The following is a 115,343-nucleotide window of genomic DNA, read 5'->3' on the forward strand; positions in this document are numbered from 1 at the left end:
GTTTGGTTCTCGATTTTATCTGCTCTTTTTATGAGGTCATCCACAATTGTCTGGAATCCATGAATTCCATTTAAAGAGTATGCTGTCTCCTGTAACCCTTTCACTAACGTTGCCGGATCATTCAACTTCATAGTTTCTTGAATTGCTTCTTGTTTCTGAATGTCGGTCTTCTGCTTACTTATAGTAGATGGCAATTCATCTCCCCGGACTATTTTATATGAACGGTTCAGATATTGGGTAAACAGGTCACCCTTCTCACCATGTTCTATTAGAGAGGCTGGTTTCATAACGAGAATGCTGTTTAACACCTCATATTCCTGCTCAAGTTCCATATGGAGGACGGTAATGGCTTCTTGGGCATGGTGTACCGTTTCCAGTCTTTCCACCTCGACCTTTAATGCTTTAGTATTCTCCTGCATTTGCTCCTCAAGCTTCTCGAAAAAACCTTCTATAAATCTTTGCACCTGTTTCTGATACTCCAACTTTATGGAATGGGCGAGGTCTTTTGTATAATGGAGAACCGCATTCCCTGTATATCCGGCACCCGGTTTTACATGACTTGATATAAACCCGTCTGAAATAGGGACAGCAATACCTTGGACCTTATCAAAAATGGAGGGTGAATAGAAATTCTGCTCTTTTAAAAAGGAGAAGATATGTTCATGAATAAACTTCTCAATCTGTGTTTTGACACGGTCTCCAAAATCGTCTCGAAAGGCAGCACTTCTTTGTTCTCGTTCTTCCTGTGTTTTTTTGCTAGAAAATAAAAGGCCCACTTTAAATCCTTTTTGCTGAGATTCAAGATACTTCTCTGCTAGTTCCCTTATTTCAAAAGGCGTGATATTGGCATTATCCAATATCCTCTTTGTTTGATCAATAAAGGTCTCTTTTATTTGAGCAGTTTCAGACTCGATGGAAGAAAGTTTTGCTTTAACTTCACTTAAAGTTTTCCCTATATCTTTTGGTAGGTCTTCTGTTGACTGAATGATATGCTCATAACGTTCTATTTCATCTGTCCTTTGGTGTAGCAGCCATTCTTTATGTTCATCCATTACATGATGAAGCGCCTTCTCTATCGTCCTAGGCAGGATATCCAGTTTATCTTGTCTTAGGATGTGAATAGTCTCTTTGACGATATCCAGGTCATTGAGAGGGTGGCTTGTATCTTTCAGGCTCGTAAAATAAATGCTTACCGGTTTAATTCCCCAATCCTCGAAAGACTCCATTATCCTTGTGTTGTAAGTGGAGAACGGGATCTCTTCTTCTCTATGTTTATCAATTTGGTTCACAATTAAATAGATCTTTTTTTCCTTATCTTGAAGTTCTTTAATAAACTTCAAATTGACTTCAGATTGGACGTGGTTATAGTCCATCATATAGAAGATGACGTCCGCTAAATGCAAGGCTGATTCCGTAGAAATGCGGTGAGCATCGTCTGTTGAATCCACGCCGGGAGTGTCAAGAACGACCATGTCTTTGGGAAGCTTCTCAAAAGGAAACTGGTATTCGACCGATTCCACTTGATCGCCGTTTTTGCAGTATGCTTTTACATGCTCAAAAGAAACTGGAGGTAAGATTTCCAATGACTCACCCTCAAAGAAATGAACATGAGCAAGCTCTTCTCCATTTCTGATTTGGACGACATTGGCTGAAGTTGGTATCGGACTCGCCGGCAAAATGGCCTCCTCTAATATTTCATTGATGAAGGATGATTTTCCCGCTGAAAAATGCCCGCAGAATGCTATACTCAATTCTTTTGTGATATTTTTATTTAGTAGTTCGGCAACTTTCCTGGCACTTCTATGGTCACCGTGCTTATGTAATTTTTCTAAAATTAAGTTCAGTTTTGTTTGAAGCAGACTTGTCTGCTGTTCTTGCTGTTGAATTTGCTGCTTTGGTTTGTTTGATCCCATTTCTTCTGTCCCCTTAGTTGTGTGTATCATTTCTCCATGTTCCCACTCTATTTTACTTGATATTGCAGTATTTTCCCACTTTACTTCCCTAATTTATTTATATTTTTGTAACCAGAACATGTGCTTGAATCTTTTTGGGGGTTTAGACATAAAAAAACAGGGACTTCTACGTATTCGATGTAGATATCCCTGTTATGTATTATTTTATCGGTTTAGGTTCACATGTTTGCTGTAAGACTACTTTCATTAAAACGGAATACGCTACAACAGTTGTACCAATTAACAATAGTGTCATGTTGGTATGTCCCCCTCGTTGATAGTGATAATTATTATCATAATCATATCAGCTTATAGCCTAATTGACAATGACTTTCATTCCGATTCTTTCTGAAAAGTTGGAGAAAATCGGTTCTTTTCCTCCATATAAGAGGCATAATTTGTTGTCATATCTGATAGCGCCCTTTCCTCGAGCGGAATTCTTACACTTAACATCCAGGCATTCAACAATGTAAAAACCGTGGCTGTTAAATAGGCATTAAACATTAGCGGTATCAGCATGATTTCAAGCACCACGATCGTATAATTGGGATGACGCAAGAACTTATATGGACCAGATATCACAATTGATGCATCCGGCAAAATCAAAATCTTAGTATTCCAGAATTTACCTAATGACTGGATTGCCCATATACGGAGAGATTGTGTCAAGAGAAACAGAATAAGGATGACCGGCCAAAAGGAACTGAGTGTTCTATCAAAAAACAAGACTTCCAATAAGAAACATATCAAAAAAGCAATATGTAAACTGACCATAAATTTGTAATGTTCCTTCCCGCATTCAACAGCACCTTGCGACATGATCCATTTTTCGTTTCTTTTGGCAATGCCAAGCTCCAGGACTCTTTGAGTAACGATAAATGCAAAAAACAAAGAGAAAACCATTTTTCTTCACTCCCATTCCAATAATAACATTTCAGAGCTGAAACCAGGTCCAAGTGCGGCAGCTATTCCCTTATCACCTTTATCCGGATTCTTTTCCATGATCTCCTTCAGGACATACAGCACCGTAGCTGAAGACATATTCCCGTAATCCTTTAATACCTGAAATGATGTAGCGAGCTTATCCGTTTCCATTCCAAGACACTCTTGGTATGCTTCCAATACTTTTTTCCCACCAGGATGCAGAACGAAATGTTCCAAGTCTTCCAACTGTACATGATGACTTTCTAGAAATCTGCTCACGTTTGGAGCAAGCCAGTTTGTGATGATTCTAGGAATGTCTCTTGAGAATATAACAAATAGCCCCTCATTCTTAACCTCCCATCCCATGACATCTTCCGAATCCTTCATTAAAGTGGATTGGCTACCTAATACTTTTGGATAACTTCTACTATCCTCCAATTGCACGTCATTACCAACCATCAAGACACAGGCGATGCCATCAGCAAATAGTGAGGTGCCTACCAGATTACTTTTCGATCGGTCATGCTTTTGGAATGTAAGACTGCAAAGTTCCACACATAATACGAGAACCTTTGCTTTCGGAAATGCTAGACAATATTCATATGCTCTGGATAGTCCAGCGGCACCACCAGCACATCCGAGTCCCCATATTGGAACTCTTTTGGTATATGGGGAAAAAGGTAGGACATTCATAATCCTCGCCTCAATACTGGGTGTCGACATTCCTGTTGTAGAAATATAGAAAATGGCTTCAATATCTTCATGGGGTATAGGTTGTGAGAGAGTTGCTGAATTATGCAAGCATGCATTTATCGCTTCTGAACCATAAGCCACTGCTTCTTTAATGTAAATATCATTTTTCTCTTCTAATGTATGAGGTTCCCTGAACCATTCAACATCCCTTGCAAAATACCGTTTTTCTATTTGCCCATTTTGAAAAACCGTGAGAAGGCGATTTATATCGTTAAAGGATTCTTCAAATAATTCTTTGGCAAATTCAACAACCGTATCCTGTTGGATTGGATATTTAGGAATGGACGTTCCAACAGACAATATTTTTGGCATAATTCGTGCACCTCATCCGTTTTGGTACTGTTAATTTTTCCATAATTTATATAAATATACAGATGGGTAGGCGATCTATGCGATCAGATCGGAAGTTGAATGTAGAAGAGGAGAGAATAAAAAAAACCTCCCCAATTATCTTGGGAAGGTACATTTCGTTTTAAAGGAGTTATTGTGTTGTGCCCCCTTATTATAACGAAAACAGCTTGTAATAACACTATAAATTATTGGAAATCAACTTTTGTAGAACTTTGCCATCCAAAGCTCATCCACATATTCTCCTTTGATGAAAGCTTGTTCCTTTTGATTTCCTTCTTCATGAAATCCATATTTCTTATATAATTGATAGGCGATTTCGTTCGAAGAAAAGACGGTTAAGGATAGTTTTCTTATATGTTGATCACACCACATATCAGTGTAATCCATTATCTTTTTCCCAATACCAAGCCCTTGTGCTTCCTCAGCAAGCCAGGTACGAAAAAGGCCTGTATGTCGTTTCATTTGAATTTCACCACGAATGATCCGTGCAATCCCAACCACTTTTCCATTACGCTCTACTCCAATATACATATTCTCCTTGGCTTTCATATCACGAATAAACAGCCTTTCTTCCTCAGGGGTACGAGGTACGTCTTTCTGAATGTATTGGCCAGCAGCAATAATACTCTCTACAGCGGTCACTATATCTTCTGCATCCGCTTCTTCCACCGGACGTAAAATTACTGTCGATTCATCCTTAGCTGTAAATTCAAACCGTAAATCTAACATGATGTTCCTCCTATAAACTCTTTAGGTACTACATCCTACTGCATTTATCTTTATTGTTCAACAAAAAACCCTTTATCAACCAAGGAAATTGGTGAAATTTGTTGAAAAATAATCTAGGAAATATGATATGATAAAATCGTACTATCCAAATGAATTCAGGAGGTGCCAAATGTACCTTTCAGAAAGTTCGAGACAAGTATTTATCAGGACTATAGACTCATTTAAATCAGTCATCCCAGTGGATATCAGCTTTGATGAACCAAGCCTTTACACTGAAAAACGGACGAACGTTCCATACGGGGTACTCATCATCTTAACTGGTGACATCCGCGGCCAGCTCATTATACAAGGTGAACGACATGTTTTTCAGCACATTGGAGAAATGATGTTTGGTATGCAATTGGATGGTGATATGCTTCAATCCTTTACAGGAGAACTTGGAAATATGATTGCAGGGACTCTTTCATCCAAAATGGCGGGAAGTGGCATCCATATGGACATCACTCCTCCTGATGTATTGAGTGAGCAGCAAAAAGAGTTCCACCTCATGCACCGACTACATACGCCTATTTATTTAAAAGATACAGTGAAAATGCAAATCATAATGGAGTTGGAAGATGCATCATAACTCCTTAGAACCCTCCATATGGCGGGTTTTTATTTTGGTTACTTTCATTACATTTTAAAAGTATTTCTACAAAATAAAAGGCTCTTTTCTCAAAGATTGTTGCTATTAACTCGTAAAAAGTCGGCAATTGGACTTTTTACTGCTCACTTACTCTGAAAATTCCAAGTAGCTTTATAAATACATCAAGGAAAAGAGCACGATAGTAAGGAAAATAACGGCCTGTGTATTTATACGAAAAAGCAACAAAGTTTGCGAAAACAGCCAAATAAAAAGACCAGAGATTTCTCCCTGGTCCCTTTACCTTCTATCATGTTAATTGATAGATTTTATTATACTTGTCTTCTAGATAATTGATGAGATGGTCTGCGTTCAATTCCTCACCTGTCACATCTTTCAGGATTTCCAGTGGCTTTTTCAACTTACCATACTGATGAACCTTGTCGGTCAACCATTTCTTAACAGGTTCAAGATCTCCATTTGCCAGTAACTCATCATAATTTGGAAGATCCTTCTGCATCGCCTGTTTGAATTGGGCAGCATACATATAGCCAAGTGCATAGGAAGGAAAATACCCAAAGCTACCTCCAGACCAGTGAACATCTTGAAGAACACCTTTCGCATCATTTGGTGGTGTGATGCCAAGATAGCTCTGATATTTCTCATTCCAAGTAGCAGGAAGGTCCTTCACTTCCAATTCATCATTAAATAGTGCTTTTTCCAATTCATAACGAATCATGATATGTAAAGAATAAGTCAATTCATCTGCTTCGATACGAATCAGGGAAGGTTTGGATTCATTTATTGCCAAATAGAATTCTTCTAAGCTGATATCATCAAACTGTCCTCCTGCGAAGCGTTGCAGGCTCTTATAATGACGCTTCCAAAAGTTCTCATGACGCCCTACGAAGTTCTCATAAAATAAGGATTGTGATTCATGCATTCCCATAGATGTACCTGAGCACAAGCCAGTTCCCTGTAAATCCTTTGAGATATTCTGCTCATAAAGGGCATGGCCACACTCGTGTATCGTTCCGAAAACAGCGGTGCGGAAATCTTCTTCGTCATATTTAGTTGTCACTCGGACATCTCCTGGATTCAGGCCTATTGCAAAAGGATGGACTGTTTCGTCCAATCTGCCAGAGTCGAAATCATAAGCTAACTCCTTTAGGATTTCCATGCTGAAGTCCCGCTGTTTAGCTTTTGGGAAATGAACTAAAAGGTCTTTGGCTCTTAGCTGTACGGAAGATTCAGCGATGTTCTGAACAAGGGGAACAATTCGATCTTTCAATTTGGCGAATACCTCATCCAATTTCTCGACTGTAATTCCTGGCTCGTACATTTCTAATAATGTATTATACTTGTTTCCATCATAGCCCCAGTATTCAATAAATCTTTTATTGAAATCCACCAGTTTTTCCAAGTATGGCTCAAGCATGGAGAAATCCGACTTTTCTTTCGCTTCTTCCCACACCGACTCCGCCTTTGTGGAAAGAACCACATATTCCTGGTAATCCTTAGCCGGAATCTTTTTATTTCGGTCATAATTCTTTTTGCTCTCCAAGAGCGAGGCCTTTGTAACATCATCTAATGCCTTAAAATTTTCATCATGTAACAGCTGAGTAAGGTAACTTGCCATCTCTTCCGATGTAGACATTTTGAAGAGTTCTGAGGATAAAATCCCAATGACATCCGATCGACGGTCCACTCCCTTTTTAGGGGCGCCCGTTCTTAAATCCCAGAAAATGAGGGATAGTGCCTCATTATAGCTGTCCATTTTATTAATATGATTTAAGTATTCTTCTCTTACTGTACTGATCTCTACCATATGTATCTCCCCCATTAATCATTAGAACTACTGTTAAGAATACACAATTTTCGCACTAGTTGGCAATAGATTTAGTCTAAACAGATAATAGTCTGCATGTAAAAAAAGCACCGAATCGAACTCCGGTGCTTTTTTATGTTTGAAATACTATATTGTCACTGGGCTGGTTGGAAGTACACCTTCTAGTTTTTCACGAACATCTGCATGTAGCCCTAAAGGAAGATATAAGGTAATCTCCCCCTTATCTTCAGTGGTACGAATGAGTCGGCCCATCCCTTGACGCAGGCGTAGAAGCATGTACGGAACATCCAATTGCATATACGGGTCATCCAACCCTTTCCGTTTAGCAGCAAATACAGGATCATTCGGAGGGAATGGTAATGACCAGATGACAACATTGGATAAGGAAGGACCAGGAATATCTAATCCTTCCCAAAGGTGGTAGGCACACAGTACCGCACTTTCATCATTTTGAAACTCCGAAACCAGTACACTGATTTCTTTTTCCCCTTCATAAAGGAATGGAAAGTCTTTATTGTCCACATTCTCCATTTTGAACCTCAAAAGATCCTGTTTGGAGGAGAATAAGACAAGTGTCCTGCCATCATTTCGCGTTATTGAATCCAGCGTCATGTTGAACTTTACATAAAAATCCTCTTCTACCGTTAAAGAAAGTTTCATATTTTCTTCATAGTCAAATGGTGAATTGATCGAAAATGATAAGTAATCTTCTATTCCTAAAGAATTCGCCAAGTAACCAAAGTTTTCATTATCTGATAAAGTTGCCGATGAGAAGATAAAAGGAATGCGCTTTGAAAAGACATTCTCCTTTAAAACCTCTTCAACCGTTTTTGGCATGACGACCAATGTTAGGTCCTTGTTTGCATGCTCAGCCCATGCGATTACATCTTCTTTCGATAAGAGCAACTTTAATAAGAACTCAATAGAATCCAAGTATTCTTCCACAATGTGAAGCTGGTAATGATCTACAGTATGAAGCTCTCCCTCAAAAACAAGTTGATTGCCTATCTCCTCGATTTTAGAAAGAAGGTCCTTTGCACTTTTAACAAATCGGATATCCATGGTTATATCTTTACGGTCCGAACCCTCAATACTTGTTAGATTATCTTCCAGCATTTCAAAAAATAGATCGTTTGCCTGAAGAGAATCCTCTACTAGTAAGGCGAATTCTTCTCGTAAATCGTTCCCTAATAGGCGGGTAAGAATTTCTTCCACTTGTTGATTTTTGATTTTGTATGTCAGAGCTTTTTGGGCAGCAAACTCCAGTAAGTGTCCTTCGTCAAACACTACACTTGAAGCATCTGGTAAAAGCGGAAGTTGTCCTTCGCGTTTACGCTTTTCATATGTCCACACATGCTCCATGTAAAAGTCATGAGAGCAGATGATAAGATCTGTTGATTTACGGTAATGATCGCGTGAAAGGGTTTGTCCACAACGATGTCTTTTTTCACAGCTGAAACAGTCTTGGAAGCTATCCCAAGCAATCATATCCCATTCTTCATCGTTCAGGTTGGCATAATCTTTTCGATCGCCATAGGCATGGAACGACTGCATGGCCGCAGGTTTATTAACAAATTTAGGAAGTGAGTCATACACTTCATCTATGTTGTCGCTATCATACTTGTCCACTGCAAAATCCAGCTTGTTTAAGCATAAATATTGATCTGGAGACTTGGCAAGACGAACATCCACCGTGATGTCGAGAACCTTGGAAAGCTTTGAAATGTCTCCTTCTTTTTTAACAAGTTGTTCGATCAGTGATTCATCGGCACAAGTTATGATGGCAGGCTTTCCCATATACCTCGCGTAACAGATTGCGTATAAAAGGTACACCATCGTCTTCCCTGTTCCAACACCGGCTTCCGAGAAAATCACTTTCTTCTCTTTAAACGCTCTTTCCAGTTGGAACGCCATAAAAATCTGTTCATCACGCAATTCAAAACCAGCTTCAGGCAGGATGTCGTAAAATACATCCCCAATCCATTCGTTCAGGCGATCAAAAAAAGAATCCCCTTTGTTCATTGTAAATGGCAGACGATTGTTCATTCTATGTACCTCCGAGAAAAGTTTGCATCTAGTCATTATCTAACATTCCAGGTGTGTTTGTCAAGTGGAGAATTAGGAGCAACAAAAAGGGGGGGATTCTCTAACTATGCCTCAAAAGCATTAGTTGATTGATTTAGCTTTATGTAAACTTCTCCATCTGAGTTTTTGCATTACGAGGATCTAAAATAAAATACCTCCAGGAAGGAGGTTTTTTGAGACTTTTGACAAATCCTAATGATCTTTAGATTTGCATTTACTTGTTGATCTTTGATCCAGGCGCTTCTCGCTTTCCTGCGGGCGGTCTGGAAGCCTCCTCGGGCTGCGCCATGGCCACTGATAAACCTAATAACTTATCTTTTTTTATGGTTTCTAGCTGTTGATTGGAGCAATAGGCGAAGACTCCTGCGGGGTCTTCCCTGTTCCTTCCTCCCGTGGAAGTCTGCGAGCCTTCCACTACGATCAACAAGGGAATTGCACATCATGAAACTATATTAACTTTTTCTACAAGCTGAAAAACCTCCAGAAAGGAGGTTTCAGTCTGTTGACAAACTATAGATTAGTTTGGTTATTACCTATAACAGTTGATCTCCGTTACAGGAGCTTCGCTTTCCGCGGGCAGTCCGGAAGCCTCCTCGGGCTACGCCCTGCGGGGTCTTCCATGTCCTTTCCTCCCGCAGGAGTCTACGCTCCTTTCACTGCGATCAACGGGGAAACTATAACTTCAAATGACTTTGTCTACACACTGAAACCTCCAGAAAGGAGGTTTTTTTCACTTAATTCTTTGTGATATGGATTATCTTATCATCAAGCAGAGTGGCGTACAGCATTGCTTTTGTATATTCATCACGTGCAGCATTCATTCGTTCCACACATTCATGATTATCTAGTAGATTTTCACTTGCAAGTCGCTGATAGCTACTTTCCAATGCTTTGGAGATTCTCATAAAATCATTCACATGCAAAGGCATAGAAACCCCTCCAAACAGTATTGATAGAAGTATTCTATGCCCATTTTCTTAAAAATATTCACAAGGGGTGTTTTGGTTATTTATATCATTTGTTTAATTTTCTTTGCTTGATGAACGATCTTTGGAACCCTTTTTGTCACGTTCTTCCTCTTTTTCATATTTAATTTCTTCAAGTGGAAGCTCATCTATTGGCATGACGAGTTGATCACGGTCTTTCTGCTTCTTTTCGTTCTCCTTGAAGGCCTTCTCTTTCTCATTTCTCTCTAGTAATTCTTTATCTTTATTCTGGTCTCTCATCACCATCACTCCTTTTTAGGAGTAATTCCCTGTGCTCGAAAGGGTTAAACGTCCCCTATCCTTTTCTAGGTGGGCGCTTACCCCAGTATTGATAGAAATCGGTTTTGATGAAACCATTGAATAGTTTACGTTTCTTTGTTGCTTTCTTCCCATAGAAGCTTTCAAAGCCTTCATGGGATGTCAACATATAAACAGACCATGTATCCAATTCAGAGAAAGCCTTCCCCATCTCGCGGTACATCTTTTCCACTTCAGGTCGTTCTCCGAGACGTTCGCCGTATGGCGGGTTCCCGATTATGACTCCATATTCTTTTCTGGTAGTAAAATCACTTACTTGCATCTGTTTAAAGTCAATCAGTTCTCCAAGTCCAGCCTCGAATGCATTTTCTTTGGCAATCGTTATCATACGGTGATCGATATCATAGCCGGCAATATCAAGGGGCTGATCATAATTGGCTTTGTCTTCCATTTCTTCACGTGCGGTATTCCATAAATCCTCTCCTACCCAGTGCCAATCTTCAGAAACAAAGTCCCGGTTAAAGCCAGGCGCAATGTTTTGTCCAATTAATGCTGCTTCAATTGGGATAGTACCGGATCCACAAAATGGATCAACAAACGGTTTATCAGGATACCAGTTAGTCAACATGACTAGGGCAGCTGCAAGTGTTTCCTTAAGCGGTGCCTCCCCTTGGTCAGCTCGATAGCCGCGTTTATGCAAGCCAATACCTGAAGCGTCGATGGTAATTTGAGCAACATCTTTCAACAGGGCCACTTCAATTTTATAAACGGCCCCTTTTTCATCCAACCAGGCGGATTGAATATTGTAATGCGCCTTCATTTTTTCCACTACTGCTTTTTTTACGATAGCTTGGCAATCCGGCACACTGAAAAGTTTGGATTTTACCGACTTCCCAATAACCGGGAATTCAGCATCTTCCGGAAGAAAGTCACCCCAAGGCAGAGCCTTTGTCTTCTCAAAAAGCTCCTCAAAAGACGTGGCTCTGAACTCTCCCACCACTACTTTGATGCGGTCTGCTGTACGTAACCAAAGGTTTGCTCGACAGATTGCCATGGCATCCCCCTTGAAGATAACCTTCCCATTATCCACTGTACATTCATAACCTAGATCTCTTACTTCCTTTGCTACAAGGGATTCTAGACCCATTGCTGCGGTTGCGATCAATGTATAGTTCTTCACTAAAGTTTCACCCTAACTGTAATCGATTTCTACTATGTATTTTTTACAACAAGTATCTAAAAATATCCCATCTATCAAATAAAGCTCTCCTGGCAACAGGAGAGCTTATGTTACATAATCATAGTTGGATGCGACATTCAATCAATAGTGATCTGTAAGCCATGTTCTGTTCCTTTGTACTGCAAACGGATCGCTCCTTGTACGCAGGTGGTAACCATCTGTCTACAGAAACTTTAAAGTATCTGTCCCTCTCATCGTTTGGTTCCTTAGAGAAGGTGCCCCTACCATTATTTGGGTTTCTCGCTCGAGGGGTTTACCTCGTTCCACTCTTACAATTTCTTGTAAGACTACGTCACTGTGGCACTTTCAAGGTATTAACACCATATCTTAAAAGACTTAGGTGCTTTCCCTGCCGTTAGCTTCGTCCGAAAACCAAGCTACCCTAGCTTATTTTTTCGCTAGGCACGAACACTACAGGCATCTCAGCCTGTGCGAGCATGGACTTTCCTCTACAGCCGAAACTGTAGCGGTTACCCAATCACTATTGATGTCAGCAAAATATAGTATAGTAAATTTGAGCGATGATTGCAACTGTAAATTACTGTCAGTCGTATAACTTGCTTCCGAATACATGTTTCTCGAGGTTCGAAAGCCTTCTCAGTATGTCAAAGTTGGTAGAACCACTGTTTGTATTTGTCTGCTGTGGCTTTTTCCCTGCTTCTTCAACCTGTCTTTTCAGCCTTGCGTTTTCTTGGACCAATAGGTCATACTCCTGGTAAAACGTTTCGTAATCTTTGATTACCACATCTAAAAACTTATCCACATCCTCAGCTTTATAACCCCTCATACCTGATTTGAACTCTTTTTCCAGGATTTCTTTTGACGTTAACTTAATTTTATCTGATAGCATAAGTTCCTCACCTCAATGCGAGTGCCCAATTTGTCGTGTTTCTCACTAATGGGTCACTTGTCAATTTCTATTTTTATAAGTTCTTCTTATCTCATTACCAATTTTGTGGGTCATTAAACTGTTCTTCTTCAACTACAAGTTGAAGTTCATAGCTGTCAATTATATATAAAGGGTAATCGGATATTTCCGATTTTTTTCGGGCGAGCTCGATGATATATTTAGGACTCCCCGGACCCTCTTCATCATAAACCACTAGTAATCCATCTGACTTATCCACGATGAATTGATTTTTTAATCGTAGCTGTAGAGGGGATTCGTACTTCTTTTTAGTAATGGAATCAATATGATTAGCTTGTGACAAAATAAACTCATAATACTCCCTATTTTGCTCACTCCATTTTTCTTCCTGCTCTAGAAATGGAGTGAAGACAGCCAATTTCAGCTCTGGAAATGTCAGCTGCAGATCATATACCACTTCCGCCGCCCAAAGCTCCACTCCCAACTGTCCGCTGATGACAATCCATTCTAACTCATTGTTCTCTTCTAGTAAAGCTGTTAGCCGTTTCTGTATCGCCTTTTTAATGAAGCCGATGGCTGGATCATCTTTTTTAAATATTTGAAGTTCTTGCGGTTTATACCCAGTAATTACTAATACCTTCATAAGCACCTCTATCTAAAATAATAAATAGAAAGCGAAAAAAGCGCAAGTTTTATACGAATTATGTAAAGGAAAAAAGAACTGACATAAAGCCAGTTCTTTCACCCCATTATTTATTTTAGCAAAGCGAATGGTAAATCCGCTTATCTTCCATAGCCATGAGACTTACATTTACCAGGCATTCCGCCATGTCCCATTCCAGGACCTTGTTGTGCACCCATTACCTGACCAGGCATTCCCATTTGACCATATGCCACATTGGCGTGGGCGCCCATTACTTGACCAGGCATTCCCATTTGGCCATATCCAGGGCCGGTTTGTGCTCCCATCACTTGACCAGGTAGACCACCCATTCCAGGGCCACCAGGGCCACAATTGAAGTGTTGGTGAGACACAGAATCCACCATGGAATCCGTGTGTGGGTAATAGTGTTTGTGTTGGAACTGTTGGTTGTTTACATATGTTGTGTGTGAAGGATGGATGTGAGGAACCTCGGTAGTAGAATAAAGATTCTTTACACAACATTTAGTAGGGTGGACGATTGGTGCCATCATGTTAGGTCTGCAGTTGTACATACTTTCAATCTCCTTTCAATTTGTTTTTCTCTTTACATTAACAAACTATGAAAGAAGGGAGATACATGTACTAATACAAACACCTATTTTCACAAGATATATACATTTTCCTACCATTTTTATAGTAAAATCGTGTAGATATTTTCCTTTAAATTGGAAAGACCAAATAACGTAAGGCCGATAACAACAAAAAACAGACATAAAATAAATCTAGACAACGTGCTCTCTCTCCCATGTATCTAATAGTAGTTTTGTCATTCACAATAGTTAATTTTACATGGTAAAAAGCACGTTGACAATATAAGTTTTACAGAAATTAAGACAAAAAGCGAAAAAAATTTCATTTATTCAACTTTCTTTGCAATCGTTTCATTCTCTTTTCAAAATCTGATATAACGGAAGGAATGTTTTTCGATAAACCTTTATTTCTTTGATTGTAATAATCCAGGGATTTTTCCGTATAAAACAAGGCAAGCGACACGTCTTTTTCTTTATGCTCGAGGATTTTCGCCAATTCTATCCCTGCAACTTCCTTCTCGGGGTTATCTTCATGCTCAAAACATTGGAGGAACAGCATTCTAGCCTCTTGATAATTTCGCTCCTGTTTCTTCAGCATACCCAATTTAAAAGTTGCCTCCCAAGAGGAACCGACAATGTTCTTATATATTGCAGCTGCCGCTTTTTTTTCTCCCAATGCATCATACCAACGTCCTACCTCAAATTCTTCGATTTTATTTCTTTCTTCGTTCCCGACCAAAAGAAGCTTCGACAGGTGTGCATACAAGGTAATGAGGGTGAGCACATCCCATTCATTGTGTTTGAGCACTCCTTTAATCCCCCGCATTTCATGTGTTTTTACATAATCAAAATAGATCATGGGAGCCAAAAAGCCTGGTACGTCATCTTTACGGTGAATGCCAAGGATTTCCTTCTCAACATTTGTAAGCCTAACCGATTCCATTTTATTTTTCCAAAGCCTTCTTGATGCATGCAAAAGATCATAGTGGCCGAAGGAAGGGAGCTTCGGCACATGCTCTCTTACTAGCGTGTGACGCGTCCTCACTTGCGGCCAATCAAATGCCTTCCCATTATAGGTGACCAATGTCGTGTAATCTACTTCTTCCAAAAAGCTATGATAAAGCGCCACTTCGTTACCCGGGCCAGGAAGCAAGTGTTGCCTAACTATTACTTTATCTTCTAGCAACCTGGCATAACCAAGAAGAAAAATGGTGGTTCCCGTTCCACCACTTAACCCTGTAGTTTCCGTATCAAAAAAGAATAGGTCAGAAGCATGATGGCCTTTTGCAGATAATGGATGATCTACGTCAGATGCTTGCCACTCTTTCATTACAGGCAACAGGTCTCCAAGTCTATACTTTCCATGGCGATGGTCCAAATCATATTCCACTTCCCTGATAAGGCAATACTCACCATTGGCATAATACGGCCTAGTACCGAAAGATTCCCACTCTTTCGTATTTGGTATTTCAATCTGGCTGGAAACAGAAGTCTCTTTGAATCGATCCACTTCCTTCTCTGTTGATATGGAAGCATCTGTTTGTAGATGTTTTTTCATCCTTTTGAGTTTGTTCCTCATGCTCATTCTTTTCACCCCACTCTACACAAGTTCTCGAAGAAGTGATAGGGCCAACTGTTTGGAATTTTCGTCAGGATAATCCGCACCTATACATGACGGACATCCAGATCGACATGGACAGCTACCAATCAACTCGCTTGCTCTACTAAGTAGTTCATTTATATGGGAAAATGCCTTTTCGCTAAGTCCTACTCCACCTGGATAACGATCATAGAAATATATTACGGGTTTCTCATCATGAGTGGATTTGACTTGTGGGACTACCTGAACATCCATCGGCTCACACATCAACAACAAAGGCGCCACATGTTTTAAGGCATGTGCGATGCCTAGCAAACTTTTTTCTAAATCATCTCCCTTGAGGCTTTGTGTGATTTCCTCCTCTAAGGTTATCCATGTGGCACTCGTCTGCAATTCTTCTTCAGGCAGGTATATGGGTCCAGACCCTATATTTTCATGTGTTTCAAATTTGATTTTCTTAAATATCGTTGCCATGGCTCTAACAGAAACATCCCCGAAAGATATGGTACCAGCGGAATACTCCATCTGCTTGTCCACTTCCAGAACGTCCAAGGAAACCGCAAGATTCGCATCGGTAAAGTAGTCAACATTGACTTCCCTGACAAACGCCTTCTTTTCTTCCCAATCCAGCTTTTCCACTTGATATTGAACACCTTGATGAAGGTAGATTGCCTCATCATGAAGAAGTGTCATCGAGCTAAAACGGTCCATTTCTCCTATCACCTTATTGGCTGGTTCAGAGGACTGATCGACAATGATGACGTTCTCCTGGGAAGCTGAACGTAAACTGATGTTATGAGCAGGAAATGCGTCATTCATCCAATGCCACTTGCCTCCGTTTTCGTGAAGAACCCTCTCTTCAGTCAAATAATCAAGGATGTCCTCTAACTCCACTCCATCAAAGGTATCCCCTTTTTTAAATGGCAACTCATATGCAGCACACTTAATATGATCAACGAGAATAACAAGGTTATTGGGGTTGATTCTTGCTGATTCTGGATTGCTCTTCAGGAAGAACTCAGGGTGCTGGATGACGTACTGATCAAGTGGATTGGAGCTTGCAACCATTACAATGACTGCTTCCCCCTGTCTTCTTCCAGCACGTCCCGCTTGCTGCCAAGCACTTGCAATCGTACCTGGATAACCAGTCATGATACACACCTGTAACTGTCCTATATCGACCCCGAGTTCAAGTGCATTTGTACTGATGACACCATATATCTCACCATTCCTCAAACCTTTTTCAATTGCCCTTCGCTGAGTGGGCAAATAGCCTCCACGATACCCTTGAATGGATTTTTCCCCAAGCTGATCCTTCACGAGGTCTTTCAGGTATGTTAGTAAGATCTCCACCCTTACCCGGCTCTTTGCAAACACAATGGTCTGTATTTTTTCCTGAAGAAATTCGGAGGCTAGCTTTCTTACTTCCAATGTGGCACTCCTTCTTATATTGAGTGGCTTATTGACAATCGGGGGATTATAAAAAACAATATGCTTCTTGCTTGATGGTGCTCCGTTATTGTTAATTAGTTCAAAGGATTCTCCAGTCAGCTCTTCTGCCAATTCTTTCGGGTTCGCAATTGTGGCAGATGTACAAATGAATGTTGGATTGCTGCCATAAAAGTTGCAGATCCGTTTTAGCCTTCGTATCACATTGGCTACATGGCTGCCAAATACCCCCCTATAAGTATGCAGTTCATCTATCACGATATACTCCAGGTTTTCGAAGAGTGAAACCCATTTTGTGTGATGTGGCAAAATGGCGGAATGTAGCATATCGGGATTTGTGATCACCACATGTCCCGCTTTTCTTACCTTTTGTCTGATAGTCGGTGCGGTGTCTCCATCATAGGTATAGCTGTTGATTGGAACGCCCATCTGCGTAATGATTTCGTTCAATTCACTCTTTTGATCTTGTGCAAGTGCTTTCGTAGGAAATAGATAAAGTGCACGGGCATCATTGTTCTGAACGATTTTTTGAAGAACGGGCAGATTGTAACATAACGTTTTACCGGATGCTGTCGGTGTGACGGCAACAAAATGTCTTTTATATATAGCTGCTTCAAAAGCAGCAGCCTGGTGTGTATATAAAGAGGAAATACCTCTATTGGTTAATGATTGTAATAGCCTTTTGTCTATCTCTTTTGGGAATGGTACGGACTGTGCTTCTTTAGGAGGAACTGTTTCCCAGTGTACAATATTTTTTGCTATCGACTCTTCCCTTTTCATCCAGTCAATAACTTCATAAATCGTTTTTCTCCATTTCATGCGCTCACCTCATTGTCTACTATCTATTTTAGCGAATAAGCGTTCGGTTCGTAAAGTCTAAAAAAGAAAAACCAAGCACTTTTCAGCACTTGGTTTTCCGTTCTGATAATGTATTTACATCTTCTGATTTTGACTGTAGTTGTTGATGACTGCTAAGACTTTGGTGGATTGTGTCATGTCACTCTGACATAAAGGGCATGTAGGGACTTCGCTCTCACTGTTCTTGAAATTATCTCTCATCCAGCCGTTGCAATCCTCTGATTCACAAACCCATACTTTCGTTTCCTCGGTAACGATCTCTTCAACTTCTCTTCTTCCAAAAGCCATAGTACCACTCTCCTATCTGTTGAGGTGGGGCGCAGTTTATCCTCACTAATATACTCTTAGTATTCCAATTTACGAGGAAAAAATAAGAAAAAAATAAAAAAAGCATCCTCGCCATACAATCTCTTCCATTAAATTATAACATATATTCAGTGAAAAAGCATGCTTCATGTCATTTTATTAACGATGCGATTTAACCATTTTATATTCGTTTTTGCGACAATTTGCGGTACATTATTCGATAAAGCATAGATTGTTTCTTCTTCTTTAATAATCTGAAACCCCGCATCAAGGAAAGAAGGAACCTCTTCTTTATTTATACTCGGAACAATTACGATAAAACCGTATCTATCCATCTCATTTTCAAACTTCTGACACAGAAAAACACTCTGCATATGTGAGTCGTGGTCCAATTCGATCCTTTCCATCACAATAAGATTGTCCATCCATTTTTGATAATAAATATTTCCTTGATCAGAGGAGTAGACATAGATTGTTTTATTGTTGAAAAGTGGGTGTGCAATATGATGTTCACCCTCAGAAACCATCTCAAACAAAGAGGAAGATTCCTTCCATCTTTTGAAAAACAAACCAAAATAGATAAGCAGGATTGCCAGCAATACTCCAAAACTTACGTCTTGCCACAATGACTGTGTATCAAGAGAAAAGAGGTCTTGCAATCTCCTTGGTACAATACGTTGTATATAAGAGATCTGGAGAGATCCCACGATAACATAAATCAAGGCAATTGCTAAAAGGATAACACCGTCAATAAGGCCTTTCACAAAAGTATATTGACTGCTTTTTCTGTAAAAAAGCTTTCTTGAAAAATACAATAGTAGCATCGCAACAACGAAAAGAACCGCTTCCCAGAAATGGAATCCTTTCGAAAAGCTTACTAGTATTCCGAAAGCAAGAATGAAAAATGTAAAATAATATGCCCTCTTCACCCTATCTTCAATGGCTCTTGCCAAAACAAGTAAAGTGATACCTATAGTAATAGAAAACTGATGGGAGATTTGCATCATTTCCATGGATAGAAATTCATTCGCAATGGTAATTTTTCGTACGATTGCAGGAATGACCGGAAACAATACTAATAATGCTCCCACAATAAGTACCCATATGGAAAGGATCCGATGGCATAATAACGACCAAGAACGTCTTTCTGGCAACAGCGATTTCCATGCTTTCTCCTTAAACATAAAGTAAAAGAAAAAAACAACACTTATGAGAAAAGGCACTACATAATACACTAAACGATACAGGAGAAGCAGTGCCACCAGTTTTTCTTCATAAACCCCAAAAGAAGCGAATCCCACTAAAACCACAAAATCAAAAGCCCCAACACCACCTGGCACTGTGCTTAATACACCTGCAATGGCTGCCATAAAGAAAAGAGTAAAGGTTATGACTACCGGAACCTCGACATTCAACAGAACGGAAGTCTGCCAGAACACAATCCCTGCAAAAGCCCACTCCAAAATAGAAACGCCTATCAGCATGAACTGTTGCCTTGTTTGCAAGCTTTTCGTTAAATGACTTGCTATGAAAATGAAGAACAAATAACCGCTCATAATGAGGAGAGGCAATTTCAATATCGGATATTCTAAAAGTAGAGCAGGGTATGACCATTCATAAAAGACAATCCACCACGCAAATAAGGATAGACCGCAAAGCATATAAGGCAGGATTATTGTTACACTTTTTAATAGCATAGGGAATTCCCCTGTATATTTGCGATAATACAATGTTCTTAACCCTACCCCCGCAAAACCGCCAAAACCCATAAAATTCGCGAAGGAATTGGAAGAAAAACCGTAAATCACCAGCTTTCTTGAAGGTATTTTCAAATTCAACCCCCTGGAAATGAAAATATCGTAAAAAATCATGGTGGAAACAGCCAACAATCCTAAAATCACTAGCCACGCAAAAGAGAAAAATCCTATATCCCGTATCTTTTCCAATACAAGAACCATATTAATGGATTGAATCTGTTTTTTCCCTTCAATATATAAAACAATCAAGATTGTTAACGGAAAAACAACCTTAAGTACTTTTAAAAAATATGTATTTTTTAATAACTGCATAACAAACTTCCTTTTTTAACTTCTTAATTCCAAAAATATCATAGATTGTACGCGCTTACCATGAAAATTTTGTCGTTTTCTCCATCACTAAAATATGTAACCCATGTAGGCAGGGTTCAATATAGTAATGATAAAGAGCAAGAAAGGAGAAATTCCATGAAAGATGATCAGGATAAGTTTCCACAGAAAAGACATACCCAAAACAACCTTATGACATCCATTGATTCTTTTTTCAGTAGTTCCCCTATAAAAGGGATGTTGCAGCAACTGGATGATTTTTTCGGGAATACCTTTGCGGAAGCTTCACTACCGATTGAAACAAGAGAAACACCTGGAGATTTTATTGTAAGCTGCAAGCTTCCAGGAGTGAAGAAGGAACAGATCAGTATTGAAACCTTTGACAGATATTTAACTATCTCGGTCAAAAATGAAGAACAACTCGAAACAATCGATGACACAACCCGTTATGTAAGCAACAGTTATTCCATGAAACAATCCAAGCGCACCATCCCTGTCCCTGCTTACGTGAAATTGAACGCTCTACAGGCAAACTACCGGGACGGTCTTTTGCAAATCCGCATACCCAAGAAAAACATAAAACAAATCAATATTCAGGATTAGCTATTCCATTTCGGATCCACAAACGAAACAACGCAGGGTAGCTGCGTTGTTTCAGTGTGTAGACAAAGCTTAAAATAATGAAATATTCTAGTTGATCGCAGTGGAAGGAGCGAAGACTCCTGCGAGAGGAAAGGACATGGAAGATCCCGCAGGGCGTAGCCCGAGGAGGCTTCCGGACTGCCCGCGGAAAGCGAAGCTCCTGGAACGAAGATCAACTCTTCCAACAGATAACCTAATTAGTTTATAGTTTGTCAACAGTCTGAAACAACGCAGGATAGCTGCGTTGTTTTTGTATTTTAGTTTTTATGTGACTTAGAACCGTATTTTTCGTTTTCTTCAGGAGTCGAGTCCATCTGAATACTTGCGAGCTCTTTCGCAGTTTCTTGGGTGTGCTGGTTATTAGGGTATTTATTTTTACGTTCTCTGTTATCATTTCTGTTTGTCATGATATTTCCCCCCCTTTCTTACATTTCCTTCTTAGCTTGGATAAAAGCTTTTCATTTTATGATTGGAAATGAATTTCTACCTAATCTCTACATAATTTTCATCTACAGACACAGGATAATTTTTAGGAGGTGTACATGATGAGCAAAGAAACATATAAAAAAGTGTACGCAAGTCCATCAACTTCGCCTTCACTGGTTATTAAGACGAATCTTGATGATAAACAGAAAGATGAAAATCCCTATTACAGTTCTTCCCTTAACCATCAGGAAGAAGAGCAGCTAGACAACTTTTTCTTTGAACAGGAACCTAAAGGTGAATATCATAAATAAACGGCAACTAAAAGGGAGAGTATGCCACTCTCCCTTTTACCATCGGCCGGGAGGAATCGCTTTGGAGATGCGTGTATTACATAAAAGAGATGCAGAGCAATATCAAAAGCTAAGGTTGGAATCATTACAAAAAGAACCAGCTTCTTTTGCTTCAAGCTTCGCGGAAGAAAAATTACATACTTTACAAGAAATAAAAAGAAAGATACCAGAAGATGTTGATTCTTTCATCTATGGCCTTTTTCATCAGTCCGATCTTGTTGGTATGATCGGATTTCAGAGGGCAGACAAACTCAAGTTTAGACATAAAGGCAGCATCTGGGGTGTATATATTTCAAGAGATTATAGGGGTAAAGGATTCAGTAAGCAAATGTTTGAATACACCCTAACACGTGCTAAAAAGATTCCAGGATTGAAACAAATTCAATTAACGCTCGCAGCAAGCAACACATCTGCCAAAAAGTTATATGAAAACTATGGATTTGAAGTATATGGATATGAAAAAGCCGCACTTTATGTGGATGGCTTATACTTAGACGAAGAACATATGGCCGTGCATTTATAAGCAATATAAAAAGATGCCTTTTATTGGCATCTTTTACGTGGGAATCGTAACATCTATGCTTTGAAGGTAGCTGCGAGACCTTTAAACATATTGTTTAATTGATTCACCGTGTTCATCATCTGACCCGCAGTATCCATCATTTTCTTCATATCGACATTTCCGTCCTGGCCTTTGAATTGGTTCATAAAAGAACTCACCTGAGATGCCTGCGGTTTAGCTGATTGTGACTGAGTCGGATATGGATTCATAAAAGGCATACCCATCTGGTTGGGCATTAACCCTCCATTCAAACCTCCACCTTGAGCCATTCCAGGCATATGCATCCCCATAGGGAATCCATTTTGCCCCATTCCACCCATCTGCATGCCTTGCTGATATGCATTCTGACCTCCTACCCCCACTTGCATGTTTGGTGGATATGCATTCAGCCCCATCTGATTCGTTATATTTGTAGGAAACCCTGACGATGGAACATTTCCTCCTGAAAAAGGCATCGTATTCATGAAGTTAGGATTCAACCCCTGATGATTCATCCACCCTCCACCCATAAACTGCTGAGGAAACATCCCTTGCATTCCTCCACCATTTCCGTTAGGCAGAATGTTGTTTAAGAAAGGAAGCTGATTAAATATTGACATGTTGCGGTTATATGATAAATGTCTAGGTCTGCCATACATTCTCCTAAACATTCAAACCCCTCCTCTTTTCTAGCTATACCTAACATATGAATCGGAATCAGGAAAGGTGCCTATTCCCATCACTGAAGGAGTGGAGAAAACGGGTTACAAATAATCTTACCCGGTTCGCAAAATTCGTCTTTTTTTGTCGGAAGTTTCATTTTTTAAAAAACAAGAAAAATTGTCTTTGCATGCTATCATAAGATTAACTTCAAGAGTGGGGGGATTTGCATGGTACTAGAAGAGTTGCGACATAAATTTGTCGCCTGTAAAAACTATGAACCGATCGAACACAACGAGTTAATGGATTTTGCCAGAAAGCTTTATCTTCGCGGAGACCTGACAATAGGTCATTTTCGTAATCTGATCCGTGAATTAGAAGCGAAAGGTGCTGTTCCACCTAATACATTTGAAGATTTTTTAGAACTAACTTAATACTGTGAATATTACTTTGAGACCTTTTAAGGTCTCTTTTTATTTGGCTCTATTCTTAAAGATTGTTGCAATTCACATTCAAAAAGTCGGTAAATTGGACTTTTTGCTTCTTACATACTCTTGAATTTGCAAGTTGTATTCTTAGCGCAACAGGGAAAAGAGCACGACATTAAGAAATATAACGAATGAAGATACGAAAAAACAATAAAGTATACAAAAACAGCCTTTTATTTTCTATCCTATGAGTAATGAGAAATTAATTTGCGTGGAAAGCTAAGTCAAGTAAAGGAGGGAAAAAAATGAGTCGTGGAAAAAGCTTTAATCATAAGAAAAAAGGGCATGAACCAACAATAGGTGCAATGCCTGCCGAGAAGAAGGTCTTCGAAAAGGTAGAATATGCAATTGAGCCTGTCGCAACTGCTGAGGACCGACCAGTAAGCAATAAAGCAGAAAAGGATCGCTCATAAGTAATAAAAAAAGAAGCCTGACCTATTTCTTGGTCAGGCTTCACCATCATTTTATTTTGATAGGGTATCATTCAATACATATCTAATGGATTGTAGCATGCCCTTAAACCGTTTTTCGCGCGTATCAGGATAGAAACACTGTACAGACACCATGTTTATGTTTTCTAAAGTACTGTCTATCTGCTGGGTATGGATGTTCTTCGGCTTTTCTGTCAAAATCCACTCTTTAACCGTTTTTTCCCACTGCTGTACCGTTGCATAAACTTCATCAGCAAAGGGCTTTACCGTAAGAAAAAAATCGGGATCTTCATTCTTTTCTCTAGTTAAATGAAATATTTCTTCCACCCTGTCCAAATAACCCAAAATTTGAGCAGATTGTTTATGAACACTCTTTTGATTGCCAGACATTATACCTTCACCTCTAGCAATACATATTACCATATCTTCTTATACAGAGTAAGCGTTCTGGTTAAAGTTGATTGCTTTTGGGGCCGGCAACTTTGACATACGATGTTCTGCCATCACTTTTTCCACTTCATCCAATGTCACGTGCAGGCGATTAATCTGATGTTTCATTACCTCTTCCATTTCTTCCCGCTCTATTTTAAGTGAACTTGACATCGTCTCTTCCAATACATCCATTTGAAGCATCATTTCATGGAACAAGTCCGTAATCTCACTTCTAGAAACCAATACACTGGACATACGAAATCCCCTCCATACTTTGTTAGTATATAATTTCTCCGTTTCAATCACTCTACCTTCCTGTGTGACAAAACTAGAAGCAATTCGTCAAAGAAAGTGTTTATTTGCAAATCCCCTTCCATTTTTCGCATGAATCCACGCCAAATAGTGAAAAATACTTATGAATGATAATGCAAGGAGGAGTTTTTACCATGTCCAAACAACAGAAAAATCAGCAACAACAACGTAAAAACCAAGTGGAAAGCGCACCTGGGCAAGAAGACAAAAAACTAAAAGGGCCAAACCGCCCTTCGACATGATGTACGAAACATGAAAACAGCTCCTCTAACGGGAGCTGTTCAGTGTGTAGACAAAGCTTAAAATAATGAAATTCTCAGTTGATCGCAGTGGAAGGAGCGAAGACTCCTGCGGGAGGAAAGGACATGGAAGACCCCGCAGGGCGTAGCCCGAGGAGGCTTCCGGACTGCCCGCGGAAAGCGAAGCTCCTGCAACGGAGATCAACTCTTCCAACAGATAACCTAACTAGTTTATAGTTTGTCAACAGTCTAAACAGCTCCTCTAACGGGAGCTGTTTTTTATAGCCAGCTTTTTAATGCAATTAGGCTGTGCATCTGATGTTGTTTATGGATAAACCATTTGGTAATGTCCATTTTTCCGTTTATTACTGGGGATATTGGTTTTCTCCATTTCGAAATATGCTTGGCCTGTCCAAAAACCCAATCATTCTGCGTTTTTACTTTTTCATGTGGGATGACGGGGTATACCCCCCTAAGAAAAGGTGTCTCTCTATAAGAATTACCATGTAAATATTGTTCATAATCATAACGAGATCCGGTATGTTCGGTTTGCAGGGAAAAGTTATAAAAGGAATCTTTGAGTTCATCGAAAAACAACAATGCAGCCAATTTCTTTCCAAGCTCAATTCTATTATCAAGTTTTTGAAAACCATGGACAGAGTAACCATATAACCTGCCCTCAAGTGTCGGAAAGATGACACAACTGAAATGTCCCATGTCCTGGAAAGCATATACACTTGTACCAAATACTTTTCTTTTTATTTTTTTATTTTGTAAAACTGGTTCTTGTATCAAATTTTGTTCATTGATGATCAAGGATGTCATCAATCTTTCCTTATCTCCTTCTTCCCAAAAACATTGCCATTCTGCTTCCATAAAGCAAGATACATTAAATTCTTTCAATAAATGAAAAAACGGTCTGTTATAATGAAGGGATAATTCATATAGTAATAATTGTGGATAAGCATCATTAAAGATTAGCCAATTGGCCATCTCGTACGTAAGAAATATGGGGAAACGTTTTTGCCAGTCCAATGCAAGAGAAAACCATCTTCCTTGAAGATCCGTCATATTCCATCCGGCATTTCGGGATACCATGCTCGCCAAAAAGGCCCATTTGATCTCGGGATTTCTATTAAAATAGGCGGCATATGCTTTAGTACGGGAGATATTATCGAGATTGTATTTTGCTGTATTTTTTTTAATAGTAGTGATAAACTTATTTTCTTGAAAGGAGTGCTTATCCTCCTCCCTTCTTTCATTTATCTGCGAATATAAAGAAACATGCTTCAATGCTATTGACTTCCTTTCATCAACAATAAGTGACAAAGATTACGAAAAGATGACGTTTTTTTCTAATATAAGATTAGTTTTAGTCTAGAGGGGGAAATTTATGAATATCCGATACCCTAACGGTAAGGTTTTTCAGGCTAATAGCAATGTACCTTCTAAAAAAACTGGTCCTACTTTGTATGGCAATCGCGGAATGAGTTTAGAGGATGATCTTCACAATTCCAATTTGTATTATCTTCATCAAGGAATAGCAGTTGTCCATAAAAAACCTACGCCAATTCAAATAGTGGATGTTCATTACCCAAAAAGAAGTGCTGCCGTGATTAAAGAAGCCTATTTCAAACAGGCATCGACTACAGACTTCAATGGGGTATATAAAGGAAGGTATATCGATTTTGAAGCGAAGGAGACAAAGAACAAGACCTCCTTCCCCCTTCAAAACTTTCATGAACATCAAATTCAACATATGCGGCAGGTTGTGAAACAAAATGGAATCTGTTTCGTCATATTAATGTTCAGTATTTTTAATGAAGTGTATCTGCTACCAGCTGAGAAACTATTTCATTATTGGGAAAGGAAAGAATCCGGGGAAAGAAAATCTATTACAAAACTTGAAGTGGAACGTGATGGATACTTGATTCCACAAGGCTACCAGCCTAGAATCGATTACATTAAAATTATTGACATGTATTATTAAAAGCCCTGGAATATCTGTTAGAGTAAAGAAAGGCAGGTCTGAAACATGACTGAAAAGTATCAATCAAGAGAACAAAGAAGAAAAGCAATGGAAGAAGAGAGAAATGCCAAGAACGGAACAAAGAAGAAAGGTTCCAAAAAAGGGCTTTTCAAAAAGATATTTTTATCCGCACTTATTATTGGACTTGTTGGCTTATTAACCGGTATAGGAACATTCGCTTATTATGTGCAAAGTACCCCACCTTTAGATGAAACGTTACTTAAGGTTCCTGTTCCATCAAAAGTTTATGGAATGGATGGGGAGTTAGCGGCAGAGATTGGTGGCCATGAAGCAAGGGAATATGTAGATTCAGATGATATACCAGATCTTGTGAAAGATGCTTTCCTTGCAACAGAGGATGTCCGATTTTATGAGCATAACGGAGTGGACTACCGACGACTCGCGGGGGCTGTATTGGCCAACGTGACAAGAGGATTCGGTTCCGAGGGTGGTAGTACCATCACTCAACAGCTTGTAAAACTATCTTTCCTTTCCACGGATAAAACCCTAAAACGTAAAGCACAGGAATTTTACCTAGCTTATCAATTGGAATCTCGTTTTACTAAAGACGAAATATTAGAGATGTACTTAAACCGTATCTATTTTTCTAACTATGCTTATGGAATTTCCAATGCTGCAAATAATTATTATGGCAAAACTTTGGACGAACTTGAGTTACATGAAGCTGCCATGCTTGCAGGACTTCCTCAGAGTCCAAACAGCTATAACCCTGTAACAAATCCTGAAAATGCCGAAAAGCGACGTAATATCGTCTTAAGCCTGATGGTGAAACATGGCAAGATTACACAGGAAGAAGCCGATGAAGCAAGAGCAACACCTGTTGATGCCACGCTCACCGACGATGTAGAAAAAACGAACTACTCCAACAAATACAACGCTTTTATTGATCGGGTCATTGAAGAGATCTCGGATCAATTAGGCGATGTCGACCCTCAGGCGGATGGATTGGAAATTTATACTACCCTAGATGTAGATGCACAAGAAGAAGTGGAATATATTCTGTCAGATGAAAGTGGTATTCCACACCTAGATAATGAGGACTATCAAGCTGGCATCGCTCTGATAGACACACAAAGCGGTGAGATTCGTGCAATTGGTGGCGGACGCAATCATATGAAGACAGGGACAAACTATGCCACAGACATCAAAGTCCAGCCTGCATCCGCAATCAAGCCGATACTGGATTATGCACCTGCTATCGAATATTTGGATTGGTCCACCTATCATCAGATCAATGATGAACCATACAAGTACTCATCTGGTACCGAGCTGAACAACTGGGACAACAAACATAAAGGCTATCTAAGCATGAGACAGCATTTAGCGGACTCCCGAAATATCCCTGCACTAAAAGCCCTGCAAGAAGTTGGCCTTGACCGCGCTCGTGATTTCGCCGTTAAATTAGGGATCCCCCTAGAGGAAGAAATCAACGAAGCTTATGCGATCGGTGGATTCACAAATGGTGTGTCGCCTCTTCAAATGGCTGGAGCTTACAGCTCATTCGGTAGTGGCGGGGTTTACACGGAACCTTTTGCTGTAACCAAAGTTGTCTTCCAAGACGGTACAAGTGTCAATTTAAATAAAGAATCAGAAGTTGTCATGAAAGACTCTACAGCGTTTATGATTACAGATATGCTGAAAACATCTGTCAGAAGCGGCTTAGCTACCGCTGCAAACGTACCTGGATTAAATATTGCCGGTAAATCAGGTACGACCAACTTTTCAAAGGATACTATCAATGAATTTGGTATTCCAAACGGCGGTGTCCCTAGTACATGGTTTGCAGGTTACACTCCAAGCTATACTGCTGCAGTTTGGACCGGTTTCAGAAGAACAGGCGAAGACAATTATTTGCGCCCTATTGATGGTGTGAATCAAGATCAGTACTTGTCACGGATCATCTTCAAGCAATTGATGGAGAGAATTTCCACTACAAGTGAGGATAAAGCTGACTTCCCTGTTCCTAACAGTGTCGTGCGTGTCCCAATCGAGAAGGGCTCGAATCCCCCATTAAAAGCGAGCGAGTTTACTCCTTCAGATCAGATTACGAACGAATACTTTGTTAAGGGAACAGAACCTACTCAGGTCTCAAAAGAATATGACAAGCTTCCTACCCCTACTGGCTTTACAGCTCAGTATGATGAAGAAGCAAATGTCATCAATCTAAACTGGCAGTATCCAGAAGACCGCATCGAGGGTGTAACCTTCGTCATTAACGTAGCTGTTAATGAAGGCTCCCCTCAACCATTGACGGAAACGAAAGATCTTGGATTAGTTGTAGAATCACCAGACCCTGGGGCAACATTCACATTCGAACTGATTGCCGTACAGGATGAAAACAATGAAAACAGAAGTGACGCAGCTTCTCAAACCATTACCATTCCTGAAGCTGTAGAGGAAGAGGATGAAGATGAAAGCATCATCCCAGAAATTCCAACTCCTCCTGGTGACGGTGAAGAGCCTCCTGGGGATGGCGAAGAGCCTCCTGGTGACGGTGAAGAGCCTCCTGGAGATGGCGAAGGGCCACCCGGCGACGGCGAGGAACCTCCTGGGGATGGCGAAGAACCTCCTGGTGACGGTGAGGAAACAGACGGTACCAATACACAGAGCAACACCAACCGTAATGGACAGGGTCGTGGCAATAATAATGACTCTGACGACAACGACTAATACAAAAGTAAGAGGCTACCAAATACATGGTAGCCTCTCAGTGTGTAGACAAAGCTTAAAATAATGAAATTCTCTAGTTGATCGCAGTGGAAGGAGCGAAGACTCCTGCAGGAGGAAAGGACATGGAAGACCCCGCAGGGCGTAGCCCGAGGAGGCTTCCGGACTGCCCGCGGAAAGCGTAACTCCTGCAACGAAGATCAACTCTTCCAACAGATAACCTAACTAGTTTATAGTTTGTCAACAGTCTGAGAGGCTACCAAATACATGGTAGCCTCTCAGTTTATTTTTGTAACGCTTTGCTTTTATAAAAGAGCTTGGTGCATTCTGTAAAAAGTTGTTGTAATTGAATGTAGGCATGAAACAACTCCGGTTTTTTTATGATAAAGTCAAGCCTCTCCTCTACATTCACTGGCTTCCACTTTAACAACTGAACGTCTCTTTTCCAATCATTTATACTTCTGACAGGCTGTCCATTGATCCAAAACTGCATTTGGAGATACCATGCTATGGCAGGTATCATCTGATTCTTCGCTGCTTTCCGATCCCTTTTTTCATGCAGGCTGTTGAGGATGTTCTCCTTTGCTTTCCAGCTCATTAGGATTAGGGGAATACTATCACTTGTATTCTCCCAAGGTAGACCATGTGGGGCAGCCCCAAGGTAGTAGGCAATATCATATTTAAAAGGGACGTTGATGATAGCCTCCAAATCAAATGGAGTGATAGGGATGGAGTCCTGTTTGGTATAAAAGTAAGGATGGACAAACGCCTCAGGAATCTTCATTAACCCACCTTCTTTTTCATTCTCTTCTTTCCTTCTCTACACATCTCCAGTAATGGACAACTATCACACTGAGGATTTTGGGCTTTACAATGATAACGACCAAAGAAGATAAGGCGGTGATGAGTAGCGGACCATTCTTCCATTGGAATTTTTCTCATCAGTGTTCTTTCCACTTCCAACACACTATCTTTCCATTTGCAGATCCCCAGTCGTTTGCTAACTCTTTCAACATGGGTATCCACTGCGATAGCCGGTACACCGAAGGCTACGGATACCACTACATTAGCCGTTTTTCTTCCTACTCCAGGTAATTTAACGAGTTCATCCCGCTCTCTAGGCACTTCCCCTCCATAGTCTTCAAGTAACATATGACATAGACTGCGAATGTTCTTGGCTTTGTTTCTGAAAAGACCGATGGAACGGATGTCCTGTTGCAACTCTTCCAACGAGACAGCAAGATAGTCCTCAGGTTTTTGATATTTTTCAAACAAGTTTTTTGTCACTTTGTTGACGAGTGCATCTGTACATTGGGCTGAAAGTGCTACAGCAATAACCAGCTCAAATGGATTCTTATGATTTAGTTCACAATGGGCATCTGGAAACATTTCACCCATGACCTCTACTACCTCTTTTATTTGTTTCAGGTTTAACATCTGTAGGTCCTACCTTTCCCTATTGATTGAAAAAGGAACACGCAATTCTTTCATTACGTGTCCCCTGTTGTTAATCAAGCCAGTTATAAAATGGAACCGTGTTGTTGCTCGACTTATTTGGTGGAACAGAAGTAGGCTTGTGCTGAGTCTTACGAAACTTTTTGCCATACTCATTTGCTTGGTTGATTGTTTTTATTCCGTTCTTTTTCCATTCGAATAAAATACGATCAATATAGCGGAAATTCAATTTCCCTGATATTACCGCTTCTCTAAGCGCAGCTTTTATAATAGTTGGATCATGGTGATCTTGGTCCATCCACATATTTAATGATTCACATTCAAAGGGAGACAAAGGTCTTCCAAATTCCTGCTCAAACACCGTATACAAGTTTATTTCATGCTCATGGTACGACTGTTGAGCGGCTTGCTTGTTCTGGTCCATCATAAAGTGAATCATTTTTTCCCAGAGGGGTTGGAGAGAATAGCGTTCGTATTTGATGGAGTATTCATCCATTTCATCACTGATGGATACATACCCTTTTTGGAGTAGATGACGCAGTATTTCCATACACTCAGTAGGGTCTATCGTCATCTTATCTGCGATTTCCATTGGGGTTGGAAAAATTATTCCGCTTTCCACAAAAGAATGTACATGTAGGAGAAGTAAAAATTCTTTTTCATTTAGCCCAAGTTTGACATAATTATTTAATAAATATTTAGGGACGGTAAGGTTCCCTTCTTCCATAAATTCAATAAATTGCTCTTTTTTCATTTGAGACACCTCTCCGATAAGTATAACAAATTTATAGGACATCTTCATAGGGGAATATTTTTCAAAGCGAATTAAAAAAAGCTTTTGGTGGAGGAGGTTAATGATTGGTAAATCAAAACAACCTGGTTAGCTCAAATGTCCGAAGAATTTCTATTCTTGTCCGAAGTTTTCTTGAAGTTGTCCAAAGATTTTGCATTTTTGTCCGAAGTTTTGGAAAACTTGTCCGAACCGAAAAAATCAATGTCCCAAGGCCTAGTAAAAGTTGTCCTAACAGTTCTGCCATTTGTCCAAACCTAAGCTAATTACAGCATTTTTTTGTCCGAAGGAAGAAGAAAAATGTCCGAACAATATTTTCATCATAAAAAACAGGCATTTCCTTATAAAAATTCATTATTTTTACCCAGCGAACACCAAAAACCACCTCAGCAGCTGAGGATACAATTTTGCCACCTCATACAATACCCCAACAACAAAAACAGGCACCCGCAAAAACGGGTGACCCATCATAATCAAAAATAATATTACGGATACAAGCGGTTAAGCAACCTTGGGAATGGAATAGCTTCACGTACATGCTCTGTTCCACTGATCCATGCGACAGTACGTTCCAAGCCAAGTCCGAAGCCTGAGTGAGGCACGGAACCGTATTGACGAAGTTCCAAGTACCATTTATAAGCATCAGATTCTAAGTTGTGCTCTTTTAATCGCTGTTTCAATAGTTCATAATCATGGATACGTTCAGATCCACCGATAATTTCGCCATAGCCTTCTGGTGCAATCAAGTCTGCACACAATACCACGTCATCTCGCTCTGGATGTGGTTGCATGTAGAAAGGTTTAATTCCTACAGGATAGTGCGTGATGAATACAGGCATATCATAGCTCTCTGCAATCGCTGTTTCATGAGGAGCACCAAAATCGTCGCCCCATTTAATATCGTCAAAGCCCTTCTCATTCAAGAATTTAATGGCATCGTCATACGAGATTCTCGGGAATGGAGCTTGGATCTTTTCAAGCTTTGATACATCTCTGTCCAAAACTCCGAGTTCCAATTTGCAGTTCTTTACCACCGACTGAACAATGTATGAGACATATTGTTCCTGTACAACAAGGTTGTCATCGAATTCGTAGAACGCCATTTCCGGTTCGATCATCCAGAATTCGATTAAGTGGCGTCTGGTTTTGGATTTTTCCGCACGGAATGTCGGACCAAAGGAAAATACTTTCCCTAGTGCCATCGCTGCCGCTTCCATGTAAAGTTGTCCACTTTGTGAAAGGTAGGCATCCTCATCAAAGTACTTGGTCGCAAAAAGTTCGGAAGTCCCTTCTGGCGCACTTCCGGTCAGGATTGGCGGATCCACTTTGGAGAATCCATTATCGTTAAAGAATTCGTAAGTTGCACGAATTACTTCATTTCTGATTTTCATGATGGCATGCTGCTTTTTGGAGCGTAACCATAAATGACGGTTATCCATAAGGAATTCTGTACCGTGATTTTTAGGAGTGATAGGATAATCCACCGCTTCATGGATGACTTCCACTCCTGTAACTCCTAATTCGTATCCAAATGGAGACCTTTCATCTTCTCGCACAACACCTGTAACATATACGGATGTTTCTTGAGTAACAGTTTTAGCTGCTTGGAATACAGACTCGTCCACTTCCGCTTTCACAACTACTCCTTGAATGAAGCCTGAACCGTCCCTTAGTTGTAAGAAAGCGATCTTTCCGCTTGATCGTTTGTTGGCAATCCAAGCACCGATGGTTACTTCTTCTCCAACATGTTTATGTACTTCTGCTATCGTTGTTTTCACTTCTTTGTTCCCTCCAACATTGTTCTAGCTAATATATTTACACATTTATGTACATATCCTCTATTATACAAGCCTGTAATATCGTAAGCAAACACTTTCTAAACAGAGAAAGGCTAAGTAATGTTACTTAGCCTTCCGACACCTCTAGAAGATAAGATTTGCAAATAACCGTTAATTTCCGATCCAGGCGCTTCGCTTTACACGGGTGGTCCGAAAGCCTCCTTACTTCGTTGCGGGGCTTCCAGTCCCTTCCTCCCACAGGACAAGGAAGGCTCCGAAAGCGATTCATCGGACGAAGAAAATGCGTTAGCATTTTCGAGGATCTGCGCGCCTTCCACTGCGATCAACTTAAAGGCTTTGTTATGTAGCCTTTACTTTTGCCATGTAGTTTGCGATTCGTTCCACGGCACTTTCGAGTAAGTCGAGGCTTGTGGCATAAGATAGTCGGACATAGTCATCCGCTCCAAAGCCGGAGCCTGGAACAAGCGCCACTTTTTCCTCTTCCAGTAATGCTTTTACAAAGCTGTCGACATCGTCAAAACCTGCCATTTTAGCCGCTTCTATCGCTTTTGGGAAAAGATAGAAGGCTCCTTGAGGCTTAAGGCAATGGAAGCCAGGAATCTGATTCAGCTTATCAAATATGATATTCAGCCGTTCTTCAAATGCTGTTCTCATCACTTCTACATCATCCTGTGGCCCTTGATACGCAGCAATCGTTGCATACTGTGAAATGGAGGTAGGGTTCGATGTGCTGTGGCTTGCCAGGTTCGTCATCGCACTGATAATGGTCTGGTTACCGACTGCATATCCGATTCTCCATCCTGTCATGGAGTGTGATTTGGACACCCCATTGATTATGATTGTTTGATTTTTGAGTTCTGGAGACAGTTGGGCAATGGAGACATGCTTGTTTCCGTCATATAGAAGCTTTTCATAAATCTCATCAGAAACGATCAAGATGTCATGCTCTAGGCATACTTTCCCTAACTCCTCAAGTTCTTCTTTACTGTAAACCATTCCTGTGGGATTGCTTGGGGAGTTCAATATTACCGCTTTTGTCTTGTCCGTGATCGTTGCCTTTAGTTGTTCAGCTGTAATTTTAAATTTATTCTCTTCCTTACCTTCTACATATACAGGGACACCTTCAGCCAATTTCACCTGCTCGGGATAGCTGACCCAATATGGAGTAGGGATGATTACTTCGTCCCCCTCATCAAGGATAACCTGGAACAACGTATAAAGAGCATGTTTAGCACCGATACATACGATTACCTCGGAAGGCTTATAAGTTAGCTCCTGATCACGCTCAAGTTTGCTGATTATTTCCTTTTTCAAAGCCGGTAATCCACCAGAAGGTGTGTATTTTGTAAATCCTTTATCCATCGCTTCTTTGGCGGCTTCCAAAATATGAGCAGGTGTATTAAAGTCCGGCTCCCCTGCACCAAGTCCAATTACATCATGACCTGCATCCTTCAATTCCTTCGCTTTTGCCGTGATTTCCAATGTCGTTGATGGTGTTAGTGTTGATACTCGCTTGGCTAATTTCATCTGTACTTCCTCCCACTACCATTAAAAGATTATTCGTTGAAAGTATTCTCCATTTTCATATTTGATGTAATGAAGATTATATTGATCATTATTATCTTTGAACTTGATTTCCCACAGTGGCGTATTCTTTTCCATTGCCAACATAACGGAAATGATTTCTTTTGGTTCCCTGTCTGTTTGAAGGTAATTGAGCACTTCTTGATGAGGGATGCCGTCCTGCGCCTTCGCTAAATGGACAATTTCATTTTCCTCATTCACCCATGCAACCATCTCTTCCTTTTCCTCATTGGTACCTTGCACGATGATGTAAGAATGAGTTCCATTGTATGTTGTAACTTCTTCCACGGTATTCAGACTTGCTTCCTGCTTTGCAATTTCTGTTGCACGCTCCATCTCCTCCTTAACAGGAGACATAGCTGTTAGGTATATACTAATGACTTGCCACAAAATAATAATGGCAATCATGACAATGCTGAAGATAATCCACTTTTTCATTTCATCACTTCTTTATGTACGATATATTGTAAAAACTGCTTTTTCCTGGTTCTCCTGATCAAGTGCAAGACCAAACATTAGATTTTCTCTTTTTAACGTTCTGTTCAATGTATCCACAATCTTGTACAAATCGGATGAATTCTCCACTGTTACGGTTGATAATATTTCGATTTTGCTTTCCATCCCAAAATCCTCCTGCGTCCAAACAATTTTTGTTACTCATACTCACCCTTAGAGTCGGTTAGAATATAAGTACTGAATCACCTATAGTGTTCAAACACATTATAACAGTTTCTATTCAGTTTAGTACATTGATGTACATGAATGTATAAAATTTTACTCCTATCCCACACCAGCTTGAGTGGTGAATCTTTCTAAAAGGAAGATTCACCCTTTTTTAGGACATGGATCTATATGCATCAAGTGTGATCGTAAACACCTGGTAATCATGATCTTTTGCCTTCACAGAAATATTACCCACCTGCCGCGTCTGATAAATATCCATCCACGTCTCGTGAAGACGCTCCAACACGTCTGTAATACCTTTTTGGTCGTCCTTATAAAATACAATGGCCACTTGTGGGTCACATTCCTCTAGAAAAGCTTCCGTTGTACCAGAAGGGTTTCCAAAGTCCCCCACCTTGAGAATGTTCACCACACTCAAATCTTTCTTTTCCATTAGTTTATTTTCCACTTTTTCCATTGCGCTTGTCATGTAGAGAATATTTGTGCCCTTATATTCCAGCAAGATATCCATGGTAAAATGATCATCTTTATTACCCTTGCTTAATAATTCACAATTTAGACCCTCGAATAGTTGTGTCATATCCCCCTCTGCCCATGTCACATTCTTCATTTGTAATGGAGAATCCATGGAAGCATCGGGTAGCACGATATTGTGAACTTGTACATTTTTCACAACACTTTGAAGATTACCGATATACTCATCTGTTTCACTTGTGACGATAACGGTTTTCAGTTCATCCACACCATATATATCAAGGTAATATAATAGCTCTTCCCCTGCTTCCGGTCCGCCGGTATTTAGGAGGATATTATCTCCTGTACTTGATTGTATCAATGTACTTTCCCCCTGTGACAGGTCAAAAAATGTGAAGGCTATTTCATCTTTGGATAAATTCAAGTTGATCTTTTCCACATCATGTGGAAGTTCGGGCTGAAATATCCCCCAATTGAACAGCAAAATACAAATGGTCATCAAATTCCACATTAAATTCATCCATTCCGCTTCTTAGTTATGTTTATACTGTATTAACCTAACTAAAAAGGAACTAATTAATACTATTCAATATGGAAAAAAAAGAATCTTTTTTAACGATGGCATTCGGAATGGCATCTATAAACGAACTACCGTACCGTTTATCCACCACTCTTCTGTCAAAGATAAATATATCCTTTGAACGCCCTTCTTCTAGAAACACCCCTATCATTTTCTTGAAACTCAAAACGGCCATTGGCAGGGAAACATCTGTAAAGGAATTTCGCCCTTGACCTTCCACATTGGAAATTCTCGCTGCCATCACCGGTTCATCCATCGCTTTAAATGGTAAACGTATTACCACTAATGTGTCTATTTGCTCATCATTCAAGGATACATCTTCTAAAAAGCTGTTAGACACTAAGAGAATGGCTTTTTCAAAATTAGAGGATGCCTTCAGAATCTTCTGTTTGCCACCGGTCATGCTACTTTGACTAACAACCACTGTTTCCTCGGAATTAGGAAGAGACTTGATTTCCTGGTATACGGCTGCTAACATTTCAAGCGAAGAAAATGTGACAAGGATCCTCCCGCCCTTCTCAGCAAGTAACTCTTTTATCTGAATACCCGCCATTTGTACAAACATTTCATTCTTTCCCCTTGTGATGGTAGGCATGTCTGTAGGAATATAAACTCCCGGATACCCAACATCACCATTAGCTTTATAAGTAACTGTTTTAGGATAGAAGTCGGTCAACCCTAGTTCTTCAATCATATAGTCAAAACGGTCATCCACACTCATTGCCTGTGAAATGAATAGGATACTGCTTTTTTTCTGATAGAATTTTTCCGCCAAGCTCTGCGAAATATCGATGGGTTGTTCATAGATGGTGACTGAATTCTTAGCACCTTTTGCAAGAACATCAAACCATGTCAATGCATTGATATTTCTTTCAAATAAGAGCGAATAAAAGGTGTCCCTCATTTTTTTCAAAGGAAGTAGGTCGGACTCTTGATGTGTCCCCACTTCTACCCCACGCTTTTCCAATGAATGAAGTACCTCTGTTAGTTTCATGCTGAGACGCTGTGCGGCTTCCAAGACAGCAAACCAGCCAGGAGAATTCTCTTTCAATAAATCAAATCTATATATGGCTCTTTGCTTCGTTTTCTTTGTCCTTGAAAGACAATAGCTTCTAATCATCCTGAATGCTTCATCGAGCTCTTCTTTTGCTTGCGTTACAATAGGTGTCTCCTTTAGTTTCGTTAATGCAAAGTATATATCAAGATAGCTTATTTGCTTTCCAAGAAACCTGCTGACATTTTGTTGAAAGAAATTAGCATCCTCTACAAGAAAATAATCTAAATGCTTAAAGACATCAGGCTTCCAAATCTCCTTCGCAAGAAATTGATGGTTGGTAAAAATAACATAGGCTCCGTCCATTTTCTTTATGGCACGACGATAAAAGCAAAAATCATCTTTTTCTTTTTCCTGATTCCTATCGAATGTACAGTTTATCTCATCCCATAACAACCTTCCGCCTGAAGACAGAGAAAGCTCCTCCATATCGCCTGTTTCAGTTTCCGTCAACCAGACTAATATCTGTGCTTTTGTTAGTACAGCGTCATAATTGTCATCTTCCTCTTCCAGGGTAGCAGAGAATCTCGGTAAGCTAAGATAATAATACTTCCCTTTTACTTCAGTAGTAATGAACGCAGAGCCTGATGTATTGGTAGGGACCAACTTTTCAAACATTCGTTTTGTATCCGACCTCACAGAAGAGATGCCAACCTGTTTGTTTTTATTGAGTGCAAACACCAATGCTCCCAATACATGATTTATTTTCTTTGCTTCTGAAGAAGGGAGTTCCAGTAATCCATGCTGCCTTGAGTCCAGAAGAGTACTCACATCATTCCCTAACGGCAGCATAAGAGTGGTCAAACGTTCCAAAATATCGCTTCTAAATTGGGCTTTTTCCATCAAACTGTATTCCCTGATTTTTTTGACCACCAGCTTATTTTCATATAGCACATATTTTTCTGAAGTGGTTCCTCCTTGTGATTGAAATAAAAGATGGATGTCACTTTTCATGGTATGTAGAAATGTATGTAATTGCTTGATTGTGATGGAAGGAAGCATATTAATCTTCTCTAATAGCTTTAGGAAAATAATAGCGGTGGCTTCCGCATCGCTGTCTGCTCTATGTGGATTATCATGATCCAGCTGATAATAAATGGATAGGTCCGTCAATTTATAGCTTTTCTGTGTTGGTAGCAGAATCCTGGCTAGTTCCACTGTATCATAGGTGTTTCCTGAGAAAGCTGGAAAGCCACTTGACCTCAGTTCATGTTGTAAGAAAGAAAGATCAAACGGGACATTGTGTGCCACCAAAGAGGAGCCTTCAAGCATTTCATTCAACATCGGTGCGATCTGCTGGAAGGTTGGAGCACGATCAACCATTTCCTGTTTTATATTCGTTAACTGCTCAATAAATGGAGGAATGGCACATTCAGGATTTACAAAGCTCGAAAAACGCTCCACTATTTCGCCTTCTTCAATCAAAACAGCGCCAACTTGTATTATTTTGTCATTTTTTTTCGGGGAATTCCCTGTCGTTTCCAAGTCGAGAACCACAAATCGCTGTTTCATTTAACTACACCTCATTACATCTGTTTAAGCATATATAAAAGGTACCATAGACACCCAATGAAAGTAATATGTATTTTTATTTTTCCCATAGAAGGAATAGAAAAACCCCCTATTCATAAGGGGGAATACAAATTAATACTAACAGTTGACCTCCGTTCCTCGGACTTCGCTTATCCAAAGGGCGGTCCGGAATCCTTCTCGGCAAGCCTAAAGGCCACTGAAAAAAGTACTTTATTCTTACGATTTGTAACATACCGCTGTTAATCTCCGCAAACGGCTACTCTTTCCGCAGGGCGACCCAGAGCCTCCTCGGGCTGCGCCCTGTGGGGACTCAAGATTGTCGGTATCCTCCGAGCGGGAGTTTTCACCTTTTGCTCCAATTAACTGCTAGAAATCATTAGAACGATAAGTTAATGGTTTTTCAGTGGCCTCGCTTCGCCTGCGGGATTTTCCATTCCAACCTCCCGCAAGAGTCTTCGTCCGTTCCACTACGGTCAACATGGTTTCTTCAATCAAGAAGTGCTACATTATAGTAGCAGCCGGCTCTGTGCCTAGCATCTCTACAATTTCGTTGTATTCATTCATAACAGCAACCTTGGGTTGATGTTCTTTTACTTTTTCCTCTGCCATCATTGCATATGATAGGACGATAATGACATCGCCTTCTTGAACCAACCTCGCTGCAGCACCGTTAAGGCAGAAGTCTTTACCACCTCTTTTACCTGGAATGATATAGGTTTCAAAGCGGGCACCATTGTTGTTATTTACAATGTGGACTTTTTCATTAGCTACCATGCCAACTGCATCCAAGATATCTTCGTCGATTGTAATGCTTCCTACATAATTCAAGTTGGATTCTGTTACTCGTGCACGATGTATTTTTGCATTCATTAAAGTACGAAACACTTACTATTCCCCCTTATTATATGAAAAGACAATATTGTCAATTAGTCTTGCCTTAGAGAACTTCACTGCCAAGGCTATAATGATGTTCTTTTCCTCTATTGGCGCTTTTAGCTCGTGAAGAGTAGGGTAGGCGTATACTTCCACATATTCTACTTGGGCTCCAGTATGAAGGGTGATATAATCTTCCAAGTCCTTCTTCACTTTCAGGATATCTTTTTGTCCTTCAACCACTTTCTCTTTTCCAAGGATGAGCGCTTTATACAGGTATGCAGCCTTCTCTCTTTCTTTATCGCTCAAGTACACATTTCGCGAGCTTTTCGCCAGTCCGTCTTCCTCCCTGACCGTATTCACACGCACCAATTCAATTGGTAAATGATAATCATTTATCAGTCCGTCAATTACTGCCACTTGTTGTGCATCTTTCATACCAAAATAAGCCCTGTCCGGTGACACAATCTGAAACAGCTTCATGACGACGGTTGCCACCCCATCAAAATGTCCTGGACGATGCTTTCCACAAAGAACATCAACACGCTTCTCCACTTTGATGATGGTTGTCCGCTCTTCTTTGTACATTTCATCCACACTAGGATAGAACAGATAGTCCACTCCAAGATTGTTCGCAATTTCTTCATCCCGTTTTCTATCTCTCGGATAAGCATCAAAGTCTTCATTCGGTCCGAACTGCAACGGATTGACAAAAACACTCAACACGACAATCTCATTATTGTCCCTTGCTTTCCTCATCAAGGTCTGATGTCCTTCATGCAAAAAGCCCATCGTGGGAACAAACCCTATCCGCTTTCCTTTTTGCTTCTCTATTTTGATGACATGTTGCATGTCATTAATTCGTTTTACAATCTCCACGCTGATTATCCCCCATATAGTCGATGCAATGTTTCTTCTTTCATAGTAAAGCTGTGTTCCACCTTAGGAAATGCTTTATCTTTGACTTCCCCTACATATTGACGCAAGCCGTCCTTCATCAACGTTTGGGAGTCGGCATATGATTGTACAAACTTTGGAACACGGTCAACGCCATATTTGACCACGTCATGGTACACCAGTACCTGACCGTCCACTTCAACACCTGCCCCTATTCCGATTACAGGAATGGAAAGCTGTGCGGCAATATCCCTTGCAAGCTGCTTTGGCACGCATTCAAGTACAAGTGCCATGGCACCTGCTTCTTCAGCAGTTCTTGCATCCTGTATCATTTTTTTGGCGCTTTCCACATCTTTCCCTTGGACTTTATAACCTCCGAGGACTCCCACTGATTGAGGAGTAAGACCAAGATGTGCCACTACCGGAATCCCTGCACTTGTCAGAGAGGAAATGACATGGAAGACCTCTCCCCCACCTTCCACTTTAAGGGCATGAGCTCCAGACTCCTGAACAATCCTTTTGGCATTTTGAAGGGTGTTTTCCATAGAAAGATGGTACGACATAAATGGCATGTCTGTTACAACAAATGTGGAAGGTGCTCCACGTTTTACTGCTTTTGTATGATGGATCATATCATCGACTGTCACAGGTACAGTGGATTCGTATCCAAGGACAACCATCCCAAGGGAGTCCCCTACGAGAATCATGTCCACTCCTGCTTCTTCTGCTAGCTTGGCGGATGGGTAGTCGTATGCCGTCAACATGGCGATTTTTTCATCATGCTTTTTCATTTTCAAAAAATCCGACGTAGTTTTCATTTTCCTTCCTCCTTTTTGATAAGGAGAGGAAATGAACCGAAAAAATCCTTCTTTTGCGCATGCGAAAGAAGGATGGTTGTATAGCATAATTAAACAAATTCAGTTCAATCCCTCTGTCCCAGTCCTTTGGATCAAGGCAGATATTTGGTTGGTTTACTTCTTCACTCAATAATTCAACAGGTGCAGTTCTATTAGATACTGCCCATCATCACTATTATAGAATATATTTGGAAAAGATGCTATGATTAATCGCTTCCAATTTGAATATCCGCTGAATGAATATAATGAATCTCTTCTTGGTCATCTTCTAGCATCAGAACTCCATCATCTGTAATCCCAATTGCCCTACCCTCTAAAGTGCCTGATATGGTACGGGCAATGATTCTCTTTCCAATACTGACGGCATATGACTCCCATAATAACTTTATTGGGTAAAATCCATGCTCTAAATACTTATGGTATAAATTCTCAAACTTCAATAAAATCGTTTGAATGAGCTCGGCACGATTTACAGATTCACCAAGCTCGATAGAAAGAGAGGTGGCAATGGAGTGAAGTTCTTCCGGGAAGTGCTCTATTGCTTGATTTACATTGATTCCCGTTCCGATTATAACGGAATTTATTTTGTCCGCCTCTGCTTGCATTTCCGTCAGAATACCCACGGTTTTCTTTTTGTTAATCAAAATGTCATTCGGCCATTTTATATCCGGACGTAAACCTGTGACCTCTTCAATGGCTTGAGTAATGGCTACTGCCGTTAAAAGTGTCAATTGAGGGGCTTTGGCAGGCGGAAGATTGGGACGGAGGATCAGACTCATCCAGACACCTGTGTGCTTTGGGGAATACCATTCCCTGCTCAACCTTCCCCGGCCGGCGGTCTGTTCTTCAGCAACAATTAAGGTTCCTTCCGGTGCGCCGTCATATGCTAGTTGATGCGCGATCCTTTGAGTGGAAGTGACTGATTCCTCAAAATGGACCTTCCGCCCGAGAACTTCCGTTTTCAATCCCAATGAGATTTCATTGTGGGAGATCTTATCAGGAATCGTTTTAATTCGATATCCTTTTCTCCTCACTGCCTCGAGCTCATAACCCTCCTGCCTCAAGTCTTCTATATGCTTCCACACTGCAGTCCTTGAACAGCCGAGTTCTTCGCTAATCTTTTGGCCAGATAGGAAGTCCCCCTCTATTTCTGTAAACATTTTCAATAGTTTTGATCGTATTTCTGTAGCCAATTACAAACCCACTCCTTCAAAGCCGCTCTTTCATTTTGTGTTTCCTCATGTATCAATGCCAATTCCAAATCCTGATAAAGCATGGCTATCCATTTTCCCCGTTTCTCTCCTGCGATATTTATAAGGTCATTACCATCGAAAACGATATCTTTCAAACTGTGAATTGGCAGGGAGTTGTATATTTTATGGATATGGACACTCATACCCTGTTTATCCCATCCTAGGACATTCAATACTTGTTGAGCCTCTAAAGATTGCTCAAGACCTGATCTGTAGATGACTTCCTTTCCCCATCCCCTCAGTTTGACCTCTTCTATCACCTTCAAATTCTCTTGAACAGCCTTCGTCACCTTTTTCGGCAGCTTCCAACTGTTTAAGAAACATCCCACCTCATCCACTTCTAAAACAATGACCAACAATGTCCATAGAGCTGAACGGCTTTGAAGTTTATATATAGGTAATGTAGCAATCTCTCGCAAATGATTGCCCTTCTCTTCAAGATGAGGGAGGAATGAATGAAGCCCAGTTGTCACCAAAAGTTCCAGCGCATTTTTTACACCTTGTCCCTTTAGTAGCTTTTCCATTTCCATCGTTTTCCTTTCAACGGAAACCATCTCCAAAAGGGCTTGATCTTTTTGTATACCGAGTAACGTATCCGTTTCAACGGAAAAGGACAATTGACTGGAAAAGCGAACCGCACGCAGCATTCGTAAGGCATCTTCTTTGAACCGCTCTGTAGCTTTCCCTACTGTCCGAATAACACTTTTTTTAATATCACTTTCCCCATAGAAAGGGTCCAGTATCTTCCCATTCTTGGTCATGGCGATAGCGTTCATGGTGAAGTCCCTGCGTTTAAGATCTTCCTCCAAGCTTTTCACAAATGTCACGGTGTCAGGATGACGGTTATCGGTATAGGTTCCATCTGTCCGAAACGTCGTCACCTCATAGCTTTCCTGCTCTGATGTCACGACGATAATGGTTCCATGCTCTGCTCCGACATCTATCGTTTTTGGAAAAATAGCCTGAATTTCTTTCGGAGTGGCAGAGGTTGCAATGTCTATGTCACCTATTATTCTATTCATTAAGGTATCCCGAACAGAGCCCCCTACAAAGTAAGCTTCATGTCCGTTATCTTCTAAACGTTCGATAATTAGAATACCTTGATGGAAGGCTTTGTGCATCGTTTCTCCCTCAACTTTCACTTGGGTTATCGATTAATTGCTTGTACATATCTTCGTACTGTTCTACTATTCTTTGTGAGCTGAAGTGTTCTTTTACTCTTGAAATGGCATTCCCCGCAAATTTAGTATGTAAAGTGGTATCTCCCAATATCTTTATGGCATTTCTGGAAATATCCTCTACATCTCCCACATCACTAAGATAACCTGTTTTTCCGTTATCGATTACTTCCGGTATACCGCCGATCTTTGTCCCAACAGATGGAACGCCACACGCCATCGCCTCGAGTAGTACAAGGCCGAAACTCTCTTTTTCAGATAAAAGAAGCATAAGATCACTAATGGAGTACAAATCTTCCAGGTTCTCTTGCTTTCCAAGAAACAACACTTTATCTTTAAGCCCTAGTTCTTTTACAAGGTTACATACGACCGATATTTCAGGTCCATCTCCGACAAGCAGCAACTTGGATGGAATCTGCTTTTCAATAAGGTGGAAGGATTTCACCACATCTTGTACACGCTTCACCTTACGGAAATTAGAGACATGGATGACGACCTTCTCAGCTTCTGAAATACCGTATTGTTCCTTCAAGTCCTGTGTATCCTTTTTAAAATACACCCGTTCATCAATAAAATTATAAACCGTTTGAATTGCTTTTTTAGGGTGAAGTAAATCGTATGTCTGCTGAACGAGTGACTCGGATACCGCTGTCACCACGTCAGACCCCTCGATACCAAATCGAATCATGTCGTTGAGAGATGGATCGTAACCAAGTACCGTAATATCTGTCCCATGGAGGGTCGTCACAATCTTCAATTTATCGTCTGTCATTTTTTTTGCCAGATACGCACACACAGCATGTGGAATTGCATAGTGAACATGTAATAGATCCAGTTTTTCCCGTTTGGCTACTTCAGCCATCTTACTTGCCAATGCCAGATCGTATGGTGGATACTGGAAGACAGAATACTGGTTCACCTGCACCTCATGATAATAGATGTTACTATACACTTTGTTTAGTCGAAATGGCATACTCGATGAGATGAAATGTATTTCATGCCCCTTTTCCGCTAAAAGCTTCCCCAATTCGGTTGCAATTACCCCGGATCCGCCCACCGTCGGATAGCAGGTAATGCCGATTTTCAATTTCAATTAAATCCCACCTAATAAATCATAATTAAGGACAATTGGTCCTTTTGCAAAAAATCCTTCTGCATACATAGAACCAATCTGTTTTCCGTATGCACGTTCCCGACTGATGACCGCCTCCACATACCCGTTGGTCAACGGTGTGTCCACTCCTTCGGGGTTTTTCTCAAACTGGCTTGTGTAGGCTTCAAGCGCCTTTGTCTTTTTCTCGATCTGACTAGATATATCTATATAGAATTCCGGCTTATGTAACCCATTTATCTGATAAAAATAAAGGTTTTCAGGTTTATGTGCATTTTGCGCCTTAGAATCTTCCACACGCTTGATACCAGAGGAAAATACAGCTTCCTCCACCAACTTGGCACAATTTCCATGGTCAGGATGACGATCCTCGAAAAATGGTGCAAAGACAAGGCGTGGCTTGTATTCCCGGATGACAGAAACAATCTCAAGTATGTATTCTTCTTTTATGAAAAGGCCCCTATCCGGCAAGGAAAGCTGAATGCGTGCATCCAACTCAAGAATCCTTGCAGCATCACTTGCTTCCTTTTGCCTAATCTCAACGGTTCCATTGGATGACCTTTCCGCATAGGTCAAATCACAGATACCGGTTTTATAGCCCTGTTCTTTGTATTTTGCAAGGGTACCAGCCATTCCAATCTCCACATCATCCGGATGGGCCCCAAATGCCAGGATGTCCAGTTGATCAGTCATCGGTTTCTGCTTCTTTGCCATGAACAATTTCTCTCCAACCAAGCTCTCCCCTTGAAAGCCCATTGATCAATATCTCAGCTGTTCCCATATTGGTTGCAAGCGGAATGGAATAAACATCACACAGTCGTAGCAAAGCCGTAACATCTGGCTCGTGAGGCTGAGCAGTCAATGGGTCGCGGAAAAAGATGACCATATCCATTTTATTCTGGGCAATCAAAGCCCCAATTTCCTGATCGCCTCCAAGTGGTCCGGATTGGAATCTATGAACAGACAGTCCAGTAGCTTCTGAAATTCTTAAGCCTGTCGTACCTGTAGCAAAAATCTCATGTTTTTCTAGAACCGTTCTATAGGCTGTCGCAAATTGAATCATATCCGGTTTTTTCTTATCGTGTGCAATTAACGCTACCTTCATGACCATTTCCCCCGTTACTCGATAATATTTTCCAAACCATATACTAGTACTTCTAGGGACATAATAGTTTCGACTGATAGCTTCACTCCTGACATGAAGCTTGCTCGATTGTAAGAATCGTGTCTGATTGTCAAGGACTGTCCTTCTCCACCAAACATAACCTCTTGATGTGCAACAAGACCTGGAAGTCTGACACTATGTATACGGATTCCGTCTTTGGTTTCAGCCCCTCTTGCCCCTTTGATTGTTTCTTCTTCCTCAGGATGGCCTTGACGTTTCGGCTCCCTTGTTTGTGCTATCAATTCAGCTGTCTTGATTCCGGTTCCAGACGGTGCATCCAACTTTCGATCATGATGCAATTCGATGATTTCCACGTCCTGAAAATGCTTCGCTGCCATTTGCGCAAATTTCATCATCAGTATCGCTCCCACGGCAAAGTTTGGAGCAATGATGACCCCGGTTTTTTTCGATTCGGCAAGTTCCGATAATTCTTGAAGCTCCTCTTCATTAAATCCCGTCGTACCGACAACAGGACGAATTCCATACTCAAGTGCAAGCTTTGTATTGATTTTTCCAATTTCAGGTGTGGTGAGATCTATCAGAACATCCGCTTCCACTTCTTGAAAGCATTTTTCCGGATCGCTATAGATGGGTGCCTCAATGGAAGGAAACCCATCAACCTCAGAAAGCATCCTCCCGTCGTTCACCCTATCCAGACACGCCACTAATTGAAAATGATCTACATTATGTATTAAATCAACCGCTTCACGCCCCATGCGTCCACGCGGTCCAGCCAGTATAATCTTAATGTTGTCCATTATTCCTCTTCCTCCTCAATTCGTGTCCATCTATCTTTGTCCCGCGTCTGAAATTTTTCCATCACACGGTCGTGCGCTTCTTGTAAATCTATATTCAAAGAATTGGCGAAGCAAATCATGACAAACAGCATGTCACCTAACTCTTCCTCTACCGTATTCTCTTTTTCTGTACTCTTTTTTGGCTTTTCACCATAATAGTGGTTGATTTCCCTGGACAATTCCCCGAGTTCCTCCGTCATTCTCGCAAGCATCGCAAGAGGACTAAAATAGCCTTCTTTGAACTGGGAGATATACTTGTCCACTTCCTGTTGCATTTGTTGCATCGTCTTCTCACTCATACATGTCACCTCACTTTATCATGTTAGCTAAAACCCTATCATTTGACAAATGTTTGAGCTTGACAGAAGAATCTGTTTGAAATGGAACCGATGATTCCTCCTGTCGATTAGGTGCAAGGTGAGAGACTCCAGCAGCAGGAGGTAGTGGTAGATTGAGACCTCGGAAGCGTTGTGAGGAGGCTCAAGCATCGCCCTCTGGATAAGCGAACACCTGGAACGAAAATTGACAGGAGGTTATACCTATTCAAACTAAAACCCATTTACTTCTCTTCTCCCTGTCTATTATAATGGAGAGGCTGTAAACTATCTAGGTCTTGGAGGTTCACCATGTTAAAAGGCTTAAAAATCAAAAATATCACCTACATATTAATTGGTTCTGCCATCTTCGCATTTGGTTTAGTAAACTTTAATATGCAAAACAATCTTGCAGAAGGCGGCTTTACAGGTATTACCCTACTTTTGTATTTTCTTTTTAGATTTGACCCTTCCTACACAAATCTTTTGCTGAACATCCCGATATTTTTTATCGGCTGGAAGCTTCTCGGAAGGAATACGTTCTTCTATACACTAATCGGTACGTTCAGTTTGTCGGTTTTCTTATGGATTTTTCAGAGGGTTCCGTTAATGTTCCCGCCCCTTGAAGATGACTTGACGTTGGCTGCTTTGTTTGCCGGGGTGTTCATCGGAATTGGATTGGGCATCATTTTCAGATACGGAGGAACGACAGGTGGGGTCGATATCATCGCTCGCCTGGCTCATAAATATATCGGATGGAGTATGGGGAAGGCTATGTTCCTGTTTGACGCAGTGGTCATAGTATTGTCACTCATCATGTATCTTACCTATCAGGAGGCTATGTACACGCTTGTCGCAGTATTTGTAGCAGCGCGTGTTATAGACTTCATGCAGGAAGGTGCATATGCTGCTAAGGGGGCAACCATCATTTCCGATAAGCATGAAGAGATCGCTTCTAAAGTCCATCAGGAAATGGACCGCGGGGTTACCATCCTGCGTGGGCAAGGTTCTTTTTCAAAGGTGGAGCGCAATGTCCTTTACTGTGTAGTTGCGAAAAACGAGTTGGTCAAGCTTAAAAATGTCATTACCTCCGTTGATCCACACGCGTTTGTAGCGGTCAGTGATGTGCATGATGTGCTTGGCGAAGGGTTTACATTGGATGAGAATAAGAATCCGGTGGAGCGGTAAGTTTTCTGCGGTTGGCTGACTGTTTCTTGCTTGTAAAAGGCCTTCATCGAGGTGATGAAGGCCTTTTCTCTTGGAAAAATCACTTAAGATTGTCTTCATGATTGTGATGAAGACAATTCTAATTGGAAAACTTGCTTGTGATTGTCTTCATGCTCGAGATTGTCTTCATGACCCTTAGGATGACAATTCTAACAGCTAAATCCTCTCGAGATTGTCTTCATGACCCTTAGGATGACAATTACAACCACAAAATCCGCTCGAGATTGTCTTCATGTGCCTTAGGATGACAATTCTAACCGCAAAATTCGCTCGAAATTGTCTTTATGACCCTTATGAAGATAATTACAACCATAAAATCCCTCGAGATTGTCTTCATGACTCTTATGAAGACATTTACACCCATAAAATCCGCTCGAGATTGTCTTCATGACCCTTATGAAGACAATTACAACCACATAATCCACTTGAAAATGTCTTCATCCTTCAAATGTTCCCCTTACAGCCAAAAAGCAGCCCCTAAAAGGGCTGCTCCATAAAATCATCTACCTATCCTATTCCCGACTTCCCAAATAAATCAGGATAAATCTAGTCAACTCCGCCACAGCCACAGCTGCTGCTGCAACATATGTCAACGCGGCCGCATTCAATACTTTCTTTGTTTCACGTTCCTCATAGTTATTGATGATCCCAAGTGATACTACTTGGTCCATTGCCCTGTTGGAAGCGTCAAACTCCACTGGCAGTGTGACAAGTTGGAACAATACCGCAGCTGCCATAAAGATGATCCCAATAAGGATCAGGTTGCTTGCTCCAAAAATAAGCCCAGCGAATATAAGGAAAAACGACATATTCGAACCAAGACTTGCCACAGGTACAAGCGAATGGCGGAATCGCAAAAACGCGTAATCCTGATTATCCTGAATGGCATGGCCCACCTCATGGGCTGCTATCGCTGCACCAGCGATGGAATTTCCGTGATAGTTATGAGAGGACAAGCGTATCGTTTTCGACCTAGGATCGTAGTGATCAGTCAAATGTCCCCTTGTTTCCTCCACATTCACATCGTAAATCCCATTATCATGTAATATTTTTCTTGCGACCTCTGCTCCCGGCATTCCTGAAGAGGAGGCAACTTTGGAGTATTTTTTATAAGCGCTTTTGACCCTTGACTGTGCCCACAATGGGACAATCAGCAAGATAGCGAAATAGATCAGATACATTCCTAATCCCATTAGTAAGTCCCTCCTTAGCGTAAAATCCGCTAAATTTAGTCTTCCTATTAGGATTATTTTATTTGTTCTTTTTTATCCCTGTCAATCTTTAAGCTTCTTCCGCATCTCCAGCTTTTTGGCACCGAGGTATTTTCGAAAGCCTACATAGGACAGTGTCAGCAAAATAAAGCTTCCAGTGGAAATCATCACCCATAAAAGCGATGGATCTGTTTCATCCTCCTTTAATTCCTTAAAGAGGGCTTTCAGGTCTGCTTCAATGACTTCCATGTCATCGAATTCTTCACTATGGGAAAGTAATGCTTGTCTATTTTTATCCAAATAATCTATATGGGCATCAACCTTTTGGATGTGTTCAGGTTTGACATCCAATCGGATACTTGGATGGATCATATCGTATTCAAGCAATAGACGTCTATACAACTGTTCATAGGACTCACTATCCCGTGTGTCAACAGAATCTTTCAGTTGTTGAAACGTCATCACCATTGTGTCTTCCATCTCCACCCACATTGGCTGGTGGTGAGATGTCATAGCGTCCACTGCCAAGCGTAATCTTATAACCGCCCTCACCTTCTCCTCGTGCGGCAAGGTAACATCACTAAGGGAACTAAGGGATTGCTGATGTGCAACCGAAATGATTCGCACCTCACTCATTGGTATTTGCTGATTTCCGACCATAAGCTTGGTAAATTCATCAGAAAATATATCAAGCAGATTATGGGCCTCCACATATCTTTCTGTTCTTACAAGCTGAAGGGCATCATCCATGATGAAATTTAAAGCAAACGGCTGAAGTGGTTCATGAGAGTGTGCCTTTATTGCGGTAGGAAATATAAGTAGTAATAGTAGTATGGCAATAATAAGATTTTTTGCTTTCATCGCTTGTCCCTCCCATATTCTCTACTACATGTTATGAGAGGGAGGACAAGGTTAGAACATTAATCCAACGATATCTTCATCCTGTTTTTCCTTAACGAAAAATAATACGCGACCGCAATGGAAAATATGCTAAGCCAGAATGTAAAATAGCCTATTTGTGGTAAATATTTCATGAGACTGCCGTACCAAGGCATCATTTTGAATACATAGTCGATAATATCATTATGTAAAGTCCAAATCCCTGCTACGACAAGATGCCCTAATTTAAAACGATAATATGGGCTATATAATATGCCTTGCACAGCCATCGCACCATGGGAAACAATCAGCATATAGCCTTCTATCGGCAAATAGCCCGTTTCCATCAGTGTTAAAATATTCATCACGACTGCCCAGATCCCATATTTCACAAGCGTTATTATCGCTAAGGCTTCAAAAAGCCTGAAATTCTTTTTCAAAATAAAGCCTAGCAGCACAAAACAGAAAAATAGGCTGGCAGTGGGGCTATCAGGGACAAATATAAGAAAGATGGTTGGTGTTTGTTCCAGTTGATACCCATACCAGATATAACCGTAAATGGTTCCTAACACATTGATGATTAATACCAACCATAGCATTACTGGTGTTTTAAGAAGGTGTATAAACCAAGTTAACATGATATTTCCTCACTTTTATCGATAGATGCTTCCATTATACAAAAAAGCTGGCTAAATTAGCCAGCTTTCTCATTATTCTGCTTCCGCAGCAAGTTCGTTCATTTCAACTAGGTAATCAGCAAGGACTTGAAGCTCTTCGTCCGATCCTTGGAATTGCCCAGCAGGCATCGTTCCAATACCATTGACTGCAATATCTTTATAGTCGTCAGCAGTTAATTCCTCGTGGTGTCCGAGTAATGAAGGTGCCAAGCCCGGGTTACCTTGTAGGTTATCACCATGACAGGACAAACAGCTTGCTTGTAGAAGCTGGTATCCTTCTGCTTCTTCATCTATTTCTATTGCTAACTCATCCGTGATTTCCCCTTGCTCTGCAGCAGCTTCCCAGTCATGAGAATCTACAGACTGCCAAGTCAAGAAGAAGATGGATGCGATACCTAAAAGCATTAAACCTGTTGCAATTGGACGTTTACTTGGGCGACGCTCTGGTCCTCGATCAAGGAAAGGAGCTAATAATAAAGCACCAAACGCAAGACCTGGCATGATCATTGCACCGATTACAGTGTATGGTCCAGCTGCATAACGATATTTAAGTAGTTCATATAAGAATAAAAAGTACCAGTCTGGTAATGGGATATACGCAGTATCAGTTGGATCTGCGATACGCTCTAGAGGCGGCTCATGAGCGACGGTCAAGCATAGGAATGCGATTAGGAAAACCGCACCGACCATCCATTCTTTCAATAAGAAGTTCGGCCAGAATGCTTCCGTTTTACCAGGAAACTCTGAGTAATCTTTTGGGATGTTAGGTTTTCGTACTGCTGGGACACGGGAGTCTCCAACAAACTTCATACCTTTTCCTCTATGCATATAGGTTCCCCTCCTTTGTTATCAGTAATAATGAAACTTATAGCGGTCCTGAAATACCTTGCTTACGGATCATGACAAAGTGAGCTCCCATCAATCCGAATAGGGCAGCCGGCAAGAAGAATACGTGAATCGCAAAGAAACGAGTCAAAGTTTGTGCACCGACAATTTCAGGGTGTCCAGCAAGTAATGTCTTCACTGCATCCCCGATGATCGGTGTTGCTGCAGCAATCTCAAGACCTACTTTTGTAGCGAATAACGCTTTCATATCCCAAGGTAATAGGTAACCTGTAAAACCAAGCCCTAACATGACGAAGAAGATAAGTACTCCCACGACCCAGTTAAGTTCACGAGGTTTTTTATATGCACCTTGGAAGAAAACACGTAGTGTATGTAAGAACATCATTACGATAACCAAACTTGCTCCCCAGTGATGCATACCGCGAACAATTTGACCGAACGCTACTTCATTTTGAAGATAATAAACGGATTCCCACGCATTTTTTATATCCGGAACATAATACATTGTCAGGAACATACCTGATAATACCTGGATGACGGTTACGAAGAACGTCAATCCACCGAAACAATAAACGAATGCGGAGAAGTGATGTGCTGGGTTTACGTGTTCAGGTACCTCGTGGTCAGCGATATCGCGCCACATCGGCGTAATATCTAATCGTTCGTCAACCCAGTCATAAATCTTATTTAACAATTATTACGCCTCCCCTTTAGGTTTCGCGCTACCTAGATATACTTTTCCATCTTCCACTTTGTGTTGGTACACATCAAGTGGAGCAAGTGGTGGAGTATTAGGTACGTTGTCACCATTTTTTTCATACAAGCCGTAGTGGCATGGACAGAAGAATCTGTTAGGATTTGCTTCGTCGGATGCCCAGTTCACCGTACAGCCTAGATGTTTACATACAGGTGATAAAGCAATTACATCACCATTTTCGGATTTAAAAATCCATGCAGATCTTGGTTCTTCGGATTCGTACCATGCATCAACTTGATCGATTTTAAAGTCAAAACGTTCTGGTTCAGTTGTCAATTCACTCTCTTCACAAACATAAACCATTTCTTGGTCTGCACCAGCTTTCAAAACTGGATCAATTGCAAAACGGACCATTGGCATCAGCATACCTGCTGCCATGAAACCGCCTACACCAGTAAGGGTATAGTTCAAAAATTGACGTCTAGACACGCGATGGTTTTTCTCGCTCATTGTTTTCCCCCCTCTATAGAAAGAACTAAGTCCATACGGACAGTAGATGATAACACATAGAAAACTAGGACATTCTCATGATATATCAATCTTGTCCCAAGGTCAATAATCTCCTGACCCGAAAAAATGGCAAGGTTGTGACTTATTTCAGATACTTTGAAAATATTTTCTTTTTTCTATTGCTTTTTTAATATCATTTTGCTTATAAGGGTCCCTTTGGGGGTATTTTGTGCAATTTATGGCACTTTTAGTCCTGCCATTTTTGAATGAACATTGGAAGTAGTTGATTCATTTGATCCTGTATGATTTTCTTTTTGTACTTTTCTTCCATATCCTCCAGTGGGATCGCAGGCAACCAAACTAGTTTCCCTACAAGCTCCTGTTCAGACTGGCTCCAGGAAGCGTCGGACGTCATAAGAAAAACATGTTTAATATTATCTTTTTTAATATGTAGACTTAAATTATTTAGTTGGTTGACTTTGTTCTCCGGTAGGTCTGATTCGACATAGGTGTAAGGCGGCAATAATATTACTCTCCCTTTAAACTGTCTTTCTAATTCATAACTTAGTATGTTTATGTATTCTCCATGGGACGCGATGGTTTTAATGTTTTCACTAAAGCTGATTGGAATGAGGGGAATGATGACGGTATCAATATATTCTTTTGCTTGTACGTATTGCGAAATATCTTTGCTTGTCCATTTCATGAGTGATTTTCAGCTCTTTCTTTTGTGGATTTATACTCGTCCTTTAAATATAGATATTATCTATGGAGAGGTCAAATATTTAAATGTATATACTTTACGACATAAAAAATACCCCAACCTACATGGCTGGGGTCAGTTGCTGACAAGTTATGAACTTATTATAGAATTAGCCTTTAATTGTTGATCTCCTTTGCTGGAGCTTCGCTTTCCGTGGGATGACCTTGAGCATTTTTGGGCTGCGCCCTGCGAGATCTCAAGTTTGTAGCTATCCCCCGCTGGAGTCTTTGCTCCTTCCACTACGATCAACTAGGTTATCGTTATTCAAAGATATTTTTTATATCTATAACCTCTTCAATTGACTTGTCAATTTCCGAAATGCCTCTTCGTCCTGGCGATCAAGGGCATCGTCAATCATTTTAAGCAGTTTTTCTTTTTGGAAGGTATAGATGGACTCCTCTAGCATCCGTTCTGCGAGGATCCGGTCCTTCTCATTGAATTGGGACTGCTTTGGCATGAAAGGATTATCTTCCAACACCGCAGCATATTGCGGCGAGTGATAAACAGAACGGAAGTTCAATTGGATGTAGATGTCCTCATCTCGATTGAGTCTGATATCATGAAAGGACTTTTCAGCGTCCGTTGTCATGACATTTTCTTTATAGAACCTGAATGGCACTTCTTCTACACAATGGGTTGACATGATAATACCGCGTGGGCAAAATTGGGCTTGCTCGACAAAGTGAACTTTCTTCATTAACTGGTCATGACTCATCAAATAGTTTAAAATCCATACACATTCACGTCTTTTTAACTGATAGTTTCCCAAGAACCACCTTATAAAGTCCTTCTTCTCGTTGACAGATACAGGGGTAGCCACAACTATCGTCCCTCCTCTGCGTAGAATATTCCCTACTCTTGTAAATTTAAATACAGATCCTGCAACTCTATGTTGGTTGGGTCTAGTTGTATTAGTTTCTCAAAAAGCGGCTTTGCTTCTTCTCGTTTCCCTTCCTCTAATAAAAAGTGCGCATAATCATAAAGGAAGCTGCTGTCATCTTTAAAAGAAGTATATGCATGACGGTAATGGTTTAATGCATCAGAATATCTTTCTGTCTTTTGGTAAGCGACAGCCAGGTCCCACTCGTACTGAGGATCTGTTTCACCAAAGTTGATAAGTTCTTTTAGGCAGTCTATAACATTTTCATAGCGCTCTTCCTGCAAGAAGATTTTCGTTAGTGTTAAAGCTGCTTCTACATAACCTGGATCAATGGCAATGGCTTCCCTTAACAATTTTTCGGCTTCATCTACATTCTGTTGCTTCATTGCCACCTTTGCTCCATAAACCTGCAATTCTTTGTTATATTCATTTACTGCCAAACCTTCTTTTGCAACGCCCAGGCTGTCTTCCAATAATCCTTCATGCTCATATGCTTTTGCAAGATACAGATAAAGAGAGGAGTATTCATAATCCAATTCTTTTACCTGATTAAGTTTTTCGATACTTGTCTTGAAATATCCTGCCTGAAAAGCGGTAAAACCGTATTGAAATAATACGTCAATTTTCAACTCTTTTTGCAGAGCCTGGTCGAAATAAGACATTGCCTCTTCAAATTGGCCTGTGGCACTGTAGCATTCCGCCAATCTTTCTTGCAAGGAGAAGTCTAGTTCATCTGCATGGGGAAGGACTGTTTGATAGAATGGAATGGCTTTTTTATAATCACCTTGGGACAGATATACTTCTCCAAGTGCCAGACTGATGATCGGTTCATTAGGAGCAATCTTTTTTGCAGCAAGCAATTTCTGCTCACTCACTTCGTATAATCCCTGTGCCTGATAAAGATCTGCCAAAAGAAGCAGGGACTGTACATAAACATTGTCCTCTTCCGAAATATTTTCAAGCAAGCCCATGGCTTCGTCCTCTTCATCAAGATCGATGTGTACTTCCGCCAAAGAAATGATCAGATCCGATTCATTCGGAAATTGGAAGAGAAGGTTCTTGAAAAGTACCTTGGCATCTTCAAGCATTCCCAGTTGCTGATAGATCTGGGCAGTCTGGAACAGGTCTTCTTCGCCGAGCTTTGTTTCATTTTCTTTTAATAAGGAAAGTCCTTTTTCGATTTCTCCATTATCTATTAATTCTAAAGCTTGATCGATTACTGTGTAAGACAAAATACTACTTCCCTTCATTTTAAAATCCTAGAGTACCGCCGGAAACAGCATTTCTCTTTTTTAAACTTTGGCTCTGTTAAACACCGCTGTTGATTTCCGCAAACGGCTTCGCTTATCCAGAGGGCGACCTTGAGCCTCCTCAGGCTACGCCCTGCGGGGTCTCAAGATTGTCGCTATCCCCCCCGCAGGAGTCTTTGCCTATTGCTCCAGTCAACAGCTAGGTTGCTGCAAAAATAAACCGGATGCTTTAACAGAGCCTAAACTTTATCGTTCAGCAAGAAATGTCCGGGCATTGTCACCGTACATTCATTACCAAAACCGGGCCGGAATAAAACATCCTCGCCAACTCTGATAATGGTACCTTTATGAACTGTAACTTCTGGAATATGACTATCATAATCCAGATTTTCAATTGTTTCAATAATATGGCCTTCTGGCGACATATAAAGATTATAGTCTAATTCTCCACCCACCCTCAATTCTCCTTTAGTTGGATAGATACCAATTTTCATGAGGAGGTCCAAATCAAGGGGCTTTCCCGCTTCCGGACAATGGATTGAATGAGACAACCTCTCTTCTTTCATAATTATTTTCCACTCCTTTTTCTTCTTCGCTTTCTTGGAGGAAGAAAGGTTCTGCCAACACGGCAGAAAGGTTATCGGGAACTGATAAAGGCTATCCTTGACCCAGCCCCATGGAATGGATGAAAGTTCACTATTATCCTCTAATTGCAGAAAAACAGCCGGGATCTTGTTGCGCCTGCATTGTCTAACAAAGGAAGAAGTCAGTTTTTCTAGAGGAATTCTTACGGAAAAATAATAATCTATCGGGCTGTTCAATAAAGTGGTCCTGGCTTTTCTGAGAGCGGGCAAAAGGTCTTGTTCTCGTTGGATGGTTACCAAAGAGAGAAGGGTTGTACAGCCTTTTTTCAGATAGTTCTCAGTGATGCATTGCTTGAAGTCTTGAAAGGGCATCTGTTCAAGGTCATCTACAATCATGACATGACCGGGTGTCAGCACATAAGGGGAAACATCCATTCTCATGGACCGCGAATTCGTAAAAGGTCCTTCTTTCATATAATGGACTTTATTGTTTTTCACGAGTATGTTGCTTTTGAGGAGTGAGTTATTGTTCTTGACCATATTTGCTGCTTCCATAATATATTCCATAGCATCCCCCTCTTACTTTCGTCTTAAGACAAGCTATGCTAGTGAAGGGGGATATATTCTATGTACTTGATGATTGATTGTAAGAAAATATTGGGGGATCGCTAGTTAACCGCTATACCCCCTGGCGGTACCATTTTCGATTTTGGGCGATATTTCGAATTTACGGGCGATTTTCAAGACTTATGGGGTGATACTTTCAGATTCCAGGCGAAACGCGTTAATCACCCCGCCCAAAACTCTCTTTAAACCCCCACCTTCTAGCTGTTGCGTTCCCCAAGTCAAGGTTAAAGCAAATAAACGAGGCCCAAAAAATGGACCCCGCACACTTGCCAAGAGTAACCCTATCGTTCCCCTCTTCTCAAACTCTCCATATGCTCAAAGAAGCTTGGGTAGGAAACGTTAATTGCTTTATCATTTTGAAGAATTGTCTCTCCGTTCGCAATCAAGCTTGCAATGGCTCCCATCATGCCTATCCGGTGGTCTCCGTAACTATCAAGGGTGCCGCCATGCAAGTTTGTTTTGCCTTTTATAATCATGCCGTCCTCTGTTGCCTCTATATCTGCTCCTAGTTTTTTCAACTCGTTCACGACCGTATCGATACGATTTGTTTCTTTTACCTTCAGCTCTTCCGCTTCCTTGATGATTGTTGTTCCTTCCGCTTGCGTCGCCATCAAAGCGATGATTGGCACTTCATCTATTAACCGCGGAATGATGTCGCCTCCAATTTCCACTCCTTTAAGTTCTGAAGTTTCCACTGTAATATCGGCATATGGTTCCGGTCCATCCTCTACAACATTGGTATAGGAAAGGCTCGCCCCCATATTCTTCAGCACTTCTAATATACCTGTTCGAGTAGGGTTTAACCCGACTCGTTGCAACGTTACCTTGCTGTGTGGCACAATCGCTCCAGCCACTAGGAAGAATGCAGCTGAAGAGATGTCGCCAGGAACGACAATGTGAAGGCCGGAAACCAACTCTTGACCGCCAGCTACACTTACCTTGCCGCCTTCCTCTTCTGTAACTTCCACACCAAATGCCCGTAGCATCCTCTCCGTATGGTCACGTGATTTAAATGGCTCTTTGACGCTTGTAACCCCTTCTGCCTGCAACCCTGCCAAAAGTATGGCGGATTTCACTTGTGCGCTTGCCACAGGTGACACGTAATCAAGACCGGTTAAACCTCCACCCTGAATTGAGATTGGGGTGAAATTGCCATCCTGGTTCCCTTGTATCCTTGCTCCCATATCACGCAATGGAACAGTAACCCTCTTCATTGGTCTTTTGGCGATAGACTCGTCCCCTATCAGCACAGAGTGAAAAGGTAAGCCAGAGAGAATACCCATCATCAACCTGGCTGTTGTTCCTGAATTTCCTACATCCAATATTTCTGATGACTCTCGAAGTCCCTTCAATCCGTTTCCATATACCGTCACATTGGAACCGTCCTGTTCGATCTTCACGCCAAGTTTGGAGAAACAACTGATTGTACTTAGACAATCATCACCTGGAAGGAAATTTTCCACTGTTGTTTTGCCTTCAGCCATGGAACCGAACATGACGGAGCGGTGAGATATCGATTTATCTCCTGGAATCTGTATGGTTCCTTTCAACCCACTTGCAGTACCTGTAAGTTTTTTCATTACACTCTCTCCTAACTAAACAATATATGTTTCGTACATGGTGTATTGTCGCAAGCATGTTTCTGCAGAATGTCGGTCGTCCTCTGATTGGAAACTGAGTCTCAACACCCCATAGATTTCTTCTCTTGTTTCCATGATACGAATATTGGTAATGCTTATTTTTTCTTTTGCAAGAATGCCAGTTATTTCAGAAATGATACCAGGGTAGTCAGGAACATCTACGTATAAATCGTAAAACGATGGTATGGCTCCCTTTGCCTTTACCGGCAATCCGTCTCTAAACTCCTTCGCCTTGCTGAAATATTCTAGCAAGAAGGCCTCATTATTTTGTGCTAAGCTGTCTTTTACGATTTCCATTTGCTCCATCCACTGATCTAAAAGTGATAAAATGGTTTCTTTATTATGTATCAAGATATCTTTCCACATAGTCGGGTTGCTCGAGGCGATCCTTGTGATGTCCCTAAAGCCCCCAGCTGCTAGTCTTGAGACAAACGGATTGGTAGATTGCATGTCCTCTGCCTGGTGAACAAGACCAGCCGCCACGACATGGGGGAAATGACTGATGACTCCCGCCACCAAGTCGTGTTCTGCAGCAGACATGGTGATAAAATTAGCCTTCGTTCCAGCAAGCCACATTTTTGTTAAGGCTATCTCCTTTTGTTTGGCTTCCTCCTTAAATGGAGTAAGCACATAAAAAGCATTTTCAAAAAGATGGCTTTTGGCAGCAATCACTCCGCTTTTATGGGATCCCGCCATTGGATGTCCCCCGATGAATGTAACATTATCTTGGGGGAAAAGGGTAGACGCTAAAGTTGTAATACTATTTTTCGTGCTTCCTACATCGGTAATCACAACCTGTGGTTTCGTGAAAGTAATCTTGCTTAAATGTTTTAGCACTTCGTTTGCTTGCATGACAGGTACAGAAATGACGATAAAATCCGCATCTTTCGCTTCCGTATCATAATCTTCACAAAACTCATCAATGACTTTCAACGATTTCGCCAATTTTGCTTGCTGTAGATTAATATCGTATCCAATCATATCTGCATTAGGATGTTCTTTTTTTATGGCAAGGGCAATGGACCCGCCGATAAGCCCAAGGCCAATCACCAACACTTTCCCTTTCATGTCCCTTCACCGCCTGATGTCTATATATATGTAAATAGAGAGGATATCTCCTCTCTATTAGATAGCTTGCTTCATTTTATATTCTTTCAAATAAGAGATGATTTCTGCATTCTGTTCTTGAGTTCCTACTGTAATACGTAAGCAAGTCGGGAATCCCAAAGCTTTTCCTGATCTCACAATATATCCTTTTTTCATTAAGTAATGAAATAATACATCTGAGTCTGTTTGGAAATCAATCAGAATGAAATTCCCCTCAGAAGGATAGTAGGCTAGCTTCATTTCTTCGCAAAAAGAATAATACTGCTCTAACCCTTCTTTATTTTTGGATACACATTCTTTGATAAAAGATTGATCTCCTACCGCAGCCTTGGCGGCCACTTGCGCAAGGGAGTTTGTATTAAAAGGTTCCCTTGCAGGTTCAATCAGACGAATAAGCTTCTCATTCGCTATTCCATAACCGATCCGGAAACTTGCAAGGCCGTAAGCTTTCGAGAAAGTACGTGTAATCAGAAGGTTTGGATAATCCTTTAGCCACTTCACTGTTTCAGGGTAATCCGCTGCTGTCACATATTCCTTGTATGCTTCATCTACCACTACTAATGTGCGGCTAGGTACTTTTTTTATAAAAGATAGAAGAAGTTCTTCATTGATATAAGTCCCTGTTGGGTTATTTGGACTGCATAACCAAACGATAGCTGTGTTTTCATCAATAGCGTTCAGCATTTCATCCAGCTGGTGGTAACCATCTTTCAATGGAACTTCTCTAACGTCAGCGCCTTCTATAATGGCGTTGTGCTTGTATTGTGGGAAAGAAGGCGTTGGCATGACCGTGTTCTTACCCGGTTTTAATAGTGCTCTGGAAAGAATTTGAATAACCTCATCGGAACCATTACCGAAAATAAGCTCTTTTTCTCCTACTCCTGTTTGAGCTGCAAGCACTTCTCGCAGATCTCTTGCGTAACCATCCGGGTAGGTGGCCGACTTGCTAAGCTCTGCCAACAATGCCTGATTGACGGACGGCGAGCAGCCATAAGGGTTTTCATTGGAAGCCAGTTTCACTATTTTCTCCAAACCCAATTCCCTCTTGACTTCTTCCATCGTTTTTCCAGGTTGATACGGGGTTAAATTAAGCAGTTGTTCTTTTACATCCATCTTCAACATTCACCTTTCTGCTAAAAGTGGAGAAATAAGCTCCTCTATTAGTTGCTTTAATTCCTGCAACGTCTTTTCTTCATCAACTTTAAATTGTTTTTCTTTTTCTTCGATCATTTTTATGAGCGCACTTCCTACCACAAAGCCGTCACAATATGGCTTTAAGGTTTGTATGTGTTCACTCTCTGAAATTCCGAATCCTACCGCAGTCGGGACGTTGCTTTTCTTTTTAACCTCTTCAAGAAAAGCATATAACTCTTCGGAAAATTCCTTTCGCACTCCCGTCACTCCAAGTGAAGAGATACAGTAAAGGAATCCTTGAGCATTTTCTGTGATCCTGTTCATTCTTTCTTTGGAAGTCGGAGCGACAAGCGAGATATACGTTATAGCATGTTCGCTACATTTCTCGCGTATGCGTCCACTCTCTTCAAAAGGTAGATCAGGAATAAGGAGCCCATCGACCTGATTTTGTTCCGCTAAAGCGAAAAAGGATTCTTCCCCTAATTGTAACACAGGATTATAATACGTAAAGAGGATGATCGGAATTTTCAGTCCTCTTCGCCTCATTTCACCAGCTAGCTTCATGGTGCTTGTAATCGTCGTTTTATGAGCCAACGCCCGATTGGAAGCACGCTGGATGACAGGTCCGTCTGCCAACGGGTCGGAGTATGGAACCCCAAGCTCCAGTACAGATGCGCCTACTTCCTCCAAAAGTAGTGCAAGCTTTATTGTGAGTTCCGGGGTAGGATCTCCGGACATGATAAATGGAATAAACAGCTTTTCATGTTTGGGTATTCGCTCAAGATAGGGAGTCATTCCACTGTTCCCTCCATTCGATTCATTAATGTATGAACATCCTTATCACCACGTCCTGATAAACAAACGAGAATCGTTTTATCACGTGGCAATTTTTCCGCTTCTTTATAAGCCGTCGCCAGGGCATGAGCAGACTCGATTGCCGGTATGATTCCCTCTTCTTTTGCTAGAATGTGTAGGGCCTCTAGAGCTTCCTCGTCTGCTACACTTTGGTATTGCACTCTATTACTGTCCTTAAGGTATGCATGCTCTGGTCCGATTCCTGGATAGTCAAGGCCTGCAGAAATGGAATAAGGCTCAATGATTTGACCGTGTTCATCTTGAATCAGGTAAGTCAACGACCCATGAATAACTCCCTTCGTCCCTTTTGTTAATGTCGCTGCATGAAGGGGGGTGTCAATGCCTTTACCGGCCGCCTCCACTCCAATAAGTTCAACATCGTCGTCCACGAATGGAGCAAACATTCCAATTGCATTGGAACCTCCGCCTACACAAGCTACAATTTTATCAGGCAACCCGCCTTCTCTTGTCTGGAACTGCCGTTTGGATTCTTCTCCAATCACACGTTGAAACTCACGCACCATATATGGGTATGGATGCGGACCAACAACGGAACCAATCATATAGAAATGATCTTCACAATGTTGGACCCAATAACGAATCGCTTCATTTGTCGCATCTTTTAACGTTTTATTGCCGCTGGTTGCAGGGATGACCTCTGCTCCTAATAGCTTCATCCGAAACACGTTCAAAGCCTGCCGTTCAATATCTTCCTCGCCCATGAACACCTTGCACTCCAGTCCGAACTTGGCAGCAACAGTTGCAGCAGCTACACCATGTTGTCCAGCCCCAGTTTCCGCGATAATTTTCTTTTTACCCAAGCGTTTTGCAAGCAAGGCTTGGCCGATTGCATTATTAATTTTATGGGCACCCGTATGATTCAGATCTTCTCTCTTCAGGTAAATTTTCGCTCCGCCAATTCGACTAGAAAGTTTCTCAGCAAACGTTAAAGCGGTGGGTCTGCCTGAATACTCTTTTAAATAATAATGATAGTCTTCTAGAAAAGTTGGATCTTTTAGGGCCTCTTGCAAGCCTTGTTCTAATTCTTCTAATGGTAGCATCAACGTTTCAGGTACATATTTTCCCCCGAACTCCCCAAATCTACCGAAGCTATCTGGCGTTTGTACGTTTGTCATGTTCCCTCACCATACTTTCTATCAGATTCATTTTTTCCTTACTTTTAACACGATCCACTTCCATCCCACTTGATAGATCGATTCCTTCTGGGTCATAAGGTAATAATTCTGGGAGTGTCTCTACATTTATTCCGCCAGCAATTAAATATGGAATATTATACTGGGTGGAAAGCTTGTCATAGAGCGGTATATGGGCCCAGTTAAAGCTTGTTCCCGTTCCACCGTACTGAGTGCCATTCTTTTTATCAATGACAAATCCGTCTATCAAGCCCAGGAATGATTCTAATTTCTCGACGCTCGTTTCATCTTCGTGGTGAATCACTTTCCAAATCTCCACGTCACACGCTGCCTTTAACTCTTTTAAAAAATTCAGGTCTTCATCCCCATGGCACTGAATGACATCAAGCGGAACTGTACGGACAGCTTGTAGAATTTCCTCTTTGCTTTGATTGACAAAAATCCCTACAAGCAACTTGTTCTGAGGCGGCAAATCGGCTACCCATTTTGCCACTTTTTCGGCTTTCACTTGACGCTTACTCTCGGCAAAAACGAACCCTAGATAATCTGCGCCAGTCTGTAAGGAAGCCTTATAATCTTCCAAACTTTTGTTTCCGCAAAACTTTATCTTCATTTTAGACATGTTCAAGTTCTCCAAAGAGTCTTCTTACCCCTGTACCAGGTGTTCGATCTTTCATGAACGCTTCCCCTACCAGTACGGCTTTTGCCCCAAATTCTTTTACTTGGCGAAGGTCCTCTGCTTTCAGGATGCCGCTTTCGCTAACGAGCAAGGAAGAGCTTGGAATATGTGCGGCAAGTTCCTTAGTAGTTTGGATATCCGTTTCAAAGGTTGCGAGGTTTCTATTATTGACTCCAATGATTTTTGGAGAGATTGTTTGGAGGAGTTGCGTGAGCCTCTCCAAGCTATGCACCTCCACCAGTACATCCAACCCTAGGTCTGTTGCTTGTTTATATAACTCCGCTAATTTTTTATCAGACAGGATCTCAGCAATCAATAAAATCGCATCCGCTCCAATACACGCACTTTCCTCGACTTGAATCGGATCAATGATAAAGTCTTTTCTAAGAACAGGCAGACTTGTAGTTTCCTTTACCATCATCAAATCATGCTTTGACCCCTTAAAATAAGTCTGATCTGTGAGTACGGAAATTGCATCCACACCAACTTTTTCATATTCCGCTCCAATGTCTATTGGTGCAAAGCTTTCTTTTAAGATCCCTTTGGAAGGGGAGGCCTTCTTCATTTCAGCAATCACACCTAGTTCTCGCTTCGGATTTGCCAGTGCATCGTAAAACGAAAAACGCTCTACCTTTTTCTGTGTAGGTAATGTTAAGTTTTTCACTTCTATCTTTTTCGTTTCCACAATTTTAGTTAACATGCTCGTTCACCCCTGCGTTCTTTAGTTGCTGTAGTAGTTCGTATGGTTTATTTGCCTCGATCAGTTGAACGCCAAGTTCGACACCCTTATGGATGGTTTCGGTAATTCCTGATACATAGAGAGCGGCCCCAGCATTTAAACAAACAATGTCTCGTGCACTTTCGTTGCTTTTATTTTGAAAAATCTGTTTGATAAGATGAGAACTCTGTAAGCTGTTGGATACTTGTATGTCTTCCAGTCTGCCTCGTTTGAACCCAAAGTCCTCTGGCGCTATGGAATAAGAAGAAATTTCCCCATTTTTCACTTCCACCACATGCGTGCTTGCAGTGATGGTGATTTCATCTAATCCGTCCTCTCCGGCTACAATCAAAACATGTTCCGAACCGAGTCTATTTAATACTTCCGCCATTTTATAAGCATAATCCGCTGAAAACACCCCGATCACCTGCTTTTTACATCGAACAGGATTGGCGAGTGGTCCCAGAAGGTTGAAAATCGTCCTAAATCCAATCTCTTTTCTCGGAGCCACAGCATGCTTCATTGCCTCATGATAGATAGGAGCAAAAAGAAAGCTCATTCCATTGTCTTGAAGGTTTGCTGTTGCTTCTTCTAAAGTTTGCTGTACAGGTATTTGTAATTGCTCTAACACATCTGCACTACCACTGGAGGAGGAAACTGCCCGATTACCATGTTTGGCCACTATTGCCCCGCCACTTGCCGCCACGATTGCAGAAGCGGTAGAAATATTGAACGTCGATGCTCCATCCCCACCGGTTCCGCATGTATCTATTAAATAAGGGTGCTCATAAGCTATCGGCTTCATATGTCCTCGCATCGCTTTCGTGAAACCCAACATTTCCTCTGGCGTTTCGCCTCGGAATCTAAGAATAGAAATAAAACTTGCAATCTGACTGGATGTCACTTCCCCTTTCATCATCAAATCCATCGCACTTTCTGCTTCATCCGTTGTAAGGTTTGCGCCATCTATTAGTTTTGTTAAATAGGCTTTAAACATAGCTGCATGCCCCCCCTGTCTTTTTTGCAAAATATTTATTTGCTACCTGGATTGTTTCTATTAATGCCGAAGCTTTATTAATCGTTTCCTTGTACTCTAGTTCTGGAACGGAATCTGCTACGACTCCTGCACCAGCCTGAACATAAAAACTGTTACCACGCTTTTGGATGGTCCTTATGGTTATACAAGAATCGATATTTCCGTCAAATCCGATGTAACAAATCGCTCCTGCGTATGTGTTTCTCACTGTAGGTTCGAGCTCTTGCAGTATTTGCATCGCTCTTACCTTCGGTGCGCCTGAAACCGTTCCAGCCGGAAAAGCCGCAAGCAATGCTTCCACAGGAGTAAAGGTTGGTGCCAGCTCTCCCTTTACGATGGAAATTAGGTGCATGACTCTTGAAAAATATACAAGTTCTTTCATCACCGGCGTATGGACAGAACCATAGGAGGCAACCCTTCCTAAATCGTTTCTCGCAAGATCTACAAGCATGTAATGTTCTGCTTGTTCTTTTTCATCTTGCATCAGATCTTGGGCTAATTTCTGGTCTGCCTCTTCTGTTTTCCCTCTTTTTCTCGTACCGGCTATCGGATGAATCTCTAACTTTCTATCTTGAATTTGTATTAATCTCTCAGGTGAACTTCCTATCAATTCCATCTCATCATATTGCAGGTAAAATAAATATGGTGATGGATTTTGCCTTCTTAAAACTCGGTATACATCAAACCCTTCTATATCTGCTTCTAACTCAAAACGTTGAGATAGAACGCATTGAAAGATATCACCTGTCTGGATATATTTTTTTATCTTTTCTACATGTTCAATAAAACGCTCTTTTGTGTAATTGGACTGAACAGGAAGTTCTTCTTTGTCAACGTTCACTTCCACAAGTCCATCGTTCTCTTGCCGCTTTCTAATCAAAGAGACTTTGGCGAGGATCGATTGTTTAGCCTCAGTAAATCTCTTCTGCAGCTCTCTTTCATCTTCTTTTCCTTCTAGACGGATGTAATGGATAAAGTGCAATACATTTTCCTTATGATCACATACCACGATATCCTCACAATACAAAAGATTTGCTGTGTGTTCTCCGCCATAGGATGAATGCATCGGTACTTTCTCGATAGTAGGTATAAAATCATAACTTAAATAGCCAACCGCCCCACCGGTAAATCCTATCTTTTTTTCCAACTGCTTAACTTGTAACAATCTATTGGCGTGTTGAATGACTTCATTCAAATCTTTAGATTGAAAAAGGAACTTGTCGCCATTTTCATCTCGTAATGAAATGGTGGAATTCTCAGCTGTTATTTTCATAAAAGGATTCATTCCAATAAAGGAGTACCTGGCCCATGCGGAATTGGGCTCTTTGCTTTCTAATAGATAAACCGCTTCTTTTCTAAGTGCTTGAAAAATCGAAACTGGTGTTAACGTGTCTTCAAAAAAACTTTCAATAATGGGAATGGTTTTAAATTGTTTGCTTCCATGTAGGAACTCTGCAAACTGTTGCATTGGATCTCCTCCATTTTCAAGAAATGGAGAATGAGTGTTGTAACGAGGTGTTACAGAATGAGGAAAAAAACAAAAACCCAAAGACAGAGGGGGAGTCTTTGGGTAGATATATAGAATACATTCTAACCTCAGCTAATCTCGACTCATTCTCAGCTATTCTCTTCTCAACTCGGCTCATATAAAGTTATTGATAAGATGGTAAAACTACTTGGCTCTTTAGCCCTCAACTTAATTCTCTAAACTAATCTCTAAACTGTTTTATTACTTGTAAGTACTATATGATAGAAGATTGCTAATTGTCAACCGATAATGTTTTTGCAAGGTCTGGTCGCAGGCTTACCGCTTCATGCAGATAAATATGGTGAATGTCTTTTTGCGGCACTTCCGTGTTTACTGTCATCATGACCCTGATACAGGAAGGCAGTGAGTTGGGTACAGCTATTTCCTTCGTGCACATGACCGGAACATAATCCCATCCCTCAAGGTTACGTAGCGCCTTGGCAGGGAAACATGCCGTGATATCTGCCGTTACGGAGATTAACACTTGCGCTACGTCTTCTGCCACAATGTTGTTCGCTTCGATCATGTTTTGTAGCAATTCTTCTGTTTTACAGATAATTTCTTTTTCTGCATTCTCCTCTATGGTCGTTGCGCCTCTTACACCACGAATCACCGAATTCCCCCTTTGAGTTTTTTAATAGGCTCTTTTCTAAAAAATTGTTGCTATCCACTAGTAAGATGTCGGCAGTTGGACTTTTTACTGCATGCTTATTTTTGAATATGCACGTGGCATATTTAGTATTACAGGGAAAAGAGCACGACAATAAAGAATAAATACGTAAAAGCAACAAAGTTTACGAAAATAGCCTTTTAATAAAATTCTTGTAAAGTTTCTAGTATAAGCTCATCTGGTACGGAACGCAGTTCAACTTTTCCAACTGACTGTATCAATACCATATGTATATGACTGTTCTGAGTTTTTTTGTCTTTCTTCATCCAAGTTAACAGTTCCTGAGGGGAAACGGGTGGTTGGATCTTTATTGGAAAGCCATAACGTTTCCAAGTTTCTGACAAGCTTTTGCTTAACTGTAGCTCTGGATTCAGCTTTTCACTTAACCTTGTGGCAAAAAGCATCCCCAGTGCCACCCCGTCACCGTGCGTGATTTTTCCATATCCATAGGCTGCCTCAAGTGCATGACCTAATGTATGGCCAAAATTCAAAATCGCCCGCAAACCTGTTTCTTTTTCGTCATTTGACACGACTTCCGCTTTGATTTTAATCCCGTTTTCCAGGCAAACAAGCAGTCGGTCTTCTGTGAGGTCGTTCAGATGATATATATTGCTAGTAATCCATTGATGAAAATCTCTGTCCCAGATAAGGGCGTGCTTGACCACTTCCGCAAAGCCCGAGCGCATCTCTTTCTCAGGCAAACTCTTTAAGAAATTCACATCATAAATGACCGCTTCTGGTTGATAGAAGGATCCAATCATATTTTTTCCCAGAGGATGATTGATAGCAACCTTTCCTCCCACTGCACTGTCATGTGCTAGGAGTGTAGTGGGAACTTGAATGAACTTGATTCCCCTCATAAAAGTAGAGGCAACAAATCCAGCAATGTCTCCTACCACCCCACCGCCTAGAGCAATAATGACAGAATGGCGATCCAAGTCATTTTCAAGCGCATATGTTTGAATGGCATGATAGTTTTCAAATGACTTGGCTTCTTCACCGTTTGGAATTACAAAGGTAAGGACAGTGAAAGTTTGATCAAGACTTGCAACTATTTCTGATAGATATAAGTTTGCAACAAGGTCATCTGTCACAACCAACACTTTGCTTGGTTTCTTTTGAAAAGAACCAAGTAATTGCGGCAGGTTTTCTATCGCCCCTTTTCCCAAAAATACGGGATACTCCTTAGAAACAGTCTGAACGGTAACATGCTTACAATTAGAATTTTGCGGCATGATCTCGCATCCTTTGGACATTTTCCTTGATCAGGTCCATTCTATCCTGCCCGAATTGTTCAACAATAGCTTGAGCGATTTCCCATGCGACCACTGCTTCCGCAACAACGCTTGCTGCCGGCACCGCACAGCTGTCGGAACGTTCAATGCTTGCCTGGAACGGCTCTTTTGTATCAATATCGACGCTTTGAAGCGGCTTGTAAAGGGTTGGAATAGGTTTCATGACACCTCTCACTACAATCGGCATACCAGTTGTCATACCACCTTCAAAACCTCCAAGATTATTGGATAGTCTGTAATAGCCTCTCTCTTCGCTCCAAGCAATCTCATCGTGCACTTTACTGCCCGGAAGGCTGGCTGCTTGGAAGCCAACTCCAAACTCGACTCCTTTGAAGGCATTGATGCTCATGATGGATGCAGCAACTTTGGCGTCCAATTTGCGGTCATAATGTACATAGCTTCCTACACCTGCTGGAACACCCTCGACAATCACTTCCACTATGCCGCCGATGGAATCCCCGTTCTCTTTAGCAGTATCAATGGCATCCATCATCGCCTGTTCCACATTTTTATCATAGCAACGAACAGGGGACGCCTCGGTTTTCACTTTAAGATCTTCAAGGTTGCTGACTTGCTGAGGATCTGCTTTCACTCCGCCAATTTCCGTAACATGCCCGGCAACCTTGATTCCAAGTTCAGCGAGGAACTTCCTAGCGACAGCTCCAGCAGCAACCCTTACGGTCGTCTCCCGCGCGGAAGAGCGCTCTAAGACATTTCTCATATCACGGTGACCATATTTAATCGCACCGTTTAGATCTGCATGTCCAGGACGAGGTTTTGTCACCTTGCGCTTTACCTCTTCCTGATCTTCTTGTGAAAGGGGCTCGATCCCCATAATTTTCGTCCAATGCTTCCAATCATCATTCGTTACCGCCAGGGTTATGGGAGAACCTAACGTTTGACCATGACGAACCCCACTCAGAATATCTACGGTATCCTTTTCAATCTGCATTCTTCTGCCACGGCCATGTCCCTTCTGTCTTCTTGAAAGATCCTCATTAATATCCTCGACAGTCAGTGGCAGCCCGGCTGGGACACCTTCCAATATGGTTGTCAATTGCGGTCCATGCGACTCGCCAGCAGTCAAATATCTCATCGTCATCAGCCTCTCCTTTATCTCTTTAAAGCTTTTAAGCGTGTAAGTAAAATTAATTATGTAATACTATATCATAAGTGTAGCGGATTGTTCTAGTAAAAAAAAGCAGGTTGTGGGGGAACTTTCTAAGGGGAGTTGACGGCCGCGGAAATGAGGAATGATAAAACCCCCTGTTTCCAGGGGATTTTAGACTGTTGACAAACTATAAACTAGTTAGGTTATCTGTTGGAAGAGTTGATCTCCGTTGCAGGAGCTTCGCTTTCCGCGGGCAGTCCGGAAGCCTCCTCGGGCTACGCCCTGCGGGGTCTTCCATGTCCTTTCCTCCCGCAGGAGTCTTCGCTCCTTCCACTGCGATCCACTGAGAATTTCATTATTTTAAGCTTTGTCTACACACTGAAATCCCCTGTTTCCAGGGGATTTCCTAAGCCTTCCGATAAAAAAATGTATCAACCACTTCAAACCCGTACTTGGCAGGCTGAAATATCTGTTCTGTGCTTCCCACAAAGAGAATTCCGCCCTTTTTCAGTGCACTACTGAACTTATGGTAGAGTTGCTCTTTCGCTTCCTCTGTGAAATAAATCAGGACATTTCGGCAAACAATCAAGTCATGTCCTTGTTCAAATGGGTCCGCCAACAGGTTTTGTTTATGGAAGCTAACGGTCCTTTTTATTTCCTCACTTACTTTAAAAAGTCCATCTTGCTTCATGAAATATTTTTGTTTGACTTTGGCTGGCACCTCTTGAAGGGAACGCTCCTGGTAGGTTGCAAGCTTGGCCCTTGCAATGACATTTGTATCAATATCAGTGGCCTTCACCCTTATATCACTTAATGGGATAAAGTTACTCAGGACCATCGAGAGTGTGTAAGGCTCCTCCCCTGTGGAACAGGCCGCACTCCAAACTTTTGGTCTTTTATTTTGTATTAGCATCTCGGGTAGGATTTTCTTCTCCAAGATCTCCCACCGTTTGTAATTTCGATAAAATTCGGAAACATTTATGGTCATCCGATCGAGGAATTCTATTAGCTCTTCCTGATTTTTTTCCAGAAGCTGATAATATTCTTTAAAATTTTTATATCCCTTTTTTTCGTAGAGGGAGGTTAACCTTCTCTTCATCTGTCCCTCTTTGTATAACGACAGCTCAATGCCTGTCTTTCTTTTAATCTGTTCTATAAATATACTGTAATCGTCCCTCATCCCATTCATCTACTTTCTCTCTATATCTATACTTTAAGTATAGCTGATTTGGGGTGGGAGAGGAGAAAGATTTTTCTCACTTTTTACTTGGACGGTCGATTTGTAGATTCTACCACTTCACCTGCTGGTTCTCCCATTTAACGGGGTACTTCTACATTTCCCAGCTCCCCTTCTACATTTCCCGACCTCACTTCTACCACTTCACTCCCATGTTCTACAACTTCGCACTCCAGCTACCCCAATTTTAAATTAGGTAATCACATGTTTTGGCACTCTTCATTAAAGTAAAGTACCGATCTATATTCGTTCATTCTAACGTTCAACTATCCACTTCTACCTCTCAGAGGGGTACTTCTACATTTCCCAGCTCCCCTTCTACATTTCCCGACCTCACTTCTACCACTTAACTCCCATGTTCTACAACTTCGCACTCCAGCTACCCCATTTAAAATTAGGTAATCAGACAAGATCATTTCCCCCTCGCACCAACCTCCAAAACAAACAAAAAAGCACCTCTCTCAAATCATTTCATTTGAGAAAGGTGCCTCAGACCAGATAAAGCGTTTTCAATTCGTCGTATTAGTAAATCCAGTTGTCCACATCTCTTTTGTACTCAACAAGGCCTTCACCTTTGAAGAATAGACCGATTTCGCGCTCAGCGCTCTCAGAGGAGTCAGATCCGTGGATGATGTTCTTTCCAACGATTACACCGTACTCTCCGCGGATTGTTCCAGGAGCTGCATCTTTAGGGTTTGTTGCACCCATCATGTGGCGCGCGGTAGCGATTACATTTTCGCCTTGCCAAACCATTGCGAATACCGGTCCAGATGTGATGAAGTCTACTAGCTCTCCGAAGAAAGGACGCTCTTTATGTTCACCGTAGTGCTCTTCTGCCAATTCAGTTGGAATTTGCATTAATTTAGCACCTACAAGTTGGAAACCTTTTTTTTCAAAACGAGAAACGATTTCACCAACAAGGTTACGTTGTACGCCATCAGGCTTTACCATCAAAAATGTTTTTTCCATAATAATTTCTCCACCCCATTACGATTATGTAAGGTTAGATAAACCCTAACCTACCAAAATATATCACGGTTTTTACAGTTTCGCAACAGAAGATGGAGAATTATCGTAATATTTTACAAAGTTCATGAAATGGAGCCTAATATTTACGTTTACCTATATACTTTGCCACATTGTTGAAGGACCGTTTTGCAATCCCGTTTGGAAGTTTCTCTAACTCCTTGAAAGCCTTCTCCAGATAACGATCACTTAATGCAAAGGAGCGGTCAATGGAGTCAGACTTATTGATTAGGTCAATGATTTCTTTTATATCGTCCGCGTCGCTCTGCTCGTGAATTCGCCTGATCTTCTCATTTAATTCCGGTTTTTCCATCGCATAGAGGACAGGTAATGTGATATTGCCTTGCAGAAGATCGCTTCCGGCAGGCTTTCCGAGCTGTTCTTCGGTGGAAGTGAAGTCTAATATATCGTCCGTAATCTGAAAGGACATACCGACATAATAACCAAACCAGTAAAGGCTTTGATGAACAGAAGCGGGAACTTCGGCAGTGATGGCCCCCAATTGACAACTGACTGCAATTAAAATGGCTGTCTTCCTTTTGATTCTTCTCAGGTAAGTCCGAAGGTTTTGACCATAATTGTATTTATCACGTATCTGTTCGATTTCGCCTTTACAAAGCTCTACCAAGGTATTGGAGAGAATGCGGTGCGCCTCGATGTCATCCACCTTTGTCATCATTTCAAGCGATCTGGCAAAAATATAATCTCCCGTATACATGGCGATACGGTTATCCCACTTTGCTTTGATCGTGGCTTTACCACGCCTTAATTCGGCGTCATCAATGACATCGTCATGAACAAGAGAGGCCATATGCATGAGTTCGAGTGCCACAGCCACATTTTTGACATTGTGTATATCGTAGGTTCCAAGTTTGGCCGCCAACAGCACAAAGACAGGGCGAATTCTTTTTCCGCCTGCCTGTAGCAAATGCAAAGAAGCCTCTTGAAGCAGAGCACGTTCCGTCTGAATAGTGGCTTCTAGTTCATCTTCAATTATTTGTAAATCATTATTTAAAAAGGAATACATCATCTTTAATTTCATGTAGGTCACCTTTACAAACTATTTTCTAGGTTTAACTCCTAAATGCATGGCAGCGACTCCACCTGTATAAGCTTTTACCTCTACTGGTCGGAAACCTACTTTTTCATACATTTCTTTCAGCTCTTTCATTCCCGGGAAGTCTTTGGCCGACTCATGTAACCATGCGTATTCGTTATAGCTTTTGGCGAATACTTTTCCGAGCATCGGCATGACATATTGGAAATAGAGAAAATACATTTGACGGAAACCTGGCATTGTAGGCTGTGACGTTTCCAGACAGACAACCTTCCCGCCCGGCTTGACGACCCTGTACATTTCTTTCAACACTTGAAAATAGTCAGGTACATTCCTTAACCCAAAACCGATGGTTACATAGTCAAAAGAATTATCCTCAAAAGGAAGTGCCATGGCATTACCATGAATTAGCTCAATATTGGCGGCGCCAAGCTGTTTGACTTTTTCCTTCCCGATGGAAAGCATGTTTTCACTGAAGTCCAGACCCACCACGTTGCCGTTTTTTCCGACAGCATCCGCCATGGAAATGGTCCAATCAGCAGTGCCACAACATACGTCCAATGCTTTTGAGCCTGACTTCACATTCATCCTTTTCATCGTATCCTTCCGCCATGCTACATGACGCTGAAAGCTGATGACGGAATTCATCTTGTCGTAGTTTTTATATATTTTTTCAAAGACATTATGCACTCGCTCTTCTTTGGATGGATGTTGCATGGCTTACCCTTCTTCCGCATACTTTTTCGATGAAAATGGTATTTCATAAAAAAGTTCCTGTATTCTTGTTTCCAATAAGTTATTCATTTTGGGAATAGAATGAGTTATCTGCTCAATCTTCCCTTTTACATGATCGATATATCTGTCCATTAGGTAGAGCATATAGGTTTCCTGATCCTTAGAGGGGTCATTTTTCTCCCCTATGGAAAAGGCAATCCGTCTTAATGTTTCAAAAAGGAAGGAAGACTTTTCTTGACAAAAGCTCTTCCTTTCTTGGATTAAGCGCTTTAATAATAAGAAATTGACACTTAATTCTTTAAGCACTGTGTTGGAAAAATAGCTGGATACAGACTGTATCAAAGATGATTCTATCTTTCCAAGGCTATCCATCAGGTTCTCGATGCCTTCTAGTTCTTTTTGATAATAAGCAATTTTATGTTCATTGATCTGTTTGATCGAATGGGCCAATGTTTTTATCATGGTGATGTCATTAACATCTGCCAGCAGTCTGTAGTAAAGACCGCTATAGTAGTCACCAGCGAGAACAGTCAACTGACGGCTCTTCTCATCGCCCTTTTCCAATTGGTCCGCTTTCGCGTTTGTAACCATATCATGGGTATCAAGGGCAATTTGAACAAGCATGGTCGATAATATATATTGTTCTTTTGTTTCATCGGCCATCTCGATGGATTCCAGCACGGAATAGAGGAGCAACAGCTTATCCTCATCTATGATAGGGTATTCAATATGTTTTATTAAATATGGATGTGTAATCAGATTATGTAGTTTTTCTTTGATCATGGATATATGTATATGACTCACTAAAGACCACCCTTGTTCCCTTTTCTTGACTGACGGCCGTTTCGCGCAGGCGAACAAGGCCTAACTAAAATAGACAAAGTTAATTATAGCACATTAGTGAAGCATATTGTTGAAATGGGCTATCTTTCTTTAGTTTAACCCTGCAAGGAGTAGATAATAAGAAAAGCAGAGAAATAAATATTCATCTGCTTTCAATGGTTTACCTTTGTGGTTAGATTGTACTGAAACAATCAGTCTGTTTCCATTTCTCCGTGAGAAGATTGGATAAGGGCTTTACCTCTGATCTTGATGGCGGAGGTGTGCTCCGTGAATTGGGCTATCATCACTTCTCCCCTGTCAAGCTTTTCAGAATGATGGAAACGAGTATCCGTTCCGCGAGTTAGACCAATGACACTTACTCCATCTTCCTTTGCTTTTATTACAATGAAATCGTTCGAGTTTGTTTGACCCATGACCATCCTCCTTGTTTCTATGTTTCACTATTAACCTTTAATCAATGAGAGTACTTCCGCTCTTGCGGCTGGATCATTCTCCAGAACACCACGGACTGCAGATGTGATTGTCATCGCTCCCGGTTTCTTTACTCCACGCATTGTCATGCACATATGCTCTGCTTCCACCACTACCATCACTCCATGAGGATCTAATGATTCTACGATGGATTCGGCAATGGTCGATGTGATTCGTTCCTGTAACTGTGGACGTTTTGCAACCGCCTCCACTGCACGGGCAAGTTTACTCAAACCAGTCACTTTACCGCCCTTAGGTATGTATGCAACATGCGCCTTCCCGAAAAATGGCACAAGATGGTGCTCACACATGGAAAAGAAGGAGATGTCCTTAACTAGCACTAACTCTTCATGCGCTTCTCCGAATACTGTCTTGAAGTGTTCTTTCGGATCCTCGTTAAGCCCCGAGAATACTTCTGTATACATTTTTGCCACTCGTTTTGGGGTGTCTAGCAAACCTTCGCGATTAGGGTCTTCCCCGATTGCTTCCAAAATCATTCGTACTGCTTGTTCTATTTGAGCTTTATTCACTTCAGTCATTTAGTTTATCCTCCTACATTACCGCAAAAGCTTTATTCATATACTTTGTTGCTTTAAAGTATTTTTTGCCCTGACCGTTATACATCTTACCGTCGTGCTCTTTTCCTGTTGTACAGAAAAGTCTACCTTGACAGTTTTAGAGTAGGAGTGCGATAAAAAGTCCTAAAGCTGACTTTTTACGGGCGAATAGCAACAACCTTTGAGAAAAGAGTTTTGCAAAAAATAGCTGTAATGTGATTCTAGCATAAGTTTTTTTATAAAAGCAAAAATAAAGAGGCGCAAACTGTGCGCCTCTTTATGCTGACATTCATTTGACTATGTAGCTGTCAATTATTTCACAGCATCTTTAAGTGCTTTACCAGGTTTGAAAGCTGGTACTTTGCTAGCAGCGATTTCGATCTCTTCCCCAGTTTGTGGGTTGCGACCTTTACGTGCAGCACGCTCACGTACTTCAAAGTTACCAAAACCGATTAATTGTACTTTGTCACCGTTTTTAAGTGCGTCAAGAATTGTATCGAAAACAGCATCAACTGCTTTAGTAGCATCTTTTTTGGAAAGTTCACTAGCTTCAGCAACTGCATTGATTAAATCTGTCTTGTTCATGCCATTCACCTCCTCCCAAAGGAGTTAATCGCTATTCTAAACCAAAACTCAGTTTTAGTCTAGTAAAAGCCTTTAGTATTAACATTTGTTCACAATTTTGATTGATTCTATACATGATAGAATCGCTTAATCTTGTAACTAGGCTTATATTAACCCATAAAACACTAGATTTCAACAAATTTCTCGCAAAAAACTGTGTTTGCAGGAATATTTCGCCATTTCAGAGAAGATTTTCTGATTGTAGATTAACACAAGAATCCTGTTATATCAAGAAATTCTCCTTATTCCCCACACAAAATAAGCTCCCCGTCTGTGTGTTTATACCACAGTCAGGAAGCTCTTAAACATACTCCATTCTAAATTCTTTATAAAATTATCGCAATAAGCCCGCCAGAGCCTTCATTGATGATACGCTCCAATGTTTCTTTCAGCTTATATCTTGCATTCTCAGGCATTAGCGAGATCTTGGCATGGATCCCCTCTCTTACGATGGAGCTCAAGGAGCGTCCGAAAATATCAGAATTCCAGATTGAAAGTGGATCATCTTCAAAGTCCTGCATCAGATATCGGACAAGCTCCTCACTTTGTTTTTCCGTTCCAATGATTGGAGCAAACTCAGACTCCACATCCACTTTGATCATATGAATGGACGGTGCCACAGCCTTTAACCTGACCCCAAACCTTGAGCCTTGTCGGATGATTTCCGGCTCTTCTAAACTCATATCTGTCAAAGCCGGTGACGCAATGCCGTAACCAGTTTGCTTCACCATTTTCAAAGCATCTGATACTTGATCGTATTCCGCCTTGGCATATGCGAAATCCTGCATCAGTTGTAATAGATGATCTTTTCCTCTGATCTCCACCCCTACCACTTCTTTCAGGATGTGATCATACAAATCGTCTGGAGCGTAAAGGTCGATTTCTGCAATCCCCTGCCCCATTTCTATTCCTGCAAGACCTGCCCGGTCAATGAATTCATATTCGCTGAAATGGCCCACCACTCTGTCTACATCGCGAAGGCGCTTGATATCCTTCACCGTGTCCTTTACAGCTTCCTGGTAGCTTTCACGCAGCCAGTGGTTATCCTTCAGAACCATCACCCAGCTGGGAAGGTTCACATTCACTTCAAGTACTGGGAACTCGAATAATGCCTCTCTTAGAACATTGTACACATCTGACTCCCTCATGCTCTCCACACTCATCGCGATTACAGGGATGTCGTATTTTTCGCACAGCTCGCGTTTTAAGGCTTCTGTTTCCGGGTGATGCGGTTGAACAGTGTTGATTACCATGATAAATGGTTTACCAACCTCTTTTAGTTCCTCCACTACCCTTTCCTCAGCCTCGATATAATCTCGGCGTGGAATCTCTCCTATGGAGCCATCTGTGGCAATGACCACACCAATGGTGGAATGCTCCTGGATTACTTTTCTTGTGCCGATTTCCGCTGCTTCATGGAATGGGATCGGTTCCTCATACCAAGGTGTGTTAATCATTCTTGGGCCATTTTCATCCTCATACCCTTTGGCACCCGGTACTGTATAGCCCACACAGTCGACAAGTCGAATATTCACATCAAGGCCTTCATCCACTTTAACCTTTACTGCCTGGTTAGGAACAAATTTAGGCTCTGTTGTCATGATCGTTTTTCCAGCTGCACTTTGTGGCAGCTCATCTTGGGCACGAGCTTTATCGGACTCGTTTCCTATATTCGGCAGAACCACTAACTCCATGAACCTTTTGATGAAAGTTGATTTCCCTGTACGAACAGCTCCTACGACCCCTAAATATATATCGCCGCCCGTTCGTTCAGCGATATCTTTGAAAATATCTACTTTTTCCAAGTGATTCCCTCCCGACATTTATCTTGGGATTTACATTTTCTAGTAAGGATATAATCTATGACACTATATGTGTATGATGTTGTCCTAATTAAATATGACTAATATTTATAAGAAAATTCATCCCCGGTATTCTTTTATAATTTTCATGAAATATGGCATTACATAAATATCAGTGATTATAAATTTTCGTGTTTTACTAAAAATAAAGAACCCTTCTTTAGAATGTATTCTCTAAAAAAGGGTTCATGACAACTTTTCTATTCAGGTTTGAAAATTACTGGTTCATTATTCTCATCCAAGGTATATGGCAAAGAATATGCGGGGACAAAGACAGAATGATCCACAATGATATCGCGGATGTCATCACCTTGTTTATAATTATGCTCATGCTTTTGAAGAAAGTCATATAAGTCAATAGAATAGTCCAATTGCGCTTGACCTGCGTTATTGAGGATAAATGGGAGGTTCTTCCCAGTAATCGGGCTTTCTGCAAATGGTTCTGCGGAATAACCTAGCTTTTCCCAATCTATCTTGAATGCCTGATCATTAATAACTTCTTTTATGGGTGCATATCCATTGTTTGAGCGTTTGTACATATCGATTCTTAAATTGATATCACGGATTGACTCAGCCACTCTCAAATCAATCAGTTTGACAGTTGGATTCTCCTCCACATCCACCAGCACATATAAGTAGACTCCACCACTTTCATATGCTGTGCCTGGAGGTTCTTGTATGTACCTTGGTGAAAGCTTGTTAAAATCAATGGGATACTTCTGATAGATTGGAGTATCCATATCTCTATCCTTAATCGGCAATAATCCATCACTTGCTTCCCTATATTGATTCACTGAGGATTGAACGACTTCCAGCTGATCCAAATAAGGGACCTGGTTTTGCTTCATTCGGTCTTGGGGGTATAGACAGCCTGACAGCACGCTGCTGACAACCATTATTCCTACTAGTAGGAAGAACCTATTTAATGTCATAGTTAATTCCTTCCTTTATCTCTTATTGTTCCGGGACCGGACCGCTGAACACTACATAGAAAATAATAAGTCCAGCAAGGACGATTAATAAAAAAGCAATCGTGTTCAGTATTCCTCTTACGATGGAGTTCTTAATCTTGAATCTAGTAAAATAAACGGTTAAAACGGATATAAACATGAATCCCATTGCTACAAATGAAATCCACATCTTCATCAATGCAGGTGACATCCTCATCTCTCCTTTTCCGTGAAACATTATAGCACAAGACATACATGAAAAAAACTCCAATCCTCCCATTACCAGGACAGTAAAGCGACCGGGGTCATAAATTGGACAAAATTTTGAAGAAAGTAAACAAACACCCATACTTTTCAAGCGCATAACTTATAAAGAAGAAACGATAGGAGGGTGCGCTTAGGTAGTAATCCATAATTTTTACAAGCTTTTTTGCGATAAATAGGCATTTGGCGATGCATGTATGTATATTGCCGCATAAGATGTGTATGAGGATATCACTGGTTGAGCTGTGGGATTGGATTATTTAGTCTTTTATATTATGCTGAAGTAAAAATGGCCCCTTTTACTTCAGCTTTTTTTGTTGCCTTTAAACACTGCTGTTGATTTCCGGCAGCTATGAAACTGTATCCACTAAAAATATTTTCAGAAAGCTCTTTTCTCAAAAATTGTTGCTATTTACTAGTAAAAAGTCGGCAATTGGAATTTTTACTGCGTACTTACTCTAAGTATGCATGTAGCATATTTAATATCGCAGGGAATATAGCGGCTAGTTCAAAAATACGTAAAAGCAACAAAGATTACGAAAATAGCCATTCAAAAAAAACGCCATTCCTCAATGGAAGTGGCGTTTTTAGAATGGAGTTTAGATCCTGTCACCAAGAAGCTGTGCTAGGTCATCCAGTTCGGTTGTCTTAGAGCGGCTCATGAGCTCGTCTACCGCGTCCTTTGGGTCTACCCCATCAAAGAGCACATGGTATAGAGCGGATGTGAGAGGCATCTTGACTTGGAGCTTCTGGGATAGCTGATAGGCTGCCTTTGTAGTGCGGACACCTTCTACTACCATACCCATATTTTCCAACACCTCATCTAGTTTCAAGCCTTTTCCTAACATGTTACCTGCCCGCCAGTTTCTGCTGTGTACGCTTGTGCATGTTACGATAAGGTCTCCCATGCCTGTAAGGCCGAGGAAAGTAAGGGGATTTGCCCCCAAGCAGCTGCCAAGGCGCGCTATTTCTGCAAGACCCCTTGTTATTAATGCTGCTTTTGCATTATCACCATAACCAAGACCATCTGTTATACCTGCTCCAAGTGCAATGATGTTTTTAAGGGAGCCGCCGATTTCAACGCCTACCACATCCGTGTTCGTGTAAACGCGGAAATGCTGATTGATGAAAAGATCTTGCACTCTCTCGGCCGCTTCCACATCCAAGCAAGCAGCAGTAACCGTTGTAGGCTGCCTTAGGCTTACTTCTTCGGCGTGACTCGGTCCCGATAGAACTACCACCGCTTTGCGGACAGATTCAGGCAATTCTTCTTCAATAACCTCTGAGACCCTCAAGTGAGTATCCGGCTCAATCCCTTTACTGACATGAACGAACAAAGTAGGACTGGATAGATACCCTTTTACTTGCTGACAAACTTCCCTCATCGCTTTTGTTGGCACGGCAAGCACAACGGCCTCTACCCCGCTGACCGCTTCTTCCATAGAAGTGTACCCAACTATCTTATCTGAAAGGATGATTTTCTTTAAATATTTCTCATTTGTATGATATTGATTTATTTCATCGATTTGAGCTTGTTTATGTCCCCAAAGACGGACTTCATGGTTATTATCAGCAAGGACGATTGCAAGGGCAGTTCCCCAGCTTCCTGCTCCTAAAACAGCTACCTTTTTCACTAACTCACTCCTCCCTGTTATTTACGTGGACGTGCGATAAGTTTAATAGGTGTTCCTTCAAATCCGAATGCATCCCTGATACGATTCTCAAGGAATCGCTTGTAAGAGAAGTGCAGCAGTTCTGGATCGTTAACGAAAATGACAAAGGTAGGCGGCTTTACAGCAACTTGAGTCGCATAATAGATTTTCAAACGTTGTCCTTTGTCTGTAGGAGTTGGATTCATGGCGACCGCATCCATGATGACATCATTCAATACTGTTGTCACAACACGCATAGAATGGTTTTCACTTGCCATTTCAATTTTAGGAATTAACGTATGGATACGTTTTTTTGTTTTTGCAGACAAGAAAACAATTGGTGCATAATCAAGGAATAAGAAATGATCTCTGATTTTCTGCTCAAACTCCTTCATGGTCTTCTCGTCTTTTTCTACTGCATCCCATTTGTTTACCACGATCACAATGGCTCTACCAGCTTCATGCGCGTACCCTGCAATTTTTTTATCCTGCTCGATGATGCCTTCTTCCCCGTTAATCACAACCAAAACAACGTCAGAGCGTTCAATTGCTCTTAATGCACGGAGTACACTGTACTTTTCGGTAGTCTCATACACTTTCCCTTTTTTACGCATACCAGCTGTATCAATAATTACGTACTCTTTTCCATCATAAGTATATGGAGTATCAATAGCATCCCTCGTGGTCCCGGCAATATCACTAACGATAACGCGCTCTTCGCCGAGCAATGCATTAACTAAAGAGGATTTTCCAACGTTTGGACGACCGATCAAAGAGAACTTGATAATATCATCATCGTAGTCATCTTCTTCGTTTTTAGGGAAATTCTCAATAACGAAGTCCAATAGATCCCCAAGTCCCAAGCCATGAGAACCTGAAATCGGAATCGGTTCCCCGAAACCTAATGCATAAAAGTCATATAACGTATCTCTCATCTCAGGATTGTCCACTTTGTTTACAGCAACCACTACAGGTTTTTTTGAACGGTAAAGGATTTTAGCAACCTCTTCGTCCGCTGTTGTCAATCCTTCGCGGCCATTTGTCATGAAAATGATCACATCCGCTTCATCAATGGCAATCTCCGCCTGTTCACGGATCTGTGTCATAAATGGAGCATCACTTATTTCTATTCCACCAGTATCTATAATATTAAAATACTGATTAAGCCATTCGCCGGAGCTGTAGATTCTATCTCTTGTCACTCCCGGTACATCTTCAACAATGGAGATTCTTTCTCCTACTATTCGGTTAAATATAGTGGATTTACCCACGTTCGGTCTTCCAACAATCGCTACGGTTGGTTTTGGCATGGTGACCACCCTCCCATTTATTCTTAGTATATATGTAAATATTCTCATTCGAAAAAACAAGAAATTCTACTTATAATTTTGTCATTATCTTAGTCTTTACTAAAGGCTGTTTTCAGATACTTTAAATGCTGCAAACAGTTTCCATTATATTACTCTAATAAAAGAAACCCTCCTGCAAAAGGAAGGCCTAACTTGAATAGTTTAACATTATTCGGTGCAATAAGGAAGTCTGACTTTTTTCACAAGTAGGATTTATATGAATCAATGCTTGACGATGACGTACAATTCTTCACCAAGTCCATGCGCAATTCCATCAAGAATGGCTTCCAAGTTGGCAGCAATGAATTCCATTTCCTCTTTCGTATCACAGGTGAAAGTGGGTGCTCCCCCGGCAATTTTTGATGCATTCGTTGTGATGACAGCAAGGATATACTTTCCGATTTCAACTTCCATCTTTGTTCACCTTCTCCTTCAGGTTCTTCGTAGGCATCCTGATCGCATTTTCCAACGTCGGGACCTGTTCAAGAATTGCCATCCCAATTTTGAGGTCCTGTTCTTGTGGTAAAAGGAATACCCCTACACGTCCATCATCAAGATCCCTTTTTGCCAACGGAACGAGAGCGGGAGTCCCGGAGTCACGATATACACCTAAAGCAGTCGACATGTCATGAAGGATTGCTTGTCTCTGGCCCAAGTTGGCAATCGTTGTCCTCGCATTGAAATTCTTAGGCTTTAAAACAAAGCCCATCCCATACTTCAATACCTCTTTCTGGCGTTCAGGCAACCCTATATTCATGATGTAGATATTATCTACATACAACCCCGCTCCTTCAAAATGAGGTTTTACATATTCAATATCCACAATATCTTTCAATTGTCCACCAGTCATCAGCTTATGGGAAAGTAAAGCGGCTGATACTCCAACAACCAACCCCACCCATACGTTTGCAGCAAGGTAGGCAAGAGTAGCCAAAAAAGCCGTAATCATGACTAAATAATTTCTTCCCTCGAATGCAATGGCAATTCCCTCAATATAGGTGTTCCCCCTTGGCACCAATTCATAGGCATCCAATTCGGTAAGCGTGTTTCTTTCCATATTCCGAACATCTCGAAATTGGGAGGCTGCCAGAGCCAAAAAGGTAATTGCTGCAAATTCTTGTTCCATTATAGCAGGAACTGCGATTGTCCCAAGCCCCGAAGCTATAAAGGCAAGCGATAGATGAATGATTTTCCCGTGTAAATAAGTAGGATATTGCCGATAATCAGTCACTAGCATATACATTCTTGTCGCAAGTCCTATTACAACTCCGAAAAGGATCGGATATGTATATTCGTTCATCCTTGTCTCTCCCTTACACGTTTTTGTATGACCGAATCTAGGTAGACTGTGACCGTTTCAAACATCATCCATGTGCCAAGACCGGCAGACGTTAAGAAAAGCACAGCCAAGAATTCAAAAGAACCTATAACAGAATAGGAAAAAATACTTTTTAAAACTATGCTGTTCAATATTTCCCCCTGCAACACGCCTGTAAGCATAAAGACAAACCTTTCCCACTTCGTTTTGAACAGTAGTAAGGATAAGTATAGAAGAATAAAAGAAAGCATCCATGTTCTGTCAATAATAATCCAAACCGGATCGTATATTTCAAATATGACGAAGCATACGTATGCCAATGACAAAGTACAGATGGAAAAATAGTGTAGGAAATACTTCTGTTTCATCGTTTTTGTCAATAAAATGAAGGCAGTAAAAATGAGAATAATAAATGCTACACTCACCCTAAAATCAAAGATATTTAAGTAAGTAGTGGACCCAGCCATCACCAACAGCAACAATAAAGACAGGAATGTCCGAACCGTTGATTTCGGGAAGAAAAATGTTATGATGATCCAACCTATCCAACCAAGAAAATAAAAATATAAGCCTGCCGTTTCCATTTCCCCATCCCTCCTTTCACCAAATCATTATGCCTAAAAAGAAGGAATACTAATCATGTTTGACAGTATGTTTTAGTTGAAAAAGAGAATAATAATCCTCAAATTAACCGAAAAGAGGTGATCATATGGGAAAAGATAGACAAGAAAGAAAACTCAAAGCCCAAAAGAGAACGGAGTCGGATCGAGATCAATCTCTAAAGTACCCTGGAGCAACAAGTCTGGAAGGTCCAGATGAAGCGCGCGAAAGAAATAAATAAAGAATTTTATCTGGTTAAAAACAATAAAAAACATCGCCTCCAATCCTTTTCACCAGGATAAGACGATGTTTTTTTCATTTATTTCTAAAGCTCTGATACAGTATAACTGTTGATTTTTGCAGCAACATAGCTGTTAATTGGAGCAATAGGCGCAGACTCCTGAGGGAGATAGCGTTTAGGGGAGACCCCGCAGGCGCAAGCAAGGCCTCTGAAAAACCTAATAACTTATCTTTTTTATAGTTTCTAGCTGTTGATTGGAGCAATAGGCGAAGACTCCTGCGGGGGGGATAGTGACCATCTTGAGACTCCGCAGGGCGTAGCCTGAGGAGGCTCAAGGTCGCCCCGCGGAAAGCGAAGCCCAGTGCGGAAATCAACAGCGGTGTGTAACAGAGTTATTTCTAAAAGGCTCTTTTCGTAACTTTTTTGCTTTTTCGTATGGATACATCAACCGTTATTTCCCTTACTGTCGTGCTCTTTTCCCTGCCGTACTTAAGAAACTACTTGCACCTTAAAGAGTATGAAAGCAGTGAAAAGTCCAATTGCCGACTTTTCTCGTAAAAAGTCCAATTGCCGACTTTTTACAAGTAAATAGCAACATTCTCTGAGAAAAGAGCCTTCTAAAAAGACCTGTTACTATAAACAGTACAATCCACTGCTCGCTGATTTAACCAGTGATACGTTTCTCCCCTTACTACCAATGGAACCTGCTGAAGCTGCTCAATCGTAGAAGCTCCCAATGCTGTCATTATCCATTTCAATTCATCATGCGTTTGATGAATTAACTTCACAAGTGCATGTTCTCCCTCATCCATATATACTTTAAGGAAAAAGCCTGCCATTCCCACTGCAGACGCTCCGAGTGCTATGGCTTTAGCAATGTCTATTGGACTTTGAATGCCACCTGAGCCGATAACAGGAAAATCAGGGACAGCATTCTTCACTTCTGCTATCGAAACGGCTGTAGAGATTCCCCAGCTATCAAAAAAATCCAGCCTGCTATCACGACGTTCATTTTCGATTTTCGAGAAGTTGGTGCCTCCAAATCCACTGACATCCACAATAGAGACTCCCACATCATATAGTTTTCTTGCCGTTTCCCTACTTATGCCGAATCCGGTTTCTTTAACAATTATCGGAACTTCCAAGGAACGGACAATTTCTTCGATCCTCCTAAGAGCTCCATTAAAATCACGATCCCCTTCTGGCATGACCAGCTCCTGAATGACATTCAAATGAATCTGCATCGCATTCGCTTCAAGCATGTCAACGACCCGCTTGGCCTGTTCGACTGTAGCCTCACTACCTAAGTTGGCAAAGATGACACCATCTTGGTTTACTTCCCTTACCACTTCATAAGAGGCTGCCTCACCGCTATCTTTAATAGCCGACATTTGAGATCCAACAGCCAAACCGATGTTACATTCTTTTGCAACTTCAGCCAAGCCTTTATTAATCTCCAGTGTTTTCTTACCGCCCCCGCCTGTCATAGCATTGATAAAAATAGGCGAACTTAAAGTAAGTTCGCCTATTTTTATATTCAATTGTATGTCAGTAACGGCACGGTCGGGCAAGCTCTGATGAACGAACATGACATCGTCAAAACCGGTTTGTCTTAACTGCCCTGTTGTTAGTGCATGCTGAATATGGTCCATTTTCCTTTGTGCTCTGCTCACCGATTATCACCTAGACATAATTATTTTGACTGCTTTTATGATAAATATTTTCCTCAAAACCGCTGTTGGTTTATGCACTGGGCTTCGCTTTCCGAGGGGGCGGCCTTGAGCCTCCTCAGTCTACGCCCTGCAGGGTCACAACATTGTCGCTACTTCCCCCACTGGAGTCTTCGCCCTGTGCTAAAAATCAACAGCTAAATAGCATTACATCTATTTATATATTTCATTTAACATTTATTATTTCTTCAACTTGCTGAGTTTATCCCCAATCATTTCTCCTAATTGGAATCCGCCGGACTCCTCAGCTTGATTGTATTGGCTATAGTCCTCTTCTTCTTCAGGCTCTTCCAATTCACGGATACTTAAGGAGATTCTTTGGTCAGTTTCGTTGACATCCAAAACTTTCACTTGGACTTTGTCACCTTCTGTCAACACTTCATGAGGAGTGCCGATATGCTTGTTGGAGATTTGGGAAATATGAACTAACCCTTCCACTCCAGGCAATACTTCGACGAAAGCTCCGAAAGATACTAAGCGTTTTACAACACCTTCTGTTACGCTGCCAGCAGATAGCTTTTCTGATACTTGTGCCCACGGCCCAGGTAATGTCTCTTTAATGGATAGAGAGATTCTTTCATTGTCACGGTCGACGGAAAGGACTTTCACATTTACTTTCTGGCCCTCTGTCACTACATCGGACGGCTTGCCTACATGCTCGTAGGATAGCTGGGAAATGTGGACCAATCCATCCACACCGCCGATATCGACGAATGCACCAAAATCAGTGATGCGTTGTACAGTTCCTTCAAGTACTTGACCAGTTTCAATGGTATCAAGCAACTGGTGTTTTTTATTCTGCATCTCTTCCTCTACCACTGCACGGTGTGAAAGAATGACACGGTTTTTCTCTTTCTCAAGCTCTACCACTTTAAATGTTAATGTCTTTCCTTTGTAATCAGAGAAATCATCCACAAAGTAGTTTTCGACTAAGGATGCGGGAACAAAACCACGTACTCCAAGATCTACCACAAGTCCGCCCTTTACGACATCCTTGATTTCCGCCTCGAATACTTCCTTAGATTCGAATTTCTTTTGTAAATCTTCCCATGCTAGATCTGCGTCTACCGCTTTTTTGGATAAGACAAGTAATTCTTCTTCTACTTTCGTCACTTTTAATTGAAGTTCCTGACCTTCTGCCACCACATCTGTTGCTTTTTCTACGTGAAGGCTGGAAAGTTCGCTTATCGGAATGATTCCATCTAACTTACTACCCTCAATTGATACGAGGACCTGCTTTTCTTCTACTTTAGTAACTGTTCCAGTTACTTTGTTGCCAACCTCTAAATTGTTAACTTCTACTTGATTCATGTCTTCCACCATCATTATTACCTCCTCCATACAAACCAGCTAATCCATTATTTATGTAAGTAACGGTAGACGTTACGTAAGTATGCAGGCTAAAGCCTAAACATACGTACTTAACAAAAGTTGCATTTGTTTCGTGTAATAATTCATAAATTAACGGATGTTAACTTACTTGATTGTTGGACAGATCAATTAGAACTGCCGAGTTATAATATACAGGAATACTACTAAACAAAATCCTACAAATTTAGCTTCCTTCTACTAACTTCTAATAAATAGTACATTTTGTCAAGTCAAAACTCTTAAACTATCTGTTTTTTTCGATAAGTTCGCGAATGGAATTCATTACCAGCAACGTTGCTTCTTCAGCAGATATTTTTTCCGTGCGTGGCTGGGTAAAATCAATTGGTTTTCCATATACCACTTTTAATGGTTGGAATTTCTTATATGGTCCAATTATCGCACAAGGAACGACTGCAGCATCGGAACGGAGAGCAAAAAATCCCGCTCCAGCCAACCCTTTACCAAGTTCTCCAGTTTTACTTCTGGTCCCTTCAGGAAATAGCCCGAGCACATGGCCTTCCTTTAACACTTTTAGTGCTTTCCGTAATGCTTCCCTGTCACTCATTCCCCTTTTTACAGGAAACGCATGAATTTTGGGTAGGATGGATTTAAGGATAGGCACGTGAAAAATCTCCTCTTTTGCCATAAAACGGACTGTCCTTGGCGAGGTAATTCCCACAACGGGAGGATCCAAGTTATCGATATGGTTCGAGCATATCAAAACTGGCCCTTCTTTAGGAATGTTCTCGATACCGATTACTTTAATGCGAAACAAAGGCTTAAGCACTACTGAGACAATGAATTTAGCGAATGAGTATAAAGTCATGGACGCCCTGCCCTTTCTGTTTCTAAAACAACCAACTCCATAATTTTACCTACCACTTGATCAATGGATAATGAGGTGGTATCTATCTCTTTTGCATCGTCTGCTTTTTGTAGAGGGGCAATTTCCCGCTCGGAGTCAAGTTTGTCCCGTCTAGCAATTTCTTGTTTTAGTTTCTCCAAATCCGAATCAAAACCTTTTGAAAGGTTTTCCGCATGTCTTCTATGCGCTCTTTCGTCGACGGAGGCAAGAAGGAACACCTTCACTTCGGCATCAGGTAGCACGTGCGTACCGATGTCTCTCCCGTCCATCACGACTCCGCCACGCTTGGCAAGAACTCGTTGTCTTGCTACCATTTCCTCACGGACGCATTTATGTTTTGCAACGATGGATACATTGTTTGTCACATCATGCGTGCGAATTTGCTCTGTTACATCTTCATCATTTATGTACACGTGTTGTGTTTTATTGTTTGTGGCACGCAAATCTATTTCCATCTTTTCTACCAATTCCTGCAATGACTTTTCATCTTCCAAGTTGACATCATGTCTGATAGCTTGAAAAGTTATTGCTCTGTACATTGCCCCTGTATCAATATATAAATATCCTAATTTGTCTGCGACGATTTTTGCTACTGTACTTTTTCCTGCCGCTGCAGGCCCGTCGATTGCCACTGATAATTTTTGTTTCATAGTTCCTCCTGAATTCACTTTTAATCTTTTTTACATGAAAAAAGCAGGGTATCCCTGCATTTCCCCTGTTTTCATCCATCTATATTTTATCATAATCATCTACTTTGGTCGAATGTTTCTATATGTTCCATAATTTTCATACCGCCAACTCCCTCATATTGAATTACCTTGCTTAAAAAAGGAGCAGCACCGGTGTAGAGAAGCAAACCTTGAGCACATATCATACAGATTAACTGTATGACTATCAACTTAATGATAATTTTTTCCACTCTTTTCATATAACCTTCACCCATTCATCCTCTTTGTCGTTACTCATAGTATGGATGATTTTGGAAGGTTTTATGCTTAAATAAGAGTCTTTCTTAATAACAATTGCTGTTCAAAGCAATACTTTATTATAATCTGCCTTTCTACTTCCTTAATGGGATCAAATTGCAGGGAGGCCCTCATTCTGTTCCTATCGACTTCCACTAATCTAATCACTTTGCTTTTCAGCTTTAAATAGTGAGTTTCTCCATTATTAAGATGAAGAACAAATGTTGTCAGTACATGCTCCTTTTCAGGCAATGTGGCATGTTCAGGCAATAAGACTGCCGCCCCTCCTGCACTGATATCATGAGTGACGGTTATAAAAGGGTCGAAATCGACGGATAACGGATGGACTGCCACATCTATATTGCTTTCTACCCTGACATACTGTCGACGTTGTATCTTGGCAACTTGATCATAACCGGGGAAGGATAACTGCATCATGGGTATTGCCTGTTTGATCCTGCCCAAAACCTCACTCTCGAATGTATAGGCAACACCTTCTTCTGTTACATAGGAAATAAGTAATTGTGTTCCGTTCAAAATATATGTAGTTCTGCCATTTGCGTAATGAGACGGATAATCCACATAGAATTCTTTATCTTTCACTTCCTGTACTTTGCATCTATATTTTTCCACTTTATCATCATTTCGCACTTGCAGAGTTAATACGACCCCTGGCTTTAACAAAACATTGCCCCCTTAACACCCCGTTGTTTCTTTTCCTTGCTAATTTTTTCTATTTATTCCTATTAAACCATTTTACGAAAAAAAGGAAAAGCCAATTTCGACTTTTCCTCTAAAGTAAATACCTTTAAATTCAATTTATTGCAGGTTTTGTTAGTATTTGTTTCAGGTGCTACGATTAAGGTCATTTTTACAGGTCATATAGTAATTCTGGGTTTTTTAGTTTTTCTACTTTTTCTTCACGGCCATCGTTTGCATTGATAAAGATTTGGTATGTGTCATTGTCTATGGTTCCCAAAAACTCATAGCATAGGACTTCTTCCCCGATATCATTATTGATGATGGCCAAATAGTCTTCCATGATCATCACTTTGTCATTTATTTTATCTGTTGCTTCCTGAACCGAAATACCCGGTTCTGGAATTTCACGCAAATGGTGTGACATCAAATAATCCTTTGCAGAGAAACCAACGATTTCTCCCGTATCCAGACTCACTTTCATCTTGATGGCATCAGGATAAACTCTCACCCCATCCACATTGGATACGAATGTGAAAATTCCAAGTTTATTGTATTCCACACTTTCATATAAATCCAGTGTATCGAATTTATTCTGTTTCAAGAAGTTTCTAGCCTTTTGAGTCGCTTCATTTAGACTTATGTTTTTCTTTTCAGGCTTTTTATCCTGAACCAGATAAATAGGGATTCCACCTTTTTTCGCAATATCCATATAGGTGTCCTGCTGGCTTTTATCCACTATCTTCAAACTATAGAATCCAAATTCGGACCCTTCACCGTTCTCCGTGATGATAATTTCTTCATTGCCTTCTAGTTCTAAGTATTTGTCCGCAATTTTCTTAGCATCTTCTTCTGTAATGGTTTTACCGGAAAGTTTGCTAAAGTTCTTATCCTTCTGGTTCATGGAGGTGAAGGTCGGTCCAAATTCGGCTTCGTCATACCCTTCTACATTCTTCTCCACTGTTTTGAATCCATCGATAATGGTGTTATCTTGTGGTTGATCTTTCGCTGACAAAGCGAGCTCCACATCCATCCAACGCAAATTATTGCTCATAACCATGCTTTGGACTCTTCTTAATTCCTGCCTGATTTCATCGGACTTTTGGTACAGTGCTTGAAGTGTTCCATATTCCTCATCAGATAATGGATTTTTATCTAAGTCCCTTACCGCTACTTGATAGGTATAATCACCTGTATTTGTCAAAAACTCTTCAGTCTTATTAAAAGGAAGGAGTGTCAATGGCAACTGCCCGACATCATTCTGGGCTTCTGAGGTAATCCTCCATACTTCAGCAAAGGATGGGGATAACTGTTCTCTGGAACTCATTGCCAAAGTCGTTCCTATCTTATCATGTAGCAGGTCCACGTGGTACACCAGGTCATGGAAAGCACGTTGATAGTTATTTTCCGCATTAATGAGGACTGCGTTTTTATCTTGATGCTCTTGATAACCCCAATACCCTGTTCCTGCTACCGCAATTGCTAAAACAGCGATAATTACAAGTCTCAACATAATTTTTCACCCTCTTCATTAGTCACAGAAAATGTGTTTTCCTATTCTTTTAATTTGGGGACGTCCCCATATCCAGCCGCTTGTCGCTGTGTCAGGATTAAAATAATAAGTCGCGCCTTCAGATGGATCCATACCATTGATCGCGTCAACTACCGCTCTCTTTGCCGTATCATTCGGTGTCAACCAGATCTGACCGTCTGCCACAGCTGTAAATGCAAGTGGTTCGAATATTACGCCAGATACAGTATTCGGGAATGTAGGGGAATTGATTCGGTTCAAAATAACCGCAGCTACTGCAATCTGACCCTCGTAAGGTTCTCCACGAGCTTCTCCGTATACCGCGTTTGCCATCAACTGAATATCATTGTCCGAGAAGCCTCCCGGCATATTGGTCGCACTCTGGGCTTCCCCTTCTTCCTCGGCAGGCTGATCTTCAGGTGCCTGTTCTTCTTGAGGAGCCGGCGCTTGTTCCTGCTCAGGAGCAGGTTGCTCTTGTTGTGGCGCTGGTTGTTCTTGCTCTGGAGCAGGCTGCTGTTCTGGAGCAGGTGGTTCTTGTCCTGGAGCAGGCTGTTGCTCTGGTGCTGGTTTGCCAGTACCTTTTTGCGGTGCCGCTTCTGGTTTTTGATATTGTGTTTTTTGTTTCTGCCATTGATTGGTTGCTCCAGTTTTCGCTTTTTCTATTGTTGCGGGAGAAGGTTCAACTTGATACTTAAGCTCCATCCCACCGTAATGTGTAAAGCGTTTACCGGAATTAATTTGTTGATGAACCCAATCTTTATAGAATTTAGTTGATTTATTCAGCATTTCTTTGGTTTTTGGACCAACAAGCCCATCTACATCATCGAGACCAAATTCCTGTTGAAAATTCTTTACTGCCCAATACGTCGACCAACCATAAACACCATCAATACTTGCATGGTAGTAGCCATTATACTGGAGCCGGGCTTGCAGTTCGACAACATCATTCCCTGTGGCACCCTTCTGGATGATCTGCTCCGAAAAGGCATCTACAGAGGTTTGATTTATCGAAAATAACATACATGTGCTAAAAAGGAACATACATGAAATTAATAGTAACCGTTTCACCTTACATTTCCTCCTTTGACTTCTTTAAACAATTGTTACAATGTATTTTCCGTAGATAATGGTATTTTATACAGATTCATTTGGAGAAAAGAGGTATTCCATAAAATGGATGATTCAATAAATGAAAATAAGCCCGCAAAAAAAGTTTCCTTAGACAACTTTTTTTTGCGGGCTATATTTTTCTACCGTATTTGCAAGTTTGACTTTTCTTAAACCGAGCCACCATAAAAACACCATAAATGGAACCATATAAAGCCCCCAATATTTTTGGGAAAGGATGATCATATCATACATTCCGTGTAGAAATATAGGGGTGGTCAACGATAAAGAAATCCAGAGCCTTTTTTTTCTGGGATTAAATGAGAACTTTCCCTTACCTAAATAATATCCCATAATAACCCCGAACAACGCATGGCTGGAAACAGGCAAAACCGCTCTACCAAATGCCAGTTCCACTCCATTTGCAAAAAGGAAGAGAATGTTCTCAGCAGTTGCAAAGCCTAGTGAGACAGCCACACCATATACAATTCCGTCGTAATGTTCATCAAAGTGGAGGTTCTGGTACACAAGGTAGATAAGGATAAACCATTTGAAGAACTCTTCTAGCAGACCTGAAAGGAGAAAGGCCTTTACAAAATGCGATGTGACATTAAGTTCCAGCTGGATAACATATTGGATAAACATAAGCGGAAACACAAGCAACGCACCAAACATGAATATTTTAAATACATATGCTATGGGTTCTTTCGTGAACGTATCCTTTAAATAAAAATATGATAACAATGCTAAGCCTGGAGCAATCCCGGCGGATACAACTGCCAGCATAAATAAGCCTCGTTTCAATCTGTTTTTTTTTATCGTATCATGTTATCGTAATTAATGAAATAAGATGTCTAAACTTTTGGAAATTGTTTGTAAATAAATTGGCTATTATTATGAGGTGACGTATATGAAAAAGAAAATAATGATCATCCACACAGGTGGTACAATCTCTATGTCTGAGGATGAACAGACCGGTGCAGTTTCACCAGGAGAAAGAAACCCTTTGACAACCATTCCTTTGGTTGTGGATTCTCATGTCGAAATCGAAAGTCATGAGCTATTCAACCTTCCTTCTCCACATATTACCACTAAACATATGCTTGAGCTTTCAACGTTCATCGACCACCAGGCTGTCGAGAACGCAGTTGAAGGTTTCGTAATCACGCATGGAACAGACACGTTGGAGGAAACAGCTTTTTTCCTCGATCTAACTGTCCAAACAAGAGTTCCAATTGTCTTGACAGGGGCGATGCGTTCGAGTAATGAAATTGGATCAGACGGTCCTTATAACCTCCTCGCATCGGTAAAAGTAGCTGCAAGTGAGGAAGCCCGAAACAAAGGTGTCCTCGTTGTACTTAATGACGAGGTACACACAGCAAAGAACGTGACAAAGACACATACTTCTAATATTGCCACATTCCAAAGCCCCCAGTATGGCCCTATCGGAATCGTGACAAAAAGAGGCGCGTTTTTTCACCATTCCCCTGTTGCAGAGGATAAGTACCTTGTGAAGGCAGTATCCAAAAATGTGATGTTATTGAAAGCATATGCAGGGATGGATTCAAGTATATTTCACTCGTTAAAAGACATGAAGATCGATGGAGTCGTTTTGGAAGCGCTTGGACAAGGTAACATACCACCTACAGCAGTGGATGGGATCAAAGCCCTTAGAGATGCAGATATTCCTGTGGTGATGGTATCCCGTTGCTTCAATGGAATAGTACAGGATATTTACGGCTATGAGGGAGGCGGCCGTAAATTGAAGGAATTAGGAGTAATTTTCTCCAATGGCCTAAATGGTCAAAAGGCTCGAATCAAACTGATGGTAGCACTTGAAAGCACCAGGGATACGTCGGAGTTACAGCTGCTGTTTTTAAGGTAATGAGAAAAAATATGGAGTGCTCAAGATTTTTGAGCACTCCATTTTATATTGGGCGACTATGTAGACTGGATGAACCTTACAGTGGATTGCACTGTCCTCATTAGCCCTCTAGGACGACCGACGAACCTATAAGTAGATGGATTACTTTGTCCTCATCGGATTCTTATTTCTCCTTAAAAGTCCAACTTCTACCCTTAATACACTCCGCAATCATTCCACCATGAAACCGGCCGTTTTCAATAAAAATCTCATTTGCATTATTTCCAGCGGCAATGACACCAGCAATAAAGATTCCCTTCACATTGGTTTCCATTGTTTCTTCGTTGAAGATAGGACGTCCCGACTCTTCATCAATTCCAACTCCCATTTCAGTCAGAAAGGAATGATCCGGATGATAGCCAATCATGGCAAACACATGATCATTATGAATGGTCTGCTCCTGCCCATCCTTATTAACAAAAGATAGTTCTTTCTCTGTAATTCGAGTCACATTTGATTCAAATTCCATTCGAATGGTCCCATTACGAACAAGGGCTTCAAACTCCGGAAGGATCCATGGTTTGACGCTAGGTGAGTAGGTTTCTCCTCGATAAATAACGGTGACGTGTGCATCGGCCTTTACGAGTTCCAATGCTGCATCCACACTAGAATTTTTACCGCCGATCACCGCTACGTGTTTATCAAAATAAGGATGGCCTTCCTTAAAATAATGAGAGACCTTATCCAATTCCGCGCCAGGCACTTCCAATTTATTGTGATTATCATAATATCCAGTTGCAATCACTACATGACTGGTTGCATATTTTTGTTTTGAAGTATGCACAACGAAAGTGCCATCCTCGAGTTTTTCTACCCGCTCCACCAGTTCAAAAGCGTTCACTTCAATCTTTTTTCTTTTAACTACTTCCCGATAATAGGTTAAGGCCTGTATTCTGACGGGCTTTCTATTTTCCGTGATAAAAGGTACTTCCCCTATTTCAAGCTTTTCGCTTGAGCTGAAGAAGGTCTGATGGGTGGGGTAGTTATAGATTGCATTTACAATATTTCCTTTTTCTATGACAAGTGGGGATAATCCCGCATCCTGCAGGGCTATCGCTGCCGACAATCCGCATGGACCGCCTCCCACTATGATGGCATCTCTGTTTATCACCGTTGTTCAACTCCGTCTTACAAATTTAATTTTCTGTAGCTTTATTCTGCATATCCGATTACGCATACAAAAATCCCCTATCACTATATGATAGGGGATTGGGAAAGCTTAAGCAAATATTAAATCCAGCCTCTGAAGCGTGAAGCTTCGGCCATTTTACGTGCACCGACCATATAAGCGGAAAGTCTCATATCCACACGTCGGCTTTGTGATGTGTCATATACATTGTTGAACGACTTGACCATCACTTTTTCAAGCTTTTCTTCTACTTCCTCTTCTGTCCAGTAGTAACCTTGGTTGTTCTGCACCCACTCAAAGTAGGATACTGTCACTCCGCCTGCACTTGCAAGCACATCAGGAACAAGTAGGATACCACGATCAGTCAATATTTGCGTTCCTTCAATGGTAGTCGGCCCATTCGCAGCTTCTACCACAATTTTTGCACGGATATTGTGAGCGTTCTCTTCAGTAATCTGATTTTCAATCGCTGCAGGAACAAGAATGTCACACTCTAGCTCCAACAGTTCTTTATTAGAAATCGTGTTGTTGAATAGCTTCGTAACAGTTCCGAAACTGTCTCTGCGGTCAAGTAGATAATCTATGTCCAGGCCATTCGGATCATATAGTCCACCGTAAGCATCGGAAATTCCAACTACCTTTGCCCCTGCATCGTGCATGAATTTAGACAGGTAACTTCCTGCATTACCAAACCCTTGAACCACGACTCGTGCACCTTCGATATTTATGCCTTTTTTCTTGGCAGCTTCACGGATGCAGATGGTAACCCCTTTTGCTGTTGCCGATTCTCTTCCATGCGATCCACCTAGTACTAGTGGTTTCCCTGTAATAAATCCAGGAGAGTTAAATTCATCGATTCGGCTATATTCGTCCATCATCCAAGCCATGATTTGTGAGTTGGTAAAGACGTCCGGAGCAGGGATATCCTTTGTAGGTCCAACAATCTGGCTGATTGCACGAACGTAACCACGACTTAATCTTTCCAATTCCCTAAAAGACATTTCACGTGGATCACAGACGATACCGCCTTTCCCTCCACCGTATGGAAGGTCTACAATTCCACATTTCAAACTCATCCAGATGGACAGTGCCTTCACTTCTTTTTCAGAAACATTGGGATGAAAACGGATTCCACCTTTAGTCGGTCCTACAGCATCATTATGTTGGGCACGATAACCAGTGAAAATTTTGACAGATCCATCATCCATCCTTACCGGAATCTTCACCGTTAACATGCGCATAGGTTCTTTTAGCAGCTCATATACTTCTTCAGGATAGCCTAACCTCTCCAAGGCTTTATGTATAACAACTTGTGTTGATTTTAATACATCCAACTTCTCTTCAATAGAATTCTTTTTTTCATTGCTTTTTTCGGCTACCATAAGTAAACCTCCTAGATTGTCTCACATAATAAGATTGAAATAGTCCATCTTCATGACATAGTATACACCTTCCGTACCACTATGCAAAGATGGAAAATAAACTTTTATTAAAAAAATGTAACCGATTACAAAACGTAAGAATTGTCAGAAAATACTAACAGCCTAAACTACAGAAAACGTTTGTAGAATAGGCCGTATCTTAATTAAAGTACTTATTTAATTGCTCCATGGCATGATTTTCCAATAATTTCTTCCCATATTCCTCCACACGATGAGTAGTCATGGTAGATGGCGTGCCATATTCGGATAACAAGGCAATCAAAGTGTCCATCTCCATCATGAGGTCCACATCCCCCTCCAATAACAGCAAGTAGAACATCCGGTCATGGGAATAGATGGTACCTCCATGGATATGAAAAGCTTGAAGTCTTTTTGCTAAATCAATAAGATGGTCAAAGGACTCGAATACATAAAACAGTTCCTGACTTTCATCCACCGTAACTTGCATCTCTATATATTCATCGTTGAACTCTTCTTCCAATTCTTCCTGCTCGGTGGAAGTCACAATGACAACCATCCCTTGTGCCTGGAGTGCATAGACTTCTACGTTCAACGAACCGCTTACTTCAAATCCCAACTCCGCGCTAGCCTCATCAATCATGTCTCGAAACAGCTGATGAACCTTTTGCGAATCCTTCCATAGGTCCTCTTTTGTTAACCCGCGATCTTCCAAGTCATCAAATGTGAGGAATATCTTTATCTTGTTGTAGTTTAATCGTTCCAGCCGCATGAAAGACTCCTCCCCTACCTTTACACCCTTTAACTCCCTTGAACTTCTTACATTTTATGATAGAAGGTGTAAGTTGGTTCGTGACGAACTTCCATTGTTGGAAAGGAAATTTAATTCATCCTTACCCGCAACCAGTCTTCCCAATCTTTCATCGAACTTCCAATGAGGTGATCATAAAATTCCCTTTTTTTGTTTTCTGACATTTTATCGACTGCTGTACCTCCAAGTCCAATGATTAGCGACGGATATTGCTGTTTCAGCTCTGTCACCATTTCCAATGTTTTAGGCAGATTGACGGAAAGGGTACAAGACAAAAATAGAAATTTCGGATCAATCTCTTTTAGGACGATATGGATATCATCATCTGCGATACTTGTACCAAGATAGACCGTTTCAAACCCTTTTCTTCTAACAAATAGCGTATATATAAGTAACCCGAGTTCATGCCACTCTCCTGGTCCACATACCGACACCGTTTTAGGAAGGAAGCCGTTTACCGGTAATCCGTGAAGAATCATCCCAATCCGTGAGCGCAGAAATGCAGAGGCAAAATGTTCGTGGGCACTTGAAATTTCATCCTTCTCCCACATATCACCTATCTTAACGAGCAATGTTCCCAGAATATCAATCAGCACTTTCTCAACCGAGTATAAACTAAAAATCTTATCCATCAATTCATGAGCTTGCCCTTCATTGAACTGCAAAAGAGCTTCCATTAATTGATTAAGTAATTCAGTGGACATATCTTCCGTATATGTATGTTCCGTTTCCAGAAAAGTTTGATTGTTCTTTTCGAACAGTGAAACGGCTTGACTGATGGTGAAGCCTTTGTTCACTTTCTGGATTAACCATTTGAGTATCCTAATATGTTCTTCCGTGTACAAGCGATGTCCAGACTCATTTCTGACCGGAGCAATAATTTGATATCTTCTCTCCCACGCTCGTAATGTTCCTGGCTGGATACCCAGCATTTTTGAGGCTGCTTTAATATTGTACTTACCTTCATTAGTTGACATACAGATCCCTTTCTCTCCTATCAAAATCCATACTTTGCATTATATAATACGAAAGTGTTTGTGTAAACTTTGTATAGGTTTTGAACAGGATGTTACAGGTGATGGAGATAGATTATCATCCTTCTCTAGTGGTAATGGTGAGGATATGTGTTTCCGGTGGAGCCCCTAAACGAAGTGGAACCAACGACGTTCCAAAACCATTACTGACCAAAAGAGTTGTGTATGGTAAGTGTGTAATCCTCCCTTTCTCATGTGGACCAAATCCGAAAATTCGAATTTGCCCTCCATGGGTATGTCCACTTAATACCAGGCTGATTCCCTCTTTTTCAGTGAATTTCTCCACGATTTCAGGTTCATGACTTACCAAGATCTTGAAACTGTCCACGCTTGTTTCCTCCAAAGCCACATCGAGACGATCTCTTTCATGCACTAAATCGTCCACCCCTAAAATCTCTAGCTTATCTCCCACTTCACTTTCAAACAAATAGCTTTTGTTATCCAGTATCTTTACTCCATGATGCAATAGGAGGGAATCCAATTCATGATGCTCGACTTCATAGTCATTGTTACCCCATACATAAAAGACGATGCCTAATTTTTTCAGTTGCTTGATATTCTCCTCTACCTGATCAAACGGGACCTTGTTTTCTGTCAGGTCACCACCAATGACCACCAAATCTATGTTTTTAACTCTTTTTATAAAATCCGGATCAATTTTCCTCCTATGAATGTCGGAAATGAAGAAAATCCTGACCTTCCCTAAGCTGCTTGGAAACTCAGGGAATGCAAGTGTCTGTTCTACTATATTTTCTTGGTTAGCCTGACGGTACATGTATAAAAGAAGTGCTGCCCCAAAAGCAGCAAGAACCCCAAATAAACTCCAAACCATAAGATACTTCCCTTCTTTTTAAAAATAGGCTCTGTTAAACAGGATGTTGAAGCAAAAATCAACAGTACGCTTGAACAGAACCAAAAAATAAAAGTTGCGATAATTTTCTATCGCAACTATACCATAACAAGCAAGCTCACTTCGTTTCATGATACAAATTAATATCAAATTCCCTTTTCATCATATCAAAAACTTGATGCCTTTGTTTCCAATCGGCAGGTTTGGACCAATAATCATCACTTCTTTTCACCATTTCTTTTCGCAAGTCATGATATTCTTTCTCCGCCTTGTCTTTTTTATAAAGAAGGTATTTAATCATCCCCAGCTGAAAAGCGATGAACATAACAATCCAGAAATGTACTGAACGATCAAAAAAATAGGAGATGCTTACAGAATAGGCAGGGGACTGATGGAAAATGTAAAAGTATACATATGCCAAAAAAAGTCCTACCGTAACACAACAGAACATCCTCCACCTCCACTCTCGTTTTTTGAAGGTGTCCTGCTTCCGTTTTTTATTAACCAACAGCTGCAATGTCTGTTTTGTCGCTTCATCTGTATGATGGTTCAGCATTTTAATTTCCGGCTCCATATTTAATCCCCTCTTTCATAACCTGTCCTATTAGAAATTATGCAAAAGAGGGGACCTGTATGAATCGCATCCTACCTATTAATCGGAATAAGCAGTTTCTGGCCTACATTTACCTGATCATTGACAAGATTATTATAATCACTGATTATTCTTTCGCCTTCCCTGCTGCTGAAATACTTCATGGAAATGCGGAAGAGGTTTTCACTTTCTTGAACTACATGTTCTACATATTGCACATTAGACTGTTCTTCTGTAACCGTCGTTTCTGGGGTTTCTTCTGTTTCCATACCACCAGAAGTGCTTGTTTCCACAGGAGGGCTAGCTGCGGTCACCTCTTCTTTTTCTATTGTCTTCCCTGGTCCGCTTGTTTCCTTGCCATCTTCCCCTTCAGCTACCTGTTCTTTGTCCGTCTCCATAATGGAAACTCGATCTGTTGCAGGAATTTCTTTTTCACTCTCTTTGTTTGCCGCGGTGTCAGCTGAGACATTTTTCGAGATGGAGATGGATTCCACATTCTTCACTGGTGGCGTAAAGATTTTGTCGAGGAAACTGGAATCCTTGTCATTAAAATGGATTGCCAAAATGCTGATAGGTATCAGAAGAAACAGTACACCTACTAACCGGACAAAAGGAAAATTCAGCTTCCATTTAGTATTCGAGTTTCGTTTATGAGCGTGCAGTTCACTTCTTGAAGGTAGCTTGTTAGTTTCTTTTTGGACTTCCTCCCTTAGCCCGTCTGCTTGATCCAACCCTTTATTATCATTCATTTTCCCCACTCCTGCCCTTTTCATGGTCTTCAATTTTCACGTAGTCATATCTAATCTTTAATGCGAGTAATACATCAATCAGAAAATGCGCCCATATTGTGACAAATAGACTTCCTGTCGCTTCATAGAGGTATCCGAGTAAAAAGCTTAATATAACAACGGAGAGGAATAATACCCATTTGTGCAAATATCTAATATGTAGCAGTGCGAAAACGATACTTGCGACCCAAATTCCAAAATGTGTTTGAATAACTCCTCGGAACAAGAATTCTTCCGCTGTTGAAATAAATATTGCCAGTAAAAAAATATGAGGGACACTTCTGGTCTGGAACATCTTTTCGTTGATGCCACCGTCGTCGAAAAGATCCCTCGGTAGCCACTTCATCAATAACAGGTCAATACCAACAACGCCTATGCCCACTAACGTCCCGATTACCAAGACTTCTAACGGTTTCCAGGACAGTATCCTAAGGAAGGAAGCAATGTTGTCGAATAGGATAAAAGCAAGAATCACCCCGATAACCAAGAATGCCAACTGGGATAGGTATAGATGGAATAGGAGCTCTTTTGGGCTCATATCTTTAATCATTTCAGCTTGTCTATTTTTCACTTTTCAACTTCCTGCCAAAATATATTTTTCAAAAGACCCTGCCAAGAAAGGGACATATCCTTTCCCTCGGACAAGTTCCTTTTTTCCCCTTTAAAATAATCCATATCCAAGCCACAAACATCACAACATGGAACAGGAGTAGAAATTAATTCTTCATCAAAATAGCGGAGGATACCCTTTCTTCTGCACAGAGATGTTGAAGTCCAAAGGTTAAAATCTTCCAATTTGTTTCGTTTCACTGTTGTGCGTTCTTCCATGTGGGCAAGAATGAATGCAATGCAATCTTTAATTGTCTTGTATGATAGGCACCCTTGCTTCTTAATGAACTCATTTATTTGGTAGGAAAGGTACCTCCAATGGGATTCCTCCTCGGGGGCATTTTCCATCCATTCTCTTACTGAGACTCTGGCCAAATCAGTGAGTTCCCCATATGAAGCAACCAGTTCATGCACTGTGTAAGAAATCCAAGCAGGGTCAGGAAGTTCATTTTCAATAATGAATTCCGGTAGCGTCGCATCTTCCTTGCTTTTTAATAAAATGGCAATGCTTCTGTTGCCACCCCTTCCTGCACGCCCAATTTCCTGCACATATGCCTCAAGTTGTGTTGGTTGATGATAATGGATGACAAAACTTACATTGCTTTTATTGATTCCCATTCCGAAAGCACTTGTACAGCAGATAATATCTAGCTGATTCATCAGAAACTGCTGCTGGATCAAGACCCGCTGTTCCTGAGTCAAGCCTGCATGATAATAGGCAATACGTGTTATACCGTTATCTTGAAGGTATCTACAAATCGCTTCTGTTTTTGTTCTACTTGAAAAATAGACAATTCCAGGGGACCTGAGAGATTGTAGCAGTTCCAACAGCCTTTCTTTCTTTTCTTGGTTGTTGGGAAGGTACTCTACCTTCATCGCGATGTTTGGCCTGTCCACTGAATTGATATGAAGGGAAGGGGAAGTCATATTTAAAAACGTATGAATATCCTTGATAACGTTTCTAGTGGCTGTTGCGGTAAGTGCCAAACTCGGCGGCCCTCCCAGTGATTCCTTTACCTTCCCCAATTTCAGATAATCCGTGCGGAAGTCGTGTCCCCATTGCGAAACACAATGGGCTTCATCGACTACAAACAGACCGATTTGGATAGATTGCAGCTTTTTGATCCATCTTTCCACTTGGAGCATTTCAGGCGATATAAAAATGAATTTGTACCTATGCAGGTCGAGGGACAACAGCCGTTCTCTCTCTGAGAATGACAAAAAGGAATTAAGCGCAACCACACTTTTCTCCCCACTGGCCCTCAGTTGTTGCACTTGGTCTTCCATTAAGGATAATAAGGGAGAAACTATCAGGACCGCCCCTTCTAATACATATCCCGGAAGCTGATAACAAAGGGATTTCCCTCCGCCGGTAGGAAGAAGTGCGATGACGTCTTTGTAATCGAGCACATCTTCCATTATTTCTTTTTGGCCATTTTTGAAGGATGAAAAGCCGGTTTTAGCTTTTAACAGATTTTCTAGACTCATCGCCATCCCCCATCCTTGTCAGAACCAATCTTATTTGAAAATAGGTTATATCCTGATTAGTCAATCTTTCTTTAATCCTTCGAAGTTGATGTGTATGTAACTTTTGAATGACCTTTACAATTTCACTTATTTTCTCCTTTTCAATATAAGGTTCAATGGAGAATTGTTCTGAATGCAAGGCAATCTCAACAATATGATCCTCAATGGTGCTCACCTTAAGGCGTCTTAATTGGGCTATGTCCAGTAAGCTGAGACCTTTGTTAAGAAGCTTCAAAGTTTTCTGTGTGGTTTCCGTCAGTTTCGGACGTACCAGTAAATCACGGCATATGGAATAAAGAGTTGGGTAGGTTCCTTTTGACTCTTCCTTTTCTAGGTTGCTCATGATGTAATGCAGGACGGCTTGGAATTCCACTTCAACCCAAAAAGGATCGGTATGAAGCAGTCTTGCAATTTGCTCCGCTGTTCTACCCACTTGTCGGTGTCCTGTTAGCATCAGGGTGAAAACTGTGGCCTGTTTGGTTGTTACCTGTTGCAGGTGTTGATTCGTTTCATGATACAAGTCATTCATCAACTGCGCTTTGAGACGCCCTTTTTGTTGAAACAGATGGCTTTTAACCCAACGCTGTACGGAATCCTCATACTGAATCGGCAGGAAGGAACTTTCCTTCCCAGCTAAGTTGGATAGAGTCTGAACAAGTAAAGAGTACCTCTTCCAAAAGTGTTTGCTTTTTTCCTTATATGAAAAGCCATCCAAATAGGAGGGGAAAGGATACACTTTACCGTATTCGGATAATTTGTCTTTCCCTGTTTCCGTTATAATATAATGTTCTGTCTGAATCTCTTCAATAAGACCTTGTGTTGCCAAAGCTTCCATGTTTTCTAACAGAAAGTTTCGATTCAATTCCGGAAAAAGACCATATAGAAAACCCAATGAAAAGATGTTGGCATCTTGTATCGTTTGAGAGGATTTCTTCCCTCTAAGCAAATGAAAAATGCCCGAAATGCTCCTCTCTCCGCGTAAAGCATGGAGACAAAACAAGCACAAAAATTCGAATGATTTCATCAAAGTTCTACACCTTTCTTCCCCTACAGTCATTTTATCAAAATTTTGTAAAATGCGACATGTTTATCACATCTTTTCGTCGGGTAATCTAACAATATGTTATCAGAACCCTTATGTGATAAGCATTCTCATTGAGTTTTCTATTGAAAAGTTAAGAAAACATCTTTACAATATAAAGTATGAGGAATTCGTTTCCAACTAATAATTGGAAATGTTCGTCCTATCGACTAGTTACTAATTGGGAGGTTTATTTTCATGGCAAAATATACGATTGTTGACAAAGATACTTGTATCGCATGTGGTGCTTGTGGAGCTGCTGCTCCGGACATCTATGATTACGATGATGAGGGTATCGCGTTCGTAACACTTGATGACAACCAAGGAATTGTGGAGATTCCTGATGTATTGGAAGATGACATGATGGACGCATTCGAAGGCTGTCCTACTGATTCCATCAAGGTTGCCGACGATCCATTCGACGGCGACGCTTTAAAATTCGAATAGTAAACGAAATGAACCCCGATTCCTAAGAATCGGGGTTTTATTATTGTTAACTATACGTTTTTCACTTCTAACTGACGCTCAAGCCAGACTGCCAACTTCTTATATAACAACAGGAATAAGAACGTGACAATAAGCCCTTTTATAATATTAAAAGGCAAAATACCTTTAACGATACCTTCAATCATTTGTGCAGATGATTCAGCAGGGACATTCAAGAAATAGGTGAATGCCGGCAAGAAAATATAATAATTAAGGACGCTCATAAACATTGCCATCGATAAAGTTCCAACCACTAGACCGAGGCCCAACCCTTTCGTTGTTCGGATCTTATTGAATATGAAGTATGTCGGCAAGATAAAGAGCACTCCAGCAGTAAAATTGGCCATCTGTCCGACAGGAACTCCGGTCATGCTGCCTTGGACGATATAATGAAGGATATTTTTGATTGCTTCAACGGTAATACCTGCAACCGGGCCAAAAATAATCGCAGCAAGCAATGCAGGGACGTCACTGAAGTCCACAGATAAAAATGGAGGCAACAACGGGAGTGGAAAACTTAACCACATGAGCAGGTAAGAGATACCACTTAACATACCCACTGTTACCATTTTTTTGATGCGTTTTGATTGATTCATTTCTTTTCTCTCCTTTTCAAATGGAGATCCACCTCGTACGAAAAGAGAGATTTCAAAGCTTTCATTTACTTCAGGATGCCACACCACGTAAAAGAACCGCTTGTCGATTAACAAACGGGAGTGTTGAAGGCATCAGGAAATAAGCGTTGAAAAACGCTGCATTTTCAACCACTTTGAACCTCCATCTTCTCCCATCCAGACTATACTGTCGGCTTTGGAATCACACCAAATCCTGCCACTAAAGGCTCGCGGGCTTAGAGAGTCAACCTCATCACCGCCGATCGGGAATTTCACCCTGCCCCGAAGATAGATCATATTATTTAGTTACGAAGTTATTATACTCGTAAAATAGGAAAAAGGAAAGAGAAATGAACCTTTATTCATTTTTTATGGGGATTTCGCAACAATAAGCGCTTACATAGGTTCGACCTGTCGCAAAGTTATTGACAGCCCCCTTTTTAGATGATAAGTTATCAGAAATTTTATAAAATTTTGGAGGGATATCTTTTATGTACCACGTGCTTGTTGCAGATTCAATTAGTTCAGACGGACTGACTCCACTACTGGAAGCGGAGAACGTCAAGGTTTATAGGAAAGACCGCGAGGAGGACATTTACAACCGTGAAGACATTCAAGCTCTGCTTGTGCGCAGTGCAACCCAGGTGGATGAGGATCTGCTTGCCTCGCTTCCTAACCTGCAGGTAGTTGCAAGAGCCGGGGTCGGAGTTGATAATATAGATATTCAGGCTGCTACAAAACGCGGTGTTGTGGTCGTTAATGCACCTGATGGTAATACCATTTCCACCGCTGAGCATACCTTTGCCATGATTTCATCATTGGTACGTCATATTCCTCAAGCCAATATGAATGTGAAAGGTTCACAGTGGAGTCGTAAGAAGTTCATCGGAACGGAGCTTTTCGGAAAGACTCTCGGAATTGTGGGTTTCGGTCGAATTGGCAGTGAAATAGCCAAACGCGCGAAAGCTTTCCAGATGAAAGTCGTGGTCTACGATCCATTTCTGACAGAAACACGAGCTGAGAAATTAAGTGTGACCTCCTTGCCTTTGGATGACGTGATGAAGGTAGCTGATATTATTACGGTACATACTCCTCTCACAAAAGATACGAAAGGTCTTTTCAACAGAGAAAACATCTCTTCTTTGAAAAAAGGCGTCTATCTAGTGAACTGTGCCCGTGGTGGAATTATTGACGAAGAAGCCCTTTTGTATCACTTAAACACAGGACATGTTGCTGGCGCAGCTCTTGATGTTTTCGAAGTGGAACCACCCACCAATAGAGACTTGGTAGAGCATGAACATGTAATTGTCACCCCACATTTGGGTGCATCAACGAAAGAGGCTCAATATAACGTAGCATACCAGGTTTCCAAAGATGTACTGGACTATCTAAATGGGCAATCCGTCCATACAAGCATCAACCTTCCCACCATTCCTAAAGAGATCTACAAGAAGATCCAACCGTTTTATCAGCTTGGAAAAACGGTCGGCTCCATACTTTCTCAAGCTGCGAAAACACCTATTGAGGAAATCGTTGCAACCTATGCAGGAAAAATTACAGAATGGGAAACCTCCATCCTTACAAAAAGCGTCATAGCAGGATTCTTACGTAACCGGGTTGATACGACCGTAAATGAAGTCAATGCAGCAACTATTGCGAAAGAACGTGGCATTAACTACGGTGAAAAGCATACATCTGAGAGCTACGGTTATTCCAATATCATACAGGTAGAAGTGAAAGGGAAAGATGTCCACCTTATCGTAAGAGCAACATTTATAGACGGATACGGTGCTAGAATCGTCCATATGAACGGTTTTGATATTGACTTTGCTCCAAGTGGACATTTACTATATGTCCAGCATCAAGACCGCCCTGGTGTCATCGGACAACTTGGTAACATTTTCGGCAAGCACGAGACTAACATTGCAACGATGCATGTAGGCCGCATGCTTCAAGGTGGCAAGGCAATCATGATGCTCTCATTTGACCAGCAGTTGGATAAGTCACTTGTAGATGAAATCCTTCTCATACCGGATATATCTTCCGCGATAACGTTGGAACTATAAAACTTAATCGTACTGCAATAAAAAAAGCAGGACAGGGAAATTAATCAGTTCCCTCCTGCTTTTACTGTTTTCAGCCCAATTCCAACTCGACCCGCTCTCCCTTATTAAACGTCATGATTGATCTGTACCCTACTGCTTTTGCAAGTTCAATAGCTTGATCATAATCCGCACCTACATGCTCAGGGACATGGGCATCAGATGATAGGACAATAGGCACCTTTTTGTCATGACACATCTTTAATAAACGTTTATCGGGATAAAGTTCACCTACAGGCTTTCTTAACCCTGCAGTGCTAATTTCTACACAAGTCTTGGAGTTGGCAAGTGCCGTCGAAGCCCTGTCATACTGTTCCAGAAGAAACTCTTCATCCTGGGGTACGTACTTAAATATTTTCACTAAATCCAGGTGGCCGATTATATCAAACATATTTGATTGGGCAAGTGTGACCACCTGGTCAAAATACTTGGTATACACTTCATATGTATCTCGGCGATCCCACTCTTTTCTAAATTCGGCCAAATCGATCCCGAAGTCTTCCACCCAGTGGATGGAACCGATCACATAGTCAAACGGATAAGTATCAATGAACCTTTTCATCTCCACATGTTTTCCTGGCGTGTAATCCATCTCGATTGACATTTTTACGTTGATATCTTGATTCCATGCCTCCTGAAACAGTTGGAAATAATCAGCCATATCATAGTATCGCCGTTCTTCCACCCAAGGGTTACTAAGGATATCTTTTGTCTGATAGAAATGGTAGGCGTGTTCGGATATGCCAAACTCTTGTATCCCTTTTTGTTGCGCTGATGTTATGAACTCTTTTAAATAGTCAAGTGTGAGCGTCCCTCTTTCCAGATGATTATGGTAGTCTGTAAGCATTTTTGGTTGTCCCCTCTCTTCTTTTTTGCTAATTATACTACTATTCTAAGAGAGTTTGGGGGGGATTTTCAGAATTAACCAAAATTTAATAAGAAGGATGTCGCGATGATTTTCTTCCCATATGAAATAAGGTGGCGTTAAGTCTTATCTGGCCATTTACCGATAACGCATCTTGAAACAGTAAAAGCGTGCACAAATGCACGCTTTTTACTTACTCACTATAAGGAATTGGATTAGGTGAAAAAGGTACGCTTACCTCTTCATTGAGTGGGATAGTACCGATTGTTCCGGTTTGGGACGATTCGAAAACCACACCCATTAATCCGAATTCTTTTGCTACCATCAGCATCGCCTCAAGCGCAAAGATGGTTTCTTCGTTATCTTCTAGCACGCTGCTATCAGCTAACTTTATGCGAGCTATCGCTCCATCATCTTTTATCGTCACCCCATCCACTTTTACCGTGTCTGGAATGGATGGTTCAAGCTTGCTATAGTCATGCTGTTCAGGGGCACTTGTCATAGCCTTAAGAGTATCTCCAATCGTTTTAAATCGCTCATGGCCGGCAACTAAAAGTAGAATGGAGCCTGTATAGTATTTATAATAGGCACGTTTTTGATTTTGTTCAAAAACAATTGGGCCCTCGTATACTGTATTACCTATTTCAACATTCACTTTATTGCCATTATCACTCAACTGAACTTGAGAGTAATGAAGACTGAATGTATCTATTAGTTCTTTTTGGAATAATGGGTCTTGGAAAGAAGAAAGCCCTTTATCCATCTTTGTAATGTCTACTACAGGAACTCGATTTCCCGAAGCATCAATTTCTTCTGTAACAACTCCAAAATCATTGATGAATGGCTTTTCTAATCCATAATTTTCAAATGCTAGGTTGCCACGGACTTTGTTTAACGCATCTACATACGTTTGGCCTTCCTCCTTCGATACAATCACTGTCAATGGAGTAGTTGACCCTCCAAAAGGAATAGTATCCGCATGAGACAAGGTAGCGCCTATCGTCACAGCATATTCATCAGCCTCATTATAAGCTGACACAACAAAGCTTCTTCCATCTGCAGTCATCATTTCAACTGCAGCAAAATCACTAGCTTCCGATTCATCCTTTGATAAAGCCTCTTCTTCCTCGCTTATATGTTTGCGGCTAGATTCCATCTCGACTTCAGAGTCATCGGAGGCTTCATGCGCATCCATCGTAGCCATATCCATGTTTTCTTCTGATCCGCTATTTGCATCAGAGCCGCTCAAACTCATATCAAAGTTCATGTTATTGACAAACATTGGTCCGATAATTGCTACAATGAATAAGGCTGCCACCAAAGCGACCGCAGGCATTAGTTTCGTTCGGCGAGGTGTACTTGCTAACTTTGGTTGAATTTCTTTATATATTTGATTCGGGTCCCGATCATCTTTAATTTTAGGCATTTGCCTCAAAAGCTTTTCCAGTTGGTCTTGCTCGTCATGACGCATTGCTGTTTCCTCCTTTCTCTTGAAGTTCTTCCATATAAGTCTTTAAGACCTTTAAGGCTCTATGCTGAGTTGTTTTCACCTTACTTTCCGTCCATCCCAGTATCTGGGCAGTTTCTTGAATGGATAAGGCTTGTATGTACCGCAGGACAAGGACCAGCCGATGATCGACTTTACATTTATCCAAGCACCGGTACATTTGTTGGACTTGTTCATTTTGAAGAGCTATCTCTTCTGGTAGGGGAGCGTGATCTCTGACTTGCTGTTTATTCCAGTCAAATGTTTCAAGTAGTTTGTTTTTCCATCCTTTATGTTTACGGAAGGAATCGATGGCGACATGTTTAGCTATGGAAAAGAGCCATGTCTTTTCGCTGCTTTTTCCTTCGAAACGGTCATAGGAACGCAAAACTTTTATATAAACTTCTTGAACGAGGTCTTCCGCTTGCTCCTTATTGTTCACCATATAATATAGGAATTGATAAACATCCTGGTGATATTTTTCATAGAGCTCTTGAAAAACGGTATTCATAGTTTCCCTCCGTTCATTTCATTAGTCGCATATTATAGTGAAAAAGTTACATTACAAATATATTAAAAAAATTACAATTTGACTAGATGTATTTTGGTATTTTTTTCTTGCAAATTTCTATCTTATTTTAAGTATACTGGATGTCCTTAATGGATTATAGGGATTTTTGTAGGCATTTGCTCCACATGCTTTATACATATTTCGACCTATTCCTAGTCTAATAGTAAAAGCGTCAACACCCGATGGGTACTGACGCTCCTCGACTTCATTTCTTATTCGTACTGCTCATCATGTATTCAGGTAAGGTACCTTTTCTTCTCACAATAAATGGCGCTTTTTCGTTAAGCAATCTGGAAAGAATCGGGTATAACACGATAAAGAAGACGACATTTCCTATGGCATGATTGATATCGAACGGCAAGCCGGCCAAGTAATAAGGTAAAAAGGGAAAGCCCCCTACGACCATGTTTTGGATGGAAAATACAAGACCGAAAAATAATCCGCAGAGGCCGGCATATAGAGAAAGTATAAAAACCGGTACCTTTTTAAACCAGATTCCCAATGCTCCACTTACTAGTCCTATGACCGACCATGCAAAAATCTGTGTAAATGTCCACAACCCCGTACCAAGGACGAGATTTGTGGCAAATGTGGTCCCTACTGCTAGAATGACTCCTGAGAGGGGGCCCATCCAAAACGCACAGATAATGATGATTGCCGTTACTGGTTGCACATTTGGAACGGAAGCAAACGCAATTCTTCCTACAACACAAAGAGCAATCAGCATTCCCAATAATGCTATCTTCTTGGTAGTCATACTTATTCCACCTTTTGATAATCAAAATGTACTTCGTCGTTCTCCTCTAAAGTATAATCACTTGCACCTACCATTAAGCTTTCCCCATTAACTGATATGTTCCAATAATAATCTGCTTCATCTTCAGAGCCAAGCCCGTCAATCCCAACAATAAAATCTCCACCAAAACCTGTGGTAAGGTCAAAGTTGCGATCCATCACGTCCATAAGGGATTCTCCTTCTTCAAATTCAAACGTGTCCTCGCTGATGACTTCTTCGCCTTCTTTAGTCAGCTTGATGGAAGTAGATAAGTTATTTTCTTGTTGTTCCTGTGCAGGAGCCGAGTTGTTGGTGTTTTGGTTTGCTTCGTTTGTCGCATCTGCACATCCTGCTAAAACCAGAGTAAGTGCTGCAACTAGTGTTAACAAATAATTCTTCATTTTTCTCATTTCCCCTTATGTAAGTTTATTGGTAGATTTGTAAAACGTGTGTCCCCGGGTTATGAGCAAACAAAAAACCCCATCCGATTTTCAGGATGAGGTGATAACGGCATATTAATTCAATAAGAAAACATAGTTGTGCCGTCTCTCCTACTCAACCCCCGAAGTATTGAAACTGGTATAAATAATTGGCAGGTCTACTGACTTATGCTTCCTCCTACTATGAGCCTTCCCATATGGTGACCTAATTCCTTAAGCCTATTCATACAGTGGTAATCTCATTTCGTCCACATTTACAGTTGCGGGGACAGTCTTGGCATTGCACCAAATTCCCTATTAAGTCACCATCGTGACACCAATTATATGTTAACTATTCAGTTTTACTAAGTTTCATATTACAAGATATGTCTATGGATGACAAGAAAATGTTTCATACAAAACAAGATTTTTCGCTATTGCTCATCATATAAATTCAACTTTTGCGGAATAAACATGGAAAATGTCGTGCCTTCGTTTTCTTTGGAGTGAACCGATATGGTTCCTTGATGCGCATCCACTATATTTTTCACGATTGCCAACCCAAGACCGGTACCTGCGCGCCCTCTAGTTCTCGCCTTATCGGCTTTGTAAAACCGTTCAAATACAAATGGAAGATCCTCTTCGGGAATCCCGTGTCCGGAGTCTTTCACATCGATTTTAACCCCATTGTCCATCATTTTAACATGGATGGAGATTATCCCTTCGTCAGCCGTATGACGAATTGCGTTATCAACAAGGTTTGTCATCACTTGTTCCATCCGATCGACATCCATTTGGATAGAGCCCTTTCCGTCTACAAGAGAATGCAGGGCAATCGCCTTTTCTTTTGCCAACCCCTGAAATTTACGAGTGATTTTCTCTACAAAAATTGCGACATCAGTCTGTTCATAGTTCAAGGAAATATGACCTGCTTCCATTCTTGCCAAATCGAGAAGATCATTGACCAGTCTTCCCATCCTTAAGGATTCATCATAAATCACGGAAGCCAGTTCTTTTTTCTCTTCTTCCGTTCCTGCTATATCATCCACAATTGCCTCGCTGTAACCCTGAAGCATGGAGATAGGTGTACGTAGCTCATGGGAGACATTGGCAATAAAGTCTTTCCTAAGCTTATCAAGCCTTCTCTCTTCCGTCATGTCACGGATAACGGCAACTGCTCCACGAATATTTGTTTGCGTGTACAGAGGGCTCATTACAATTACCCATGTGCGCCCCTGATAGATCAACTCAATACTTTGCTCCTTTTCTACCGATATGGCCCGCTGGAACATTTCTTTCACCTCACCAGGAAGGTCTTCTCCACTGGCGTTCCCCTCTTGATAGAACCATGCCTGCAAAAACTTTTCAGCAGGTGGGTTCGTAACAAGGATGGTCCCATCGCGATTCAGGGTAATTACCCCATCCGCCATACTACTGAGTATGTTTGCAAGATGTTCCTTTTCCTGATTCAGGGCATTGATATTAAATTTGAGCTGCCTTCCCATTTGGTTGAAAGCCATTCCCAATTCACCTATTTCATCCGAGGTTAGGATTGGGACCTTCGTGTCAAATTTCCCACGTGCAACTTCAAAGGCAGCTTCTCTCATATTTCTGAGTGGAGCTGTGATTCTAGTTGAAAGAAAGAAAGCAAAAATGGTCGTCAGAAAGATGGCAAATCCAGCTGCAAGCAAAATCAGCTTCGTCGTTTGTTTTGTCGTTTCTTTTATAGCAAGAAGGGACTGATAAACAAAAACAGCTCCATCTTTATTTCCGTCAATATGCAAAGGGATACCGACAATCATCACTTCCCCATGCATTTCATCGGTGATATTCAGATCTGGGAGGTACGTTTTCTTTGTTACAATCGGCTGATCTTCAAATACAAGGGAAAGCTCTGGATCATTCAGGAAAAATTCTGCAGGAAGATGATCGATTTCCGGATTCGGCGAATGAGAAAACTCCCCTTTATCAGTGAAAATCACCACTCGAGATACTTCATCCACAAGCTCCCATGCAATGGATTTAGATTGTTCCATATTTTCATGCTGCTCCAGTATCAACGAAATCTTACTTGCAGCCTGTGTCAGGTCTTTCTCCGCTTCCTGTACATGGTAATTATCAAAGAATTCAAGTAACAAGATCGTCAATACAAATAATACAAAGGAAACCAAAAGTAAAATGGTAAGCCAGAGCTTACCAACGACACTTCTCCAAATCATGATTCATTGCCAACCTCAAATTTATAGCCTACTCCCCATACTGTAACAATCATTTTGGAGGCCGGTTCCGATACTTTGTTCAACTTCTCACGGAGTCGTTTCACATGTGTATCTACCGTACGTAAATCACCAAAGAATTC

120 protein-coding genes, 1 other RNA gene and 2 riboswitches (2 of these 123 cut by a window edge) are annotated in these 115,343 nt (G+C 41.0%); of the genes, 14 read left to right on the plus strand and 107 right to left on the minus strand.

What is annotated here, in order from left to right; translation table 11 throughout:
- From MKY77_RS13790 to MKY77_RS13805, 4 genes are all read right to left on the minus strand, one after another.
- On the minus strand, positions 1–1,913 hold the 5' portion of the coding sequence (locus MKY77_RS13790) for a dynamin family protein (RefSeq protein WP_339146444.1). The gene continues 1,774 nt to the left of window position 1, outside the view; 1,913 of the gene's 3,687 nt are visible here — the first part of the coding sequence; the start codon lies at positions 1,911–1,913; the stop codon falls past the left edge of the window.
- Positions 1,914–2,285: 372 nt separating this feature from the next.
- A complete protein-coding gene (locus tag MKY77_RS13795; RefSeq protein WP_339146445.1) occupies positions 2,286–2,855 on the minus strand; it encodes an isoprenylcysteine carboxylmethyltransferase family protein in 570 nt (189 codons plus the stop codon).
- Between the two features lie 6 nt (positions 2,856–2,861).
- A complete protein-coding gene (locus MKY77_RS13800) occupies positions 2,862–3,941 on the minus strand; it encodes a 3-oxoacyl-[acyl-carrier-protein] synthase III C-terminal domain-containing protein (RefSeq protein ID WP_339146446.1) in 1,080 nt (359 codons plus the stop codon).
- A 234-nt stretch (positions 3,942–4,175) separates the two neighbouring features.
- Positions 4,176–4,709 (minus strand): GNAT family protein, encoded by a 534-nt coding sequence (locus MKY77_RS13805; protein ID WP_339146447.1) that lies wholly within the window; start codon positions 4,707–4,709, stop codon positions 4,176–4,178.
- Between the two features lie 169 nt (positions 4,710–4,878).
- On the opposite strand from MKY77_RS13805, the gene MKY77_RS13810 reads away from it, so the two are divergent.
- Entirely contained in the window at positions 4,879–5,337 is a 459-nt protein-coding gene (locus tag MKY77_RS13810) for a chemotaxis protein CheX (protein ID WP_339146448.1), read from the plus strand.
- A 136-nt stretch (positions 5,338–5,473) separates the two neighbouring features.
- Here MKY77_RS13810 and MKY77_RS13815 read toward each other — a convergent pair whose 3' ends face one another.
- The 14 genes from MKY77_RS13815 to MKY77_RS13880 form a co-directional block, all read right to left on the minus strand.
- Entirely contained in the window at positions 5,474–5,602 is a 129-nt protein-coding gene (locus MKY77_RS13815; RefSeq protein WP_342515358.1) for a hypothetical protein, read from the minus strand.
- A gap of 42 nt (positions 5,603–5,644) precedes the next feature.
- Positions 5,645–7,162, minus strand: a complete 1,518-nt coding sequence (locus MKY77_RS13820) for a carboxypeptidase M32 (RefSeq protein WP_339146449.1) — start codon at positions 7,160–7,162, stop codon at positions 5,645–5,647.
- Positions 7,163–7,309: 147 nt separating this feature from the next.
- A complete protein-coding gene (locus tag MKY77_RS13825) occupies positions 7,310–9,229 on the minus strand; it encodes an ATP-dependent DNA helicase (RefSeq protein ID WP_339146450.1) in 1,920 nt (639 codons plus the stop codon).
- Positions 9,230–10,002: 773 nt separating this feature from the next.
- Positions 10,003–10,197, minus strand: a complete 195-nt coding sequence (locus MKY77_RS13830) for a hypothetical protein (RefSeq protein WP_342515359.1) — start codon at positions 10,195–10,197, stop codon at positions 10,003–10,005.
- 93 nt (positions 10,198–10,290) lie between these two features.
- Positions 10,291–10,494 carry a hypothetical protein gene (locus tag MKY77_RS13835; protein ID WP_339146451.1) on the minus strand — a complete coding sequence of 68 codons (204 nt, stop codon included), beginning with the start codon at positions 10,492–10,494 and terminating at the stop codon, positions 10,291–10,293.
- 55 nt (positions 10,495–10,549) lie between these two features.
- Positions 10,550–11,692, minus strand: coding sequence for a class I SAM-dependent RNA methyltransferase (locus tag MKY77_RS13840; RefSeq protein ID WP_339146452.1), 1,143 nt, complete (start codon positions 11,690–11,692; stop codon positions 10,550–10,552).
- Positions 11,693–11,842: 150 nt separating this feature from the next.
- Positions 11,843–12,234: RNase P RNA component class B (gene rnpB / locus MKY77_RS13845), an RNA gene on the minus strand.
- Between the two features lie 62 nt (positions 12,235–12,296).
- Entirely contained in the window at positions 12,297–12,602 is a 306-nt protein-coding gene (gpsB, locus tag MKY77_RS13850) for a cell division regulator GpsB (protein ID WP_063560721.1), read from the minus strand.
- A 94-nt stretch (positions 12,603–12,696) separates the two neighbouring features.
- Positions 12,697–13,263, minus strand: a complete 567-nt coding sequence (locus tag MKY77_RS13855; protein ID WP_339146453.1) for a DUF1273 domain-containing protein — start codon at positions 13,261–13,263, stop codon at positions 12,697–12,699.
- 140 nt (positions 13,264–13,403) lie between these two features.
- A complete protein-coding gene (locus MKY77_RS13860) occupies positions 13,404–13,835 on the minus strand; it encodes a spore coat protein (protein WP_339146454.1) in 432 nt (143 codons plus the stop codon).
- Between the two features lie 340 nt (positions 13,836–14,175).
- Positions 14,176–15,411 carry a ribonuclease H-like domain-containing protein gene (locus MKY77_RS13865; RefSeq protein WP_342515360.1) on the minus strand — a complete coding sequence of 412 codons (1,236 nt, stop codon included), beginning with the start codon at positions 15,409–15,411 and terminating at the stop codon, positions 14,176–14,178.
- A 42-nt stretch (positions 15,412–15,453) separates the two neighbouring features.
- On the minus strand, positions 15,454–17,721 hold the full coding sequence (locus MKY77_RS13870; protein WP_339146456.1) for a DEAD/DEAH box helicase: 2,268 nt from the start codon (positions 17,719–17,721) through the stop codon (positions 15,454–15,456).
- 114 nt (positions 17,722–17,835) lie between these two features.
- Positions 17,836–18,048, minus strand: coding sequence for a cold-inducible protein YdjO-related protein (locus tag MKY77_RS13875; RefSeq protein ID WP_339146457.1), 213 nt, complete (start codon positions 18,046–18,048; stop codon positions 17,836–17,838).
- A gap of 164 nt (positions 18,049–18,212) precedes the next feature.
- Positions 18,213–20,135 (minus strand): flippase-like domain-containing protein, encoded by a 1,923-nt coding sequence (locus MKY77_RS13880; RefSeq protein WP_339146458.1) that lies wholly within the window; start codon positions 20,133–20,135, stop codon positions 18,213–18,215.
- 156 nt (positions 20,136–20,291) lie between these two features.
- Between MKY77_RS13880 and MKY77_RS13885 the strand changes: the two genes are divergently transcribed.
- Entirely contained in the window at positions 20,292–20,756 is a 465-nt protein-coding gene (locus MKY77_RS13885) for an Hsp20/alpha crystallin family protein (RefSeq protein WP_339146459.1), read from the plus strand.
- Between the two features lie 296 nt (positions 20,757–21,052).
- Here MKY77_RS13885 and MKY77_RS13890 read toward each other — a convergent pair whose 3' ends face one another.
- Positions 21,053–21,202, minus strand: coding sequence for a hypothetical protein (locus MKY77_RS13890; RefSeq protein WP_339146460.1), 150 nt, complete (start codon positions 21,200–21,202; stop codon positions 21,053–21,055).
- A gap of 135 nt (positions 21,203–21,337) precedes the next feature.
- Here MKY77_RS13890 and MKY77_RS13895 point away from each other — a divergent pair, with 135 nt between their 5' ends.
- Both MKY77_RS13895 and MKY77_RS13900 read left to right on the plus strand, forming a co-directional pair.
- The gene (locus MKY77_RS13895; RefSeq protein ID WP_237664524.1) at positions 21,338–21,532 is read left to right on the plus strand and encodes a hypothetical protein; all 195 of its coding nucleotides are present in this window, start codon (positions 21,338–21,340) and stop codon (positions 21,530–21,532) included.
- 67 nt (positions 21,533–21,599) lie between these two features.
- Positions 21,600–22,094, plus strand: coding sequence for a GNAT family protein (locus tag MKY77_RS13900; protein WP_339149820.1), 495 nt, complete (start codon positions 21,600–21,602; stop codon positions 22,092–22,094).
- Positions 22,095–22,147: 53 nt separating this feature from the next.
- Here MKY77_RS13900 and MKY77_RS13905 read toward each other — a convergent pair whose 3' ends face one another.
- Positions 22,148–22,783, minus strand: coding sequence for a YppG family protein (locus MKY77_RS13905; protein WP_339146461.1), 636 nt, complete (start codon positions 22,781–22,783; stop codon positions 22,148–22,150).
- A 219-nt stretch (positions 22,784–23,002) separates the two neighbouring features.
- Between MKY77_RS13905 and yppF the strand changes: the two genes are divergently transcribed.
- Together yppF and MKY77_RS13915 are read left to right on the plus strand one after the other, a co-directional pair.
- Entirely contained in the window at positions 23,003–23,206 is a 204-nt protein-coding gene (gene yppF / locus MKY77_RS13910) for a YppF family protein (RefSeq protein ID WP_339146462.1), read from the plus strand.
- 299 nt (positions 23,207–23,505) lie between these two features.
- Positions 23,506–23,673, plus strand: a complete 168-nt coding sequence (locus MKY77_RS13915; protein ID WP_237664521.1) for a hypothetical protein — start codon at positions 23,506–23,508, stop codon at positions 23,671–23,673.
- Positions 23,674–23,724: 51 nt separating this feature from the next.
- Here MKY77_RS13915 and MKY77_RS13920 read toward each other — a convergent pair whose 3' ends face one another.
- Together MKY77_RS13920 and MKY77_RS13925 are read right to left on the minus strand one after the other, a co-directional pair.
- Positions 23,725–24,081 carry a YppE family protein gene (locus tag MKY77_RS13920; protein ID WP_339146463.1) on the minus strand — a complete coding sequence of 119 codons (357 nt, stop codon included), beginning with the start codon at positions 24,079–24,081 and terminating at the stop codon, positions 23,725–23,727.
- Between the two features lie 39 nt (positions 24,082–24,120).
- Positions 24,121–24,378 (minus strand): hypothetical protein, encoded by a 258-nt coding sequence (locus tag MKY77_RS13925; RefSeq protein ID WP_339146464.1) that lies wholly within the window; start codon positions 24,376–24,378, stop codon positions 24,121–24,123.
- 191 nt (positions 24,379–24,569) lie between these two features.
- Here MKY77_RS13925 and MKY77_RS13930 point away from each other — a divergent pair, with 191 nt between their 5' ends.
- Complete coding sequence (locus MKY77_RS13930; RefSeq protein WP_207556230.1) at positions 24,570–24,677, plus strand: spore protein; 108 nt, start codon at positions 24,570–24,572, stop codon at positions 24,675–24,677.
- Between the two features lie 276 nt (positions 24,678–24,953).
- Here the strand turns inward: MKY77_RS13930 and MKY77_RS13935 are convergent, their stop codons facing one another.
- Entirely contained in the window at positions 24,954–26,003 is a 1,050-nt protein-coding gene (locus MKY77_RS13935; protein WP_342515361.1) for a DUF2515 family protein, read from the minus strand.
- A gap of 64 nt (positions 26,004–26,067) precedes the next feature.
- Here MKY77_RS13935 and recU point away from each other — a divergent pair, with 64 nt between their 5' ends.
- Complete coding sequence (recU, locus tag MKY77_RS13940; RefSeq protein ID WP_339146466.1) at positions 26,068–26,664, plus strand: Holliday junction resolvase RecU; 597 nt, start codon at positions 26,068–26,070, stop codon at positions 26,662–26,664.
- Positions 26,665–26,709: 45 nt separating this feature from the next.
- The gene (locus MKY77_RS13945; RefSeq protein ID WP_339146467.1) at positions 26,710–29,394 is read left to right on the plus strand and encodes a PBP1A family penicillin-binding protein; all 2,685 of its coding nucleotides are present in this window, start codon (positions 26,710–26,712) and stop codon (positions 29,392–29,394) included.
- Between the two features lie 280 nt (positions 29,395–29,674).
- Here the strand turns inward: MKY77_RS13945 and MKY77_RS13950 are convergent, their stop codons facing one another.
- The 19 genes from MKY77_RS13950 to MKY77_RS14040 form a co-directional block, all read right to left on the minus strand.
- Positions 29,675–30,175, minus strand: coding sequence for a YpoC family protein (locus tag MKY77_RS13950; protein ID WP_339146468.1), 501 nt, complete (start codon positions 30,173–30,175; stop codon positions 29,675–29,677).
- Positions 30,175–30,828, minus strand: coding sequence for an endonuclease III (nth, locus tag MKY77_RS13955; RefSeq protein WP_339146469.1), 654 nt, complete (start codon positions 30,826–30,828; stop codon positions 30,175–30,177). Before nth ends, MKY77_RS13950 begins: the two co-directional genes overlap by 1 nt.
- Before the next feature lie 70 nt (positions 30,829–30,898).
- Entirely contained in the window at positions 30,899–31,600 is a 702-nt protein-coding gene (locus tag MKY77_RS13960; RefSeq protein WP_339146470.1) for a DnaD domain-containing protein, read from the minus strand.
- 521 nt (positions 31,601–32,121) lie between these two features.
- Positions 32,122–33,414, minus strand: a complete 1,293-nt coding sequence (asnS, locus tag MKY77_RS13965) for an asparagine--tRNA ligase (RefSeq protein WP_339146471.1) — start codon at positions 33,412–33,414, stop codon at positions 32,122–32,124.
- Between the two features lie 360 nt (positions 33,415–33,774).
- Positions 33,775–34,962 (minus strand): pyridoxal phosphate-dependent aminotransferase, encoded by a 1,188-nt coding sequence (locus MKY77_RS13970; protein ID WP_339146472.1) that lies wholly within the window; start codon positions 34,960–34,962, stop codon positions 33,775–33,777.
- Positions 34,963–34,983: 21 nt separating this feature from the next.
- Positions 34,984–35,457, minus strand: a complete 474-nt coding sequence (locus MKY77_RS13975; RefSeq protein ID WP_339146473.1) for a DUF5590 domain-containing protein — start codon at positions 35,455–35,457, stop codon at positions 34,984–34,986.
- A 12-nt stretch (positions 35,458–35,469) separates the two neighbouring features.
- Positions 35,470–35,640, minus strand: coding sequence for a YpmA family protein (locus MKY77_RS13980; RefSeq protein ID WP_082153472.1), 171 nt, complete (start codon positions 35,638–35,640; stop codon positions 35,470–35,472).
- A gap of 214 nt (positions 35,641–35,854) precedes the next feature.
- Entirely contained in the window at positions 35,855–36,697 is an 843-nt protein-coding gene (locus MKY77_RS13985) for a hypothetical protein (RefSeq protein WP_339146474.1), read from the minus strand.
- Positions 36,698–36,749: 52 nt separating this feature from the next.
- The gene (locus MKY77_RS13990) at positions 36,750–39,323 is read right to left on the minus strand and encodes an exonuclease domain-containing protein (protein WP_339146475.1); all 2,574 of its coding nucleotides are present in this window, start codon (positions 39,321–39,323) and stop codon (positions 36,750–36,752) included.
- Between the two features lie 522 nt (positions 39,324–39,845).
- Positions 39,846–40,229 (minus strand): aspartate 1-decarboxylase, encoded by a 384-nt coding sequence (gene panD / locus MKY77_RS13995; protein ID WP_339146476.1) that lies wholly within the window; start codon positions 40,227–40,229, stop codon positions 39,846–39,848.
- Between the two features lie 3 nt (positions 40,230–40,232).
- Positions 40,233–41,096, minus strand: coding sequence for a pantoate--beta-alanine ligase (gene panC / locus MKY77_RS14000; RefSeq protein WP_339146477.1), 864 nt, complete (start codon positions 41,094–41,096; stop codon positions 40,233–40,235).
- Between the two features lie 5 nt (positions 41,097–41,101).
- Positions 41,102–41,932, minus strand: a complete 831-nt coding sequence (gene panB / locus MKY77_RS14005; protein WP_339146478.1) for a 3-methyl-2-oxobutanoate hydroxymethyltransferase — start codon at positions 41,930–41,932, stop codon at positions 41,102–41,104.
- Between the two features lie 245 nt (positions 41,933–42,177).
- Positions 42,178–43,131, minus strand: a complete 954-nt coding sequence (locus tag MKY77_RS14010) for a biotin--[acetyl-CoA-carboxylase] ligase (RefSeq protein ID WP_339149821.1) — start codon at positions 43,129–43,131, stop codon at positions 42,178–42,180.
- Positions 43,132–43,133: 2 nt separating this feature from the next.
- Positions 43,134–44,345 (minus strand): CCA tRNA nucleotidyltransferase, encoded by a 1,212-nt coding sequence (locus MKY77_RS14015; protein WP_339146479.1) that lies wholly within the window; start codon positions 44,343–44,345, stop codon positions 43,134–43,136.
- Between the two features lie 10 nt (positions 44,346–44,355).
- Entirely contained in the window at positions 44,356–45,495 is a 1,140-nt protein-coding gene (gene bshA, locus MKY77_RS14020) for an N-acetyl-alpha-D-glucosaminyl L-malate synthase BshA (protein WP_339146480.1), read from the minus strand.
- The gene (gene bshB1, locus MKY77_RS14025; RefSeq protein WP_339149822.1) at positions 45,496–46,206 is read right to left on the minus strand and encodes a bacillithiol biosynthesis deacetylase BshB1; all 711 of its coding nucleotides are present in this window, start codon (positions 46,204–46,206) and stop codon (positions 45,496–45,498) included.
- On the minus strand, positions 46,199–46,618 hold the full coding sequence (mgsA, locus tag MKY77_RS14030) for a methylglyoxal synthase (RefSeq protein ID WP_339146481.1): 420 nt from the start codon (positions 46,616–46,618) through the stop codon (positions 46,199–46,201). The genes bshB1 and mgsA overlap by 8 nt, the downstream gene beginning before the upstream one ends.
- A 14-nt stretch (positions 46,619–46,632) precedes the next feature.
- A complete protein-coding gene (dapB, locus tag MKY77_RS14035) occupies positions 46,633–47,436 on the minus strand; it encodes a 4-hydroxy-tetrahydrodipicolinate reductase (RefSeq protein ID WP_339146482.1) in 804 nt (267 codons plus the stop codon).
- Entirely contained in the window at positions 47,436–47,774 is a 339-nt protein-coding gene (locus tag MKY77_RS14040; protein ID WP_339146483.1) for a nucleotide pyrophosphohydrolase, read from the minus strand. Before MKY77_RS14040 ends, dapB begins: the two co-directional genes overlap by 1 nt.
- A gap of 327 nt (positions 47,775–48,101) precedes the next feature.
- Here MKY77_RS14040 and MKY77_RS14045 point away from each other — a divergent pair, with 327 nt between their 5' ends.
- The gene (locus tag MKY77_RS14045; protein WP_339146484.1) at positions 48,102–48,977 is read left to right on the plus strand and encodes a YitT family protein; all 876 of its coding nucleotides are present in this window, start codon (positions 48,102–48,104) and stop codon (positions 48,975–48,977) included.
- Between the two features lie 551 nt (positions 48,978–49,528).
- Here the strand turns inward: MKY77_RS14045 and MKY77_RS14050 are convergent.
- The 38 genes from MKY77_RS14050 to MKY77_RS14235 form a co-directional block, all read right to left on the minus strand.
- Positions 49,529–50,209, minus strand: coding sequence for a zinc metallopeptidase (locus tag MKY77_RS14050; protein ID WP_339146485.1), 681 nt, complete (start codon positions 50,207–50,209; stop codon positions 49,529–49,531).
- 81 nt (positions 50,210–50,290) lie between these two features.
- Positions 50,291–51,088, minus strand: a complete 798-nt coding sequence (ypjB, locus tag MKY77_RS14055; protein WP_339146486.1) for a sporulation protein YpjB — start codon at positions 51,086–51,088, stop codon at positions 50,291–50,293.
- A 59-nt stretch (positions 51,089–51,147) separates the two neighbouring features.
- On the minus strand, positions 51,148–51,744 hold the full coding sequence (locus MKY77_RS14060; RefSeq protein ID WP_339146487.1) for a DUF1405 domain-containing protein: 597 nt from the start codon (positions 51,742–51,744) through the stop codon (positions 51,148–51,150).
- Between the two features lie 72 nt (positions 51,745–51,816).
- Positions 51,817–52,611: a c-type cytochrome gene (locus MKY77_RS14065; protein WP_339146488.1), complete on the minus strand. Its 795-nt coding sequence runs from the start codon at positions 52,609–52,611 to the stop codon at positions 51,817–51,819.
- Positions 52,612–52,648: 37 nt separating this feature from the next.
- Entirely contained in the window at positions 52,649–53,323 is a 675-nt protein-coding gene (locus tag MKY77_RS14070) for a cytochrome b6 (protein WP_047968947.1), read from the minus strand.
- Positions 53,324–53,326: 3 nt separating this feature from the next.
- Positions 53,327–53,836, minus strand: coding sequence for a ubiquinol-cytochrome c reductase iron-sulfur subunit (locus MKY77_RS14075; RefSeq protein WP_339146489.1), 510 nt, complete (start codon positions 53,834–53,836; stop codon positions 53,327–53,329).
- A 247-nt stretch (positions 53,837–54,083) separates the two neighbouring features.
- The gene (locus tag MKY77_RS14080; RefSeq protein ID WP_339146490.1) at positions 54,084–54,542 is read right to left on the minus strand and encodes a YpiF family protein; all 459 of its coding nucleotides are present in this window, start codon (positions 54,540–54,542) and stop codon (positions 54,084–54,086) included.
- Positions 54,543–54,882: 340 nt separating this feature from the next.
- On the minus strand, positions 54,883–55,419 hold the full coding sequence (locus MKY77_RS14085) for a ReoY family proteolytic degradation factor (protein ID WP_063560683.1): 537 nt from the start codon (positions 55,417–55,419) through the stop codon (positions 54,883–54,885).
- A 32-nt stretch (positions 55,420–55,451) separates the two neighbouring features.
- Positions 55,452–56,729, minus strand: coding sequence for a tetratricopeptide repeat protein (locus MKY77_RS14090; RefSeq protein ID WP_342515362.1), 1,278 nt, complete (start codon positions 56,727–56,729; stop codon positions 55,452–55,454).
- 239 nt (positions 56,730–56,968) lie between these two features.
- Positions 56,969–57,880 carry a hypothetical protein gene (locus MKY77_RS14095; RefSeq protein ID WP_339146492.1) on the minus strand — a complete coding sequence of 304 codons (912 nt, stop codon included), beginning with the start codon at positions 57,878–57,880 and terminating at the stop codon, positions 56,969–56,971.
- A 341-nt stretch (positions 57,881–58,221) separates the two neighbouring features.
- Complete coding sequence (gene aroA, locus MKY77_RS14100; protein WP_339146493.1) at positions 58,222–59,520, minus strand: 3-phosphoshikimate 1-carboxyvinyltransferase; 1,299 nt, start codon at positions 59,518–59,520, stop codon at positions 58,222–58,224.
- Between the two features lie 15 nt (positions 59,521–59,535).
- On the minus strand, positions 59,536–60,648 hold the full coding sequence (locus tag MKY77_RS14105) for a prephenate dehydrogenase (RefSeq protein WP_339146494.1): 1,113 nt from the start codon (positions 60,646–60,648) through the stop codon (positions 59,536–59,538).
- 57 nt (positions 60,649–60,705) lie between these two features.
- The gene (gene hisC, locus MKY77_RS14110; protein ID WP_339146495.1) at positions 60,706–61,800 is read right to left on the minus strand and encodes a histidinol-phosphate transaminase; all 1,095 of its coding nucleotides are present in this window, start codon (positions 61,798–61,800) and stop codon (positions 60,706–60,708) included.
- A 9-nt stretch (positions 61,801–61,809) separates the two neighbouring features.
- Positions 61,810–62,616, minus strand: a complete 807-nt coding sequence (gene trpA / locus MKY77_RS14115) for a tryptophan synthase subunit alpha (protein ID WP_339146496.1) — start codon at positions 62,614–62,616, stop codon at positions 61,810–61,812.
- Complete coding sequence (gene trpB, locus MKY77_RS14120) at positions 62,613–63,812, minus strand: tryptophan synthase subunit beta (protein ID WP_339146497.1); 1,200 nt, start codon at positions 63,810–63,812, stop codon at positions 62,613–62,615. Before trpB ends, trpA begins: the two co-directional genes overlap by 4 nt.
- Positions 63,787–64,452, minus strand: coding sequence for a phosphoribosylanthranilate isomerase (locus tag MKY77_RS14125; RefSeq protein WP_339146498.1), 666 nt, complete (start codon positions 64,450–64,452; stop codon positions 63,787–63,789). The genes trpB and MKY77_RS14125 overlap by 26 nt, the downstream gene beginning before the upstream one ends.
- Entirely contained in the window at positions 64,445–65,209 is a 765-nt protein-coding gene (trpC, locus tag MKY77_RS14130; RefSeq protein WP_339146499.1) for an indole-3-glycerol phosphate synthase TrpC, read from the minus strand. Before trpC ends, MKY77_RS14125 begins: the two co-directional genes overlap by 8 nt.
- Positions 65,199–66,224, minus strand: coding sequence for an anthranilate phosphoribosyltransferase (trpD, locus tag MKY77_RS14135; protein WP_339146500.1), 1,026 nt, complete (start codon positions 66,222–66,224; stop codon positions 65,199–65,201). Before trpD ends, trpC begins: the two co-directional genes overlap by 11 nt.
- Entirely contained in the window at positions 66,217–67,731 is a 1,515-nt protein-coding gene (trpE, locus tag MKY77_RS14140; RefSeq protein ID WP_339146501.1) for an anthranilate synthase component I, read from the minus strand. Before trpE ends, trpD begins: the two co-directional genes overlap by 8 nt.
- A 292-nt stretch (positions 67,732–68,023) precedes the next feature.
- Entirely contained in the window at positions 68,024–68,404 is a 381-nt protein-coding gene (gene aroH / locus MKY77_RS14145) for a chorismate mutase (protein WP_339146502.1), read from the minus strand.
- Positions 68,405–68,601: 197 nt separating this feature from the next.
- Positions 68,602–69,696: a 3-dehydroquinate synthase gene (aroB, locus tag MKY77_RS14150; protein WP_339146503.1), complete on the minus strand. Its 1,095-nt coding sequence runs from the start codon at positions 69,694–69,696 to the stop codon at positions 68,602–68,604.
- The gene (gene aroC, locus MKY77_RS14155) at positions 69,680–70,852 is read right to left on the minus strand and encodes a chorismate synthase (protein ID WP_339149823.1); all 1,173 of its coding nucleotides are present in this window, start codon (positions 70,850–70,852) and stop codon (positions 69,680–69,682) included. The genes aroB and aroC overlap by 17 nt, the downstream gene beginning before the upstream one ends.
- 421 nt (positions 70,853–71,273) lie before the next feature.
- Positions 71,274–72,056, minus strand: a complete 783-nt coding sequence (locus MKY77_RS14160) for a protein-glutamate O-methyltransferase CheR (protein ID WP_339146504.1) — start codon at positions 72,054–72,056, stop codon at positions 71,274–71,276.
- A gap of 570 nt (positions 72,057–72,626) precedes the next feature.
- Positions 72,627–73,073 carry a nucleoside-diphosphate kinase gene (gene ndk / locus MKY77_RS14165; RefSeq protein WP_339146505.1) on the minus strand — a complete coding sequence of 149 codons (447 nt, stop codon included), beginning with the start codon at positions 73,071–73,073 and terminating at the stop codon, positions 72,627–72,629.
- Positions 73,074–73,209: 136 nt separating this feature from the next.
- Positions 73,210–74,172, minus strand: a complete 963-nt coding sequence (gene hepT, locus MKY77_RS14170; protein WP_339146506.1) for a heptaprenyl diphosphate synthase component II — start codon at positions 74,170–74,172, stop codon at positions 73,210–73,212.
- Between the two features lie 18 nt (positions 74,173–74,190).
- A complete protein-coding gene (locus MKY77_RS14175) occupies positions 74,191–74,904 on the minus strand; it encodes a demethylmenaquinone methyltransferase (protein WP_339146507.1) in 714 nt (237 codons plus the stop codon).
- A 3-nt stretch (positions 74,905–74,907) separates the two neighbouring features.
- Positions 74,908–75,726, minus strand: coding sequence for a heptaprenyl diphosphate synthase component 1 (locus MKY77_RS14180; protein WP_339146508.1), 819 nt, complete (start codon positions 75,724–75,726; stop codon positions 74,908–74,910).
- A gap of 230 nt (positions 75,727–75,956) precedes the next feature.
- Positions 75,957–76,178 (minus strand): trp RNA-binding attenuation protein MtrB, encoded by a 222-nt coding sequence (mtrB, locus tag MKY77_RS14185; RefSeq protein ID WP_237664468.1) that lies wholly within the window; start codon positions 76,176–76,178, stop codon positions 75,957–75,959.
- Positions 76,179–76,208: 30 nt separating this feature from the next.
- Positions 76,209–76,775: a GTP cyclohydrolase I FolE gene (gene folE / locus MKY77_RS14190; RefSeq protein WP_237664467.1), complete on the minus strand. Its 567-nt coding sequence runs from the start codon at positions 76,773–76,775 to the stop codon at positions 76,209–76,211.
- Positions 76,776–77,105: 330 nt separating this feature from the next.
- The gene (gene hbs, locus MKY77_RS14195; protein WP_010193643.1) at positions 77,106–77,378 is read right to left on the minus strand and encodes a non-specific DNA-binding protein Hbs; all 273 of its coding nucleotides are present in this window, start codon (positions 77,376–77,378) and stop codon (positions 77,106–77,108) included.
- 365 nt (positions 77,379–77,743) lie between these two features.
- On the minus strand, positions 77,744–79,222 hold the full coding sequence (spoIVA, locus tag MKY77_RS14200; protein WP_047968970.1) for a stage IV sporulation protein A: 1,479 nt from the start codon (positions 79,220–79,222) through the stop codon (positions 77,744–77,746).
- A 257-nt stretch (positions 79,223–79,479) separates the two neighbouring features.
- Complete coding sequence (locus MKY77_RS14205) at positions 79,480–80,211, minus strand: hypothetical protein (protein ID WP_339146509.1); 732 nt, start codon at positions 80,209–80,211, stop codon at positions 79,480–79,482.
- Between the two features lie 22 nt (positions 80,212–80,233).
- On the minus strand, positions 80,234–80,440 hold the full coding sequence (locus MKY77_RS14210; RefSeq protein WP_339146510.1) for a DUF2768 domain-containing protein: 207 nt from the start codon (positions 80,438–80,440) through the stop codon (positions 80,234–80,236).
- A 652-nt stretch (positions 80,441–81,092) separates the two neighbouring features.
- The gene (locus MKY77_RS14215) at positions 81,093–82,127 is read right to left on the minus strand and encodes an NAD(P)H-dependent glycerol-3-phosphate dehydrogenase (RefSeq protein WP_339146511.1); all 1,035 of its coding nucleotides are present in this window, start codon (positions 82,125–82,127) and stop codon (positions 81,093–81,095) included.
- Between the two features lie 17 nt (positions 82,128–82,144).
- A complete protein-coding gene (gene der, locus MKY77_RS14220) occupies positions 82,145–83,455 on the minus strand; it encodes a ribosome biogenesis GTPase Der (protein WP_237664463.1) in 1,311 nt (436 codons plus the stop codon).
- A 261-nt stretch (positions 83,456–83,716) separates the two neighbouring features.
- Entirely contained in the window at positions 83,717–83,908 is a 192-nt protein-coding gene (locus MKY77_RS14225) for a hypothetical protein (protein WP_339146512.1), read from the minus strand.
- Positions 83,898–84,794: a YIEGIA family protein gene (locus MKY77_RS14230; protein WP_339146513.1), complete on the minus strand. Its 897-nt coding sequence runs from the start codon at positions 84,792–84,794 to the stop codon at positions 83,898–83,900. Before MKY77_RS14230 ends, MKY77_RS14225 begins: the two co-directional genes overlap by 11 nt.
- Positions 84,791–85,396, minus strand: coding sequence for a hypothetical protein (locus MKY77_RS14235; protein WP_339146514.1), 606 nt, complete (start codon positions 85,394–85,396; stop codon positions 84,791–84,793). The genes MKY77_RS14230 and MKY77_RS14235 overlap by 4 nt, the downstream gene beginning before the upstream one ends.
- A 125-nt stretch (positions 85,397–85,521) precedes the next feature.
- On the opposite strand from MKY77_RS14235, the gene MKY77_RS14240 reads away from it, so the two are divergent.
- The gene (locus tag MKY77_RS14240; protein ID WP_064497390.1) at positions 85,522–85,653 is read left to right on the plus strand and encodes a YpzI family protein; all 132 of its coding nucleotides are present in this window, start codon (positions 85,522–85,524) and stop codon (positions 85,651–85,653) included.
- A gap of 617 nt (positions 85,654–86,270) precedes the next feature.
- Here the strand turns inward: MKY77_RS14240 and fni are convergent.
- The 9 genes from fni to prsW all read right to left on the minus strand — a co-directional run bounded on the left by fni (position 86,271) and on the right by prsW (position 94,707).
- Positions 86,271–87,326, minus strand: coding sequence for a type 2 isopentenyl-diphosphate Delta-isomerase (fni, locus tag MKY77_RS14245; protein ID WP_339146515.1), 1,056 nt, complete (start codon positions 87,324–87,326; stop codon positions 86,271–86,273).
- Positions 87,327–87,563: 237 nt separating this feature from the next.
- Complete coding sequence (rpsA, locus tag MKY77_RS14250) at positions 87,564–88,706, minus strand: 30S ribosomal protein S1 (protein WP_339149824.1); 1,143 nt, start codon at positions 88,704–88,706, stop codon at positions 87,564–87,566.
- Between the two features lie 292 nt (positions 88,707–88,998).
- Positions 88,999–89,580, minus strand: a complete 582-nt coding sequence (locus tag MKY77_RS14255; RefSeq protein ID WP_339146516.1) for a lysophospholipid acyltransferase family protein — start codon at positions 89,578–89,580, stop codon at positions 88,999–89,001.
- A complete protein-coding gene (cmk, locus tag MKY77_RS14260; RefSeq protein WP_339146517.1) occupies positions 89,577–90,269 on the minus strand; it encodes a (d)CMP kinase in 693 nt (230 codons plus the stop codon). The genes MKY77_RS14255 and cmk overlap by 4 nt, the downstream gene beginning before the upstream one ends.
- 95 nt (positions 90,270–90,364) lie before the next feature.
- The gene (locus tag MKY77_RS14265) at positions 90,365–90,547 is read right to left on the minus strand and encodes a YpfB family protein (RefSeq protein WP_339146518.1); all 183 of its coding nucleotides are present in this window, start codon (positions 90,545–90,547) and stop codon (positions 90,365–90,367) included.
- A gap of 67 nt (positions 90,548–90,614) precedes the next feature.
- Positions 90,615–91,268 carry a flagellar brake domain-containing protein gene (locus tag MKY77_RS14270; protein WP_339146519.1) on the minus strand — a complete coding sequence of 218 codons (654 nt, stop codon included), beginning with the start codon at positions 91,266–91,268 and terminating at the stop codon, positions 90,615–90,617.
- Between the two features lie 187 nt (positions 91,269–91,455).
- Entirely contained in the window at positions 91,456–92,796 is a 1,341-nt protein-coding gene (gene ypeB, locus MKY77_RS14275; protein ID WP_339146520.1) for a germination protein YpeB, read from the minus strand.
- 18 nt (positions 92,797–92,814) lie between these two features.
- The gene (locus MKY77_RS14280; protein ID WP_339149825.1) at positions 92,815–93,855 is read right to left on the minus strand and encodes a cell wall hydrolase; all 1,041 of its coding nucleotides are present in this window, start codon (positions 93,853–93,855) and stop codon (positions 92,815–92,817) included.
- A 177-nt stretch (positions 93,856–94,032) separates the two neighbouring features.
- On the minus strand, positions 94,033–94,707 hold the full coding sequence (gene prsW, locus MKY77_RS14285) for a glutamic-type intramembrane protease PrsW (protein ID WP_339146521.1): 675 nt from the start codon (positions 94,705–94,707) through the stop codon (positions 94,033–94,035).
- A gap of 124 nt (positions 94,708–94,831) precedes the next feature.
- On the opposite strand from prsW, the gene MKY77_RS14290 reads away from it, so the two are divergent.
- A complete protein-coding gene (locus MKY77_RS14290) occupies positions 94,832–95,806 on the plus strand; it encodes an asparaginase (protein WP_339146522.1) in 975 nt (324 codons plus the stop codon).
- Between the two features lie 163 nt (positions 95,807–95,969).
- Here the strand turns inward: MKY77_RS14290 and MKY77_RS14295 are convergent, their stop codons facing one another.
- From MKY77_RS14295 to MKY77_RS14340, 10 genes are all read right to left on the minus strand, one after another.
- The gene (locus tag MKY77_RS14295; RefSeq protein WP_339146523.1) at positions 95,970–96,956 is read right to left on the minus strand and encodes a YpdA family putative bacillithiol disulfide reductase; all 987 of its coding nucleotides are present in this window, start codon (positions 96,954–96,956) and stop codon (positions 95,970–95,972) included.
- 119 nt (positions 96,957–97,075) lie between these two features.
- Positions 97,076–98,356: a Glu/Leu/Phe/Val dehydrogenase gene (locus MKY77_RS14300; protein WP_339146524.1), complete on the minus strand. Its 1,281-nt coding sequence runs from the start codon at positions 98,354–98,356 to the stop codon at positions 97,076–97,078.
- Positions 98,357–98,555: 199 nt separating this feature from the next.
- A complete protein-coding gene (locus MKY77_RS14305; RefSeq protein WP_339146525.1) occupies positions 98,556–99,146 on the minus strand; it encodes a genetic competence negative regulator in 591 nt (196 codons plus the stop codon).
- A gap of 110 nt (positions 99,147–99,256) precedes the next feature.
- Positions 99,257–100,162 carry a MerR family transcriptional regulator gene (locus tag MKY77_RS14310; RefSeq protein ID WP_339146526.1) on the minus strand — a complete coding sequence of 302 codons (906 nt, stop codon included), beginning with the start codon at positions 100,160–100,162 and terminating at the stop codon, positions 99,257–99,259.
- Between the two features lie 115 nt (positions 100,163–100,277).
- Complete coding sequence (locus MKY77_RS14315; protein WP_339146527.1) at positions 100,278–101,051, minus strand: metallophosphoesterase; 774 nt, start codon at positions 101,049–101,051, stop codon at positions 100,278–100,280.
- Positions 101,052–101,187: 136 nt separating this feature from the next.
- On the minus strand, positions 101,188–101,643 hold the full coding sequence (locus MKY77_RS14320; RefSeq protein ID WP_339146528.1) for a DUF2663 family protein: 456 nt from the start codon (positions 101,641–101,643) through the stop codon (positions 101,188–101,190).
- 71 nt (positions 101,644–101,714) lie between these two features.
- A complete protein-coding gene (locus MKY77_RS14325) occupies positions 101,715–102,410 on the minus strand; it encodes a LysM peptidoglycan-binding domain-containing protein (RefSeq protein WP_339146529.1) in 696 nt (231 codons plus the stop codon).
- Positions 102,403–103,020 carry a CPBP family intramembrane glutamic endopeptidase gene (locus MKY77_RS14330; RefSeq protein ID WP_339146530.1) on the minus strand — a complete coding sequence of 206 codons (618 nt, stop codon included), beginning with the start codon at positions 103,018–103,020 and terminating at the stop codon, positions 102,403–102,405. Before MKY77_RS14330 ends, MKY77_RS14325 begins: the two co-directional genes overlap by 8 nt.
- Positions 103,017–104,546, minus strand: coding sequence for an ATP-dependent DNA helicase RecQ (locus tag MKY77_RS14335; protein ID WP_339146531.1), 1,530 nt, complete (start codon positions 104,544–104,546; stop codon positions 103,017–103,019). Before MKY77_RS14335 ends, MKY77_RS14330 begins: the two co-directional genes overlap by 4 nt.
- Positions 104,518–105,531: a helix-turn-helix domain-containing protein gene (locus MKY77_RS14340; RefSeq protein ID WP_342515363.1), complete on the minus strand. Its 1,014-nt coding sequence runs from the start codon at positions 105,529–105,531 to the stop codon at positions 104,518–104,520. The genes MKY77_RS14335 and MKY77_RS14340 overlap by 29 nt, the downstream gene beginning before the upstream one ends.
- A gap of 333 nt (positions 105,532–105,864) precedes the next feature.
- On the opposite strand from MKY77_RS14340, the gene MKY77_RS14345 reads away from it, so the two are divergent.
- Positions 105,865–106,113: a ferredoxin gene (locus tag MKY77_RS14345; RefSeq protein ID WP_339146533.1), complete on the plus strand. Its 249-nt coding sequence runs from the start codon at positions 105,865–105,867 to the stop codon at positions 106,111–106,113.
- 50 nt (positions 106,114–106,163) lie between these two features.
- On the opposite strand, the gene MKY77_RS14350 is transcribed toward MKY77_RS14345, so the two are convergent.
- Entirely contained in the window at positions 106,164–106,748 is a 585-nt protein-coding gene (locus MKY77_RS14350) for an ECF transporter S component (RefSeq protein WP_339146534.1), read from the minus strand.
- 179 nt (positions 106,749–106,927) lie between these two features.
- Positions 106,928–107,060: riboswitch (FMN riboswitch) on the minus strand.
- Between the two features lie 197 nt (positions 107,061–107,257).
- Here MKY77_RS14350 and serA point away from each other — a divergent pair.
- The gene (gene serA / locus MKY77_RS14355; RefSeq protein ID WP_339146535.1) at positions 107,258–108,832 is read left to right on the plus strand and encodes a phosphoglycerate dehydrogenase; all 1,575 of its coding nucleotides are present in this window, start codon (positions 107,258–107,260) and stop codon (positions 108,830–108,832) included.
- A 70-nt stretch (positions 108,833–108,902) separates the two neighbouring features.
- Here serA and MKY77_RS14360 read toward each other — a convergent pair whose 3' ends face one another.
- From MKY77_RS14360 to MKY77_RS14390, 7 genes are all read right to left on the minus strand, one after another.
- On the minus strand, positions 108,903–109,715 hold the full coding sequence (locus tag MKY77_RS14360; RefSeq protein WP_339146536.1) for a histidinol-phosphatase: 813 nt from the start codon (positions 109,713–109,715) through the stop codon (positions 108,903–108,905).
- A gap of 211 nt (positions 109,716–109,926) precedes the next feature.
- The gene (locus tag MKY77_RS14365; RefSeq protein WP_339146537.1) at positions 109,927–111,204 is read right to left on the minus strand and encodes a hypothetical protein; all 1,278 of its coding nucleotides are present in this window, start codon (positions 111,202–111,204) and stop codon (positions 109,927–109,929) included.
- Positions 111,194–111,730: an RNA polymerase sigma factor SigX gene (gene sigX / locus MKY77_RS14370; protein ID WP_339146538.1), complete on the minus strand. Its 537-nt coding sequence runs from the start codon at positions 111,728–111,730 to the stop codon at positions 111,194–111,196. Before sigX ends, MKY77_RS14365 begins: the two co-directional genes overlap by 11 nt.
- Before the next feature lie 265 nt (positions 111,731–111,995).
- Entirely contained in the window at positions 111,996–112,547 is a 552-nt protein-coding gene (locus tag MKY77_RS14375; RefSeq protein WP_342515364.1) for an ECF transporter S component, read from the minus strand.
- Between the two features lie 2 nt (positions 112,548–112,549).
- Entirely contained in the window at positions 112,550–112,966 is a 417-nt protein-coding gene (locus MKY77_RS14380; protein ID WP_339146540.1) for a DUF4430 domain-containing protein, read from the minus strand.
- A 172-nt stretch (positions 112,967–113,138) separates the two neighbouring features.
- Positions 113,139–113,341: riboswitch (cobalamin riboswitch) on the minus strand.
- A 77-nt stretch (positions 113,342–113,418) separates the two neighbouring features.
- Positions 113,419–115,206, minus strand: a complete 1,788-nt coding sequence (locus MKY77_RS14385; protein ID WP_339149826.1) for an ATP-binding protein — start codon at positions 115,204–115,206, stop codon at positions 113,419–113,421.
- Positions 115,200–115,343, minus strand: the end of a protein-coding gene (locus tag MKY77_RS14390; protein ID WP_064097607.1) for a response regulator transcription factor. The gene runs 576 nt beyond the window's last position; the window shows 144 of its 720 coding nt (coding positions 577–720); its start codon lies off the right edge, out of view; its stop codon occupies positions 115,200–115,202. The genes MKY77_RS14385 and MKY77_RS14390 overlap by 7 nt, the downstream gene beginning before the upstream one ends.

Origin of the sequence: Sutcliffiella sp. FSL R7-0096 (genome assembly GCF_038595065.1) — a bacterium.
Taxonomy (GTDB): domain Bacteria; phylum Bacillota; class Bacilli; order Bacillales; family Bacillaceae_I; genus Sutcliffiella_A.

What these genes read in the sequence shown, in the direction of transcription:
- MKY77_RS14380 (WP_339146540.1), bottom strand. Translation starts at nt 112,966, where the DNA reads ATGAAGAATTATTTGTTAACACTAGTTGCAGCACTTACTCTGGTTTTA.
- MKY77_RS14345 (WP_339146533.1), top strand. Translation starts at nt 105,865, where the DNA reads ATGGCAAAATATACGATTGTTGACAAAGATACTTGTATCGCATGTGGT.
- MKY77_RS13825 (WP_339146450.1), bottom strand. Translation starts at nt 9,229, where the DNA reads ATGAACAATCGTCTGCCATTTACAATGAACAAAGGGGATTCTTTTTTT.
- MKY77_RS14315 (WP_339146527.1), bottom strand. Translation starts at nt 101,051, where the DNA reads ATGGTTTGGAGTTTATTTGGGGTTCTTGCTGCTTTTGGGGCAGCACTT.
- MKY77_RS13800 (WP_339146446.1), bottom strand. Translation starts at nt 3,941, where the DNA reads ATGCCAAAAATATTGTCTGTTGGAACGTCCATTCCTAAATATCCAATC.
- folE (WP_237664467.1), bottom strand. Translation starts at nt 76,775, where the DNA reads ATGACTGAAGTGAATAAAGCTCAAATAGAACAAGCAGTACGAATGATT.
- MKY77_RS13930 (WP_207556230.1), top strand. Translation starts at nt 24,570, where the DNA reads ATGTCCAAACAACAGAAAAATCAGCAACAACAACGTAAAAACCAAGTG.
- MKY77_RS13925 (WP_339146464.1), bottom strand. Translation starts at nt 24,378, where the DNA reads ATGTCCAGTGTATTGGTTTCTAGAAGTGAGATTACGGACTTGTTCCAT.
- MKY77_RS14280 (WP_339149825.1), bottom strand. Translation starts at nt 93,855, where the DNA reads ATGTTCCTTTTTAGCACATGTATGTTATTTTCGATAAATCAAACCTCT.
- panB (WP_339146478.1), bottom strand. Translation starts at nt 41,932, where the DNA reads ATGAAAACTACGTCGGATTTTTTGAAAATGAAAAAGCATGATGAAAAA.
- MKY77_RS13990 (WP_339146475.1), bottom strand. Translation starts at nt 39,323, where the DNA reads ATGAAACAGCGATTTGTGGTTCTCGACTTGGAAACGACAGGGAATTCC.
- trpD (WP_339146500.1), bottom strand. Translation starts at nt 66,224, where the DNA reads ATGTTTAAAGCCTATTTAACAAAACTAATAGATGGCGCAAACCTTACA.
- MKY77_RS13985 (WP_339146474.1), bottom strand. Translation starts at nt 36,697, where the DNA reads ATGAATTTAATGTGGAATTTGATGACCATTTGTATTTTGCTGTTCAAT.
- ypeB (WP_339146520.1), bottom strand. Translation starts at nt 92,796, where the DNA reads ATGTTGAGACTTGTAATTATCGCTGTTTTAGCAATTGCGGTAGCAGGA.
- ndk (WP_339146505.1), bottom strand. Translation starts at nt 73,073, where the DNA reads ATGGAAAAAACATTTTTGATGGTAAAGCCTGATGGCGTACAACGTAAC.
- serA (WP_339146535.1), top strand. Translation starts at nt 107,258, where the DNA reads ATGTACCACGTGCTTGTTGCAGATTCAATTAGTTCAGACGGACTGACT.
- gpsB (WP_063560721.1), bottom strand. Translation starts at nt 12,602, where the DNA reads ATGCTATCAGATAAAATTAAGTTAACGTCAAAAGAAATCCTGGAAAAA.
- MKY77_RS13980 (WP_082153472.1), bottom strand. Translation starts at nt 35,640, where the DNA reads ATGGAAAGCAAAATCGAAATATTATCAACCGTAACAGTGGAGAATTCA.
- MKY77_RS14235 (WP_339146514.1), bottom strand. Translation starts at nt 85,396, where the DNA reads ATGGAAACGGCAGGCTTATATTTTTATTTTCTTGGTTGGATAGGTTGG.
- MKY77_RS13795 (WP_339146445.1), bottom strand. Translation starts at nt 2,855, where the DNA reads ATGGTTTTCTCTTTGTTTTTTGCATTTATCGTTACTCAAAGAGTCCTG.
- dapB (WP_339146482.1), bottom strand. Translation starts at nt 47,436, where the DNA reads ATGGACAACATTAAGATTATACTGGCTGGACCGCGTGGACGCATGGGG.
- MKY77_RS14065 (WP_339146488.1), bottom strand. Translation starts at nt 52,611, where the DNA reads ATGCATAGAGGAAAAGGTATGAAGTTTGTTGGAGACTCCCGTGTCCCA.
- MKY77_RS13835 (WP_339146451.1), bottom strand. Translation starts at nt 10,494, where the DNA reads ATGAGAGACCAGAATAAAGATAAAGAATTACTAGAGAGAAATGAGAAA.
- MKY77_RS14265 (WP_339146518.1), bottom strand. Translation starts at nt 90,547, where the DNA reads ATGAAAAGAGTGGAAAAAATTATCATTAAGTTGATAGTCATACAGTTA.
- MKY77_RS14320 (WP_339146528.1), bottom strand. Translation starts at nt 101,643, where the DNA reads ATGGAGCCGGAAATTAAAATGCTGAACCATCATACAGATGAAGCGACA.
- MKY77_RS14210 (WP_339146510.1), bottom strand. Translation starts at nt 80,440, where the DNA reads ATGTCACCTGCATTGATGAAGATGTGGATTTCATTTGTAGCAATGGGA.
- MKY77_RS14045 (WP_339146484.1), top strand. Translation starts at nt 48,102, where the DNA reads ATGTTAAAAGGCTTAAAAATCAAAAATATCACCTACATATTAATTGGT.
- MKY77_RS13855 (WP_339146453.1), bottom strand. Translation starts at nt 13,263, where the DNA reads ATGAAGGTATTAGTAATTACTGGGTATAAACCGCAAGAACTTCAAATA.
- rpsA (WP_339149824.1), bottom strand. Translation starts at nt 88,706, where the DNA reads ATGGTGGAAGACATGAATCAAGTAGAAGTTAACAATTTAGAGGTTGGC.
- nth (WP_339146469.1), bottom strand. Translation starts at nt 30,828, where the DNA reads ATGTTAAACCTGAAACAAATAAAAGAGGTAGTAGAGGTCATGGGTGAA.
- ypjB (WP_339146486.1), bottom strand. Translation starts at nt 51,088, where the DNA reads ATGAAAGCAAAAAATCTTATTATTGCCATACTACTATTACTACTTATA.
- MKY77_RS13860 (WP_339146454.1), bottom strand. Translation starts at nt 13,835, where the DNA reads ATGTACAACTGCAGACCTAACATGATGGCACCAATCGTCCACCCTACT.
- MKY77_RS13805 (WP_339146447.1), bottom strand. Translation starts at nt 4,709, where the DNA reads ATGTTAGATTTACGGTTTGAATTTACAGCTAAGGATGAATCGACAGTA.
- mtrB (WP_237664468.1), bottom strand. Translation starts at nt 76,178, where the DNA reads ATGGGTCAAACAAACTCGAACGATTTCATTGTAATAAAAGCAAAGGAA.
- MKY77_RS14375 (WP_342515364.1), bottom strand. Translation starts at nt 112,547, where the DNA reads ATGACTACCAAGAAGATAGCATTATTGGGAATGCTGATTGCTCTTTGT.
- MKY77_RS13880 (WP_339146458.1), bottom strand. Translation starts at nt 20,135, where the DNA reads ATGCAGTTATTAAAAAATACATATTTTTTAAAAGTACTTAAGGTTGTT.
- MKY77_RS14010 (WP_339149821.1), bottom strand. Translation starts at nt 43,131, where the DNA reads ATGTTTACAGAAATAGAGGGGGACTTCCTATCTGGCCAAAAGATTAGC.
- MKY77_RS14365 (WP_339146537.1), bottom strand. Translation starts at nt 111,204, where the DNA reads ATGCGTCATGACGAGCAAGACCAACTGGAAAAGCTTTTGAGGCAAATG.
- MKY77_RS14325 (WP_339146529.1), bottom strand. Translation starts at nt 102,410, where the DNA reads ATGAATGATAATAAAGGGTTGGATCAAGCAGACGGGCTAAGGGAGGAA.
- MKY77_RS13895 (WP_237664524.1), top strand. Translation starts at nt 21,338, where the DNA reads ATGATGAGCAAAGAAACATATAAAAAAGTGTACGCAAGTCCATCAACT.
- trpA (WP_339146496.1), bottom strand. Translation starts at nt 62,616, where the DNA reads ATGACTCCCTATCTTGAGCGAATACCCAAACATGAAAAGCTGTTTATT.
- aroC (WP_339149823.1), bottom strand. Translation starts at nt 70,852, where the DNA reads ATGAGATATTTGACTGCTGGCGAGTCGCATGGACCGCAATTGACAACC.
- MKY77_RS14040 (WP_339146483.1), bottom strand. Translation starts at nt 47,774, where the DNA reads ATGAGTGAGAAGACGATGCAACAAATGCAACAGGAAGTGGACAAGTAT.
- trpE (WP_339146501.1), bottom strand. Translation starts at nt 67,731, where the DNA reads ATGCAACAGTTTGCAGAGTTCCTACATGGAAGCAAACAATTTAAAACC.
- MKY77_RS14335 (WP_339146531.1), bottom strand. Translation starts at nt 104,546, where the DNA reads ATGAGTCTAGAAAATCTGTTAAAAGCTAAAACCGGCTTTTCATCCTTC.
- der (WP_237664463.1), bottom strand. Translation starts at nt 83,455, where the DNA reads ATGCCAAAACCAACCGTAGCGATTGTTGGAAGACCGAACGTGGGTAAA.
- hepT (WP_339146506.1), bottom strand. Translation starts at nt 74,172, where the DNA reads ATGAAATTAAAGATGATGTATTCCTTTTTAAATAATGATTTACAAATA.
- MKY77_RS14300 (WP_339146524.1), bottom strand. Translation starts at nt 98,356, where the DNA reads ATGGTAGCCGAAAAAAGCAATGAAAAAAAGAATTCTATTGAAGAGAAG.
- MKY77_RS14015 (WP_339146479.1), bottom strand. Translation starts at nt 44,345, where the DNA reads ATGCACAAAGCCTTCCATCAAGGTATTCTAATTATCGAACGTTTAGAA.
- MKY77_RS13820 (WP_339146449.1), bottom strand. Translation starts at nt 7,162, where the DNA reads ATGGTAGAGATCAGTACAGTAAGAGAAGAATACTTAAATCATATTAAT.
- recU (WP_339146466.1), top strand. Translation starts at nt 26,068, where the DNA reads ATGAATATCCGATACCCTAACGGTAAGGTTTTTCAGGCTAATAGCAAT.
- MKY77_RS14105 (WP_339146494.1), bottom strand. Translation starts at nt 60,648, where the DNA reads ATGAAAGGGAAAGTGTTGGTGATTGGCCTTGGGCTTATCGGCGGGTCC.
- hisC (WP_339146495.1), bottom strand. Translation starts at nt 61,800, where the DNA reads ATGGATGTAAAAGAACAACTGCTTAATTTAACCCCGTATCAACCTGGA.
- MKY77_RS13970 (WP_339146472.1), bottom strand. Translation starts at nt 34,962, where the DNA reads ATGAAATTAGCCAAGCGAGTATCAACACTAACACCATCAACGACATTG.
- MKY77_RS14160 (WP_339146504.1), bottom strand. Translation starts at nt 72,056, where the DNA reads ATGAATGGGATGAGGGACGATTACAGTATATTTATAGAACAGATTAAA.
- MKY77_RS14205 (WP_339146509.1), bottom strand. Translation starts at nt 80,211, where the DNA reads ATGACATTAAATAGGTTCTTCCTACTAGTAGGAATAATGGTTGTCAGC.
- MKY77_RS14075 (WP_339146489.1), bottom strand. Translation starts at nt 53,836, where the DNA reads ATGAGCGAGAAAAACCATCGCGTGTCTAGACGTCAATTTTTGAACTAT.
- MKY77_RS13950 (WP_339146468.1), bottom strand. Translation starts at nt 30,175, where the DNA reads ATGAAGATTCCTGAGGCGTTTGTCCATCCTTACTTTTATACCAAACAG.
- MKY77_RS14175 (WP_339146507.1), bottom strand. Translation starts at nt 74,904, where the DNA reads ATGCAACATCCATCCAAAGAAGAGCGAGTGCATAATGTCTTTGAAAAA.
- MKY77_RS14090 (WP_342515362.1), bottom strand. Translation starts at nt 56,729, where the DNA reads ATGAAGGGAAGTAGTATTTTGTCTTACACAGTAATCGATCAAGCTTTA.
- hbs (WP_010193643.1), bottom strand. Translation starts at nt 77,378, where the DNA reads ATGAACAAGACAGATTTAATCAATGCAGTTGCTGAAGCTAGTGAACTT.
- MKY77_RS14240 (WP_064497390.1), top strand. Translation starts at nt 85,522, where the DNA reads ATGGGAAAAGATAGACAAGAAAGAAAACTCAAAGCCCAAAAGAGAACG.
- MKY77_RS13865 (WP_342515360.1), bottom strand. Translation starts at nt 15,411, where the DNA reads ATGAAAAAACATCTACAAACAGATGCTTCCATATCAACAGAGAAGGAA.
- MKY77_RS14050 (WP_339146485.1), bottom strand. Translation starts at nt 50,209, where the DNA reads ATGGGATTAGGAATGTATCTGATCTATTTCGCTATCTTGCTGATTGTC.
- MKY77_RS14060 (WP_339146487.1), bottom strand. Translation starts at nt 51,744, where the DNA reads ATGTTAACTTGGTTTATACACCTTCTTAAAACACCAGTAATGCTATGG.
- MKY77_RS14080 (WP_339146490.1), bottom strand. Translation starts at nt 54,542, where the DNA reads ATGAAATGGACAAGCAAAGATATTTCGCAATACGTACAAGCAAAAGAA.
- MKY77_RS13890 (WP_339146460.1), bottom strand. Translation starts at nt 21,202, where the DNA reads ATGACAAACAGAAATGATAACAGAGAACGTAAAAATAAATACCCTAAT.
- MKY77_RS14095 (WP_339146492.1), bottom strand. Translation starts at nt 57,880, where the DNA reads ATGGAATATATTATGGAAGCAGCAAATATGGTCAAGAACAATAACTCA.
- trpB (WP_339146497.1), bottom strand. Translation starts at nt 63,812, where the DNA reads ATGACAAACGTACAAACGCCAGATAGCTTCGGTAGATTTGGGGAGTTC.
- MKY77_RS13905 (WP_339146461.1), bottom strand. Translation starts at nt 22,783, where the DNA reads ATGTTTAGGAGAATGTATGGCAGACCTAGACATTTATCATATAACCGC.
- MKY77_RS13915 (WP_237664521.1), top strand. Translation starts at nt 23,506, where the DNA reads ATGAGTCGTGGAAAAAGCTTTAATCATAAGAAAAAAGGGCATGAACCA.
- MKY77_RS13975 (WP_339146473.1), bottom strand. Translation starts at nt 35,457, where the DNA reads ATGAAAAAGTGGATTATCTTCAGCATTGTCATGATTGCCATTATTATT.
- MKY77_RS13830 (WP_342515359.1), bottom strand. Translation starts at nt 10,197, where the DNA reads ATGCCTTTGCATGTGAATGATTTTATGAGAATCTCCAAAGCATTGGAA.
- mgsA (WP_339146481.1), bottom strand. Translation starts at nt 46,618, where the DNA reads ATGAAGGTAGCGTTAATTGCACACGATAAGAAAAAACCGGATATGATT.
- yppF (WP_339146462.1), top strand. Translation starts at nt 23,003, where the DNA reads ATGGTACTAGAAGAGTTGCGACATAAATTTGTCGCCTGTAAAAACTAT.
- MKY77_RS14360 (WP_339146536.1), bottom strand. Translation starts at nt 109,715, where the DNA reads ATGCTTACAGACTACCATAATCATCTGGAAAGAGGGACGCTCACACTT.
- aroB (WP_339146503.1), bottom strand. Translation starts at nt 69,696, where the DNA reads ATGCCGCAAAATTCTAATTGTAAGCATGTTACCGTTCAGACTGTTTCT.
- sigX (WP_339146538.1), bottom strand. Translation starts at nt 111,730, where the DNA reads ATGAATACCGTTTTTCAAGAGCTCTATGAAAAATATCACCAGGATGTT.
- MKY77_RS14290 (WP_339146522.1), top strand. Translation starts at nt 94,832, where the DNA reads ATGAAAAAGAAAATAATGATCATCCACACAGGTGGTACAATCTCTATG.
- MKY77_RS14350 (WP_339146534.1), bottom strand. Translation starts at nt 106,748, where the DNA reads ATGAATCAATCAAAACGCATCAAAAAAATGGTAACAGTGGGTATGTTA.
- MKY77_RS13885 (WP_339146459.1), top strand. Translation starts at nt 20,292, where the DNA reads ATGAAAGATGATCAGGATAAGTTTCCACAGAAAAGACATACCCAAAAC.
- MKY77_RS13810 (WP_339146448.1), top strand. Translation starts at nt 4,879, where the DNA reads ATGTACCTTTCAGAAAGTTCGAGACAAGTATTTATCAGGACTATAGAC.
- bshB1 (WP_339149822.1), bottom strand. Translation starts at nt 46,206, where the DNA reads ATGACTGATCAACTGGACATCCTGGCATTTGGGGCCCATCCGGATGAT.
- MKY77_RS13920 (WP_339146463.1), bottom strand. Translation starts at nt 24,081, where the DNA reads ATGTCTGGCAATCAAAAGAGTGTTCATAAACAATCTGCTCAAATTTTG.
- MKY77_RS14125 (WP_339146498.1), bottom strand. Translation starts at nt 64,452, where the DNA reads ATGTCTAAAATGAAGATAAAGTTTTGCGGAAACAAAAGTTTGGAAGAT.
- cmk (WP_339146517.1), bottom strand. Translation starts at nt 90,269, where the DNA reads ATGAAACAAAAATTATCAGTGGCAATCGACGGGCCTGCAGCGGCAGGA.
- trpC (WP_339146499.1), bottom strand. Translation starts at nt 65,209, where the DNA reads ATGTTAACTAAAATTGTGGAAACGAAAAAGATAGAAGTGAAAAACTTA.
- aroA (WP_339146493.1), bottom strand. Translation starts at nt 59,520, where the DNA reads ATGAAAAAACTTACAGGTACTGCAAGTGGGTTGAAAGGAACCATACAG.
- MKY77_RS13870 (WP_339146456.1), bottom strand. Translation starts at nt 17,721, where the DNA reads ATGAAATGGAGAAAAACGATTTATGAAGTTATTGACTGGATGAAAAGG.
- prsW (WP_339146521.1), bottom strand. Translation starts at nt 94,707, where the DNA reads ATGCTGGCAGTTGTATCCGCCGGGATTGCTCCAGGCTTAGCATTGTTA.
- MKY77_RS13960 (WP_339146470.1), bottom strand. Translation starts at nt 31,600, where the DNA reads ATGAAAAAAGAGCAATTTATTGAATTTATGGAAGAAGGGAACCTTACC.
- MKY77_RS14310 (WP_339146526.1), bottom strand. Translation starts at nt 100,162, where the DNA reads ATGTCAACTAATGAAGGTAAGTACAATATTAAAGCAGCCTCAAAAATG.
- MKY77_RS13945 (WP_339146467.1), top strand. Translation starts at nt 26,710, where the DNA reads ATGACTGAAAAGTATCAATCAAGAGAACAAAGAAGAAAAGCAATGGAA.
- MKY77_RS13875 (WP_339146457.1), bottom strand. Translation starts at nt 18,048, where the DNA reads ATGGCTTTTGGAAGAAGAGAAGTTGAAGAGATCGTTACCGAGGAAACG.
- MKY77_RS14305 (WP_339146525.1), bottom strand. Translation starts at nt 99,146, where the DNA reads ATGCGGCTGGAACGATTAAACTACAACAAGATAAAGATATTCCTCACA.
- MKY77_RS14225 (WP_339146512.1), bottom strand. Translation starts at nt 83,908, where the DNA reads ATGGAAGTTGAAATCGGAAAGTATATCCTTGCTGTCATCACAACGAAT.
- MKY77_RS14255 (WP_339146516.1), bottom strand. Translation starts at nt 89,580, where the DNA reads ATGACTTTATACTCATTCGCTAAATTCATTGTCTCAGTAGTGCTTAAG.
- MKY77_RS13900 (WP_339149820.1), top strand. Translation starts at nt 21,600, where the DNA reads ATGCGTGTATTACATAAAAGAGATGCAGAGCAATATCAAAAGCTAAGG.
- MKY77_RS14230 (WP_339146513.1), bottom strand. Translation starts at nt 84,794, where the DNA reads ATGAACGAATATACATATCCGATCCTTTTCGGAGTTGTAATAGGACTT.